This is a genomic window from Leptolyngbya sp. FACHB-541 (genome assembly GCF_014695875.1).
GTDB lineage: Bacteria > Cyanobacteriota > Cyanobacteriia > Elainellales > Elainellaceae > JAAUTN01.
In genome coordinates, this window is record NZ_JACJPC010000042.1 from 57,672 (window position 1) to 152,954 (window position 95,283).

Consider the following 95,283-nt stretch of genomic DNA (forward strand, 5'->3'; position numbering starts at 1 on the left):
ACTCTGACCATCAAAACACTGATTTGCAAGATTCAATTTCTGCTTCTGACTTTGTTGCAACGGATGCACCTAGCGATCGCAAGAGACGCAATCCCCTCAGACAGGCACCCGTCTACTTGGCGCTGATCTTAGCAGGTACAGGAGTTGGCATCATCGGCAATCGTTTGGTGGGGTCTGAGCTGCCCATTCCGGCTCAGCCACCCCTTGAGACTCAAACAAGCGAACTACCCATCAACTCGGCGGCTCCCAGTGCATCGCTAATCCCAGTCAACCAAAACTTCATAGCAGCAGCGGTTGAGCAAGTTGGTCCCGCTGTGGTTAGAATCGATTCTTCACGTACCGTCAGTACTCGTATACCTGAAATTTTCGGACGCAGATTCTTTGGTGAATCGGGCGATCCCAATTCACCTCCAACTCGGGTCGAAGAGGGAACAGGGTCGGGATTTGTGATTGATGCAGACGGACTGATTTTAACGAATGCCCATGTTGTAGATGGTGCTGACCAGGTGACAGTAACGCTTAAAGACGGGCGCGAGTTTAGCGGTGAAGTATTGGGAACTGATCCCGTCACAGACGTTGCAGTCATCAGAATTGAGGCGAACGGGCTACCCACCGTTAAAGTGGGCAATTCGGAGCAAATTCGACCGGGAGAATGGGCGATCGCCATTGGTAACCCCCTTGGACTCGACAACACTGTCACTGCCGGGATCATCAGTGCCACAGGACGCAGCAGCGCAGACGTGCGTGTACCCGACAAACGAGTAGACTTCATTCAAACGGATGCTGCCATCAATCCTGGTAACTCTGGTGGGCCATTGCTGAATGAGCGGGGTGAAGTGATCGGGATGAACACCGCTATCATCGGTGGTGCACAGGGTTTAGGCTTTGCCATTCCCATCAACACGGCTCAAGACATTGCCAACCAGCTCATTGAAACGGGTCGAGCTGAACACGCTTATCTAGGCATTCAGATGGCGACCATTACTCCAGAGTTAAAAGAGCGCCTTAGCCAAGATCCCAACATTGATGTGCAGATTCCAGTAGAGGAAGGGGTTGTAATTATTGCAGTTGAACCCAACTCCCCCGCCGCTAGTTCGGGACTGCAAGCTGGCGATGTAATTCAGCAGGTTGGTGGACAGGCTGTACCCACTTCTGAGGAAGTGCAGCGCATTGTGTCAGACAGCAGCGTGGGTGAAGACCTCTCGATGCAGGTGCTTCGCAATGGAGAAACGGTCAACCTGACCGTTCAGCCCGGAGATTTTCCGACTGAATAGTCGAATTAGAGCCATAGATGAAAGGGCACCCCGCTCAGCGGGGTGCCCTTTCATCTTAAAGAGGTGATCTAACAAAGAGGTGCATAGTTTCCATTAATAAAATTCATGGAAAAGACTGGAATGATTGGGGCAGTTGCGCGAAAATCAAACCAGAATTGGGGATGTTTTATGAAAACAGGTAACCTGGACGGAATTAAGCTTTCCCAGTTGCGGGCGCTGGTTGCAGTCGCAGAAGTCAGCAATTTTAGCGAAGCTGCCCTGCGTCTGGAGGTTTCTCAGTCAGCCATCAGTCATGCGATCGCCGCTCTAGAAGAATCATTGGGTGTCGTCCTATTTTCACGCGGACGACATGGCGCACGGCTCACCCCGATTGGCGCACGGGTCAAAGATCACGCCGAAGATATGCTGAAGCTGCTGGATGTCATCGGCAAGGAAGTCAACCTGACCAAAGGGTTGAAAGGCGGACAGGTGCGCGTCGGTGTGTTTCGCAGCGTCGCAACTCGTCTCCTGCCAGAAGTAATTGTGCGGTTAAAGCACTACTTTCCTGACATCACCACTACCCCGATTGAATATCGCGATGACGATCGGGTCGAGCAAGCCCTGCGCGAAGGACGGGTAGATGTCGGCTTTACCTGTATGCCAATCACTGACGGGTTTGAGGGTTGGGAGCTAATGCGCGATGAATACGTCGTGCTGCTGCCGCCCAAATTGCAGCGTCCCAGCACCCCTCTCACTTGGGAAGAATTGGCAACTTACCCGATGATCATGACTTCTGGGCAGTCCAAGTTAGATTACTGTTCCGTTTTGACTCGTCAACACTTTGCTGAATTGGGGCAGCCGATCAACATCGCCTATGACATTCAGGAAGATTCAACCAGCGTTGGCATGGTTGAGCGCGGTTTGGGGGTAACGGTGCTGCCTCGTCTAGCGACTGAACCGCTGCCTCCAGAAATTCAAGTTTGTTCCTTGCCCGTGCCGCTCTATCGCCATATCCAGGTGGTAATGCTGGCAGATGCCCTGCATTCGCCTGCTGTGTACGCTTTCCTGGATACGCTAAAGGAACTCTATCCGCCTGAACTGCAAGCTACGCCGATTAGCTCTGAACGACGACAGAAAGTGTCGAGGGCGATCGCCTAAAGCTGTATGAAGCTTAACCACTTTCAGGCTGCCGATCGCTTCTATGAAAGAGTAAAAGATTACCTGGAGCAACACACAGCGCAGCATTGTATGCTGCTGAGAGCCTGCTATGCCCTGTTGCACAATCCTCAACCTCGCGATCGCCTCCCTTACCTGGCAACTGTAGAAGCAGAGGATATTCTTGCTGTTGCAATGTGGATTTCGCCCCGCTATTTAATTTTGTCCCAAGTGCGGGATTTTGCAGCATTAGATTTGATTGCTCAAGACCTAAGTACCTATCAGGAACCGCTACCGGGCGTCAGCAGTTTGCCAGATATTGCCACGGACTTTGCCCAGAAGTGGCAAGCCTTGACGCAGAACTCTTATAAGCTGAGCCTGAAACTGTGGGCAAATCAGCTTGTGCAGGTACAGTCCATTTCTCAGGCGAGTGGATACTTGCGGCTTGCTGAGGAAGGCGATCGCTCCCTCCTAATCAACTGGTTGAAAGCGTTCGACATTGAAGCATTAGGTCAAATTGAAAATAATGCCGAAGCTTCAGTTGATCGTGCTTTAGCCCAAAAAACGCTGTATCTTTGGCACGATGGAGTGCCCGTCTCAATGGCTGGCGGCAGAAAGTCTCTTCACACTGGCGGTTGGATTTCACCTGTCTACACACCGCCTGAATATCGCCGCAAGGGCTATGCCAGTTCTTGCGTAGCGGCACTCAGCCAGAGGTTGCTAGACCAGGGCTGTGATTACTGCATATTGTTTACGGATCAGACGAATTCTACATCCAATCACGTTTATCAGGCGATCGGCTATCAACCGGTATGTGATTGGTATGACTACTCGTTTTATCAATAGACCTCCCGCGTGAATGTTAGCGCAGCGCAGCCACATTACCATTCACGTCTCAGAAAGTAATTCATGCAGGATGTCTAATCATCCAGTGGTTGAAATCGCTGGTTTCACGATGGGCGAATTTTTCCTGCCTCAACCGTGAGAATTTGAGAAGATTTAAGCCACTGTGCATCAAAGGAACCGAGATGCGTTGTAGTAATCAGAGTTTGGAACCGATCCTGAATGGTTTCCAGGAGTTTGTTTTGGCGGTTCAGATCTAGCTCTGCCAATACATCGTCTAGCAACAGCAAGGGTGCTTCACCAACAACGGATTCGATTAGTTTTAATTCTGCTAGCTTCAGCGACAGTACCAGGGTTCGCTGCTGTCCCTGGGAACCGTACTGCCGTGCGGGGGTTTGGTTGATGGTGAATTCCACTTCGTCGCGGTGCGGTCCGACTAAGCTTGTGCCCTGATAGTGTTCAGCGATCGCCCGCTGCTGAATTTTTGCCAGAAACGCCTGCTGCACCACAGCGGGATTATCCTGCTCCAATCCAACATTGGGAGCGTAGTTCACTTCGAGCAGTTCCTTGTTGTCGCTGATCGCTTGATGCCAGAATTGCGCGATCGGAGCCAGCCGTTCTATCACTCTGGCACGACGACGAATCACGCGAGAGCCAATTGCCGCAAGTTGAGCATCCCAGATGGCAAGCTGGGTTGCATCGGGTGGCATTGCCTCGCTACCAGCCGATTCAGCCAACAATTCAACTGCTGGGACTGCCTCATCTACAAAGCTAACTGGAACTGGGCGATCGCCATCCTTCCGCTGCTGTTTGAGAAACGCATTGCGCTGGCGTAAAACGTGATTGTACTGCTGCAAGATGTAGGCATAGACGGGTTCTAGTTGGGTTAGCAGAGCATCTAGCCAACTGCGTCGTTGTCCAGGACCACCCCGCACCAGATCCAAATCCAAGCTAGAAAACTGGACGGCATTCATTACGCCCAAAAAGTCGAGCTGTCTTCGCAGCGTTTCACCGTTTAGAGCAACGGTGCGGCGACCGTTAGCGCGGAGGGCGATCGCCAAGTCGGTTAAGCCTGTGTCTTTTTCGAGCGTGGCAGCAATTTGACCAATTGCTTCCCCTTCTTGCACAAGTTCGCGATCGCGTGTTGCCCGGTGCGATCGCAAGGTCGCCAGCAGTTCGACGGCTTCCAAAAGATTGGATTTGCCTTGAGCATTGTCTCCTAGCAGGATGGTTTTAGGTGCAAAAAACTCCACCTGCTGATCTCGGTAGTTGCGAAATTGGCGCAGGTGGAGAGTTTTCAAATACATTTTTACAAGGTTTACGGTGCGTTTAGCCCATGCGTCTGCTCAGAAATAGGCGAATGAACAGCTTTTCTAGCTCAACCCAAACAAACATGAGTGAGCTAAAGCCGATGCAAACTGCAAGTTCAAACGGGCTGAGGTAGTGCGTTCCAAAGAAGTTCCGCAATGGCTCAACATAGACTAGCAGCAGTTGCAGGATCGTCGTTAAGCCAACCGCCATCAAGATAAAGGGATTTGAGAAGGGATTTAGCTCTATGGTGAGACGGCTGTTTGAGCGAATTGCCATCGCGTGTCCCATCTGCGCTAAACAAAGGGTCGTGAAGACCATCGTTTTCCACCGCTCAGGGTCACCAGACTGCTGGCTGTAGTTGTATGACCACACCATCAGGGCGATCGCCAGGATTGCCAAAATAATACCAATTCGCACCATGTAAAGTCCCAAGCCCCGCGCAAAGATATTTTCTTCTGGGTCGTGGGGTGGACGGTTCATCACGTTGGGTTCTGCTGGTTCTACAGCTAGCGCCAGGGCGGGTAAGCCGTCTGTCACCAGGTTCATCCATAGAATTTGCAGTGGAGTGAGCGGTACGCCCCCCATCGGTAACAAAATTGGGGAAGCCGCAATCGTCAACACTTCGCCAATATTTGAGCCGAGGATGTATTTAATGAAGCGACGAATGTTGGTGTAGACGACTCGTCCTTCTTCGGTAGCGGCGACAATCGTGGCAAAGTTGTCATCTAACAGCACCATATCGCTCGCCTCTTTGCTCACGTCTGTGCCCGTGATGCCCATTGCGATACCGATGTCTGCTTGTTTCAAGGCAGGCGCATCGTTCACGCCATCGCCGGTCATTGCTACGACTTTGCCCTGACGCTGGAGGGACTGCACGATTCGCAGTTTATGTTCTGGAGCAACCCGCGCATACACGCTGACGTGATCAATTTCTTGCTCTAAGCCTGCTGCGTCTAGTCTTTCTAACTCACGACCGGTGAGAACGCGATCGCCTGGTTTGGCAATGCCCAAGTCTTCGGCGATTGCCTGTGCGGTCAACTGATGGTCGCCCGTGATCATAATTGGACGAATTCCAGCGGTGCGGCATTTGGCAACCGCATCACGCACTTCAGGTCGGGGTGCGTCCAGCATGTCCACCAAGCCCAGCCAAACCAATTCTTGCTCCGTCGTTTCATCAGAGCCTTCTGCTGGTACTTGATTAAGCAGCTTGTAGGCAAAGCCTAATACCCGCAAACCTCGCGATGCCAAATTATTGTTTGTCTGTAAAACCTGGTTGCGATGCGCCTCCGTTAGGGGCTGCACCTGTCCACCCACGCGAATCTGCTGGCACCGCTCCAGCACCAGTTCAGGCGATCCTTTACAGAATAAAACGAGCGATTCTGCCCCAGGAATAAAGCTAGCCAATTCATCCTTCGCCCCTCTTCCTTCATCCTTCACGATTACGCTCATGCGTTTGCGCTCAGACGAGAAGGGAAACTCAGCTGCACGAGGCAAATGCTCTGTCCAATAGTGACGGTCGAGTCCAGCTTTACTGGCAACGACTAGCAGGGCACCTTCAGTCGGGTCACCTAGAATTGTCCAGACTCCATTCTCTTTCTGCAAAATCGAATCGTTGCAGATTATGCACGCTAGCAACAGCGCCTTTAAGTCCGGTCTGTCTTGGGGAGACGCAACTTCGTTGTCATGGTAAAACTCACCCGTGGGGTCATAGCCTTCTCCAGTGACGCGCAGGGAAGCATCTACCGTATGGAGCGACTGCACCACCATCTTATTTTGGGTGAGGGTGCCCGTTTTGTCAGAGCAGATGTTGGTGACAGAACCGAGCGTTTCTACCGCAGGTAGCCGGCGAATCAGCGCATGACGGCGCACCATCCGTTGTGTTCCTAGTGCCAGGGTGACAGTAATAACGGCAGGCAAGCCCTCTGGCACAACTGCCACCGCCATGCTGAGTGAGACTTCTAGTAAATCTTCTAAAGGTTCCCAGCTTCCGGCTCGGAGCAAGCCGCCAATCACGACCAGCGCAACCAGGGCAAGCGAACCTGAAACCAGGACATTGCCCAGTTGCGTCATTCTTTGCTGCAGCGGGGTTGGCTCGCTTTCGACGGACTGGAGCAGTTCGGCAATGCGGCCTAGCTCCGTTTTCATGCCCGTACCCGTGACTAACACGGTGCCGCGCCCCTGAATAACTTCAGTTCCTTGATAGACCAGGTTGATGCGATCGCCTAACTGTGTATCATCAGGCAACTCAATTTCAGCCCGTTTATTGGCGGCGTGCGCCTCTCCGGTGAGGGCAGCTTCTCGCACTTGCAGATTTGAAGACTCTAATAGACGACCATCCGCTGAAACCTGTACTCCTGCCTCTAGCAGCATCAAGTCACCGGGTACCAACTCTTTAGAGTCAATATCCATGGTTCTGCTGTCTCGGATTACCCGAACTTTAGGCGAAGCAAGCTGTTTCAACGCTGCCAAGGCTTTCTCAGCGCGGCTTTCCTGGATATAACCCAACGCTCCATTGAGAATCACAATCGCAAAAATGGAAATCGCGTCTTTGGGAACAGGTGTGACTCCCTCTGCTAATGCGCTGCGAATGTCTATAATGGCTGAGATAATCGCAACTGCGATCAGCATCAGCAGCATGATGTTCTTGAACTGATCGACCAGAATGGCCCAGTTGCTGCGTCCGCCGCGCTCTTCTAGCTCATTTAGACCGTAACGCTGTAGCCGTTCTTGAACTTGCTGAGCGGTTAGACCTGTCTGGCGATCGCTCTGAAGCAACCGTAGCGCCTTCTCAGTTTCAAGATTATGCCAGACAGTGGGAAGCGAATCTGGCAGAGAGTCCGAAGCCATAGATGAGTTCATCAACTTTTTACCATAAAGCAGTAGACCGTAGTGTCTAAATCCAAGCCGCATTCATCTGTGAGGATGAAGTTTTGGATTTCGACTAAATTTCTAGATTTTACTCAGTCGCATAGCCCGAAACAATGCCACTGTAAAACAAGCGGGTTACAGCTTCGTATGCCCAATGATCAGTAGACACGTCTGCAAAAGCTGGCTCAAACTGCTCAATCGGCGTTTCTAGCACCGTACTCAGGGGCAACGGAGCCTGAGCGCGGCTGATTGTTGCGCTAGTTGGACTAGTCTGCGCTACCGCAGGAGCAGTGGGGCTAGTAAATCGAGGTTGAGCAGATGCTATACCCGATTGCCCTGAATCTTTTATGGACTGAGCTTGGGCGGCAATAGGAATGAAGCTAACGCTGGTGGCGCTCGCCACTGCCATCCAAAACCGTCCTTGAGCCAAAAATAATTCTTTCATCGCTGCCTTACTGGGAGTACCAATTCAAAACCAATCGAGAGCCAGAGAATGAAATCTGCTAGATCATCTGCCAAATCGGTAGATCGTCAAAGAAGCACATCAGCTTGTAGAGGCAAGCCTGTCACATTGGGTCACATTTTCAGCTTCAATGGTAGCGAACAACCATAGTACAAGCTTCAGCATTGCTTGAATGCAGGTAGGCTAAGCCAAGACTTCTTATTATTGTGCCTTATAAATTATTGTGCCTTATAGATATCGGCAAGCTCCAGAGGGTGTGAGTGACTGCCTGTCTTATCCTTAGCCCTCAACCCCCAAATTTATAAAACTCATTAGGATGAACCATAGACACTCTCCTCTTTGATGGTGCTATGAACTTGTTCACCCAAATTTTTCATCTTGTTGGTTCTGGTGCAGTCGCCTACATCACGGCGCGCAATATGCGGGATTTGCAGACTCGCCCGAACTTGCTAGCAGGTTTTCAACTTGCAGAATCAGGCTCAGTCCCTTTTTTAGAAGCGCTTAGCCAGAGAGCCGCTGCGGAGGGAGATGACTGGTTAGCCGAAAAGCTTAGCCGCCACGCTCAAGACGAGCGCAAACACGGACAGATTTTTGCCCACGCCTTAAAGCAACTCAACAAACAAGTGATTGACTTTAAGCAGGTGCCCCAAACCACAGCAGAAGGTAAACCCGATGAGCGGCGGCGCAGTCCTTTCTTTGATGCTTACTTTGAGGGCTATTCTAGGGAAAATATGAGTCCCGAAAAAATTGACTGGCTTGTATTTTTGGGCAGCACTCATATTTTGGAGCTAGATGCCTGTAAAGATTTTGCACGAATGGCAAATGCTCTGCCCGACGATCCTCAGAGTGTCAATTTGAAAAAGAGCATTCTCAGCATTGCCCAAGATGAGAAGGGACATGCCGCCTACTTGCTAGAAGCAATGGAGCGTCGTCTGCCTCACAATAAGGTGATAGCCCTGGTAGATGAATGGCGGACTCGCAAAGTTAATGCGCTGCTAGCAATGGTGGGAAATCTGATTCAGCGAAATGGACAGCAGCCTTCTCTCGTGCAGGATGGAGTACCCGCTGAAATGTCAGAAGGTGTAGCAGAAGAGAAGGAACTGGCGGCTGTTTGAAGAGGGGTTAGGGGCTGGGGGCTAGGGGCTAGTGCTTCCTGGTTCCCGAACTGGAGATTAGGAACCAGGAAGCACCAGGAAATAAACCAGTTCCTAGCCCCTAGCCTCTTCCTTCCAATGGCTGAAAGGATTTTTGGCTAACGCGGCGTTGAAATAGCGCGGATCGTGAGAAACTTCTGGGCCAATCCAGGAGGGCAATTCGACGGGCTGATTTTCGTCAGATAGTTCGACTTCTGCCACGATCAGCCCTTGATTTTCTCCGGCAAATTCGTCGATTTCCCAGGTTAAATCACCTTGTCGAAGGACATGTCGGGTTTTCTCGATCAGGGGGCGATCGCACAACGTGTCTAGCATTAGCGTTGCGTCTTCGGTTGGAATTGCGTACTCAAACTCTGGACGCACCAGTCCAACCGCCGTACCCTTGATCGTCAAAAATCCTTTTTCGCCTGCAACCCGCACCCGCACAGTTCGCCGCACGTCTGAGAAGATGTAACCCTGACGGTAGCTTGTTCCAATGGCAGATTTCCGCCATTCGTCTCCAACTACCAGGAATTTTCGTTCGATTTCGGTTGCCATTATTTTCAGTTGCTAGCTCTGAGCGCTTTCCCCTTTCTTGCCAAGTAACCAGTAGGTCATCATTTCGCCCCGCCCTTTGATCCGGATACTGCCTCTGGGCTTGAGGATGTATTTCTCTCGTAGGGCGTTGTAAGTTACTTCTGTTACTTGAATTTTATCGGCTACGCCTTCGGACTCCATGCGACTAGCGACGTTAACTGTATCCCCCCAAAGGTCGTAGCTAAATTTTTTGGTGCCAATTACGCCCGCTACGACAGGACCGGTGTTGATACCGATGCGGAGGCAAAAGGAGTCACCTGTATCGCGGTGAAATTGGGCGATCGCCTGCTGCATAGCTAGAGCTAGGTCTGCGATCGCTTCAGCGTGGTCGGGTTTAACCTGAGGCAAGCCACCCACCGCGATGTAAGCATCTCCTACAGTTTTGACTTTTTCCAGGCGATACTGTTCGACGAGCTGATCAAAAGTCGAGAAAATTTGATTCAGTAGTCTCACCAGTTGAACAGGTGGTACCTGGGCTGAATAGGGCGTGAAGTTAACGATATCTGCAAACAAAATGGTGACTTCAGCAAAATTATCAGCAATTACCTGTGCCTGTCCTCGCTTTAGTCGCTCAGCAATTTTTTGGGGCAGAATGTTGAGCAACAGCTGCTCTGTAGCTCGACGGGCTTGACGTAATTCTTCTTCGGCTTGTCTGCGCTCAGTAACATCTTTGACGCTGCCTTCGTAGTACAGCAGCGTGTCATTTGCGTCTTTGACCACCCGAGCATCTTCAGAAATCCAGATAACACTGCCATCTTTGCAGTAGACCTGAGACTCAAAATCTGAAACTATGCCGTATTGCTGCATGTAGGCGATGAATTCGGCTCGACGGGTCGGGAGGACGTAAAGCTGACGGCCAATATTGCTGATCTGGGCAACTAGTTCGTCAGGTGATTCGTAGCCGTAGATTTTAGCTAGAGCAGGGTTGGCGCTGAGATAACGCCCGTCGGGAGAGGTTTGAAAGATACCGTCGATGGCGTTTTCAACGATGCTGCGATATTTGTCCTCGGCGTCCTGGCGATCGCCAATTTCTTGCTGTAAGCGAACGTTTTGCTCTTCTAACCGCTTTTGCAAACTGCGGGTGTTAAGTTGCAGCTCAACGCGGGCTAGCACTTCTTCAATTTGAAAGGGTTTTGTAATGTAATCGACTGCGCCGACTTCAAACGCTTTAACCTTATCTAAGGCATCGTCAACGGCGCTGATAAAGATGATTGGAATATCTTGCAGCAGCGTGTCTGCTTTGATTTGTTCGCAAACTTCGTAGCCGTTGATTCCCGGCATCATAATATCCAGCAAAATCAGGTCGGGCATGATGTTGCGAATTCCAGTCAGGGCAATTGAGCCGCTAATCGCCCCCCGAATGTCGTAGCCTTGCTGACTCAACGTAGAAGATAACAAATGCAAGTTTTCGGGTGTATCATCTACGACCAAAATTACTTTTTGGTAATCTGTTTCTTGCCATTCAAAGCCTAGCAACTCAAAGATTTGTTGCTCTAAGTCCAGCAATTCCTGACGGTGCTTTGACTTTTGCAAGTTAAACGTTTGGTGAGATACCGTCAGAGCCTTGAGTTCTAAAACGGCTGCGTTGATTCTTTCCGTTTCCACATAAAGGTCTGCAATTACTGCGTCAAAATCGCTCAAAGCGTTAACGGTAATTGCAGATTCTGGAGCCAGGTTAGACTGGAGCCGATCCAGGTTGCGGCGCAGCAGTCTACGAATGTAGTAAGCGATCGCTGGTGGTAGAGACAGCCTTTCCCCCTCGGACAGATCAACAGCTGATTTAGAATCGGGATTTGACATATAGGCTCCAGCTCTAGTCTTTGTCCGTCCTGGGAAACCATTTTTGTGGCGATCGCTACTCCTGACTTTGAGTAGGTTGAGCTAGCTCAATCAGGGTCGCAAACTGAAAATTATAGACTACCTTCTTCAGTGCGCGGGCAAGTTCCGCATGTTCCGCAGGAATTTGCTTAATCAGCTTTGTGCAAAGGCTAGGGTTGAGTTGAGTCGCGGCGTGCTGTAGCTCCGTGCGCCAGGATAGTGGCATCACCTTCAAATCTGAAGCCTGTAAAGGTCGTTCTGTGGCAGGTGTATCTGTGTTTTGCTGAAGTTCATTAGCTCGTTCAGGGGTTTCAGTATAGGCATAGCGCACGCCCAAACGTTGGGCGATCGCCGTCAACAGTTCATCTGCTCCAACCGGTTTATAGAGGCAATCGTCGCAGCCAGCTTCTAGCATCCGCTGTCGCTGTTCATCGAAGGCACTGGCCGTTAGGGCAATAATTGCAGTGTGGGAATGATAATCGGACGATAGTTGTGCTTCTCGCTCCCGTTTTCGGATTTGTTGAGCTGCCTCATAGCCATCCATTACAGGCATTTGCATGTCCATCAGGATCAGATCAGGCAACCAGCTTTGCCAAAGGGCGATCGCCTCTTTGCCATTCCCCGCCTCTCGCACCTCAAACCCCATCTTAGTCAGTAGCTTCACGATAATCATCCGATTCGTAATCTGATCTTCGACGATCAGCACCCGGCGAGTTGGCTGATGCGGCTCCAGGCGGACAGCCCTCCTGGGTGTAGGAGTATTTCCTTGTCGATTGGCAGAAACAACTGAGTCAACTCGAAGCTCAAACTTAAACGTCGAGCCTTGTCCCACAGTGCTGCTAACCGTGATGTCGCCTCCCATCAGTTGCACAAAGCGGCGGCTAATCGACAGCCCTAGACCGGTTCCCTGTTGAGCTTGTTGTCCGGCTTTTGCCTGCACGAAAGCATCAAACACGGTGTCAAGCTCTTCTGCCGAAATTCCCTGTCCGGTATCTTCAATTTCAAAACAAAGCGTTACCTGCCTTGGTGGACTGGTCATCGGTCTGCTTTCGTAGTCCCTCCCCACAGATTCCTCAATCCTCGTCGCAACGCCAAGTTGAACACTTCCAGTCTGAGTAAACTTAATTGCGTTACTCAGCAGGTTGATGAGAATCTGACGAAGTTTTCCCTCATCTGCCTGGATAAACTGGGGAACCTGAGCGGTGCGGTGGAATCGCAATTCCAGTCCCTTAGACTTCGCCTTGAGCCGAAACATTTCCTCCAGGCTGTTCAACAGTTGATAAAGGTCAAAGCAGGTTTGATTGAGCGTGACCCGACCTTCGTCAATCTTGGACATTTCCAAAACGTCGTTGATCAGTTCCAGCAAATGCTCACCGCTGTGCAGAATAATGTCTAAATATTCTTGAGCTTCTGGCGCACTGGCAGGAGTTCGCCCTAAAAGCTGAGTGAATCCCAAAATTGCATTAAGGGGCGTTCGCAATTCATGGCTCATGTTTGCCAAAAACTCGCCTTTCGCTTTGTTGGCGGCATCTGCCCGATCTTTGGCTTCTCGCAACTCTGCTGCCTGGTGCTGCACCTGAGCAAACAGTTCTGCTTGTTGAAGGGAAACTCCCATTTGTGCTGCAACGTGAGTGACGATGCCTATTTCGGTCTCTTCCCAACAGCGTGGTCCTGAGTTTTGGTTAGCAGAGAGCAGTCCCCACAGTTTGTTGCTCTGCCAGATCGGAACCGTCATGCAGGCTCTAGCTTGCAACCGCTCAAGCAACTCGATGTAGCAAGTACTAAACCCAGCCTGATAGATGTCTTCGACCCAGATTCCCCGATTGCCTCGACTGTAGATACCTCCTTGAGTATTTTGCAGGTGGGTATCTTGGACAAAATCTGTGGGTGGCTCTAGTCGCTTCACCCTGCAGTCTTTGCTGCTAGTGAAATTTTGCGTCAGATCAGGTTCAAGTTCCTGTTTTTGAATTAGAGAAATCCAACCGTTGGCAACCGACTCAGAGACAAAGTTGCCGCTCCAGTCCGGGTTAAAGCGATAAACAACGACGCGATCGCACTTCAATAATTGCCGTAGCTCCTGAGTTGTCGCTTTGAAGATTGTCTCTACGTCCAGACTTTGGCGCATTTGCTCAATCACGCGGGCGACAGCTCGTTCACGTTCTAGACTGGCTTGGAGCGCTTGCTCTGTTTGTTTGCGATCGGTGATGTTAATTGAGGTGCCAATGATGCGATGAATCCGAGAGCCATTCCAGATCGGCACCAGGTTGGTAAACCACCACACCTCCTGTCCATTAAAAGGCAAACATTCCTCATAGCCGATGGCTTTGCCCAGATCCACACAGTCCTGATAGTGTCGCCGTACTGCTGTTGCGGATTCTAGTGGAAACACTTGCTCAGGCGTTTTGCCACACAAATCGGTAGACGGAATGCCCGTAAAGCGTTCATGAGAAGGATTCAACCCGGCATAGCAAAATTCGCCATCTTCTAAAACGTCAATCACAAAAATGGACTCTTCAACCCCCTCATAAATGCTGCGGAGGAACTGTTCTTGTTGTTGCAATGTGGCTTCAGTTTGCTTACGGGTGGTCACATCAACAGCAGTACCAAGAATTTGAGTTGGAACCCCGTTCTCATCTCGGGTAAAGACGACATCGCGCGATCGCAACCAGCGCCACTCGCCATTGGCACACTTGAGCCGATATTCCCGCTCTACAACCTGACCATCTGCAACCTCTGCCCAAGCATTGACGTATTCCGCTAAAACCCCTTGATCTTCAGGGTGAAATTTATCTAAAAAAAATTGTGCACCTGCTTGCAAAACTTCTTCTGGGTGGTAGCCTAACGTTTCATAAATTTGATGATTGACGTAAATGCTTCCCTGCGTTGTCAGGTCAAAAATATATAAAAGCTGTGGTGAATCGTCAGTTACACGTTCAATAAACCGTTTACTTTGAAACAGTTCTTCTTCGGCTTGTTTGCGGTCGGTAATATCCCGCGCAACAATCAAGACAGACTGAATTGAGCCATCTCGTGCAACTTCGGGAACAATGCGAGAAAAATAATAAGCAGTCTTATCTGGCAGCGAGATTTCATACTCCAAGCTTTGTTCTTGCCCAGATTCTAAAACTCGCTGAACTGCATCCTGCCAAAGGGTTGCTAATGGCTCAGGAAACCCTAATTCCTGATTGGTTTTACCAATAAATGCTGAGGCAGGAATTCCTGTTTCTTGCTCCACCTTTGGATTGACATACAAATATCGAACTTGCCGATCAACCCGCATGATTGCGTCTGGTGAATTCTCAACTAGCGCTCTAAATTCTTGCTCTCGTCGGCGCAGTTCAGACTCCATTTGTTGTCGTTCGGAAGCTTCTTGCTCCAAAATCCCAGTTCGTTCCTGAATCCTTTGATCCACCGAAGCATTCAGTTGTTTTAGCTGCTGATTGACTTCCTGTAATGTATGGGTTTGTTCAGACAGTTTTCGGTCTTGCAGATAGCTATGAACTGCGTCCACAACGGCTATCAGATCCTCAGGCTGCCAGGGTTTAGAAATGTAGCGATGCAATTTAGCTTGTCTAAGTGTATTGCCTACTGCCTCTAAGGTTGCTTGCTCAGTTAATGTGATTTTGAGCATGTTGGGCGATCGCTCATGAATACACCCCAACAATTCATTGCCCTTGATCCCAGGCACCACGTAATCAGCTGAAATTAAGGCGATTTCGGCTTGTTCATCTAACAGTTCCTGGAACAGCTCTAGTACATCTTCACTACCTTCAGCCGTTTCAATAATGCATTCATCTCCTAATGCTTTTTTAAGCTCAATTTTAAGGCTGTCTAATACCGCAGGCTCATCATCAACACAAATAACAACGGGTTTATTCATAGTTTCATTAAACCTGATTTGATGGTTTCAATCAGTTCTTCAGCCTGCCAGGGTTTGTGCAGACAGCGATGCAAATTGGCTTGCTCAGTCGCTCTGGCGATCGCTCGTTTCTTGCTCAATGCGATCGGTGTATTCAACAACAACCTGCTTCAAGGATTCAGCAATATTTTGCAGTGTGATTAGTCCAGTGACTTGCGGCTGATTACTTGCTGAATCGGAGCACCAGGGGCAAAAATCGGAGGATGACACTGAATCACCTGAGCCAAAGAGATTTGCGCCAAAATGTTCAGTGAGGACATAGCTTCTCACTCGGTTGCTATGGTTGGAAGCGATCGCAAAGAAACTCCCTACAGTAATTCAGGAGTTTTTACGGTGCCACTGGCAAGTTTGTGTACGAAGATAGATGTCTAGTACACAAACTAACACACGTTCAAACCACAGACATGATTTGGCGCTCAGTCTACTGAACCCATCGGCTAAGGCTTATAACCTATCTGCTAAGCCTACGCAATCAGTTGGTTGAAATCCGTACAAGCTTTTTTGTGTTGTGTCAACTTAAACAGTCGCCGTAGTAGGTTGGGTGAAGCAAAGCGGAACCCAACAAAGACTAGGTAGACCTTAGGTTTTACCCAATCCACAGCGTGTCTAGTCTCATCTGATGGGTTAGCTTCAATGGCTAAAGTCTTCTGACAGCACAGGTTCTGCGATGCTCCACCCATCCTACGGCTTTAGTTACTACTTAGTTTGCAGCGCTAAGTTCCTCAATCGTGCTGATATTCTGCAGCTTTAATTCAGGGCTAGTCCGCTTAATTAATCCGGTCAGCACTTTGCCTGGGCCAATCTCAATGACCCGCTCCATCCCTTCCTGAGGCAAGCGTAGAGAAATTTCTCGCCAGCGAACTGAGCCAGTCATTTGGCGCACCAGCCGATCCTTCAGTACCTCCCCATCTGTAGCAGGCGTTGGCTCAACATTAGACAAGACAGGTACACGGGCGGTTTGAAAGGCGACGATGTCTAGGACTAACTTAAACTCAGCAGCGGCTTCTGCCATCAGCGGAGAGTGAAACGCACCGCTGACATTGAGCTTAACAGCCCGCTTTGCCTTGACCTGAGAAAGAATCTGTTCTACTGCTTCGGGCGTGCCAGAAATCACGACTTGCCCTGAATTATTGTCGTTTGCTAGCACCACATTTTCAGTTTGCTGGATCTGCTGCTCTAGTTGCTCCCGATCAAAGCCAATCAGTGCAGCCATCATCCCATCTGAAGCGCTATCCATCAGCTCTGCTCGTCGCTTGACTAGACGTAATCCCGTCTCGAAGTCAAACACGCCTGCCACGCAAAGCGCAACGTATTCGCCCAAACTGTGACCTGCAACCAGATCGGGCTGTTGACCCTTTTCGAGCAAAAGCTCCGCCAAAATGCTTTCGATGACGTAGAGGCAGGGCTGAGTGTAAAGCGTTTTGGATACTTTGTCGTCTTCGCTCTGGCAAATCTCAGGGATGGACCAGCCGAGAATTTGCTCAGCCTGATCAATTTTTGCTTGAGCGAGAGACAGATCGAGTAAGTCAGATCCCATGCCGATCGCCTGTGACCCTTGCCCAGGAAACACCCACGCGGTTTTAGTCATATTCATTTGCCCCTACTTCATTTGCCCCAACGAAAAATAGCTGCACCCCAGGTCAGTCCGGCTCCAAAACCAGAGGCGGCAATCACGTCGCCGGGTTGAATTCTGCCATCTCGCACAGCTTCATCCAACGCAATTGGAATCGACGCGGCGGAGGTATTGCCATATTCGCCCATGTTGCTGAGGACTTTCTGACTGGGAATGTTGAGCCGTTCGGCAACTGCGTCGAGAATTCGCTGGTTGGCCTGGTGCAACAGCAGCCAATCGACATCCTCAACGGTGAGGCTGGCATGGAATAGAGCCTTTTCCAAAACTTCGGGAACTCGCTTGACGGCAAAGCGGTACACTTCCCGACCGTCCATCGTAATAGGTTGGTAGGTGCCTTTACCGACACTAACTCCCTCAATCAGTTCTTTAGACTCTGCCTGATAGGAAAGGTTGAGGCAATGGTTTTGGCTGCCGTCACTGTGTAGCTCAAATCCTAACAGGCGATCGCCTCCCTCATGAGCCTGCATCACGACTGCACCCGCTCCATCACCAAACAGGACACAGGTACGGCGATCGGTCCAGTCTGTCCAGCGAGAAAGCAGATCGGCTCCAATCAGCAAGACATTGCGATAGGTACCGGTGCGGATAAATTGAGCCGCTGTCACCATGCCAAACACAAAACCAGAGCAGGCGGCAGTGATATCAAAGGCGGCCGCTTTGATCGCACCCAGTTCTGACTGAATTTTGCTGGCGCTGCCAAACAAATCGTCAGAGGTGGAGGTTGCCAGGATGATCAGATCTATATCGGCGGCAGTGATGCCTGACATAGCGATCGCCGCCTGAGCCGCCTGGGTTGCAATATCTGTCACTGAACCTTGGGCATCAGACAGGTGACGCTGCCGAATTCCGGTGCGAGACGAAATCCATTCATCTGAAGTCTCCACAAACTGGCTCATGCCAGCGTTATCGAGAACAACAGGAGGTGCGGCTGAACCACTTCCTGTAATCGCAATGCCGATTCCTGATTGATGCACAGTTACTCTCCGTCCGGGGCGATCGCCTCGGTCTTCTGGTATTGGGATTGAATCTGATCAAGAACGTTGTGATCGACCGCCTCTTTAGCCAGACGAATGGCATTAAAGATTGAAGGAGCCTGGGAACTGCCATGACTGATGATGCAGATTCCAGCAACGCCCAGTAACAGACCGCCACCATGCTCAGCATGATCCATTCGTTGCTTGATCCGCCGCAAATTGGGCTTCAGCAAAGCTGTACCCACCTGACCATGTAGACCCTGAGGTAATTCTTCACGCAAAATGTGCAGCGCTACTTCACCGACCGCTTCGGCAAACTTCAGCAGCACATTGCCCACAAATCCGTCACAGACGACCACGTCAAAGTTACCCGACAGCACATCTCGTCCTTCGGCATTACCAATAAACGGAATCTTGGGATTGTCGTGCAGCATTTGGTGCGTCCGAACGGCCAGATCATTTCCCTTAGAAGACTCTTCGCCGATGTTCAGTAGTCCGACTTTGGGTTCTTCAATGCCTAGCACCGAGTGAGAATAAATCGTGCCCATCATCGCAAACTGTTCTAAGAATTTAGGGCGACAGTCTACATTCGCCCCAACATCCAGGATCAGCACTGGTTTACTGGCGATTAGAGTGGGCAGTACTGCACCGATTGCAGGGCGATCGATGCCTTTCAACCGTCCCAAACGCAACAGTGCCGCTGCCATTGCAGCCCCAGAGTGTCCGGCTGAAACCACTCCGTCGGCCCGCCCCTGCTTTACCAATTCCATCGCGACATTGATAGAAGCTTTAGGCTTGCGTTTCAAGCCACTAAGCGGCTCTTCATGCATTTCAATCGTGCCTTCTGCCGGAACGACCTCTACCTGAGAAGCGTTGTGATGTTTCATAGACATTTCAATTTGCTGCGGATCGCCCACCAGCAAAACTTCTACGTCCAGTTCTTCGCGTGCCCTTAACGCCCCAGCGACGATTTCGGCGGGCGCATGATCTCCGCCCATCGCGTCAATTGCAATCCGTGCCCGAGTTGATCCCATTGACCAAAGTTATAGAAACCTAAAAAATTCTATCAGATGGACTCTCTCCTGGGACGGATAGAACGAACTACTCATTTTCTCCAGGCTCAATAATTCTTTGGAACAAGTAGCCTGTGCCCCGTGCGGTCAAAATTAATTCTGGGTTGCTAGGGTCGTCCTCTAGCTTGGCGCGTAGGCGTGAAATGTGGACATCTACAACCCGTGTATCAACGTGGCGTTCTGGTGTGTAGCCCCACACTTCTTGTAAAATTTCGGAGCGAGAAAAGGGTTCTCCCGATCGCCCCACGAGCAGTTCTAGCAGGCTAAACTCCATGCCTGTCAGCCGAATTCGCTCGTCGCCTTTGTAAACTTGTCGCTTGTTGGTGTCGATCCGGATATTGTTGATGTGGATCACGCCGGAGCTAGGAATTCCAGTGGTGCCAACTTTTTCGACTCGACGCAACACAGAGCGAATTCGAGCTTCTAGCTCTTTGGGGGAAAAGGGTTTGACAACGTAGTCATCAGCGCCCAGCTCTAAGCCCGTGATGCGATCAGCCACATCACCCAAGGCAGTTAGCATGATGATGGGTACGTCTGACTCTTTGCGTAGCTCTTGACAAACTCCGTAGCCATCTAGCTTGGGCATCATTACGTCCAGCACGACTAGATCGGGGTCAGCATTGCGAAATGTGTCGAGAGCTTCTTCACCGTCCGCAGCTGTTACTACGTCGTAACCAATCATCGACAAACGAGTTTCCAAGATGCGACGAATGCTGGCTTCGTCATCCACAACCAGTATTTTTTCTTTATGATTTTCCAACTTACTCAACGCTCCTTAAGTGACCTTTTCGATAATTAATTTTTCATCACTTTATCATTAAGATATTACCTCATTAAGATCCCTCTGAGATCGCTGAAAATCGCGCTAGAGCTACATTTCACGGTTTCTTAAGATTCTTGCTGAAAATTAAACAGGGCTGAATAAATCTAACATTAATAAAAATGGCAAAGTCGCGATCGCAATACGTTTGTAACGAATGTGGAGCAGAGTCTCCTCAATATTTTGGTAAGTGTCCCTTTTGTAGCAGTTGGAACTCAATGGTAGAGCAGGTTGTACCTGCTAGTGCAAGTTCTTCAAGGGTGGGGGCGATCGCCGCTAAAACCAGCACAAAATCTAGGCGATCGGGTGAGTCAACTGCGCCTCAAGCAATTGTGTCACTGACTTTACCGCAGATTTCCGACTATCCTCAATCGCGATTGTCCTCTGGCTATACGGAGTTAGACCGGGTCTTAGGCGGCGGCATTGTCCCGGGTTCCCTAGTGCTGATTGGGGGTGATCCGGGTATCGGTAAATCAACGCTGCTGCTGCAAGTGACCAATCGGCTATCGGCGCAATACCGAATGCTTTATGTCTGTGCAGAAGAGTCGGGGCAGCAGGTAAAACTGCGCTGGCAGCGTTTGTGTGGAGCAGAGAAGGGCAAAGAGGGAGATGTAAATGGAAGCTCTCGTAAGCCCCCAAATATTCGACAAGCTGTGGCAGAGGATGCAGACGGTAGGAATGGAGCAACTGGAGCCGCTGTAATTGCGCCCTCAGAGTCCAATCTTTATCTATTGCCGGAAACGGATTTAGAAACAGTTTTGCTGGAACTAGAATCGTTGCGACCGCAGGTGGCGATTATCGACAGTATTCAGGCGCTTTACTTTGCCACCCTCAATTCGGCTCCCGGTTCAGTCTCTCAGGTGCGGGAATGTACATCGGCGCTGATGCAGCTTGCCAAACGGGAGCATATCACGCTGTTTATTGTGGGGCACGTGACGAAGGAAGGGGCGATCGCTGGTCCTAAAGTGTTGGAACACTTAGTTGATACGGTGCTGTACTTTGAGGGCGATCGCTTTGCCAGTCATCGTTTGCTGCGATCGGTGAAAAACCGCTTTGGCGCAACCCATGAGCTAGGCGTGTTTGAAATGGTCGATCGCGGTTTAGAAGAGGTGACAAATCCCTCAGAGCTATTTTTGGGCAATCGGGATGAAGCCTCTTCAGGAACAGCCACAATCGTCGCTTGTGAAGGTACCCGTCCCTTAGTTGTGGAGTTGCAGGCATTGGTCAGTCCAACCAGCTATGCTTCCCCGCGCCGTTCCACAACGGGAATTGAGTACAACCGTCTGCTGCAAATCCTGGCAGTGCTAGAAAAGCGGGTGGGAATCCCGCTGTCTAAGCTGGATGCTTATGTTGCTTCATCTGGGGGATTGAGTGTAGGAGAACCCGCAGCGGATTTGGGGGTGGCGATCGCTGTTGCTGCCAGTTTCCGCGATCGCATCGTTGATCCGGGTACGGTGCTGATCGGCGAAGTCGGCTTAGGTGGACAGGTGCGTCCCGTCTCGCAAATGGAGCTACGGCTCAAAGAAGCTGCAAAATTAGGGTTTAAGCGGGCGATCGTGCCTCATACCCAAGCCAATTCTGACTCTGGTTTAGAAATCATTCCAGTGGCAAGAGTTGTGGATGCGATCGGAGTCGCGTTGGTGAAAGGGGGGAATGAGGAAGAATGACGTAGGGGCGCGGCATTCAGAAAACTCTTCTCGCGATATACCGATGATTTTCGTCCGAATGCCACGCCCTCCGGATGCCATGCCCAGTTGGATATAACAAACCATTTGTGATTCACCCTTGATTTTCATCCGAACGTCATGTCGGATTTGGCATACTCTTGAACTGAACTCGAACTGGGGTTGAATCCGAACCGGGCGTAGCATTCGGATTCAAGTCTTTGCCTCTAACGCTTTTGTTGCCCGAATGCTGCGTCCCTACACGTTCTATGCGCCCTCTCTGAAATCTGTAATTCGGCGGCGTAGGTCATCGGCTTTGTCTGGTAGATCAGATTGGGCGATCGCCTCCTGTTCTCCTGACTTTAACCACTTGATCTGAACCGTTTCGCTGTCTGCTTCGGCATCACCCAGGATCAGGCAAGCGACTGCACCACTACGATCTGCCCGCTTGAACTGTTTGCCAAAGGCACTGCCGCTGAGATCAAGTTCTGCTGCAAATCCAAGCTGACGGAGGGTTTGGGCAAGTTTCAAGGCTTGGGCTTCAGCGCGATCGCCCCGCGACACCAGGTAAAAATCAATGGCTGCTGTTGCAAGGGATTGCTGTTGCAGCAGCAAAATCAGCCGCTCCAGACCGATCGCCCAACCCACAGCGGGAGTCTCTGGTCCGCCTAATTCTGCAACCAAGCCGTCATAGCGACCGCCACCGCAAACAGTGGACTGGGCCCCTAGGTCATCAGAAATAATCTCGAATGCAGTGTGCGTGTAGTAGTCCAGCCCTCGCACTAGACGGGAATTTAGCTGATAGGAAATGCCTAAATCTTCCAAAAGCTGCCGTACTCGGTCAAAGTGCTTTTGAGAATTAGGGCTGAGATAGTCCAAAATGCTCGGTGCGTCTTGAGCGATCGCCTTTGTTCGCTCATCTTTGCTATCCAGAATTCGTAGCGGGTTGCGAGTCAACCGATCCTGAGAGTCAGCATCTAGTTCCGCTTGGTGAGGCGTGAAATAGGCAACCAAAGCCTCTCGGTAGGTTTGCCGATCAGCGATCGTTCCTACTGAATTCAAGTCCATTCGCAGTGCCTTTAAGCCCAGCGATTGCAGTAGGTCGGTGGCGATCGCAATGACTTCTGCATCAGCACGCGGATCGGGACTGCCGACCAACTCAGCGCCTAACTGGTGAAACTGCCGCTGCCGGCCCGCTTGGGGACGCTCGTAGCGAAACATGGGTCCGGTATACCAGAGCCGCTGCACCCCACCCTGAGCGTGGAGGTGATGCTCAATAAAGGCGCGAATTACGCCAGCAGTATTTTCAGGACGCAGGGTAAGGGAGCGATCGCCCCGATCCTTGAAGGTGTACATCTCCTTGCCTACGACATCGGTTGCTTCACCAATGCCTCGCTCGAACAGGTCAGTCTGCTCAAAAATAGGAGTCCGAATTTCTCGATAAGCCGACCTGCCCAGAATATCTCTTGCAGCCGTCTCTACCCGCTGCCAGTAGCTGACCTCCTCTGGCAAAATATCGCGGGTTCCTCTCAAAGCCTGAATCGCGCCCATGAATTACTTCTCAGATTACTTCTCAGTCGGTTTAACCACTTCCCAGTTGCCGTAGCGATCGCCATAGTACGCCAAAATCTGCTCCACCCGTAGATGCGAAGCCTGGTCAGCCGCTGCCGTATATTGAATCCACAGCCCACCCACCTGACTCTGTAAATAGTCAAACTTTTGAGATGTCTGAGGCAACAGCCCCGCCTCGACCCCCGCAACTTGACGTAAATGGGCTACTACTTCGCGATAGATTGCCAACGGCAACCGATCACATTGGATTTGGTAAGGCTGCTCTACATCTCCAGTTTGGGCACCAGTTTGGGCGATCGGTTGATTCATCATCTCAGCTAAACGCACTCATTAAGAAATAATTTCATCACTAGAAATGGGCAAAGTACAGCAGTTAACTTCATCAATACAAACTTTCCCCCACTGCAAGGCCCACCTGACCAGAGCAACTCGATTGCCGGTTGAAGTTTTGGTCAGGATATTGCTGATATGGTTGTCAACAGTGCGCTTGCTAATTTCTAACTTTTCTGCAATCTCCTGGTTGGTCAAGCCACCAGCCACCAGTTCCAGGATTTGCAATTCTCGATCTGAGAGTGTCCCAGAGGTCTGATCGCCGCCCGCCATAATGCTTCTCACCGTGTATATTTACTCATCACCTCCCTCAATTCTAAGGGCTTCACTGCAAAAACCGCTTTTATCTCAAAATCCTGTTCAACTTTTGAAATGTTGCCCGGTGGAGAATCCTGCCCAAACGGGTTTCAGACGATAAAAGAATTGAATTTACAACATCTCAAAATCAACAGCTCAGAATATCGATGTGTTCAACTCTCTGGATTTGGTTAAAACGGATTCTTTTGGTGGTGTCAGCTTGGGCATGGGGACTGTTGGCTATTGCTCCAGTGAGTTGGGCTGCACAACCAAACACCAACCAGGAGACGACTCCTACTTTGGAGGAAACAACGCCTAACCGCTCCAGCCCAGACGTTAATGATATTTCTTCAGAAAAGGTGAGCCAGTTTGTTCAAGCTTATGTACAGGTAATCAAGTTGGTTGAGCAACGAGAAGGTGAGCTCCAAAGTGCAGAAACCGAATCTGAATCACTACAAGTTCAGCAAGAGATTGAGGCAGAAGCGTTTGAGGCGATCGCTTCCACAGGCTTAACCTGGCAAGAATACCTCCAGCTTCTAGGGTTAGCAAATACCGATCCGGAGTTTGGCGAACGCATCGCTACCCAGCTTCAAGAAGCAGGTAGTTAGATTGATATACTTGATGCGGAAACAAGTGTACTAGTTCTATTTATTCCTGAATCGTCTTTTGTAATGACTTTGTAATGACTTACAGATTGAGGGAATCTGATGGTTTTACACACTTCACATCACCCATCCGCTCAGTCAGCCCCAACTGTTAACTGGAACGTTTTGCCTGCCGGCTACAAACTACCTGATGACCCGGTAGAAAATGTTCAACAACCGCTTCTTGCTGCTGCTCTCACGGATGCATTAGGAGCAAACCAGCGAGTTTTGCCTGAAATGCTGATCGTCTCCAATTTTGGGCTAGTTGCCACTGTTAATAAAAAAATTGTTGTTAAAGCCCCTGATTGGCTCTATGTGTCCCATGTCAATCCAGTAGCTGAGGGGGTAATTCGCCGCAGCTATACCCCAAATCGAGAAGGCGATCGCGTGGCAGTTGTGATGGAGTTTTTATCCGAAGAAGATGGTGGTGAACTGTCGGTTCGCTCTACGCCACCCTACGGCAAGCTTTACTTTTACGAACACATTTTGCAAGTTCCGACCTATGTTACTTACGATCCTTATGAACCCGAACTAGAGGTGCGCTGTCTTCAAGCAGGGCGGTATGTGCTGCAACCTGTCAACTTGGAAGGGCGAATTCATATTCCTGAGTTAGACCTGTGGCTAGGAATTTGGAGAGGAGAACGGTTAGGACATACAATCAACTGGTTGCGCTGGTGGAATGCGTCTGGAAATCTGCTTTTGTGGAGTTCAGAACAGACTGAGCAAGAGCGTCAACGTGCTGAGGCGTTAGCAGCAAAGCTACGAGAGCTAGGGATTGATCCTGAACGACTGAGTTGATACGACATTGCCTATTTTAGTCAAAACGTTTTTTGTCTAGAAGCTCCGTGTGGCATGGTTTTCCACAGGTATGAGTGAGGCGTTAAGGTATCGCTATAGTCATACAGGCTAGAACAAAGAAGGGAGGCAGGGCGAAGACCTGCCTCCCTTCTTTGTTTTAACTTAAGCGACTAGCACTATAAAAACGCCCATACTACAGAACGGCGGGTTCTTGCAGTTCGGCAGTTTTCAAATTGGACTCTGCTTTCGCTGCTAGATACTCCGTCAACTGCGCTTCAATTTCATTTCGCACAATTTGACGATATTCAGCAAAATGTTCATTCAAAGCACAGTTAACTAGATAGGTTTCAAACACACCTGGGTTGTGCCGAATGATTGAGAAAAGCTGCCGCCAAAACTGAAAGCGTGTATCTCGCTTGATCCCTTGCCGCCAACAAATGGTAAAAAGCGCCCGAATGTCAGAAAATTCTGGCACTTTAAACTTCTTCTTATTAGGGTTTGGTTTCATAGCCAGAAAGTGACGATGAACTCGCGCTAAATAGCGGCTAGGCTCATACAAATCCCAAAAGCAACGGACATATTCCCGTGCAATTTCTTCTAGGGGGCGAGTCGGAATAAAGTTGGTTAGTGTTGTCTGGTGAATGTTAGCTTCATCGTCGCCATCGAGCAATCGCCCTTCTTTTTCAAGTCGATGCCACAGAGCCGTATTGGGCAAGGCCTGAAGCATACTAAAGAGCGCTTGTGGAATTGCGGTCGCTTCAACAAATTCAACGATGCGATCGCCTGCTCCTGGCTTCTCATCATCAAACCCGATGATGAAACCCGCCATGACTCGCAGACCTACTTCGTTAATCTTTTGCACAGATTCTATTAACGAGTTGCGCGTGTTTTGAAACTTTTGAGTTAAAGAAAGGCTTTCTGTATCGGGGGTTTCGATGCCTAAAAACACAGCTGTAAAATTAGCTGCAATCATTAAATCCAATAATTCCTGGTCTTGAGCCAAATCTACAGAAGCCTCTGTAGTCAGGCGGAATGGATAACCGTGTTCCTTCATCCAAGGCGCTAGTTCTCGCAGTAGCAGCTTCACATTGCGCTTATTGCCAATGAAGTTGTCATCTACGATAAAAATCGATCGCCGCCAGCCTAAGTCATACAGCGCTTGTAACTCTGCCAAAAGCTGAGCAGGAGCCTTGGTTCGAGGCTTACGACCGTACAGTACGATAATGTCGCAAAACTCACATTGAAACGGGCAACCCCGCGAGAACTGAACTGACATATCGTTGTATGCCCGCAAATCCAGTAAGTCAAATCGGGGAACGGGGGTCGTTGTGACATCAGGTTTCTCCCCATTAGCACGGAATACGCCTGAAGTTTCTCCTCGCTCCAGCGCTTCCACCAGCATCGGCAGGGTGATTTCGCCTTCGTCTAACACCAAGAAATCTGCGCCCGCTTCTTGCGCCGCTTCGGGCACAGAGGTAACGTAAGGACCACCAACAGCAACCCGCTTGCCGCGCCGTTTTGCTTCGCTAATCAGGTGCAGCATGTCAGGCTTCTGCACAATCATGCCTGAAATGATGACTAAATCTGCCCAATACCAGTCAGCTTCGCTCTCTAGTCGGACGTTGCGGTCAGCTAGACGAAACTCCCAGGTTTGAGGCAAGATCGCAGCGACCGTAGTTAGGCTCAATGGAGGGAGAGAAACCTTACGACCAACCAGCTCCAAAGCTTTATCAAAAGACCAGAATGACTTTGGGAAAAGGGGATAAAGCAGTAAAACCCGCATTAAGTCGTGCCTCACACTATGAATATTGACCCAGAATATTTTCCCAGCATATAGCAGGGCTAAATAATTTGTGAAATTGGCGATTGTAAGAACCATCAAAAGAAACAAATTGGGGCGCGGGAACTACGCCCCTACGCCCCAATTTTCGTTCACAATCTGCAACGTCAGTCCTCAAACCAAAGGAAATTGTGTTCCCCGCTACACGACATTTTAACCTAGTAACTCCTGAAGACTATCAGGATCAACATAGTGGCAAGTCGTGTTGTCAAGACAAATCAGTGCCCAACCCGCCTGATCAATTCCAACTAGCTTGTAGGCAGTTTCTTGAACAAAATATCCTTTGTGATTGCGAGTCCCGGGCTGAACTTCAAAGTTATATGTATCTGTGCTCAACATGTCTTTATCCTCTGGTTTCAAAAACGAACTGTCAAAATTTATAAAATATGGGTTTGTCTTCCCCATCAGTTAACTTAACCTTATCTCTAAAATTGTGAATTGGTCGTTAAGTTATCTGAACAATTGAATCTTAACCTTCATTAAGTTATAGAAATCCTGTTCGATCTTGCTTTAGAGAAGGGTTTGAGCGATCGCAAATCAAATCTGCTTGACCGAATGTAAATGTTTAAATATAAACACTCTCAGTTTTAAAATCATCTCTTAAGAAGCCTGATGATTAAAGCCAGATGGCTGTAGAAACTGAATTTCAATCATTACAATTGGTCTACATTCTCTCTTTCCTAACCTTCCTAACCTACAAAATTTGAACGAGCGGTAAAAAACGCTTGCTCCAGCAAAGATTCAGGATATAGTAAATGTGAGGCTTTAATTCGGTGTAAGTTTAGTTTGTATATCATCGGCAGACGGCTATCCGAAATTTGGATCTCAGATATTTTTCTAACCGGAGTAGCTTATGTCAATCTATGTAGGTAATCTGTCCTACGAAGTCACCGAAGCTGATGTCAACACCGTTTTTGCTGAATACGGTACGGTTAAGCGAGTTCAGTTACCAACTGACCGGGAAACGGGTCGTATGAGAGGCTTTGGTTTTGTTGAAATGGGGACAGATGCAGAAGAGGCAGCAGCCATCGAAGCATTGGATGGAGCCGAGTGGATGGGGCGTGATTTGAGAGTTAACAAAGCAAAACCTCGCGAAGATAGAGGCTCTTCGGGTGGCGGCGGTTGGGGCAATAATAACCGTCGTCGCTACTAGAAGAAATAAACCATGAAAACTCCTGAACTTCTGAGCCGGTATGCTGCCGGACAGAGAAACTTTAGCGGCATCAATTTGATTGCAGCAAAACTAAGAAGTGTAAATCTAAGGCGTGTTAACTTTAGTGAAGCAGATTTGACTCAAGTCAACCTGAGCTATTCCTGTCTTAGCGGAGCAGATTTGCGTAACGCTAACTTGTGGAATACAAACCTCACAGGTGCGAACTTGGCAGGTGCAAACCTCACAGGTGCAAATTTGACCGGGACAAATTTCACAGGCGCAAATTTGACCGGAGTTAAACTGGAGCAGTCTAACCTCAAGGACGCATCTCTAGAGGGGGCAACCATGCCCGATGGGGTAGTTCGCGAGCCCGTTAAGTAGCACTGATTCAGACTGCAAGCGCAAAATAGTGCAACGTTATAAACCCAGTTCTTGGAAGGATATCTTCTAAGGGCTGGGTTAATTTATTTTGTGAAGATTCCTGTGAATGTTTCAGATCTAGTGAGCAGCAGCAGTTTCGCAGTCTAATTTGCTTCTACTCGATCGGAAGCATTCCCCCTCATCATTCCATTTCTTGTCTTCCTCATAACTGGCTTCTGGCTGTTGATGATCTTTGATTGCGTTCGCAATAGCCTAGAGGGAACATTCAGAATCCTCAATAAAAACTATGTCTAGCTGTTTATCTGGGTTTGTGGGTTTGTGTGTTGGAGATGCGCTGGGCGTTCCAGTCGAGTTTACAAGTCGGGCTCAACGGGCAATAGCTCCAGTTGCAGGAATGCAGGGCTATGGCACCTGGAACCAACCGCCCGGTACCTGGTCTGATGACAGTTCGCTAACCTTTTGTTTGGCAGAAAGCCTCTGTAGCGGATATTCACTGAAGGACATCGCCGAAAAATTTTGCTGCTGGTACAGTGAAGCGTACTGGACGGCACATGGTGAAACGTTTGATGTGGGAAACACGACTCAAGTGGCGATCGCCAAATTACAGCGCGGCATTTCTCCTTTGGAGTCGGGTGAGAGCAGCGATCGCAGCAATGGCAACGGTTCTCTAATGCGAATTTTGCCGATGGCGTACTGGCACAAGCGGCTAGACTTCCCAGAGTTAATCGATCGCGTCCATCAAGTTTCCAGCATTACCCATGCTCATCCTCGTTCTCAGATCGCGTGTGGCATTTACATCAGTGTTGCCATTGATCTGCTGCAAGGGTCTGACCTCGAAACGGCATATCGGCAGGGGTGGGAACGAGTTCAGCAAATTTATCAGAAATCACCCTACAGTTCAGAACTGCCGTACTTTGAACGGATCACGAATGGGGCGATCGCTAGCTTACCTGTTAATGCGATTCAGTCGAGTGGCTATGTGATTCATACGTTAGAAGCTGCGCTCTGGTGTTTATTCAACACTCATTCTTATGCTGAAGCGGTGTTGAAAGCAGTTAATTTGGGCGACGATACCGATACAACTGCTGCTGTTACAGGAGGTCTAGCTGGAATCTACTATGGGTTAGACAACATTCCTGTGGAGTGGATAAATCAGATTGCTCGAAAAGCAGCAATTGAAGATTTAGCAACCCGATTTGAACAGGTCACTAACGCTTAATGTTTGCTTGATATTTGCTTGACGTTTGGCGCTTACTTGGCAGCAGGAGCAGGCTGTGTACCGAACGCTGCTTTGGGGTAGGGAATGCGCTGGTGGTTGAACTGTTGCCAGACGCGCACAAAAATTTCGGCAATTTTAGTCATGTCTGCTCGGGTTAACCCACAATCCACCATCTGGTTATCTTGCCAGCGGGCCCGTAGAATGCGGTTAACCATTGCTAAAGCTTCGTCGCGGCTAGCATCTTTGAGCGATCGCAGTGCCGCCTCGCATGAATCTGCCAGCATCACAATCCCCGTTTCGCGAGACTGAGGAATGGGTCCGTCATAGCGGAAATCGGCTTCGTTAATCACCAGGTCGGGGTTTTCTTTCGCTCGCTGTTGCGCTTGATAGTAGAAATAAGTGATTAGCATACTGCCCTGATGTTCCGGGATAAAGGCTTGAATTGCCTTGGGCAAGCGATATTTTCGCGCCATTACGACCCCTTCACTGACGTGCTTTTTGATAATGGTTGCGCTCTTCCAGGGGTCATCGATCAGGTCGTGCTTATTCGGCCCGCCCATCTGATTCTCAATAAAGCCCAGCGCATCATGCATTTTGCCAATATCGTGGTAGAGCGTTCCCGCTCTCACCAGTTCTACGTTACAGCCCAATGCACGGGCCGCAGCTTCAGCCAGGGTTGCGACAAATAGGGTGTGCTGAAATGTGCCCGGAGCATCAGAAGCTAACTTTTTCAACAACGGGCGATTGGGATTAGACAATTCGGCAAGACGAATCGGCGTAACCAGGTCAAAAAGTTGTTCTAAATAAGGACTGATACCCAGTGCGACAATGCTCCAAGCAAGCCCCATCAACCCTTGCAGCACCGATTGGGTTAAAACTGCATACCAAACGGGGTTAGCAGGCGTCGTCAAAATCAGGCTCAGCAGCAGGTAAATAATCCCTTGGGCTAAACCTACTCCGCCACCCAATAGCGCCAGCTCTTCACGCGATCGCAGTCGCCCTGCCATGCCCGCACCCAAAATACTACCGATCGCACAGGCAGTCAGCGTGACCCAGGAAATCTCCATGCCAATTGGCAGGGCGATGCTTAATAAACCCACTACCGTAATGCCCAAAGCAGAACCGTAGAAACTGCCGATCAGCAGTCCTAACGCAGGCAAATTGGTTGCCGGAACGCCCAGCGCGATGAGCAGGGGAGTCGTCAGCGTCAGCAAAACCACCAGGAAGTGATCGCGTCGTCGCAAGCCTGGATGAAACCGCCGCTCAACCAGCAGAAAAATAGTTATCCCACCCGCCACCAAACCGCCAAAGCCAATCACACCCAACCAGTTGACTCCTCGGCGGCTCAAGCCAAAATGGTCAAGTAAGACAAAATCGGACTGGCTGATCGGCTCACCTGCCTGAGTAATCACCTCACCCCGCCTAATCTCCACAACTTCAGGCTCAACTGCCTCGGCTGCCCGCTCGGCAAGTAGACGGGTTTGCTCCGGATCTTGAACCAGGTTAGGGCGCACGGCATTCATCAAAACTTTGCTTGCCAGCGGTTTTGATGCAGCTGGAATTGTCAAATCAAGCTGTGCCCGAACTGCATTTTCTAGTAGCGAATCAGGTAGCCCTGGCGGAATTCCTTGAAGTAGGATGCGTTCCAGAGCTTGGCGAACTCCGGATTTGGTGCTGCTCCACTCAGCATCTGTCAGGTTAAAGAAACTGGGGTCATAAAACTTGCTTTGCTCGTCTTTGAGAGAAGACTCCAGTGTTTCTGCCGTGGTGGTATAGCGTTGGCGAGCACGGACGATGACTTCTCTCAAAGCTGAGAAATCTTCCGTTGAAGCATTTTGTTGATAAGCCTGTAGCTCAATGATCGCAAGCTGCTGAGAAGAACTTGCCTGCACACCTGGCGGTTGAGATGGCGAATCTGGACGAGTGCGAGGAGCTGTTGCTTGGGCTCCTGAATTCACCGATGCCAGGATCGTCCTCCATTCCCATTCCTGCGCCTGTCGCAGATGGCGTTGAGTCCCGGTAGACAATACTGAAGTTTCAATATAGGGCAGGGGTCCTGCTTGCTGACGCAATTCATCGCCTCTAGCAAACAAGCGCTGTAATGTCTGATAAATTTCCTGGTTAACTGCCTGGTTAACCATTAGAACAGGAACTGCTCCGGTGCGGGCATCTTGCCGCTTGGTTTCAGTTGTTTCACTATCTACAACGCTGGCTGACTCAGGCGCTCGAATGGTTTGAGGGGCAATTGTGTTTACGTCAAGCTTGGGTTCGTTATAAAATCGATGCCCAATTGCACTGGTGAGAGAAACAACCACCAAAATCAAAGCGACAGGTGAAGGGGAGCCACCCCGCTTAGACGACTTTCGCCGCAGAGGATTAGGGCGGAGAGCAATCGCTGCAATCTGTTTAGACTTGAGTTTTGAAACCTTGGACAGAAATCGGCGAGTTTGATCAGCCTCGGTATAGCGCTTTGCTTTCCCAAACAGCCGCCTTACGAGCCGGTTAAAGCGTCTTTGAGAAATATCTAAGAGATGCATCTACCACCACCGAATCGATTTGCTAGATCAAGCTGTGCTAACTCAAGCTGTGTTAGCAAAAACAATGGAACTTTTGGAGATACCAACGCCACACTAAAGGCGGGAGTTTTGGTAGATGGACATGAACAGTGGCGACTTCACGTTGTCTGATTTACAGCAAAAAAGCTAACCCTGAGTAATAGTATATCCAAGCCAGATTTTAGGCATGTAAATTTGTAAAGCCAGGCGAAAGATACAGTAAAGAGTGCCGAGTATTTGTAGTTGAAAGTATGAATTCATTGCTGTAGCTAAACAGGTTGGGGCGCAAGAGGCTACAGATGGAAGGGCACACCCCGCTGAGCGGGGTGCCCTTTCATCTACTTACAATTAACGCTAAACGTTATGGGTCTGCTGAGTGGGGTTTAGTGGGGACGAATGACCTTTGGGGCCGCGATCGCAAAAGTCTGTCCGGGGTAATTGAGTAGGTGAACCAGGTCATAGGCTCCAGACCAGGCGGCTAAAAGTTGGTCAGACAGCTGTTGCAGTTCCGCTTCGGTAGCGACGCCCCACAGGTGGTTTAGGGGTGAGTGTTCAGAACTGCCGCGGCTCAGAGCACTCCGCCAGCTTAAGGGAATGCTGCTAATCCCGTTGTAAGCTCCAGATAGGGCTGCTGTAAGGCAGGTGGTTTGCGGGTTTCGGTGAAGTTGGGCAGCACGAATAACGGAAAGGCAAAAGTCTTCTGGTGTGTTGAGAAAACAGTGAAAGGCGATCGCAATGGTCAGCGCATCTGATCCAGTTTGCGATTTGCTAAGCTGGTCGCGAATCTGAGCTGTCGCCCTATCAAGGCTAGTCTGGTTTAAGGTTTGCGCGAATCGAAGCTGCTCAACAAAATTAGCAGAATTAGATGGAGCGGATGGTCCTGGCGTTGTGGGACGATCGCGGTTTAACTCCAGTTCCTCAATGATTTCAGCAATGAGTTGGGTTGGGTCAAGCTGTTCTCTCAGCGTTAGGGAAAGGGCATAACTGATGGCAAGAACTCCATCGCTTAACTCTGGTCGATGTCGCCAAACTTTGTCTGCCTGTTGAAGCTCCTGTTCCAGCTGATGAGGGTCAGCATGAAAAAACAGAGCAATCGGAAGGGCAGCGATCGCCAACCCCGCGTCAATCTGTGGAAAGTCTGGAAGGGGGCTGCCCTCATCTTGTTCAGATGAATTTCGTTCAGAATTCGGTTCTCTGTTCGACTGTTCAAACGGAATTTCTAAGACATCCAATACCTCATTAATCCAGCTTGTTTCGCCACCGCCGCCTCGAATCAGTCCTTTTATCAGCTGGACAGCTACGCGACCCCAAGCTGGTGCGATCGCAATCCTGTTTGCAAGCGTTGAGTCGCTAAACCCCCAACGGCTTAGACTCGTCCACTGAGAGGGCTGTTTGACTTGCGGCTGTTGGCTTTGCATAACCTGACACTGAGTGCCTAAAATTTCTCCCAGAGCGGCTCCCAGTAAAACAGCTTGAAATCGGCTGGAAAGTGAATAGCGCATTGACTGTATCTGTGATTTCTGGCGATCGCCTCATTCATCATGACAAGAATTTGGGATAAACTCAGAAGGATTTTGATCCGCAGTCGTGGTCTCTCAATGCAAACAGGACTCCAGCCCAGCCGCACTCACTTGATGCAAAATTCGGGGACCGCCACCCCATTCCCTCGATGCCTGCAAATTGGGCAGGTAGCACTGATTGGCTGCTTTATGCTGCTTGGCTTAAGCGCTTCACCCGGCAGTAGCCAGGAAGCTCAAGCGCCTGCACCGAATGCTGAGATTTTGCCACTGGAAAGTAGCCGCATCACGTTGCGAGTGGGTAGCCAGGGTACACAGGTTGCAGAGTTGCAGGCAATGCTCAAGCTTTTGGGCTACTATAGCGGTGTCGTGGACGGTGTGTATCAGGAGAGTACTGCGATCGCCGTTACCGCCTTTCAACAAGCAGCAGGGTTGACCGCAGATGGGGTTGTTGGACCTGGAACATGGGAACGATTGCTACCTGCGTCTCCTTCAGTAAGCGGAGTGTCCTCTGCGACTGGGGCGATCGCTCCCTCTGCAAGTAGTCCAGCTACACCTGATACCGCTGAAACAACTGCTGCGACCCTTGCTTTCCCAACGCCTTCTTCCGTTGAGCCGACTGCGACTCCATCGGCTGCTGCGGCTAATGCAAGTGAGACAGCCAATACAGCGCCCAACCCTACACCTGCTGCTAGTGCAGGCAATACGGCAGGCGGAACATCTGCCCAAGCAGCCAACTCCAGCACTCAAGCAACGGCTCAGTCCAGCGTAGATCTGCCTATCCTCAGAGTGGGAATGCGCGGACCAGCCGTCACTCAACTACAAGAACGGCTACGAGCCACAGGATTTTTTAATGGCACCGTAGATGGCGTTTTTGGCACAGAAACTCAGAACGCAGTCAGAGCTGCTCAGCGTAATTCTGGGCTTGAGTCAGACGGAGTAGTTGGACCCGCAACTTGGGACGCTTTGCTGCGTTAAAGGGAATCCAATTTAACCTATTTGTAGCAGTCCTATTGTGACCTCCAACTTCTTCAAGAAATTGGAGGTCTTGATGTTCATAACCTATTACAGTTTGCTTCGTATTACGGAAGCCATTCCTTCAAATGGGATAATTTTTTGCTGCTTTTTGAGGTGAATTCAGTCCAAAGATAGATTACAATATCCATTTCCTCAGAAGGAGTTCTTTCTAGATGGTTCTTGTTAGGTTGTATTTGTTCGCTCCTTTCATAGATGTCTGCATCACTCATTTAAAAGTGCATCTCCTGATATAGTTCTCATGGCTCTAAAGCTTTGTCAGAAGAGGCTTTGACCTTGATTTAACAATAGTAAACTGAAGGCTATCGAGAACGATCAGATTAATATAAATGTCTTTTTGATTGAATTCTGTTGGTGTAATATGACTCACTCAAATAATAACGATCGAACTCGCATTCAGAGCGATCGCCCTACCTCTATCCAAAACGATCATCATCAGGTTTATCCTACTTCTGGTAATCAAGTCTCTGACCGTCGCCGCATCTTGAACGACCGCGAGGTAGAGCTAGGAAATCAGGATTTAGTAAATCCCAATCCTTCTATCGGCAACGGTAATCGAACTGCTTCTCCCGCCTCTTATCAAAACGGATATACGCAGGGGCGTGTTGTCGAGCGTCAGGCATACGAAGAGAACTTGCGAGTTAGAGACGACAATAGTGCTTCACGAGGTTTATTGCTTGGTATTCTGCTGACTTCTCTTCTGGGCTTAACCGTAGGTGCTCTATATTTTGTCAATCAGCAGAGCCAAACTCCGGTTGTACCTGTGCCCGTACCTGTAGAACCTCAAGAGGAGGAAACCGAGACAAACAACACAGAAGTTCGTGAGCGAATTATTGAGCGGACTCGCGAGATAGTACCTGTACCGCAGCCTCAAGCTCCTGCACCTCAGCAACCTGCTGCTGAACCTGCACCCGCTGTTCCTCCAGCCAGCACGACGCAGCCAGAAGCTGTGCAGCCAGAAACAGCACAGCCTGAAGCAGCACAGCCTGAAGCAGCACAACCAGAGACAGCTCAGCCAGAGACAACTCAGCCGAATGTAGCTGAGCCAGCCCCTCCAGTCGCTAATCCTGTGCAATAGAGCAGATAATATCTACTTCTAAATTGGATTGGACTTGAACCTGCTTCCTACCTCCTTCCAGCAAGGATACATTTGAAAGTTCTTCCTGGAGGAAAGAGTAGAGTCATATTCGTTGAGATAGAAAATGGGGCAAGGCTAGACCTTGCCCCATTTTCTGTTTTGGCTTGAGTGATTAGTTTGGTAAGAGAATTCTCATTGCTAAGGAATTAACTCGGCAGGATCAAACCCTCGTAGCTCTAAATGTTTGTTCCAGTTCCAAGCGTGAAAAAACTCTTTTGCCTGCTGATAGCCTAAGCAGTAGAGAATGTCTTTCTTTTCATCACTAATATCAAATTCCCGCCGTCCACGTAAATTTGACCATCTATCGAAGCAGGAGGAGGCATTCGACTTAAGATGTCTGCCTTCTCTTCAGATGTCAGCCGCAGTCCCGGTTCTGCCAGAATGTGGTCGGTTTTCCAATGTGGTCGGATTTCCACGCCATCGACAATGCCTTCCTGAAAGATTAGATCAGTGATATTGACGGGATACAAAGGCTAACTCTGCATTAACGGAAACCACGAATCATCAGGTTGAAATGGGCTAGAACACTGTCACTAGAACATCGCCACTAAAACGCTATCAGTACCCTCTAGGGTAATGCTGCCATTTAGCTTGCTTGCTTAGGATAAAAACGTGAATTTGACAGGTAAAAAAAGTTGCAATTCCTATTCATAGAGGCAGCTTTTTATGACCTGTTCAATACACTTGCAACAACAAAACGTAGAACAGGAGAAGTAAAGCTATGGCAACTTTGGATGTCACTATTAAGACAGGTGGGGATGATCTACGCAGCGGCAGCCACGCAAACTTTTACGTCAAACTGCAAAATTCGCCGGTCAAAGAGTTTACGAGACTGGTTGGAGGATTGGGGGGAGGTTCGGAGACCATTACTCAAGTGGAGATTCCTGAATTGACAGACCCTAATCAGGTGGAGTTTTTCCAATTGCAGCATGTTTCTCAGGAGAAAGGCACAGAAACAGCAGACAACTGGGATTTGGAATCAATCCAGGTGATTCTACGGGCAGGACGGTTTCCTGCCGTTGTTGGCGAACATGGGGCGCATCGATTTGCGGGAGATAGCCGCTTGATTACTTTTGGCGGTACGGATACTTAATAGTGAGGCAGTTGTTTTTATTGTCTAGACTTTATTGTCCAGACTGGCTAAGAGCTTCCGAAAGGTAGTCGGCGGTAGCCTCGACGAGGGCGATCGCATTTTCGTACACCATTCGCGTTGGCCCTAGCATTCCCACACTGCCAACCTGGGTATTTCCCCGTTGATAGGTTGCAGAAACCAGGGTGCATGTGCGAATCGGCTCCAGCGGATTTTCAGAGCCGATTCTAACGGTGACTCGCTTGCCAGGGTTTTCAGGTTCAGTAGACTCGCAGATTAGCGACCAAAGCTGGTCTTGCTCTTCTTCTAGAAGTTGAATGATCGTTTGAACCTGCTGTAACTCTGAAAACTCTGGCTGACGGCGCAACACTTCAGCAACGCCGCTAATCAAAATTTGGGTAGAAACAGGCACCTGACTGCGGCTTGCTAATTCTTGGAGAGATACGCGCAACAGGTCTGCGTAGCGCTCAAATTCTCGTCCAAGGTCGCTCCAGTCGAGTGTGGAGATCTCACTGAGCGATCGCCCCCGGAGATGGCTATTGAGGAAATTGGAGAGAATTTGCAGTTCCCGGTCGAGCAGTTCGGCGTCGGGCTGCGTATCGCTGCTCGGTTTGGGCAAGTTGACCAATGTGGATTGAGTTTCGTAGGAATCTAGCACCACAATCAGCATCACCCGTCCGGGGTCAATTTGCACCAGTTGCAGGTGACGCAGTTGCACCGTGCTGGCTTGGGGCATGGTGATTAGCGCAATGTAGCCACTCAAAGTTGAGAGAATTTGAGCTGCACCGCGCATCAGTGCCTCAAAGCTGCAATTGTCCCAGTTCAACTGGTCTGAGAGCATTTGGTCAGCTCGACGAGCCAGCGCTTCTGAGGGCGTAATTAGCTGATCGACATAGATGCGATAGCCAGAGTCAGAGGGAACTCGCCCTGCTGAGGTGTGAGGCTGATAGAGCAAGCCTGCCTTTTCCAGGTAGCCCATCGCATTGCGAATCGTAGCGGGGCTCACCCTGGGATTAAATCCTTCCACCAGCGCTTCGGAGCCGACGGGCTTAGCAGTAGCGATGTAGTGACGCACCGTTGCCCAGAGAACTTGCTGCTGGCGATCGCTAAGCTTGAGTTGTATTGACATTTGAGCCAGAGCTAAAGTGCTGTTTACTGATCGTAATTTAGCTGACCTGTCGTTGCCTAGTTAGTAGGGGCTAATACCGAGCCGAGCAGCGCAGGGAGAACAGGGTTAAATCGGGTTAAACCGTAAGGTTAATAACGAGGAACAGCTGGATCAACAGCGGTTGAGTAGGCATCAATGCCACCCGTCAGGTTTTTGACATGGGTAAAGCCTTGATTGAGCAACCAGTGACACATCTGGGCAGAGCGCACCCCGTGGTGACACATGACGACGGTTTCTGCGTGAGGGTCAAATTGCGTCTGAACCTGCCCTGACCACTGAGCAAACTGGCTCAGCGGCAGGCTGTGAAACGAGTCTAAACTGGCGATCGCCAGTTCTTCAGGCTCTCTGACGTCAATCAGTTGCAGGCGATCGCCAGCAGCCAAGCGCTCAGCTAATTCCTCAACGCTGATGTGGGCGAGCGGTAGATTCGAAGCTTGAGCAGTCATCGGGTTAACTTAAAACAGTTCTAAGTTGTATATAGTTATGCATACAAACTTAGCACGTTGTCTTCCCTTCATCCCCCGTTCTTCGTGCCATACAAACTGCCATCGGGCATGCGAGTCCCAGTCAAGATTGCCCCTGTCATTTTGACCATGATGCGATCGCTAAATCCAATTCGAGCACCACTCAAGTCAGCGCCACTCAAGTCAGCGCCACTCAAATCAGCCCCAATCAAATTCGCCTCTCTCAGATCGGCGTTACTCAGATCAGCCTGAAGTAGATTCGCTCGAAACAGGTTTGCTTTCTGGAGATTCGCACCGTTTAAGTTGACATTGTGTAGAAATGCGTCGGTCAGGTTAGCCCCGCTCAGGTCGGAGTTGCTCAAATTTCTACCAGATAGGTCTTTTTCTCGCAGGTCTGACCCACTCAGGTTTGACCCACTCAGGTCAGGAGCCTGTGGTTTGGGCTGACGTGGAGCGGGCTGATAGGTGTGGTGAGCCGAAGACGAATGAGCTTGCGCCGAGCTAGGAGGCTGAGCTTGGGAGTGAGTTGGGGATGACTGAGACTGACGATAGGTTGACTGATTAGTTCGGGATGGACTGTGACGAGACTGCTGCGACTCAGAAACGGGCTGCTGGTCGCGAGGCTGCTGGTAAGCATCTTGTCTATAAGTAGAAGCAGTCTGGTTGTTAGAAGCAGTCTGGTTATTGGATTGGGAACTGGTTGGGGGCGGCTGATAGTAAGGTCGGGGCGGTGGCTGGTAGTAATAGCGAGGATGGATAGGTTCGCGTCGAGCTTGCGTCTGGGTGGTTTGAGATGAATTGGACGAGCTGGACGATTTGGATTGGCTGGATTGGGTACTGTGGTGCGATCGCAACCGATCGCGCGCCTGGTTAATTTCCTTCAGCTTTTCCTGTGCCTTTTGCAGCAAACGTGGGTTGTCTTGCGGAATGCGATCGGGATGCCAGATAAAAACCAAATCCTTGTAAGCCTGGTTCACTTCTTCCAGTGAGGCTCCAGGCTCCAGGTCTAGCACTCGATAGCAACGCTCCAAGTCGTTCTTTCTTAACAAGATATCACCACCTTTCGCAAGCCATTGGACTTACATTAATCCGAAGTAGCCAAACATGAGTTAAATAGAATACTTCCTTTAGAAGTCGGACAGGATTATGCCCCTTGCAAGCAATTTTGGCTCTGATTGCCAGTTGAGCAACAGCCCTGTCTTACTGTTGCAAGCAATGTCTTGATTTTAGTATGGCTGGCTTATCGATCGCCTTTTCCACTCTTCCCTATTACAGCAACTTTCGTCAAAACGAGCCTCATTCTATGGAAATTGAGCATAGCTGCGTAAGCCTACTTCCATAGTCGTGCATTATCCTAAACCTCTGGTTCTAAATTCGTAGGTTGGGTGAAGCAAAGCGGAACCCAACAGTCCCTTGACTGCGACTGGTCTGACTGCGACTAGTCCTCACGCCCCCACCTCACCTGCATCTAAAACTAAACTGACTCTCTCTACAAAATCATGTGCCTCCAGGCTCCATCAAAGCTGACCTTGGTGAATAGGAGGTCAGCCTAGCTAGCCATGAAGCCAGCCTAGCTAGCTACGAAGCCAGCCTACTTAACTACGAAGCCAGCTTAGCCAGCCACTAAGCCAGCTTCACTTACTGGGAAGCCAGCCTAGTCAGCCACTAAGCTAGCTTAGTCGGCTACGAAGCCAGCCCAGTTAGCCATAAAGCCAGCTTCACTTACCGTGAAGTTAGCCTAGCCAACCGTGAAGTTAGCCTAGCCAACCGTGAAGTTCGCTTAGACGACCACGAAGCTGGCTCACCTGACGTGTTGAATCAAGTTCACAGCAGTTAGAGATCAAGCGTCTAACGAATCTAATTCGTAGCCGCAGGAATCAACCTGCCTTGCAGACTACTGAAGACCCAGAACTTATACGGAATCCGTTTCGTAAAGAAGCACTATTGGGTGTACGGGCGAAGCATTCGGTCATAATCCTTGCCACTGAAGCATGATTCTTTTGCCGAACGCTTCGCCCCTACCGCTACCGCTACTTTACAGATGGTATTTGGTCTTACAGCCATTTTCGGATGGGTAAGCCCTAGCGTAGGGGCAGTTCGCGAACTGCCCCTACGCTAGGGCTTGTGGTCTATCCAAGTGGTGCTGTAACGAACCGAAGCAGGTTGGTTCTGTTTCAACAGCGGCAGTTCCAACCGCCAAAGCTTGGTGCGATTCAAAAGTCGGCTTGCAAAATAGCTTCTCCGCGCCGATACAGTTCTCGCGCATACTCCGTCCAGGTGCCCTGACCCCAATAGCGAAAGCAACTAGTCTGCAACAGCAGATTGTGCAGCAGCGCGTTACGGTAGCGGGGTTGCCGGGTGAGCGACGGATCGTCTGCCAGCAGCGGATCAATCGTCTGGTGAAATAGGGCACTGAGTTGATTCATTGGCGTGAGGACGTTTTCGTAGCCTTTCACCCAGCTCAGGTCGTTTGTCCAGGAGCTACCGTCCATATGAAAGTTGGGGTTATCTTGCTTGAGGCGGGCGATCGCCCCACTCACTGCCTCTGGACTAACCGCGTCTCCAATCTGCTGCCAGATCTGGTGCTGACCCACTGCCTGACAGGCAGGATAGTCTGCTGGTTGAACCCCTGCCGCCTCAATTAGCTCCAGATATTCAGTCCCGTTTAACCCCACTACGCCCGTTTTGCCGCCGCCTGACTGCCTCATGCCATACCAAGCATTCTTAAACCCAGAGGGAAACTCGTTCATCATTACGCCGCCATTCTCGCCATCGCCAATCTGCGACACCAGTGGTGGAATCGTCACCCCGCCCAACTGCTGCCGAGACAGCGTTTTTGCCTCATAGTATGGCTGCATCTGCGCCACCAGCTTGGTGTCCGAACCCTGAGTCTTAATCAGAGCCGTGATACTGACTGTCTCGCCATGAGCATTGCGGGCAACCAGACGGTGAGGCAAGTGTTTGTTAGACAGCGGTTGCCCCTCCAGCGTTTCTACGGCGTGTTCCTGCACCAGCAGCCAGCAGTAGCCACATTCCTTTAACGCTTTGACAAACTCATACAGGGTGTCGGGATGGTTGGGTAGGTGCATCTCTGGCGGTGAGAAGCCCTTCACACGAGCCAGCGCATCCCAACCAAAAATTGCGGCAAAGTGATGCTGCCACGCCTGGATGTGCAGCTTCAGGTCAGGAATCGGGGTAGAAGGCGCAACGGCATGGCTCCACATGGTTCCCAGCCATTCCACGTAGGGCTGGTAGGTCGGGTCACAGGCGACACGCTTCAGGTTCTCTAAAATGTCGCCCCTGCCCATTTGCCGCAGTCCCCACAGCAAATTGCCGGAGTAGTCGAGCATGACGCGAGGGTTGCAGCCCTGAGACACCAGTTCGGGAATAAAGTCGGCGATGCGGGAATAGCACCAGGAAAACGGACCAGCGTTGTGGTTGTCGCCTTCGTGGGTGTGTTCAAACATATATTGCAGATGCCCGATCAGCTCACCATTTGCACCAGCGGGAACGGTGGGCTGATGCATGTGCAGGGCGATCGCAAACGCCGCTGAGACATCCTCTAGCCGAATATTGGTACGGGGCAGGAAAACAGGCTGATTTTGCTGGGCCACCTCCTGCACCTGTGACTCCCAGCCGCAGATGTTGGGCAAGCCCTCAATCAGCTCTGGAAAATCGGCTGAGACGGATGGAGCAGTCTGGATAGAAGCCATAAGGATAAACCTGTTGAGTTATTGCTGATTTAGATAGAGAAAAGCTTCCACCTCGGCAGCCGTGGGTTGAGCGGCGATCGCCCCCGCCCGCACTGTGGTCAATGCCCCTACCGCACTAGCATAGGTGACAGTTCGCTTTGCCTCATCAGGGTCACTGAGCGACTGAACTCCGTTTTGACAAACCTGATGCAAGAAACCCGCTACAAAGCTGTCTCCGGCTCCGGTGGTGTCTTCTGCCTCGATTGAGAAAGCGGGCAATTTCCCCTCGTTTTCACTCAGGCAATAGGCGCTGCCTTGGCTACCTGCCGTCACTAACACGCCTTCCACATCATCTAGTCTGTGAGCGATGATGCCTGGATCTTGCGTATCAAACAGCCATTCGGCTTCCTCGTCAGAGAGTTTGAGGAAGTCAACCCGCTTGATCAGGTCTTGAATGGTTGATCGGGCGGCTTCTGGGTCTTGCCAAAACATTGGTCGCCAGTTTACATCGACTATGATCTTGACGTAATGCTGCTCTGCCAACTCTAACGCCTGCTCGATCGCCTGCCGCGTTTCAGGATAGGCAAGCTCTAGTGTCCCTAACACCAAAAAATCGGCAGCATCAAATAAGGAAACGGGCAAGGAATTTGCCTGGAGGCGAGTATCTGCAAACTCAGCCGTGTCGCGATCGCCAAACCCAGCAAAGATGCGATCGTTGGTGTCAGTCCGAACTACATAGATCTCACGAGTTGGGGCGGTCGGGTGGCGCTGAATGCCAGTTCCGTCTACGCCAATCTCTTTGAGCAAATCGACCAGCGTTTGCCCTGGCTCATCTTCACCTACACAGCCAATAAATCCAGCACTGGTGCCTAGTTTTACCAGTGAGCAAGCAACATTTGCAGGTGCGCCGCCGGGGTAGGGAGTCCAGGAGGTAACTTGTTCGAGCGGTCGTCCAGGTTGATCAGACAATAAGTCAAATAGAATTTCGCCGAGACAGAGGACACGGGGGTTAGTCACAGCTATCAATCTCTCTTAAACCTCATCCCAGCCTATCAGACCGATTCTCGTCGCGCTTTAGGTGAATCACATTTACGGAAAGTTTTTCGGTTTTGGGTTTTGGTTTTGTCAGAGGAATTTAGCTAATTGCCTGCTATACAAAAGTACTAAGCAATGTTAAGGTAATCTCCGAAGCAGAGACGTACTTCCTTTCAAAGTGTGTTTTTAACTCAGATTCAGACTTTGAATTTGCGGCTCTCATCAGCTTCTAAGCTGGGTTTCAAACTTTAGTTTCTAAGTGGTGAAAGCTAGGTACTTAGCCGCTTGAGGGCGATCGTAGAATTCAACAAAACGAATCATGTTTTCTCCAAACAAGCAATGCATCGCCCTGATCTCGGTTCATGGCGACCCCGCAATTGATATTGGCCGGGAAGAGGCTGGAGGGCAGAACGTTTACGTTCGTCAGGTTGGCGAAGCTCTATCGCGATTGGGGTGGCAGGTTGATATGTTTACCCGTCGGGTTAGCCCCGATCAGCCTGCAATTGTTGAACACACTCCCAACTGCCGCACGATTCGCCTGACTGCTGGAGCGGCTGAGTTTGTTCCTAGAGACGAACTGTTTGAATATCTGCCAGCCTTTGTGCAGGAGTTTCTCAACTTTCAGCAGCAGGCGAAGACCTACTATCCCCTTGTTCACACCAACTACTGGCTGTCATCCTGGGTTGGAATGGAGCTGAAGAAGTTTCAGAAAATTCAGCAGGTGCATACTTACCACTCAGTTGGAGCGGTAAAGTATCAGGCAGTTGACCAGATTCCGCCGATCGCCTCTACTCGCTTAGCTACCGAAAAAGCGTGCCTGGAAACGGTGGAGCGTGTCGTGTCAACTAGCCCTCAGGAACAGGAGCATTTGCGATCGCTCGTCTCTACGAAAGGCAACATTGAGATCATTCCCTGCGGCACGGATATTTGCAAATTTGGCTCCGTTTCTCGCGCTGAAGCACGGCAGCAATTAGGCATCGATCCCGATACAAGGGTCATTTTCTACGTAGGACGGTTTGATCGCCGCAAGGGAATTGAGACACTTGTGCGGGCAGTGGGACGTTCTCAACTGCGCGGCAAGGAAAAACTAAAGCTCATTATCGGCGGTGGCAGTCGTCCTGGACATAGCGATGGCATTGAGCGCGATCGCATTGAAGGAATCGTCGCCGAGTTGGGCATGACTGAATTCACCCATTTTCCTGGTCGAGTCGGTGAGGTTGAACTACCGATCTACTACGCTGCATCGGATGTTTGCGTCACACCAAGCCACTACGAACCGTTTGGGCTAGTGGCGATCGAGGCAATGGCTTCCGGTATTCCGGTAGTAGCTAGCGATGTGGGCGGGTTTCAGTTCACAGTGATCCCAGAAGAAACGGGGCTGTTGGTTCCGGTGAAAGATGACGCAGCGTTTGCAGCAGCAATCGATCGCGTTCTGACCGAACCTGGACTGAGCGATCGCCTGAGTCGAGCTGCCCGTACTCGCGTCGAGCAATACTTCAGTTGGGATGGGGTTGCCTCCCAACTGAGTGGTTTATACAGTCGCTTACTGATCAATCAAATGGCTGGCGAGAAAACCAGCCCATCTGTTAACTCGGTTGCCAGTCAGTTATCTAAAGAGTTAGATCGGGCTACAGTTTCCGGTTCAAAGTGAGTTTCAAAACTTTCCCGCTCCTCGATTTGAGGCAAAGCAGGCTGATTTACCGTTAGTCGAGGGAGGCGATGCTTAAAGCTGCACAAGATTTCCCAGGAAATCGTATTCAGTAGGGTTGCCCAGTCGTCTGCTGAAATCTGTTCCTTGCCATCTTGCCCTAATAGGGTGACGATTTCCCCTTCCTGTAAATCGGGCAGGTTCGTTACGTCCAGCATGAGTTGATCCATCGTAATCGCTCCTACCTGCCGAACCCGCTGTCCTCGAATCAGTACGTTCATTCGGTTAGACAGGTTGCGAGGAATGCCATCGGCATACCCAATCCCAATGACTGCGAGTGGCATCTGGCGATCGGTAATGAACTGATGTCCATAACTAACGCCTGTTCCAGGTTGAAGCGCTTTTACTTGAGTCACCCGCGCCTTCACTTGCAGTACAGGTTTCAGGTCAACTTTAGGCTGAAGGTGAGGGGCTGGGTGAAGTCCGTAGGTCGCCAGTCCAACTCGCACTAAATCGTAGTGTAAGTTCGTGTCAGCTAGAGTCGCAGCAGAGTTTGCCAGATGCAGCCGGGGTAAGGAAATGCCGGTGGCATGGATTTGGGCGATCGCCTGCTGATACCGGGCTTGCTGCTGCCGCATCACTGTTTCATCAGGATCATCTGCCGTTGCCAGGTGGGAGTAAACGCTGGCAATCTGCAACTGGGGCAACCGCTGCACCAACTGTGCAAACTCAGCCGCTTGCTGCCAGGGTGCGCCCAGCCGAGACATCCCTGTATCTAGCTTCAAGTGAACTGGAAGTGGAGAGCGTTGAGCAGATTGGTTCTGAGAACGACTTAAGGTTTCAGCACAAACCAAAGCTTGTTTGGGCGTACCGAGGGTGGGCTGAAGCTGCCAGCGAGCGATCGCCCGTACCTGTTCTGGCGTATTTGTTGCCCCTAATAGCAAAATTGGAGCCGTGATCCCAGCCTCTCGCAGTTCAATTCCTTCTGGAATCGTCGCCACTCCCAGCCAGGTTGCGCCATGTTGTAAAGCGGTTTGGGCGATCGTTATGGCTCCATGTCCATAGGCATCAGCCTTCACTACCGTCATTAGCTCGGTTCCAGGTGATAGCAGCCGCTTTAACTGCTGCACATTATGAGCCAGCGCAGCCAAGTCAATTTCTACCCAGGCTCGCTCTCGCTTCATCGAAGCAACACTCGAAGATTGCTCCCAACTCAACATCTCAATTTCCTCCTCTGTCACTCACACCAATCACCACTCACACAAAATGTAAGAGGTCTAAAGAATTTCTTCTACAACCCGGACAGGGTTGCTATATTTACCTACGAATGTCAAAGATTGTAAACACCTGGAAATTTCGTATCTACTTCGGTCGGGATGATCCCAGCAATCCCCCAGAATTTGGCTGTCCGTGTTACCATCTGTGAAACCCTCTTCTCACTGAGCCATAATGGGCAAGGTATTGGTGCTGAATGCCTCCTATGAGCCGCTCAACATCACGAGCTGGCGACGGGCGGTTGTGCTGTTGATTAAGGGAAAAGCAGAGCAAGTCGAGCATAATGGCAAGATAGTTTATGCTGAGTTGCCTCTGCCAACGGTGATCCGGCTTCGTCACTATGTGCGGGTACCCTACAAGGAAATTCCTTTAACCCGCCGAAATCTCCTCCACCGAGACAGTCATTCCTGTCAATATTGTGGGTACACCGGAGATGACCTGACGCTAGATCATGTGATCCCGCGGTCGCGAGGCGGGGGAGACTCCTGGGAAAACATTGTCACTGCGTGCGTACGTTGCAATGTAAAGAAGGGCAGTCGCACCCCCAAAGAAGCAAACATGCCGCTGCGGCACCCTCCACACAAGCCCTACAGCGGACTTTACTTTGAAGTCACCAAGCACATCAAGAGTGGCGTACACCAGGAATGGCAGAAGTACGTCATCGGCATCTAACGGGAATTTACTTAGGCTAGTCTACAGCATAGGTACACAGCGCTACTTTAGCCGCATCAGGGTTGACTAAGTTGCTCTTGCACCCCTTTAACTGCCGGAACACTTAATCAAATTGGAGATTAAGTTGTGGTTAAGTTGCAAGGCGGCAGAAAAGGATAGTTTCAAACCTGTGATAGATGCGGTTTCAGTCATAGGATACGGGATTTATTCACAAAAGCCGCCATTGATATGCTCCTAAAGATGAGGTGTCAGATTTCTTTTTTTTTGCGAAGATCGTAAATGCAACTAAAAATATTAACTGGGCTGTTGCTAAGCTGAAACATTACCTTGCTGAAAGCGCCAGCCCGCTTTTTTTACACCTGTACTTATGCAATCCAACTCGCTCATCTCTAGTGATGGATTATCCACAGTGACAGAACCTAACTTGAAAGGTTCTAAGTCAGTGAGCCGGGTAGTTGATTATGAAGACGTAGAATATTCGGGAGTAGAGATCAGTCAGGCACCTCTAAACTCTCCAGGACGACGGTTCTCTGAACAGAAAGTAGAAGCATTACGACAAGTCCTGGAAAAGCGTCGGGGCGATCGCCACTTGGTAATTCTGCAAGACTTTCCAGATCCTGATGCGCTTTCCTGTGCTTGGGCATACAAGCTAATTGCACAGCAATTTGGCATTCGCTGCGATATCGTCTACGCAGGTACTTTGAGCCATCAGGAAAACATTGCCTTGGTCAAGCTCACGGCCTTACCTGTACAGCGTTGGTCAGTGCAAGCTGCTCGCGAGAAAGACTTTTCGGTTTACCAGGGATCTGTTTTTATCGACAATCAGGGCACCACGACTCAATTGATGCCTCTGGTGCAGCAAGCGCATATTCCTGTGACCGTTGTGATTGATCACCACAGTTCCCAGGGAGATTTGGAGGCGGAGTTTTCGGACATTCGTTCTCAAACTCGCGCCACTGCAACAATCCTGACCCAATATCTGCAAGCTGGTCTACTTAAGTTAGACAACAACAACGGGGAACACATCAAGTGTGCAACTGCCCTGATGCACGGTTTGCGGTCTGATACAAATCGGTTGATGCAGGCTCAGGAAGAAGATTTTCTGGCAGCAGGTTATCTCAGTCGATTTTATGACAGCCAGTTGCTCAACTCTGTGCTGCAGGCTTCTCGCTCCAAGCGAGTGATGGATGTAATTGAGCGGTCGCTCAGAAACCGCATTTTGCAAAACAGCTTTTCAATTGCTGGGGTTGGCTATTTGCGCTACGACGACCGAGACGCGATTCCGCAGGCAGCAGACTTCTTGGTGACAGAAGAAAACGTGCATACGGCTGTCGTCTATGGCATTGTCCATGATGAAGATGAAGATCTGGAAGTTGTAATTGGCTCTCTCCGCACCAGCAAGATTACCCTTGACCCTGACGAATTCATTAAAGAAGCGTTTGGACAAGACACGCAGGGTCGCTTTTTTGGCGGTGGACGAGCGATGGCGGGTGGCTTTGAGATTCCGATGGGCTTTCTTTCGGGCTTCAACGAAAATTCTGAATACACCCGAATCAAGTGGGAAGTGTTTGATGCTCAGGTCAAGCAAAAACTGCTGAGGCTAGTTGACCCAGAAGAGGGCGTAATTCGCACAGCTTAATGTTTAGGTGGTTTGATGAGCGTGACTGAATCAACTGAGCCGACTGAACTTTACCTGATTCGCCACGGCATTGCGGCAGAGCGAGGCACCTATCAGGAAGATAGCGATCGCCCCCTGACTGAAGTGGGGCGACACAAAACCACAAAGGTCGCAGAACGGCTGTACGAATTAGGGGTGCGCTTCGACCTGATTTTGACCAGTCCGCTGGTACGGACAAAGCAAACCGCCAAAATTCTGCAGTCTGTGGGATTGAGCGATCGCCTGGAAGAATCAGACGATCTCGCCCCAGAAGGAGACTTCGCTCACTGGCTAACCTGGCTCAACCAATGGCAAGCAGGGGGGGCGCGATTGGCGCTGGTGGGACATCAGCCTGATTTAGGAGATTGGGCAGAAACTTTGATTTGGGGTGAGTCTAAACAGCAAGTTGTTCTCAAAAAAGCAGGAGTGATTGGCTTGCTTCTACCCGAAGCAAAAACTCCAGTGGGACAAAGTCAGCTCTTTTGGCTCACACCTCCCAAATTTTTGCTTTGATTGAGCAACTGGCACTACGGCCAATAGCCTATCAAGACATCCTCTGCACAAAATCTAGCAGGTGGTGCGCCATTTCTAGCTTGCTGCACGGAGTGATCGTCTGCTTATTGCCTGATTTGTCCAAAAAGATTGCCTGATTTTGGTTGCTACCAAAGCCGCTATCGGGTTGGTCAACTGGATTGGCAGCGATCGCATCTAACTTCTTGCGCTGCAATTTTTCTAAGGCAGGGGGGAGAATGTCGCCCGTCTGGGCCGCGAAGCCAATCAAGCGTTGATGAGGACGTTTGCGATCGCCTAAATCTGCTGCAATGTCAGGTACGGACGATAGCGGCAAAGTAGTGGGGAGCGATCGCTTCGGCAACTTTATAGAGCTATAGTCAGTTGGCTTCACATCTGCCACTGCTGCCGCTAAAATCGTCCAGTCCGCATCCGTAAAGTAATTCAGCATCGTCTGGTGCATCTCTGCGGCGCTGGTAACAGGAATCATCTGCACCCCTGATAGATCAGCTAGCACCTCAGCTTCCATCGGCGCGTGAACTAACGTCACCGCTCCACCTCGATGCAGCGCAGCTTGTGCCAGAGCAACTCCCATCTTTCCAGTTGAGGGATTGCCAATAAACCGTACAGGATCAAAATGTTCACGGGTGCCGCCCGCATTAATCAAAATTTGCTTTCCAGTCAAATCTCGTTTGCCGCCAGTGTGTAGGAGCGATCGCAACTGCGCCAAAATTTCACTGGGTTCTGCCATGCGACCGTTGCCGATGCGATCGCACGCTAAAATTCCTGCTGCCGGACCAACCGTGTGATAACGCCTATCTGTCTGCACTTGCTGCCAATTTCGCTGAACAGACTGCTGCTGCCACATCTCCGTATTCATAGCTGGAGCCAGCAGCACCGGACAGGCAGAAGCCAGGACAGTATTGGTCAACAGATTGTCTGCCAGACCATAGGTGAGCTTTGCCAGGGTGTTTGCAGTGAGGGGGGCGATCGCAAATATCTCTGCCCACTCGCCCAGTTCAATGTGTAGGGGACGGTGGTGAGTAGGATGCCAAAAGCTTTGGTCAGTATAGGCTGGGTGGCGGCTAAGGGTGGCGATCGTCAACGGTGTAATAAATTCCTGTGCCGAATTAGTCAAAATTGCTCTAACTTCAGCCCCAGCTTTTGCCAGCGTCGAGATTATTTCACAAATTTTGTATGCAGCAATGCCGCCGCCTACCCCGATTAGAATTCGCCTGCCCTTGATTCCCTGGATGGAATTGTCATTTGTCATGTGTCACTGGTCATCGATTAGTTGTAACAGCAGCCTTGAATGGTAGAGGTAAACGGTCTCAACTCAACCTACAATTCAAAGATCTGTCAGTCAATTAGAAGCCAAACTGAATGTGCTTCAAGATTAAAACAGGGCTAACCGCGACACTCAAAGAACTGCTTCATGCGGCGCGATTCAATTTTCTACAAGCTGTTTCAGCAATCCCCCACACTTTCGTTTGAGCTTTTGTCTCAGCCTCCCACCAATGCTGAAGCTTATCGATTTGACTCCGTGGCAGTCAAAGAACCGAAATTTGAAATTGATGGCGTATTTCTGCTACCGGAGGATCAGGACATAGGAGCCGTTTACTTTTGCGAAGTTCAGTTTCAGAAGGATGAACAGCTTTACGAACGCATCTTTGCTGAATCTGCGCTGTATTTCTACCGCAACCGTGCCCGATTTAACGACTGGCAAGCGGTAGTCATTTATCCCTCACGTAATGTTGAACAAAGCGACTTGCATCCCCATCGAGGGCTGTTAAACAGCGATCAGGTGCATCGGGTGTATTTGAATGAGCTAGGCAATATTCGTCAGTTGCCGCTCTGGGTAGCAGTAATGGTATTAACAACGGTAGAGGAAGCTCAAGCTCCAGAGGAAGCCCGACATCTACTGAGTCGAACCCGTGCTAAGTTATCTCAATTAAGCAGCCATGCAATAATTGAGATAGTCACAACCATCATGTCCTACCGGTTTGAGCACCTAAGTCGAGTAGAGATAGAAGCAATGCTGGACATCACGCTGAAGGAAACTAGGGTTTATCGGGAAATTAAGGAAGAAGGGCGACAAGAAGGACGGCAGGAAGAAGCTGCCAACTTAGTTAATCGACTGCTGAAGAAGCGGTTTGGAGAATTTCCTGATGAATTACGCTCAAGTGTCAGCAACTTGCCGCTACTAACCCTAGAAATGTTGAGTAAAGCATTATTAGACTTTACGAGTGTAGTTGAGTTACAGGCTTGGTTGGAGGAGCGATCGCACTAGCTGCAAGCATGTGCTGATTGATTTCTGGGTAAACAGCTTGTACTACTACAATGAAGAGACGAGTTTGTCTAAGACCTCGACTGTTTAGTCCTTTCTATACCTGATTTAGCTCATGCCTCCTCGTTGGCCCCGTGAACCCGATCGCAACGATCCTGCCTACCGTAAGCTCGATGATCGGATGAACTTTGCAATCCACGTTGCAATCTTTGCCGCCACAAATTCTGGACTTTGGTTTGTCCGTACGCTCCAATCTCAAAACTGGCCTTGGACGGTTTGGGTGACGGGTGGGTGGCTGTTGCTGTTAGTGGTCCATGCGGTGTACATTTTTGCGATCGCCGACTATTCCAACTCAACTGCCTCAGACAAACTACCCAAATCCTCCTAGAGCAAGGCGATCGCCCTTCTAGAGTGCGTTAGGTTAAAGCTATGACTGAGTAGAGTATTGTCTCTGCCCAGGCAGACGAGTTAGGTAAACTGCAATGGCTTACTCCGGCACAACAGAAGCGATCGAATCGCTAGCAGCAGAAATTGGTGAAAATATCTACATTGATGTTGCAAAATGGCACCTCTATCTCAGAGATGCCCATTTACACACACTTCTGGCAGAGCGGTTTTATCCGATGCTGACAGATAGCAAAATTGATGAAAGCAAGGTGACAGAAACGCTGAGAAATATCCCCGTAAAGTTAGGCGGCGGTAAGCGTGAACTTCCCTTATCTGATCTGCTGCCTTCCTCGGTTCAAAGCAACTTAGTCGAGATTCTGGAAGAATATCAGCGCAAGCTCTAGAAAACTTTAGTAGGTGAGCTTAGAAAGATGTAGGGGCTTGGCATCGCCAAGCCCCTACATATTTATTCTTCTTCGACGTATTCTTCCTCGTCCTCGTCCTCACTCATCGGTGCTACAGAGGTCGCTGAGACTGCAACGCCCATCTCTAGCTTTTCACGCACCTTTTGCTCAATTTCTTTGGCAAATTCAGGCTTTTCCTTAGTGTACTTGATGGCGTTGTCGCGACCCTGGCTGATGTTTTCGCCGTTATAGCTATACCAGGCTCCCCGACGTGCAATGACCCCAGTTTCTTCTGCCAAGTCGACTAGGCAACCGTAAGTAGAAATGCCTTCACCGAAAATGATATCAAACTCAGCAATGCGGAAGGGTGGAGCAACCTTGTTTTTGGCAACTTTGACTTTGGCACGAATACCAAATTCTTCTGTCCCTTTCTTCAGAGTTTGAATTCGGCGGATGTCTAGCCTGACCGAGGCGTAGAATTTGAGCGCATTCCCCCCCGTTGTGGTTTCGGGGTTGCCGTAAGAAATGCCGATTTTCTGGCGCAACTGGTTCAAAAAGATGACGCTACAGCCAGTCTTGCCGATGTTGCCCGTGATCTTGCGGAGCGCTTGGCTCATCAGCCTGGCCTGCAAGCCTACGTGAGCGTCACCCATTTCCCCTTCAATCTCAGCTCTGGGTACGAGCGCCGCAACAGAGTCTACTACGACCACATCGACAGCAGTAGAACGCACGAGCTGATCGACGATTTCTAGGGCAGCTTCACCTGTGTCGGGCTGAGATACCAGCAAGTTCTCAATGTCTACCCCTAGCGCTTTGGAATAGGTGGGGTCGAGGGCGTGTTCTGCATCGACAAAAGCGGCGATGCCTCCTGCTTTTTGAACTTCGGCGATCGCATGAAGCGCCAAAGTCGTCTTACCCGAGCTTTCTGGGCCATAGATTTCGATTACTCGTCCCTTCGGTAGCCCTCCACCCAACGCCAAATCGAGCGTCAAGGCACCACTAGGAATTGTTTCTACTTTCATACGGGTAGCGTCACCCAACCGCACAATCGTGCCCTTGCCAAAGGTGCGGTCAATCTGGTTAAGTACCAGATTTAGAGCTTTAGTTTTTTCAGAATCTTCACTGCTGGTTTTAGCCATTAGCGCCTCAAAACGGAATGTGTGGAGAGTACAGGGGGTCAACAGAATCTATAAGGAAGCAAGTCTATATTCAAGGCTTCCCTTCCACCAGGCAAGATGCAAAAGGCGGATGTAAATTGAAATTGGATATGAAGTTGGAGGTGTTGGGGTGTGAGGTGGAGCAGCAATGTAACGGCTTAGAGTTGCACTATGCAATCCAGCTTACTGTCTGATCTGCTCAAATCTGGTTACGCTGTAAACAGTTGGCTCTTGTCCATTGTAAGACATTTGAGCTTTAATTGCATACAAATGTACTAGCTAATATTCCAGAGTGAAATGCCGTGGAAAGGGCTGCATTGCTGCTAAATTGGTGCCCAACTCAAACTAATATCCAAATATTTCTAAGTTTGTAAGGAGGAGAGAAATTTCCACTAGTTACCTTTTTATTTCTAATACCTGATTTCGGGTAAAAAGTTCAGCAAAAATTTAGTATTGGGGCTGTCTTAAATTTTTCAGAACCACACGTGTTATGAGGAGTGTTCCCTCAAGATTCAGGTTTTACACATTGCAGAGTACAGTGCAGATTTCAACCTCTTATCAAGAATGACAACTAATCTTCCCAATCTGCTTGTTCCTGATACAGCACTGTCAGTGGCAGGGCTGACTGCTTACATTCAGGAATTGCTGGAACAGGATAACCAGTTGCGTCAGGTTTGGGTGACAGGGGAGGTATCGAGTGCCAGTCGCTATCGCAGCGGGTTGTTTTTTACGCTGCAAGACCCGGATGCAAAGGCAGCAATTAGCTGTGTGATATGGAATAGCCAATTAACCAAATTAGCAACTGTGCCTGTTCAGGGGGAGCAGTTCATCATTTTGGGTCGCATTCATGTGCATCCCCAACGGGGTAACTATCAACTCATTGTTTGGCAAGCGCTTCCAGCGGGTGAGGGGTTGCGGGCATTGCGCTATCGGCAACTGCGGCTGCGGTTGGAAGCGGAAGGGCTATTTGACGCTGAGCGGAAACGTCCTTTGCCGGCTCATCCGCAAACGATCGCCGTGGTCACTTCACCGCAAGCGGCTGCTTGGGGCGACATTAAACGGACTTTGAAGCGTCGCTATCCAGGACTGTGTGTGTTATTTTCTCCAGCATTGGTTCAGGGGGATCAAGCTCCAGCTTCGATTGTGAATGCGATCCAACGAGTTGAGCAGGACGGGCGAGCAGAGGTGCTGATTCTATCGCGGGGTGGCGGAGCAATTGAGGACATGGCTTGCTTTAATGATGAGCGGGTGGTGCGAGCGATCGCCACCTGTCCGATTCCTGTTGTTGCCGGGATCGGGCATCAGCGGGATGAGTCGCTGGCTGACCTGGTTGCAGATGTCTGCGCTCACACGCCGACTGCCGCCGCAGAGCAGGCTGTGCCGGAGCTAGCAGATTTGCTGAGTGAGCATCAAGAGCGGGTCAATGCACTCGCTCAGGCAATTGAGCATCGGCTCACCGCTAGCTATGACCATTTGCATCGGCTGCGAGAACGGTTGCGACGGCTCCAGCCCGATCGCCAGATCCAGCGAGAAACCCAGTCTATTGCCTGGATGCGTCAGCGCCTACTGCATGGAACTGCCCAGCAGCTTCAGCAGGCAAACCAGCATTGCCAGCTTTTACGCCAAAAGCTAATTACCCTAGATCCTAAGGCAGTTCTGCGGCGCGGTTATGCTGTTGTGCGAGAGACAAATGGGAGCGTCGTGCGATCCTCCGCTGAACTCACTTCTGGACAAGACCTGACGGTACAGCTTGCTCAGGGACAGATCAAAGTTAAAGTTTCAGAAATTTCTAGTTCAACCCATGACCCACAGCATCAGGACTCTCTATGAGCGATTTAACTTCCCCTGGAACTGCCTATTCCAAATCCAACTTGAATTCTAAAGCGATCGCCTCCGATTCCCAGACTCCTCAAAACTGGAGTTACGAGCAAACAGTTGCCCAAATTGAGGCAATCATCACTCGGATTGAGTTAGGTGACCTGGAGTTGGCCGACGTATTTGAGCAGTTTGCCACCGCCGTTGAGCATCTGCGCGAGTGCGAAATTTTTCTCTCTCGCCAGCAGCGGCAGATGGATGTGTTGGTTGAAACGCTGATGGATGAGCCAGAAGGGTTCTAGGCAATACTGCCTCGCTTCCTGGCTTCTTTATAGGAAGTGCCGATGCCGCGCAACCCGGCACGGATCATTTGCTGTTCGAGTAGAGCAAAGAAGCGGGCGCGATCGCCTCCCCTAACCACAGCTTGATTATGTGCTTCAGCTAGCGCTACAGGATAACCGTACCCTTTTTGTACTTGAGTCAGTGTCAGGCTTAGGGCAATGTTGAGCAATTCTGCATCTTCTGCAACCCAGGCAGGAACTTCTATCCGAGCAACTTCTGAGCCGACGTGGGCGTAGCAGAAGTAGATAGCGTGATCTCCGTAGAGATCCAGGATTTTAGCAGAGCTGCGCCAGAGAGGACTGCGCTGACCGGGGCTGAGTAACAGTAACCACAGAGCAGTGTCGCGCAACGGCGCAAACACTTGGCAGGGAGCCTGTTCTGTTTGTCCGGGGCAGCGGGTGGCGCAGTCGGGTGTGTCGTAGGGGCAGGTGTGCAGCCGCAAAAAGTTGAGTGCTTCACCGCTGCGAGAGGCGCTGAGATAGCCAACTAATGGAATTCTCGCTGCTTTGAGCTGATTCCAGGCGTGGAGAATTGGAGGAAGAATGCGATCGCGGGCATCCGCAGGCAGCGGCTCTAGAAACCAGTGAATCAGCGAACCGTCTACCATTGCCAGAGTCGGTGGGGGTTCATTTGACAGCATTGACAGTTGCAGGTGTGGTGAAGCAACTTTGCTGACTAATTCCCGACTTTGAATTTCTGTTCCCGTAGCCAATTCTGCCAGCACTGTGGCTTCTGAGACAGTTCGCCGATAGCCCATCCATTCTTCAGTACGAATTCCCCACTGGCGGGAAATGTACAGGTCTTCAGGACGGTAAAACACTTCCGGCAGACTGTCTAGCAGCGGATGGCGATTTTGAGCGTAGTGCAGCACAACCCGACCAACGTTGATCAGATAGCAGTAGGCAATTTCATGATGGCTGGGGGCAATCTGCGACCCATCAGTCGCTAGAACTGTGTGGATATTAGGTGCAGCGGTCAGATCAATTCGAGTGTCGAGGGGTTCAATCGGTTCCGCAGCCGCAAACCCAAGGCGATCGCCCCAGGTTTCTTGTAGTGTCACTAGTTCTGCCTGGTGACTTCGCGCCTGCTCTAGCAACTGCTGCGCCAACTCTAACCGCTGTCGTGTTGCAGCCGCCTCATGGGAGAGATGCTGGCTAATATCCTGCATCTGTCGCGCCAGTTTGATCAGGTCAAGCATGAAGGGATCGGTTGAAGAGCAGTAAGTATCATTTGGGGATCATTTGGGGATCACTGGAAATGCTGGAGAATGGCGATCGCCCTGCCTGGGTAGAATCGTAGCCCAACTTGAATTAAATTAGTACAAATGTCTCTAATTAATTTGCTTTAATTAATTTGATGGTTTCACCCAAATTCGATGTACAGATTTGCAGCAGCTTTTGAATCTGAACCGATTGTGTTTGGCGCAGCGAAACCCGGAGCTGCTGAACAGCAAGTTTTGCAATGGGTTCAGTTTATGCAGCAGCAAGGGATTCAACGAGTTTGCTGTTTACTTCCACAAAAGCAACTAACTCCGTATCCAGACTTGTTAAACATCTACCGACAAGCATTTGGGGAAGGTAAAGTACTGTGGGCACCTGTGAAGGATTTTCATTGGGTTGAACCAGAAATGCTCACCCGGAAAATTCTGCCGTTTTTAGCTGAAGCTGACCAGCAGCGTGAAAAGGTGAGCGTTCACTGCTCTGGTGGTGTGGGACGCACGGGGCACATTCTCGCTGCTTGGCTGGTGTTTGGACGAGGATTATCAAATAAGGATGCGATCGCCGCTGTCAAAAGAACCGGGCGCAATCCCTATGAAGCGGCGATCGCTCGAACGCTGATGGGCAGAAATCCCTGGAAAGGAATCTCTCAGTTGAACGCTCTTTTGGATTCTTGCCGTTAACCCAACACTTAAAAAAGCGGAAGAAGGGTTGAACCTTACTCCCGCTTGAAGTTTGAATCGCAATGCTCTGTGATCTCTAGTCGAGGAAGCCCATGAGTCCTTCGGGCTGGTCGATCTCGTTAGAGGCGACCGGGCGATTGCCGGGGAGGTGGCTACCTCTCATCAGATCGGCGCTGCTGGCGACAATGGGGCGATGTCCAGGCAGCGTATCGACATCCAGTACTTCAAAGTCATTGGCGAAAACGGGGCGATGACCCGGAAGGCTGTCAACGTCCACAACCCGCAGGTGGCTAGCAGAAATTGGGCGGTTGCCTAGCAGATAGCCTGAAATCTCCAGCTTGCTAGCAGCGATCGGGCGATAGCCTGACATGCTAAGGGCATTTTCAACTTCGATGTCACTAGGACCAATGGGGCGGTTAGCCAACTCACCCGATGGACGAAACTGGATCTGACTTGAAGATTTGTTTGATTCAGACTGTCCAGATTTAGTGCCATGGTCAGCCCCCTGTGAATCATTGTTAGATTCAACCGCCGTGGTTTGAGATTCGTTTTCGCTGCTCATCGCTCCCTCCTTTAGTTCCCCACCGTGTCCATTTTTTGTATCGGTTTCAGTAATACTCATCAATCAAATCCTTGGGTGCCTTATTTCAACGGGCGATCGCCCGTTGCATAGCTGCTCGATTAGACTTTTTGGAACGTATTTCTACCGATTTAAACCTTTTAACGCTTTTATTGGCGGCAAAGCTGCACTGCGATCGCAAAGATCCCACTGACTTGGCCTGAAGTTATTCTATGAAAGTTTTCGTAATAATTTAATAATTCAATCTAATTTGTTGATTTGAAGTTATTTACTGACAAATAACTTAATCCAATCACACAAGACTTACCATTCCCTGAGAGCGTTTGCTACTCCACCCTGTAGCGCTTCTGGCAGATTTGTGTCTTTCGCCATCATCTTTAGCTGCTCATGAGCAGCGTCCGGGGCAAGTTGCTTGAGGGCGGCGATCGCGTGTAGCTGTACTCCTGGATCTGACTCTGACAGCAGCCTGATCAATGGGTCTAGAGCCTTAATTTCGCCTAAATGTCCTAAGCTAAGGGCGATCGCTTGTTTTCCTGGTGACTGCGGCGAGGACTCAGAATCAAGCAAAGTGATCAAAATTTCCGCTGCTTGAGGCTTTAGCGCTGGATCTTCCACTTTTCCGAGAGCGGCAATCATTTCACGATAGACCTCTGCCGAAACGCAAGGCAGAATGGACTGAATTTTTTTGAGAACGGTTGCGGTCATGCCCCAGCTTAGCGATCGCACAATTTCGATCTGCAAAGCTGAAGGGGTATGAGGGGAGTGCAGCACGTCAGCGAGAGCTTGGGCTGCGGCAGGATTACTCAATCGTCCTAGGGCGATCGCCGCTTGCTGACAGACCTGCAAATTCAAATCCGCTAAATGAGGAATCAGCAGATTGACCAGGTCGATCTCGGCTTGCAGGTTGGCTCTCAAACCCACAGCAATTACTGCCTCTCGCCGAACTGCCGCTGCCGGATCTTGAAGCGCATTGACCAACACCGGAAAGACACGCGAGTCGTGAAAGCTGCTCAACGCCTCAATTGCTGCTGCACGAATTTCGGGCTGCGCGTCATTTGTAATGCTGAGCAAAGGGGCGATCGTTTGGGAATGGCGAATGCGGGAGAGCGATCGCACTGCCAAAAGCCGAAACTGCTCCATCGACAGCAGTTCTGTTAGCGGAGCAATCGCCTGATTGCCCAAATTTGCTAGAGCTTCTGCAGCAACCGCACTGAGTTCTCCTTCAGCGGTTTTTAGCAAACTGATTAAAACCTGAACTACGACAGGATGGTCAAACTCGCCTAGGGTTCGCACAGTAAACCAGAGCAATTCCCAGTCAGTGTCCTCGTGCTCAAGAATCACAATCAGGGGAGCGATCGCCTTTGTGCCAAAGCGAGGCAAGAGTTTCGCAACATCCCATCGCGTCTGAAAATCCCCTTCTATAAATAGGTCTAACGCCAGATCAAGCCATAGCTCTGGATTGATGCCGTCTTCTGGAGTTGCCCAGCCATACTGGTTTGCCAGAGCAGACAAAGGCGGAGAACAGTTGCTCCAAGAGTGACTAAACTGCGTGTCGTTTTCAGCTGTATCTAGCAAACTTAGTATTCCTTAAAATCTACAAGACCATCCTGTCAATCGAGCATCAGGCTAATGTAGTCACTACATATTGAAATAGGTTTTGTAACTGAGTATACGGTTCTACCGTGCCAATCTAAATACCCTGTCACTCAAAGAATTAGAAGTCTAGTATTCACACTCGATTTTTTGCTTTTAGTTAACTTTCGCACATTGTGGTTTGAATTGCTTCCCGCATTAAAGTAGGAACCCTTTTGAGAAAATTTGGTTGCTTTTAATACTAATTTGTTCTTCAAGGGTTCTAGTTGTCACTTACGTAACACCCCTATTTAAGAATATCTTGGCTTGCTGTGGTGTGTGACCTTACTAAAGGTTGATTCAGACCTTGAACACTTTTCCTACAATGCAGCCAAATTGATATTGAAAGAAGCAAACGCACATCTGACTGATCTCTGCATTTTGTGTAGCTTTGGTAAAGCAAACTACAGAATTAAGCAAAAAAACAGCGAAAATTTTGCTCTCTATCCCTTGGAATCAGATCAATGTTAGTTAAACAGGTCGGGAAAAGCTTGATTTGAGAGGGTTTTCAGCCGTTGATGTAAGACATGCATGAGCATTATGCAAAAACTTCATCTTAGAAAATATTTTGTAACTAAAGATACGAAAACTCTGCTTGAATCCGAATAAATTATTGAGAAATCGGGCATAGACGGGCGCAATAAAGTTTGAGTTTAGGAGCTTAAAGTGTTAGCTAAGCTGCATTTGAATTGTACATTCTTTAATAAAGTTGAATGAGCTTGGCGATCGCTACTTTTACCTTCTGTGTGCTGTTAAAAATTTTCTTTTTCAAATCTAGTCGTCAACTTGACTTTTCAGATTCTCCTGAAGGCTTATTGAGAATTCTCACGGTGAATTCATTTTAGGTTTGTTCTTATACAGGTCATTTCAAAGTACTCAACTTCTCACAACTAGGTTTCTTCAGATTTAACTAGAACCATTTGATAGTTCCTCATTACTCATGCAGGACTACATTTCAGGCACAAGCATCAAGAGGACAGTTCCGTGACTCAAGCAGCAACAAACCCTACTGCAACACTGAATAAATTTGAAAAATTTAAAGCTGAGAAAGATGGCTTGGCGGTTAAGCAGGAAATTGATCGCTTTGCCCAAATTGGTTGGGAGGCAATGGATGAAACGGACCGGGATCATCGGCTGAAATGGCTGGGAGTTTTCTTTCGCCCGGTCACTCCAGGTAAGTTTATGCTGCGGATGCGAATTCCTAGTGGAATTCTCACCAGTGGGCAAATGCGAACGCTAGCGGAAGTCGTGCAGCGCTATGGCGAGGACGGCAACGCCGACATCACGACTCGCCAAAACCTTCAGCTTCGTGGCATTCGGCTTGAGGACATTCCCGATATTTTTCAACGATTTGAGCAGGTAGGCTTAACCAGTGTTCAGTCGGGCATGGACAACGTTCGCAATATCACGGGTTCCCCCGTTGCCGGAATTGATGCCGACGAACTGATTGACACCCGCGACCTGGTGCAGCAGGTGCAGGACATGATCACGAACAGTGGCGAGGGAAATCCAGCATTTACCAACTTGCCGCGCAAGTTTAACATTGCGATCGCCGGATGCCGCGACAACTCCGTCCACGCTGAAATTAATGACATTGCCTTTGTTCCAGCCTTTAAGGACGGCGCGTTAGGTTTCAACGTTTTGGTCGGTGGCTTCTTTTCTGCGAAGCGTTGCGAAGCGGCGATCCCGATGGATGTTTGGGTTGATCCCAGCCAAGTGGTGGCGCTGTGCGAGGCGATTTTGATCGTCTACCGCGATCACGGGCTGCGGGCAAATCGGCAAAAAGCACGACTAATGTGGCTGATTGACGAGTGGGGTGTTGAAAAATTCCGCACGGCAGTCGAGCAGCAATTAGGTACCTCCCTACAAACGGCGGCAGAAAAAGACGAGATTGCTTGGGACAAGCGGGATCACATCGGGGTTTATGCTCAAAAGCAATCTGGCTTGAACTATATCGGTCTACACGTGCCCGTCGGTCGGCTATTTGCCCAGGACATGGTTGAACTGGCACGAATCGCTGAGGTCTACGGCAGCGGCGAATTGCGGCTGACCGTTGAGCAAAACGTGATCATTCCTAACGTGTCGGACTCACGGTTGGAATTGCTGCTGAAGGAGCCACTGCTGGAACGGTTTTCGGTCAGTCCGGCAATGTTGGAGCGATCGCTCGTTTCCTGCACAGGCAGCCAGTTCTGCAACTTTGCCCTGATTGAAACCAAAAATCGTGCTCTGGGGCTAATTCGGGAACTGGAAGCAGAGGTCTCTTGCTCACAGCCCGTGCGAGTTCACTGGACGGGTTGCCCCAATTCCTGCGGACAGCCGCAGGTTGCCGATATCGGTCTGATGGGCACTAAAGCTCGCAAGGATGGCAAAACGGTGGAAGCCGTTGACATCTACATGGGCGGCAAGGTGGGCAAAGATGCTCACTTGGGCACCTGTGTGATGAAATCTGTGCCCTGTGATGACCTCAAACCCGTGCTGCGGAATTTACTGGTTGAACACTTCGGCGCACAACTGAAGGAGGAAGCCGTGACTTCAACTTAGATTTGGTTGCGTGATTTTTCCTGGCACGGGCACCTTCCCATCGCGAGCCTCCTCAAAGCTGCACTCCTCTTGGAATAGAGGACTGTCTGTGCAGCCCAATTGCTCCACAAACCCTAAATCTTTTAACCCTCAACGACTACTTACCGAAAGGACTTGGTGAACGTAAATGGCAAGATTTTCTAGACGGCAATTCATCATCACTGCAGGCGCAACCGCAGCAGGTAGTCTCTGGCTGCATGGCTGTAGCAGCAACAGCGAAACAGCCAGTTCCGATCCCGTTCCTGCTGCTGAAATTGCCCCAGAAGATGCTCCAGAGGTTACAGCCGCAAGGCTAGGCTTCATTGCCTTGACCGACTCCGCGCCGCTAATCATTGCTCAGGAAAAAGGTTTCTTTGCCAAGTACGGCATGACCGAGGTAGAGGTCATCAAGCAAGCCTCCTGGGGAACCACCCGCGACAACCTGGTTCTGGGTTCTGGAGGAGACGGCATTGATGGCGCTCACATTCTCACCCCCATGCCTTACCTGATCTCTGAAGGCACGGTTACGGATGGTAGAAAGGTTCCCATGTACATCCTGGCGCGGCTGAATGTGGATGGTCAGGCTATTTCGGTTGCGAATAAGTACAAAGAGCTAAATGTTCAGCTAGACAGTTCTTTACTCAGACCCAGCATCGATGAGGCAAAGGCGGCTGGCAATCCACTGAAATTTGCCGTTACTTTCCCTGGTGGTACCCATGACCTGTGGATGCGTTACTGGTTAGCCGCAGGCGGAATCGACCCAGACAATGACGCTTCAACGATTGTGGTTCCCCCGCCGCAGATGGTCGCCAACATGAAAACTGGAACGATGGATGCTTTCTGCGTGGGTGAACCCTGGAACGCGCAGTTGATCAACCAAAACATTGGTTACTCCGCTCTCACAACAGGACAGCTTTGGAATAATCACCCTGAAAAAGCATTCGCAATGCGGGCAGATTGGGTAGACCAAAACCCGAAAGCAACGCAGGCACTGCTGAAAGGAGTGCTGGAGGCGCAGATCTGGTGTGATCAGGCAGAAAACAAAGAGGAAATGGTAGACATTATTTCCAAGCGAGCCTGGTTTAATGTCCCTGCCAAGGACATCATAGAGCGGACTAAGGGCAACTACGACTTCGGCGATGGTCGCGTTGAAAGTGAGAGCGATCACATGATGAAGTACTGGAATGAGGATGCGTCCTATCCCTTTAAGAGTCATGATCTCTGGTTCTTGACCGAAGATGTGCGCTGGGGCTATTTGCCATCTGACACCGACCTTCAGGCACTCGTCGATGCCGTCAACCGGGAAGACTTATGGCGGGAAGCGGCAAAGGCGATTGGTCAGGAGGCAGCAATTCCAGCTAGCACCTCTCGCGGCGTTGAAACCTTCTTTGACGGCAAGCAGTTTGACCCCGAAAATCCAACGGCTTACCTGGACAGCCTGGAAATCAAGAAAATTTAATTCCTCACTTGGTAGAGACGCGATTAGCAGAGACGCAATGAATCACGTCTCTACAAGCCAGGAAGGTTAAGGAATGGAAATTCAATAAACTGCACTGCTTCGAGGATGAGCATTTTGCTTATCCAGATAGGGGAGAAACCTACCCCATAGATAATTGAGTTCATAATCCCAAGTTATTACCCCGCCACCAGGAGATCATTGAGATGACCGCAAGACTGGACGCAAGACCGAAACGTTTTAGCAGCGAAAACTTAGTTTCGATGCTGGGGAAACAGGCTAAAGTGCTGTATCCACCGGTGATCGCCCTGCTCATTTTCCTGGTCATCTGGCAAGCTCTCACCTCCCTGCCATCAGCAACCTTGCCTAGTCCAATCCAGACCGTTGAGGAAACCTGGGAACTAATCATCAATCCCTTCTTTGATAACGGTGGCAATGACAAAGGACTGTTTTGGCAAGTCTTAACCAGTTTGCAACGAGTCGCCCTGGGTTACACTCTAGCTGCCATCGCTGGAATTGGGTTGGGCATTTTGATTGGCACCAGCACCTTCATGTTTCGGGCTCTCGACCCTATCTTTCAGGTTCTGCGAACCGTGCCGCCGCTAGCCTGGTTGCCGATTTCCCTGGCTGCTTTTCAACAAGCAAATCCGTCTGCCATCTTCGTGATTTTCATTACGGCAATTTGGCCAATCATCATCAACACGGCTGAAGGGGTGCGCCAAATTCCCCAAGACTACAACAACGTGGCTAAAGTGCTGCGCCTGTCTCGCACCGAGTACTTCTTCAAAATTCTCATGCCTGCTACTGTGCCCTACATCTTCACAGGACTGAAGATCGGCATTGGGCTCTCCTGGTTGGCGATCGTTGCAGCCGAGATGCTGATTGGTGGCGTTGGCATTGGCTTTTTCATCTGGGATGCCTGGAATAGCTCTCGCATCAGCGACATTATCATTGCCATCATCTATGTCGGCTTAGTCGGCTTACTGCTCGACTGGCTGGTCAGCCAGATCGCTAAGTTTGTCGTTCCCGAAGAACAAAAGCAAGGCTAACTCCAATTTCCAATTCCCCATCCCTAATCCCCAACCCCCTCCACAACCATGTCAGTCTTCGTCGAAGTTGATCACGTCGATCGCATTTTCTCAATGCCCAACGGCAACAGCTATGTTGCGCTCAGAAACATTGAACTTAAGATTCGCAAGGGTGAATTCGTTACTCTGATTGGGCACTCTGGCTGCGGCAAATCTACGCTGCTCAACATTGTGGCAGGGCTAGATCAGCCGACTCACGGCGGCGTAATTTTGGAAGGGCGGCAGGTTAAGGAACCTGGACCTGATCGCATGGTGGTCTTCCAAAACTATTCGCTGCTGCCCTGGCTGTCGGTGCGGGAGAATATCTCTCTAGCAGTCAACCGAGTGATGAACAAATTGCCTCAAGGTGAGCGGCGCAGCATTGTTGAACATCACATCGATATGGTGGGGTTGCGCCATGCTGCTGATAAGCGACCAGGGCAACTGTCTGGTGGCATGAAACAGAGGGTGGCGATCGCCCGTGCCCTGGCTATTCGTCCGAAACTGCTGCTGTTAGATGAACCTTTTGGCGCACTTGATGCGTTAACTAGAGGTGGCTTACAGGAACAGCTGATGAAAATCTGCGAAGAAAGCCACGTCACCTGCATCATGGTGACGCACGATGTAGACGAAGCGTTGCTGCTATCTGACCGCATCGTGATGCTGACCAATGGCCCTGAAGCTCACATCGGACAAATTGTTGACGTGCCATTCCCGCGTCCCCGTAGCCGTATGGATGTGGTCAACCATCCCAACTATTACAGTCTGCGGAGTGAGATTGTTTACTTCCTCAACCAGCAGAAACGGGCAAAGAAACTGAAGGTGCAACATGCCACGGCGATCGCTCGCAACGGTTTAGAGAAAGTCAACCTGGAGCTTGGCTTCATTCCACTGACCGACTGCGCGCCCATGATTGTTGCCAAAGAGAAAGGCTTCTTTCAAAAGCATGGCTTAGAGGAAGTCACCCTCAGCCGTGAGCCAAGCTGGAAGGCGATCGCAGAAGGCGTAGCGACAAAGCGGCTTGATGCAGCGGCAATGGTTGCTGGAATGCCCCTGGGTATGACTCTCGGCATGAACGGCAAACCCCCTACCCCGGTGATCACAGCCCTGACCCTATCGCGCAACGGCAACGCAATTACGTTGAGCAAAAGATTATTCGAACAGGGCGTGCGAACGCTGGCAGATTTTAAGGCGGCGATCGCCCGAACGCCTGACAAAGTTCCTACCCTTGGCGTTGTGCATCCCTCTTCCATGCACAACCTGATGTTGCGCTACTGGTTGGCGGCAGGCGGCATTGACCCCGACCGTGATGTCAGTCTGACCGTAATTCCGCCAGCCCAAATGGTGTCTAACCTGAAGGCAGGCAACATCGACGGCTACTGCGCTGGAGAACCTTGGAATTCTCGTGCGGTCCATGAAGGGTTAGGCTTTGTCATTGCTACCGATCTGGATATCTGGCAAGGTCACTGCGAAAAAGTTTTGGGTGTACGTGAAGACTGGGCAAACCAGTACCCACAAACCCACCTGGCACTGGTCAAAGCATTATTAGAAGCTTGCGAATATTGCGACGATCGCCGCAATCGCCAGGAAATTTTAGATCTACTTTGCCAGCCCGAATACGTTGGTTCAGAAGCCGTCTACACCCGTCCTGGCTTCATCGATTCCTATAATCGCGGCGATGGCACTGCTCCCCAGATGGACTTGCACTATAACCAGTTTTACGTCAACAAAACCAACTGCCCCGACCACGTTGAAGGGCTGTGGATCCTGACTCAAATGGCACGTTGGGGCATTACCTCCTTCCCCCGCAACTGGATTGAAATTCTGGAGCGAGTTCGCCGAATTGACGTATTTGGTCAAGCTGCTAGAGAACTGGGACTGCAAGATATGGGGCGCGATCGCCATCCCATTTACCTATTCGACGGCACTGTCTTCAACCCCGATGATCCCATTCAATACCTCAAAGACCTGCCAATCAAACGTGAGACTCGCATTGAGGAAATTAGCCTGGATGAACTGGTGGGGGCTAGGAGCTAAAGGCTGGGTTAGAGCCGTAGATTGAGTTAAGCCCGCGAAACCAACAACCACAAAGGTTTGCGTTTGTTAGGTTCCATACTTCAACCCAGTCTGCGACTTGATAAATTCATATTTCGACCTCGGAACCTAATGCTTTAATCTTCAGACCCCAAATTTCAAGCTCAGAACTCAAAGCTCCGACCTCAGAATCCAAAACTCCGACCTTACAGCTCAAAAGTTTGACTCCCAGACTTCAAGCTTCAAGCTCAAAACTCAAAGCTCCGACGTTAGAACTCGAAGCTTCAAGCTGAGAACCTGAAGTCCCAAGCTCAGAACTCGAAACTTCGACCTCAGAACTCGAAACTCCACCCTCAAACTCCAAAACTTCAAATCTTCAATTTCGTCTTTCGTCCTCTATTCTTCGTCCTCCATCCCCCAACCCCATGCAAACCCTTAAACCTACCGACTTCAACGTCAACCCGCCTTTGAACCGCGATCCCTACCTGGTGATCGACAACGTTTCTAAAGCCTATCCCTCACCGGATGGAGCATACGTAGTGCTGGATGGCATTAACCTGACCGTCTATGAGGGTGAATTTATTTGCCTGATTGGACATTCCGGCTGCGGCAAATCCACTTTGTTGGATATGGTATCTGGTTTCCGCAAACCCACCGAAGGCGAAGTCCGCCTCCAGACCAAGCGCATCACCGAACCCGGACCCGATCGCATGGTGGTGTTTCAAAATTACTCACTGCTGCCCTGGATGACTGCCTTCGAGAACATTTACTTAGGCGTGAAATCTGTCTTTCCAGATAAACCAGAGGCAGAAAAGCGGGCGATCGTGCGCGATCATCTGGCACTGGTCGGACTCTCCGACGCAGCCGACAAAAAGCCAAAAGAACTCTCTGGCGGCATGAAGCAGCGCGTTTGTATTGCTCGTGCCCTTGCGTTGCGTCCACAAGTGCTAATTCTAGATGAACCCTTTGGGGCGCTCGACCCCATCACCCGCGAAGAGTTACAGGAAGAGTTGCTGAAGATTTGGACAGATCATCGTGTCACCGTGCTGATGATTACCCACGACATTGACGAAGCGCTGTTTTTGGGCGACCGCCTGGTGATGATGACCAATGGCCCCGCTGCCCAAATTGGTGAAATTCTCGACATTCCCTTCCCCCGCCCTCGCAACCGTACCCGCTTGATGGAAGACCCCCACTACTACGACCTGCGAAACCACGCACTCGACTTCCTCTACCGTCGATTTGCTCATGATGACGCTTAGGAAAGAATGAGGGATGAGGGATAAAGCAAGGCTTCTGGCTTTTTGGTTCTTACACCCTAGCCCCCAGCCCCTAGCTCCTAGCCTCTCTTGCAAAAGCTACCTTTTAACACCGTGACAGACAGCATCAAAACACTGTGTCCTTACTGTGGCGTAGGGTGTGGGCTCGAAGTCTCACCCCCAGCTCAGCCAGGAAAGCCAGTTAATCGAGATAGTCAGGGAACTCCCATCTGGAAAGTGAAGGGCGATCGCACTCATCCTTCCAGTCAGGGAATGGTCTGTGTGAAAGGCGCAACGATTGCTGAGTCCATCCACAAAGATCGTTTGCTCTACCCGATGCTGCGCGACTCGCTAGACGAACCCTTTCGGCGAGTCAGTTGGGATGAGGCACTCAACACCTTAGTCGAACGCATCCAGACAGTACGCCACACGCATGGAGCAGATGCGCTGTGCATGTATGGCTCTGGTCAATTTGTCACAGAGGATTACTACACCGCTCAAAAGTTATTTAAGGGTTGCTTAGGTACCAACAACTTTGATGCCAACTCACGGCTGTGCATGTCTTCCGCTGTGAGTGGCTACATTCAAAGTCTCGGCTCTGACGGGCCGCCCTGTTGCTATGAAGATTTAGAACTCACCGACTGTGCCTTTCTGATTGGCACCAATGCCGCCGAGTGCCACCCGATCGCCTTTAACCGCCTGCGCAAACATCACAAGCAAAACAACCACGTCAAAATGATTGTGGTTGATCCGCGCTGCACCCCAACGGCGGAAGCGGCCGATTTACATCTGGCAATTCGACCTGGCACTGACATTGACCTGCTGAACGGCATTGCCCATTTACTGCTGCGATGGGGTGATTACGATTCTCTGTTTATTGAGGACTGCACCAAAGATTTCTCAGCTTTTGCTCAAGTGATCCAGCACTACCCACCAGAGGTCGTCGCTCAGCGCTGCGGCATTGAGGTGAAAGCATTGGAAACAGCCGCCCGCTATTGGGGAGATGCTAAGCGGGTTTTGTCGATGTGGTCAATGGGCATGAATCAGTCTAGCGAAGGCACTGCCAAAGTGCGCACACTGATCAACCTGCACCTGATGACCGGACAAATTGGCACGCCTGGTGCGGGGCCGTTCTCCTTAACCGGACAACCCAACGCGATGGGTGGACGCGAAGTGGGTGGACTTTCGCATCTGTTACCGGGTTATCGTTCCGTCAAAAATCCGCAGCATCGAGCCGAGGTTGAGCAGTTCTGGGGATTGTCCCCCGGACAAATTGCTGACCAACCCGGACGCACCGTCTGGGATATGATCACGGGCTTGGAAAGCGGTGAGGTTCATTTCCTGTGGATTGCTGCAACTAACCCGGTGGTCAGTTTGCCCGATTTAGAGCGGGTAAAAGCAGCTTTGCGGCGATCGCCCTTCACCGTCTACCAGGAGGCTTACTCCCCGACTGAGACAACTGCCTACGCCCACTTGCTGCTGCCTGCCACTCAGTGGAGCGAAAAATCGGGCACCATGACCAACTCTGAACGTCGGGTCACTCTCTGCCCTGCTTTTCAACGCCCTCGGGGTGAAGCCAGAGAAGACTGGGCTGTTTTTGCCGAAGTGGGTCGCCGTCTCGGATTCACGGCTCAATTCCCTTTCACCAGTTCTGCCGAAGTTCATGCAGAATTTGTCCAACTGACGCGCGATCGCCCCTGCGACATGACTGGCATTAGCCACGAACGATTGAGACAAGAAGGACCGCTCCAGTGGCCCTGCCCAGACGTAGAGCGGAATACTGCCAACTCCCCAACCCCTAGCTCCCAGCCCTCAGCCTCTAGCCCCTCCAAACGCCTTTACACCGACCTGCGCTTTCCAACTGCCGACGGTCGCGCTCGGTTTGGGGCATACCACTCTAAAGGATTGGCAGAGCCGCCGGATGCTCAATATCCTTATGTGCTAACAACGGGCCGACTCTATGGGCACTGGCATACGCTGACCCGCACCGGACGCACTGACAAAACTCAGCAAATGCATCCCAACCCGTTTTTAGAAATTCATCCGCGTGATGCCAAAGCGTTGGGCGTGAAAGAAGGGGATTGGTTAGAGGTGCGATCGCGCCGAGGTACAGCTCGCTTTCCTGCCAAAGTCACGCAAGCGATCGCCCCTAATACCGTCTTCGTGCCCATGCACTGGGGTGAACTGTGGGCAGAGCAGGCTGAAGCAAATGCCTTGACTCATCCTGAGTCGTGTCCTGACTCCTTGCAGCCCGAACTGAAAGCCTGTGCTGTTCAACTGGTACCGATAACCGCAGATTTTGGAGCGCTACGAGCGGTTCCAACGGCGATCGCTCAATAGTCTGCGTTAAGTCACTCCTGCGGCAGTGACTACTCTTTTTCGCCAAATGCCGCCCAAAGGCTTGTTTCACCTGCGATTGCTGAAGTTTGCGCTGCTGTATCAGCCGATAAGGAGCTATAAACAATCGGCATAACCCCAACCACAAAAGATCCTAAAGCAATTAACAGCACTAAGAGAATGGAATTATGGTGCTGCTCAGGTTTACTCCAGTGAATTCGATCCTGTGTATTCATTTGAAACTCTCCAGATGACTGAAGTGGCTAAATACTTCCATCTACTAGATTACCTAAGATTCTGTAGCTTTAGATACAGAAATATCTTGATTTCTGGACATTCCACCTTTCTGTTCTAGAGTTTTAGCCGTTAACTTTCGCTTTTATTTAAGGAGGGGAAATCTACTGTGGCTGGATTATGGTCTTTTAGCGGACGACACCGCATCTTACACTTAACCTGGTTTGCCTTTTTTCTAACGTTTGTAGTTTGGTTTAACTTTGCTCCTTTGGCTACTGCAGTGCAGGCGGATTTAGGGCTAACTGAAGCACAGCTTAGAACACTGGCTATTTGTAACGTGGCGCTCACCGTTCCAGCCCGAATCATCATTGGAATGCTGTTAGACCGCTATGGTCCACGGCTAACTTATTCCTGTTTGCTAATCTATACAGCGATTCCCTGCTTTGCCTTTGCGCTAGCTCAAGACTTTGGGCAATTGGTGATCAGTCGTTTAGCTCTAAGCATTGTTGGCTGCGGATTTGTGATTGGCATTCGCATGGTCGCCGAGTGGTTTTCAGCTAAAGAGATTGGTTTAGCAGAAGGCATCTACGGCGGCTGGGGAAATTTTGGTTCGGCTGGAGCTGCCTTCACCGTTCCGACGATCGCGATGGCTGGGTCTTTTTTGGCTGCGGGGCAAGCCAACTGGCGATTGGCAATTGCCCTCACAGGCATTGTTTCTGCTATCTATGGCGTGATTTACTACCTCAACGTTTCCGACACGCCACCCGGCAAAGTATATGAACGTCCAGCCAGCAGTGCCGGGATGGAAGTCACTTCCCAAAAGTCTTTCTGGGCGTTGCTCGCGATGAACATTCCCTTGGTTGGAATCCTGGGAGTAATTGCCTGGCGTTTAACCAAAGTTGGTTTTCTCAGCCAAACTGGACTTTACGTCACTTGGCTGCTTTTGATGGCGCTGTATTTGTTTCAGGCTTACAACATCTGGCGGGCAAATAAGCCGCTGATGACTGGGCAAAAGCGTTACCCAGCCGAAGAACGCTACAAGTTTTCTCAGGTGTCTGTGTTGGAGATTGGCTATCTTGCCTGTTTTGGCTCAGAGCTAGCAATTGTATCAATGCTGCCTGCATTCTTTGAGCGGACGTTTAGCCTGAGTGCGGCTTTAGCGGGTGGAATCGCGGCTAGCTACTCCTTTATGAATCTGATTGCTCGTCCGGGTGGCGGTTTGATTTCTGACAAGATTGGCAGTCGCAAATGGACAATGACCGTTGTGACGGCACTTATGGGTTTAGGTTACTTGCTCATGAGTGGCGCAAACGGAGATTGGAGTTTGATGTTTGCGATCGGGGTAGCAATGGCGGCCGGATTCTTTGTCATGGCTTCTGAGGGGGCAACGTTTGCGATTGTTCCGCTGATCAAGCGTCGAGTAACGGGGCAAGTCGCGGGTAATGTAGGCGCTTACGGCAATGTAGGGGCGGTTGCTTTTCTGACAGTCTACAGCTTGCTACCAGCAGGGGAAGTAGGCGATCGCATCTTCTTTCAAATGTTAGGAGTTGTAGCTTTGATTTCAGCTAGCCTCTGTGCCTTTTGCCTCCGAGAACCTGTCGGTTCCCATGAGGATGAGCCGGAGGGGCTTGCACACAGCGGGGTAGCGGCACAAGTTTACGGTCAGGGGCAAATTGATCCTTAACCCCTTCCCGTTCACCGAAATTTCTAAAGTTGTCTGGATAGTTTACGTCTGCAGCTACCATCCGCTATGCTTGGGCGTGGATTGCCGAGCCATTGGGGAGCAGACGAGATGAGGCGGTTGCGAAGGCTGTTCAAGCAGGCTAAGGACGCAGGCAGTAATGAAAACTTCTTAACTTCTTTGCATCGACTAGAGGGGCTTGTTGCCAAAGTTTTATCTGTGGCAATGGTCGTTGTAATTTTAGTTTCGCTCTTTGATCTAGCTCTATTTCTATCCCAGGAGCTATTTTCTGAACCTTACGGATTTTTTACAACCTCTCTCATTGAAATCTTTGGGCTGTTCCTCAATATTCTGATCGCTCTAGAAATCCTAGAGAATATCACTGCCTATTTAAGAAAGCACGTCGTCCAAGTAGAGCTTGTAGTTGCTACATCGCTGGTCGCCGTCGCCCGCAAAATTATCATTCTTGACCTGGATAAAACCACAGGGCTGCAATTGATTGGTTTGGCAGTCTCCGTGTTTGCCCTTTCCATCAGCTATTGGATTATCCGCCACACAACCCGTCCGTCAGCTTAGTAAGCCAAAAGCCAACAGGCGCGCGGTTGCCCACACGCCTGTCCCGAATTAATGTCTAGCAACTGTTAGCTAGCGAGGTATTCACGAATGTCGGCTCTGCGTTTGCGGAGCTTGGTTAGCGCTTCCCGCTCAATTTGGCGTACCCGCTCACGGCTAATATTAAGGCGATCGCCGATCTTAGCCAGAGTCAACGCTTGTCCGTCTTCCAAGCCAAATCGCAGCGATAACACCTCTCGCTGCTGCGGGGTCAAATCAGCCATCAGTTGCTCTAACTCAGTCTTGAGCGAAGACTGCATGGCAAAGTCTTCGGGGGAAGGGCCAGTATCTTCCAGTAGCTCGCCCAGTTCCGTGTCTTGGTTATCGCCAACTCGCAGGTCTAGAGACAAAGGCTGTCTTGCCCGCTCCAGATATTCGCGCACTTGCTTGGAAGTCAGATCTAGCTCTTGGGCAAGTTCTGCCGCAGTTGCAGCCCGTCCCAACTGCTGAGCCAGTTGACGCTGGGCTTTCTTAATCTTGTTTAGCTTTTCAGTGATGTGGATGGGAAGGCGAATTGTGCGACCTTTCTCTGCGATCGCCCGTGTAATTGCCTGACGAATCCACCAATAGGCATAGGTTGAAAAGCGATAGCCTTTCGTCGGGTCAAACTTTTCGACGCCGCGCTGCATGCCAATCGTGCCTTCCTGGATCAAATCCAACAAGTCTACGTTGCGCTTGATGTATTTCTTGGCAACCGAGACAACCAAACGCAGGTTTGCCTCGACCATCTTGCGCTTAGCAATTTCTCCGTCGGCGATTGTTTGCTGCAACTCATCTACCGACACCCCAGCGTGCTCTGCCCACTCCATATCACTGGGTTCACAGCCAAGGCGATCGACAAGTACCTCCCTGGTTTCCTGAAGGGCTGTAGAGCGCTGTACCTGCTTACCATAGAGAATTTCCTGCTCATGGGTCAGGAGAGGTACACGACCAATCTCTCGCAAGTAAGCACGAACTAAATCTGTGGAAGTTTGAGCAGTTTTCATATCACTGAATGTCAGATGGCAGGGATAAAAAGGGAATCTAATTAACGTAGCAAGTACGCAAAATTCGAAAGCGGCTCAAATAAATCGAGTTAAGACCGGATTAAATTTAAACCCGACCTAGAATAGCCGAACTGGAGTACAGCTTACAGCTCGATTCCAAACCTAAAGACTATGTTTAATCAACACTTAGGGTTCTAAGGAAGTTTGAGATACCTCGGGTAGGAAAGATTAGGCTTTCCATACCTGAACATTGTCTGGTAGATCCTTGAGTACTCCCTTTAACTATTCCTAGACCTATTTTGGGGCTAGCAATGTTCCGGTCGCCTCACGTTCCTCTCACTCCTTAAGTGTGTGAATATATTAAAAACTGTAACATTTATGAAAGGATTTCGTATACCTCTCTAGTACTAGAGTTTGTCCCTCGTGCACCGAACTCATAGCTCTAGCGTACCCAGTAAACCCGCTTCTGAATGCATCCTGGGGAACAAATTTCAGCAAATTTTAGGTTTGCGTAACACCTCCCTGACAGCAGGAATTTTTAATTTTCTTAACGTTTAATGAGTAAATACTCTTATGAAAGCCGAATCTCAGCACAGCAGCTTAGTCTGAAGCTAAGGCAGGACAGCAACCCCTAGAAAATAGTGTTAAAAGAAACGACTTTTGAACTAAGTTGAGTACACAATACCCTGCATGAAGATGTAGACACGGAGAGTCTGTCGAGCATGAAGCCAATTCGTACATTCAATGTCTCCCCCTCCCTGCCTAAGCGGCTAGAACCGCTCCGCAAGTTAGCTTACAACCTACATTGGGACTGGAACTTCGACACAACAGATCTATTTCGTCGCCTAGACCGCGACCTGTGGGAGTCGAGTCGCTATAACCCAGTGCTAATGTTAGGCACGATTAGCCAGGAGCGCCTGAGAGAAGTGGCTGAAGACGAGGGCTTTTTGGCTCAGATGGATCGTGCTGCACAACAGCTAGAAGGTTATCTTACAGAGCGCACCTGGTATCGCAAACACCGCGATCGCAAACTTACCAGCGAAAAACCCAAAGAAATCCCTGCTTCCCCCTCCACTCCTCCCTCTAAAGATTGCTATGCGTACTTCTCAGCCGAATTTGGATTAACTTCCTGCTTGCCGATTTACTCTGGTGGTTTGGGGGTGTTGGCGGGAGACCATTTAAAGTCTGCTAGTGATTTAGGACTGCCGCTGGTCGGGGTTGGCTTACTCTACCAGGAGGGCTACTTTGCTCAGTACTTAAACGCTGATGGTTGGCAGCAAGAGCGCTATCCTATCAACGACTTTTACAACATGCCACTGCATCTGGAGCGCAATCCAGATGGCTCAGAACTGAGGATCAGCGTAGATTACCCAGGACGTGAGGTGTTTGCTAGGGTATGGCGCGTCCAGATCGGTACCGTGCCGCTATATTTGCTCGACACCAACATTGAGCCAAACAATCAGTACGACCAGGACATCACCGATCAGCTTTATGGGGGCGACATTGATGTACGAATTCACCAGGAAATCATGCTGGGAATCGGCGGCGTGCGAATGTTGAAGGCGCTGGGGCTACATCCTACGGCTTATCACATGAATGAAGGACATTCTGCGTTTCTAGCATTAGAGCGGATTCGCATGATGATCCAGGAGAGTGGGTTGACCTTTGCAGAGGCAAAACAAGTTGCCCAGTCGAGCCAGGTGTTTACCACTCATACGCCCGTTCCGGCTGGAATTGATTTGTTCCCCCCCGAAAAGATTACCTATTATTTAGGACGCTATGCCAACACATTTGGCTTGTCTAAAGAGGAGTTTTTGTCGCTGGGACGGGAAAACTCCGGAGATTTGGCAGCCCCGTTCAGTATGGCGATTCTGGCGCTTAAGATGGCTTCTTTCGTGAATGGGGTAAGCCGTTTGCACGGAGCCGTTTCTCGTTCTATGTTCCAGAATTTGTGGCCAAATTTGCCCGTGATAGAGGTGCCGATTACGTCCATCACGAATGGAGTTCATGCGCGTAGCTGTGTGGCGAAGCCTACCCAGGAACTCTATGACCGTTATCTTGGTCCAAGCTGGTCACAAGCAACTACGGACAGTCCGCTGTGGGAGCGAGTTAACTCAATTCCTGATGAGGAGTTGTGGCGCAACCATGAACGGCAGCGATCGGAACTGGTGGTGTTTGTGCGGGATCGGCTGCAAAGAAGTTTGCGCGATCGCGGTGCGTCGGTCACTGAAATTGCTGAAGCGCAGGAGGTTTTAGATCCTTCAGTGCTGACGATTGGCTTTGCTCGTCGCTTTGCGACCTATAAACGAGCTACTCTGTTTTTGCGTGACCTGGAGCGAATTAAGCAGATTTTGCATGATTCCTCTCAGGCTGGCGGCAAGCGTCGGGTTCAGTTCGTTATAGCGGGTAAGGCTCATCCAAAGGATATTCCTGGAAAGGAACTGATTCGTCAGATCATTCACTTTACGCGAGATGAAGCGCTGAGCCGATCCGTTGTATTCATTCCAAACTATGACATCCATGTATCTCGGTTGATGGTAGCGGGTTGTGATATCTGGCTGAATACACCGCGCCGTCCCCGTGAAGCGTCTGGAACCAGCGGTATGAAGGCAGCAATGAACGGACTGCCTAACCTGAGCGTGCTGGACGGCTGGTGGGATGAAGCAGACTATGTTCGCACGGGTTGGCCAATTGGTCATGGTGAAGACTACGACGACCTGGAATACCAGGATGAGGTTGAGGCAAATGCACTGTATGACCTGATTGAGCAGGAAGTTGTGCCGCTGTTTTACACCCGCGATGATGAGGATCTGCCGAGAGGGTGGGTGTCTAAGATGAAGGACGCGATTCGGCTGAATTGCCCTTTGTTTAACACAGCTCGCATGGTGGGTGAATACGCGCTACGGGGGTATTTCCCAGCAAGCGATCGCTACTTCAACATGATTCAAGATCAATACAGTCCAGCGAAGTCACTGGCACACTGGCAAACCCACCTATTTGACCACTGGTATGACATCAGAATTGAAGACATCAAAATCTCAGAGCCTGCTGAAATCAGGGTGAATCAGGAGATTGCGGTGAAGACCAAGATCAATCTAGGAGCTTTGACTGATGAGGATGTCCGGGTAGAGCTGTACCAGGGTTCGGTGAGCGCAACAGGAGAAATTACTAATGGTGTCCCGGTGACAATGGTTTACCAGGGTCAGGACAGCCAGGGTAATAGCCTCTATACCGTCAACATCAGCTATACCAACAGTGGCTTACAAGGTTTGTCACTGCGAGTGCTGCCTAGCCATGATTATCTCAGCAGCCCTTATGAACCTGGTTTGGTGTTGTGGGCTGAGCCTGAGAAGGTGTCGATCAATTTGCAGTCTAACGGAAATGGTCATGTGCTGGAGCCAGAAGCCGTTATGACTGAAGCAGTGACCCACTAGACCGAATTTATAACTGCTTACTTAAGGTAGGGGCGAATCGCGATTCGCCCCTACTTTGTTAAATGGGTCGGGTACGGTTAAACGGGTCAGGTACGACGATGTAGCCTGTGGTGCGATCGCCTAGCACCAAATTCCGCTCTATTCCCCAATACCACCAGTGGGCTGCAACGTAGGCGCAGATTAAGCTATCTAATTTATCTTCGAGTTCCTTTAAATCCCTACCAGTTTGAGGAACTTCGGGCAATGAGTTGTTCCCTTGAAGTGTAGATAAATTCAGCGCAGGTTCCAGGGTCGGTAGAATGTCGAAGATATATTGATGCAGCTTGAGTAATTCTACCCGTCGCTCTGCCAGTCTCCCTTTTTTGTATTTTAGAATGCGTTCTAGCTTAAAGAGATGCACCATTGCCGGATGGGGAAATACTTCAATCTGATAGCGTCCAGGCTGTTGAGCGGTTAATGTCGGAGCGTGGGCAAAGCCGCGTGCCTCTAGGCTCAAGCCTAGTTCTAGGGTCCGTGTGGCAAAGGGACTGCCTAGGTTGGCGGGGTAGCAGCCTGCGTGATAGCGACCAAAATATTTGTGGGCAAGGCGATCAGGTAGTCTCATGCCGCTATCGTTGGGAATTAGGGTAGGAGCATCAACGGCAATGAGTGCAGGCTCTTGAGCTGAAACTTGAGCATCAACCCAGGACAACACTGCTTCAACTTCATCTAAACGAGTTAGGTCTAGCAGATGTAGGGTTTTGTTCTGCAAAGCCAGACAGCATAAGCCGCTGGGTTGCGATCGCCAACCAAAGTCAATTCCCAAAAAATTCATCCTGGACGCTACTCTTCAGATAGATACTTCATCGGTCGATAAAGTGGTAGGCTCCTGCAAACATCATCCCATGTAAATGAGGGAGAAACTGTTGTGGCGTTCCCCATCAGACTGATTATCGCACTGTTGTTTGCTCTGTTTGGTTTCATTGGCTATTGCAGTAGCGCTGTAGAAAATCCGATTACAGGAGAGAGTCAGCGAGTCTCACTTTCACCACAGCAAGAGATTACATTGGGACAGCAGGCAATCCAGGAAATTGGGGCTCAGCATGGGGGGCTGTTTCCGGATGAAGCTCTGCAACAATACATTGATCAGGTCGGGGAGCGAGTCGTGCAGCAGTCTGCGGCAGCTCAAGCGCCCTATCCGTTTGAGTTTTATTTGCTGAGCGATCCACAAACTGTAAACGCCTTTGCGCTGCCCGGTGGCCCGGTTTTTATTACAGCGGCGTTGCTCAGTCAGCTTTCCTCAGAAGCTCAATTGGCTGGAGTGTTGGGGCATGAGGTAGGGCATGTGGTAGGGCGACACGCGGCAGAGCAGTTAGCAAAGCAACAGTTAGGACAGTCTTTGGCAACAGCGGTGGGGGTTGCGGCTAGCGATGGTCAGGATGGCGGTCGGCAGGCAGCGGTAATCGCTCAAGCTGTAAATCAGGTAGTCAATTTACAGTATGGGCGGGAAGATGAGTTGGAAAGCGATCGCCTTGGTTTTCGCTTTATGACCGAAGCTGGATATGATCCCAGAGGTATTGTGGAGCTAATGGAAGTGCTGGGTCGAGCAGGCGGTGGCGGTGGATCGCCAGAGTTTTTTAGCACCCACCCGAATCCTAGTAACCGAATTGAACGATTAGAGGCACTGGTTGCAGAAACTTATCCAAATGGCATTCCGGCTGAACTCACGTCTGGACAAGAGGAGTTTTCTAGCAATGTGAGAACTCGCCTGTCTAGCGGTGGATAGGACGACACAAAATAACAACAAATTTAGAATGAACTCCTCTCTTATACCTGAGTAAACGAGTTTCTGTCCCTAGACTCAGGTAATACGGGAAATAACCTTTAACACTGACAGGAAGATGTAAGTAAACATAGGTGAAATATGACAACTTCTAGCGATCGCAGTGACCAGATTCGGAAATTGCGCGACATGGTTAAAGACATTGACTATGGTATGTTAACCACGATTGATACAGATGGCAGTCTGCACAGCCGTCCAATGGCGGTTAATAAGCAGATTGAGTTTGACGGTGATCTGTGGTTTTTTACTTATGCAGATTCTCATAAAGTGCTTGAGGTGCAGCAACACCAGCAGGTGAATGTGAGTTTCTCGGCACCTGATAGACAACAATATGTTTCGATGTCAGGCGTAGCTGAACTAGTGCGCGATCGCAAACGACTAGAGCTAATGTGGCAGCCTGACCTGAAAGCCTGGTTTCCCAAAGGACTAGAGGAACCGGGAATTGCTTTAATAAAGGTAAATGTAAACAAAGCAGAATATTGGGATGCTCCTGCTGGATGGGTTGCAAAAACCATTGGTTTAGCAAAATCGATCGCTACAGGTGAAAGGTCAAATCCGGCTGATAATGTCAAGCTTGATTTGAAGTAAGCAGGTAGTTGTTCTGGCGTAAGAGTAAGAGGGTGAGGGTGAGAGGGTAGAGGAGTAGCTGTTTTGCTTTGGTTGTGACGGCGTGGCGATCGCCTCTCGCTTAAGCAATTCGACTAACCTATCCATTATTTCGTTCAGCCTGAGTCACAATAGGGGAATGCCTCTTACCTGGTGTGACAGACTGTTATGAACTCAGTTACCCCCATCCTTTCATCGGATTCGACTCAACCCCAAACTCTCGATCACTTCGCTATCACCTTTGCACCCCTTTCCCTGGAAGAAGTGTATGTGCGGGCAGACGATTCGGCAAATGGGGCGATCGTTGTGATGAGCGGCATGGTGCGGAATCAGACTGATGGGCAACCTGTCATAGCCCTGGAATATCAAGCTTATGAGCCAATGGCAATTCAGGTATTTAAGCAAATCGCCACAGAGATTCGCCAAACCTGGACAGATGTCACGCGAGTTGTGATTCACCATCGCACGGGTAAGTTGAGCGTTGGTGAAATTAGTGTGTTAGTTGCAGTCGGTTGTCCACACCGTTCAGAAGCGTTTGCTGCATGCAAATATGCGATCGATACCTTAAAACATAATGCTCCCATTTGGAAGAAAGAACATTGGGCGGATGGCTCTACTAGTTGGGTTAGTATTGGAGCTTGTGAACAGTCGCCAGAAAGTTGCTGAGTTTTGCAACACGATCGCGATCGCTATACTCAGAACAAGTTTCTCTACTACCCTCCAGTATGAGTCTGCTAATCTTTGATGAATTAGTTCAAGCTTCTGGGCTTTCCGAAATCGAATTGCTACAAGAGCTAGTGCTGCTGCTATTTCAGCGAGAGAAACTGACCCTTGGCAAGGCGAGTTGTCTTCTCGGCATGACTCAACTCGAATTTCAGACACTCCTTGCTAGCCGAGACCTTTATATCCACTACGATGTCGAAGATCTCCACGAGGATGTCAAAAACCTGCAAGATCTAGGCTTTCTGTGATTGTTGTCAGTGACATGTCCCTAACCCTAACCGTCGCTAAAAATTTGCAACGTTCTGAAGAAGCCGCAGATTTTCAGTACAAAAGGCTACAACAGAAGCGGAGAAAACTGGGTGAGAGAATATGGCGCGAGACGAAGCGTATCGGGAAGCAGAGCAGAGCATTGAAGCTGCACGACAGGAAGGAGCTACAGAACTCGATCTCAGTGGAATGGGATTGACAGAGTTGCCAGAGGCGATCGCATCCCTCACCCTGTTGCGATCGCTTGACCTCTCCAACAACCAATCGATGGAACTGCCAGAGGCGATCGCATCGCTCACCCAGTTACAATCGCTGAACCTCTTCCACAACCAATTGACAGAACTACCAGAGGCGATCGCATCGCTCACCCAGTTGCAATCGCTTGACCTCTCCAACAACCAATTAATGGAACTGCCAGAGGCGATCGCGGCCCTCACCCAATTGCAAGAGCTTAACCTCTCCAGAAACCAACTGACGGAACTGCCAGAGGCGATCAGTTCCCTCACTCAGTTGCAGGAGCTTAACCTCTCCGGGAACCAACTGACGGAACTGCCAGAGGCGATCAGTTCCCTCACTCAGTTACAAAAGCTTTACCTTCAGCGTAATCAATTAGTGCAATTGCCAGAAATTTTAGATAATTTCTCCCAATTGCAAGAGCTTTTAATCTTCGGCAATAAGCTGAGTTGCCTGCCAGATTCAATAGTTAAACTCAACAACTTACAAGTGCTTAGAATGGGTGAAAATCCGTTTGGGAGAAGCCTTGATAATCTGCAATGGAAATTGATGATTAGACTCCAGGAAGTTCAAATTGATGACATCGGATTAGAAATAATGCCAAGTTGGTTAAATGATCTACCTGCACTCAGAATGTTGTTTGTAGATGCTAATCAACTAACTGAACTATTAATTCCACCGGATAAGTTCTCAAATCTTGAAACGTTAAGTTTAGGTGGCTCATTTTTGCAGGGTGGTAATCCATTAGAAGAACTTCCAGAAGAAATTGGTAGCTTGAATAAGCTTAAAAACTTATCTGTTGGATATTGTCAGTTAACCGATTTACCAGCTTCAGTAGCACAGCTTAAGCATTTAGAGGAACTTGATCTCCGGATTAACCCTCTCAACCCTGATATTGCTGCTGCTTATGAACAAGGCATTGAAGCAGTCATGCAATACCTGCGTGCAAGGGTAGAGGGAGAAGTGACGCTGAATGAAGCGAAGCTAATTTTGGTGGGTGAAGGTGAGGTAGGAAAGAGTTGTTTGTTGGGGGCGTTGCGGGGGGATGAATGGGTAGATGGTCGCCCCACGACTCATGGAATTGAGATTAAGCCCATGATTGTTACCTCTCCTGATAATAGAACAGAGATCACGCTGAATGGTTGGGATTTTGGGGGACAGCGGGTTTATCGTCCCACGCATCAACTATTTTTCAGTTCCTCTGCAGTTTATCTGGTGGTGTGGAAGCCACGGGAGGGGCCACAGCAGGGGTTTGTCAAAGAGTGGATTACGCTGATCAAGCATCGGGAGCCAGATGCCAAAGTGCTGGTGGTAGCGACTCATGGCGGTCCCGGACAGCGGCAGCCTGATATCGATCGGCAGGAACTGATTGACCTATTTGGCAACAATACCATTATTGATTTTTTTCACGTTGATAGTCTGCTTGGCACTGGTATTACCGAGTTGAGAGAAGCGATCGCTAAGATTGCCGCCACCCTACCGGGCATGGGTCGCTCTGTTCCTACCAAGTGGCAACGTATTCGGGAATTATTAGAGAACTCTGGCAAAACTCATTTACCCTACAAAGATGCGATCGCCCTTTGTGAAGAACAAGGACTGGAAGGTTTTGCAGCCGAACTGTTTGTTCGTGTATCTCACACCTTGGGATATTTGATTCACTACCATTACGATCCCATCCTGCGAGATATTGTCATCCTCAAGCCCGATTGGTTAGCCAAAGCCATCAGCTTTGTGATGGATGATAAAAATATTCGTCGTCGTAACGGTCTGGTGGAGTTTAATTATCTCAGCCAGATTTGGAGTGATCCTCCGTTTGAAGGTGAAACAGGTTATCCCAAAGCACTCCATCCGGTATTTCTGCGGCTGATGGAACATTTCGATCTGTCTTACAAAGTCGTCCTCGATCCAGCTTCGAGAGAGGAAAGCACTACCAGTTTGATCGCTCAACTAGTTCCTGACAATCGCCCAGAGCAATTGCCCAATTGGGGCGAACAGCCAGAAGAAGGAGACAGACAACAGATGCAAATCTGCCGTATCGCGGACGATCGCGGTCAAGGCGCTAACGCGGAAGGGCTATTTTATCAGCTTATTGTTCGTCTACATAAATACTCGCTAGGTCGCACTAACTATGAAAACAGCGTTCACTGGCAACGAGGATTAATGCTCGACAACGACTACAACGGCCGCGCCCTACTGGAATATATCGGCAACGATATCAAAATCACCGTTCGAGCAGCCTATCCAGAGCGGTTTCTCTCCTATCTCACGGAAGAGATTAGATGGTTAGTTGAAAATCCCAAAAACCCTTTTGGTTGGAAAGGCTTACGCTGCAACGTGATGGTGCCCTGTCTTGAACCCTGCGGGATGAAAGACCCTGGATATGGACTGTTCGAGGTACAAAAACTGATTGAAAGCAAGAAAAAGAACAGACCCGATTACCCCTGTCCCATCTCTGGCTGTGACGAATGGCATAACATTGATTGCCTGCTTAGTAATGCGCCCGCAGCTCAACCTGATGTCCAAGAGATGTTGAGTGAAAAACTAACGGATGTACAGGCAACGTTACAGGTCATTCGCAAGGAGCTACGGTCAAAAGACCGACTGGATCATCGGAGATATCAGGACTTGAGCCAGAAGCAACTTGCTACTTTAAGCAAGGTTGATCAGCAGTTTGCCTACCTGATGAAAATGTTGACTGATGAAGCCAAAGATGGTCCACGGCTATTTAGCTTTAAGCCTGTTGATCCAGGATTTTTTGATCGCCCTAAATGGATCAGCGAAAAGTTTCAACTCACCCTCTGGTGCGAACATTCGCGCAAACCCCTTCCATCTTTGAATCCTGCTGGTAGCAAGCAGGGAGTTTATGAATTAGAACTCAACCGTGAATGGTTTACAAAAGCTGCTCCCTACTTCAAACTGCTGACTGGAACCTTGAGCCTGGTTTTACCTGTTGCTGCTTCAACGACTCAATTCATGCTTGATGATGCCACTTACAAAGGCATTCAAGAGGAATTAGATCTGGGTCAAAAAAGCCTTGAGTTTGGGATCAAAAGCAGTGATATGGCGATCGATTGGCAGTCCAAACGGGATTCTCCTGATCTTGAACGGGGTGAAGCTATTCGTGCACAAGGCTCCATGCTGCGAGAATTGCATACAATGTTGAAGGAAAAAGATCCAGGATTTGGTGGGTTGGTGCGAGTGCAGAACAAGCGGCGTGAGTTCCTCTGGGTTCATTCAAATTTTGTAGACGAGTACTAATATATTCCGCAAATCATGATCAGTGGCATCTTCGAGAATTGCATTGGTTCTGAGCAAGCGCAGCCTACGCTTCAATATTGGGCTGAGTTAGGATATCGGGAAATCCAGAGGGGACAGTTATCGGCGGAAGCTGCTTATGCGCTCTATGGACACGCCTCCAACCTGACATCGATTCGCCTGCAGAATGGCAACTCAGCAGATCATGGCTTGGTTCGCCTCATGGTTTGGGAGCAACCTCGTAATGCAGGTCTACAAAAATCTCATCCGTTCGTGATTGGTAGCCGCTGGTTTGCTTCTTTAGTGCAAGATATCTATGCCGTTGCTGATGCCTTTAACGACGACAAGGTTAACGGCGGAGATTGGATTGTCACTGAACCGATTCGAGGGATCGAATTTATCGGTCAACCAGGCACCAACTTCTACCAGCGGTTTACGGGTGTGCGCGAGTTCTTTGTGATTGGCTCAGAAACGCGACAAGCTTTCTTTCAACGCTACAACTATACTCGTCCGGGTTATGGCGTGATTGACCCGACTTCTCCCCTGGGTGTCAGTGAGGGAACTCACTCCAGTATCGTTACAGCTGATCATGACACCGTTGCATTCTACACAGATGTTTTTGGATTAGTTCCTGCTAACAATACCCGAAAGCGATCGGGCTATCAAAATTCTGCAACTCGACAAATTTTAATGTTAGAAGAAGGAAATGAATTTCTTCTATCTTCATTCTCGTCACCCAAAACGGACGTAGGCGTATTGCAGGTTTATACGCCACTGTACTCAACTCCTAATAAGCTTGAGTTTGCTCAACCTGGAGCCTTGGGGGCATCTCTTTTTACCTATCAGGTTGAAAATATCCAAACGTTTCGCGATTGCGTTAGCCGCAGCAATGCCCGCTCAGTAACACCAATTTTATCGAATGAGTTTAATGAACGCTCGTTTGGTTTGGTGGCACCTGACGAAATGACCTGGGTCATTATTGAACACGAAGCATGATAACCTAGCCTCTACCATGATGGGGTGATAGTTGAGAGCGTGCGCTGATATGACGACAGAATCAGCCAATACATTAGCGGTTGCTCGGCAAGCCTTTGCCCACTTTGAGCATGGACTTGCGACCGGAGACTGGCAAGCGTTCTTCGATATGCTCACTGACGATTTTTCGTTCTGGTTTCCGCTGGGTCAGTTTCAGGGCTTAAACGTCGGAAAAGAACGCGCGATCGCATTTTTCCACTATGTTTCCGAAGTCTATAGTGAAGGGTTAACCTTGACGCTCGATCGGGCAACTAGCAACGAAACAACGGCTGTTTTTGAGTTTCGTGATGAAGGACTCATGCGGGGAAAACCTTACAAAAATCGAGTCGCTGTTTCGTTTGATGTCCGTGACGACAAAATTTGTGGATACCGAGAGTACTTAGGCAGCGATGGTCAATCGAATTGATTTAACTGAGTTTAGCGGTCATCTCAAGTTAAACCTCCTCTGATTGTGGCAAAGGAAAGATCTCTCCCGCTAAATAAGCATCAAAGTACTTTTGAAAATATAGCCAGGAGGTGCTGTCTTCTGTATCTAAGTAAGATGGGGGCGCATTTTTATAGAGAGGGACGCGAGTATTAATTTCGTCCTGTAGCAGTTGTGGTAATTCATCGAAACCATTGACTTTGCCACCATAAGCACTGTAGACGAGTTGACCTGGGCGATCGCCCATTTTCATCCAGGGAACCCACGGACCTATCCGATCCCAGTAAAGCTGTAGTTTAGAAACCGAGAGAATTTCAGGGTTCAATAGGTCTTCAGTTGGAACAGTTAACTTAAATAACTCGGCTGCCTGATAGGTTAGGTTGGGGCTGTAATCAGCAAATTTTGGCTCTGTAGCGAGAGGATTGGGGTAAGCCATAAATATATCAAACACGAAGGTTGTACTATCTCCGTGTGTGCGTGCCGGAAATTTGCCCTTAAAGTGACCCTGCACTGGATTGTTGGCGACATGCATTACAGGAAGTAACTCTCCCGTCCAGGGATTTTCCCACTGTCGCAAAATTTCACCCGTTTCTGGGTGAAGGTAGTACGTCAATTCCCGAGAGGTAAAATCCCAACTTCCCTCTTCTGTAGGAATGCATCTGCTGACACTCACGCCTACCATCTTAAAGAGGCGATTTCTCTTTTCACCGGGAACCAACGCGTAGATTGCTCCTGACCAAATTAAGAAGGTTGATTGGTTTGAATCGAGGGATGAGCGCGTCTTGACCCAATACTGAGCGTCGAAGTCTTGAATTTCAGTCGCCATCTACAGATTCCTCGATATTCCACTAAATTCTCTCACCATGATCATAACCGGAGGCTTTTTGTGAGCAGCAACGCGAGGCTATACTTCTTACAAAATTTCATTCATTCGTTCTTTGAAAATATATTCATCACTTCAATTCGGCGATCGCCTCAAATTATCGATTTAAGGAGTGGACGGAAAGCATAGGATAATAAAGCTCCGATTCCTAGTGAGTTCATTAGTTTGCTTGATATAAAGCATTTATATAGCATGGAGTTTTACACCTTTCTGGAAAAAAGAACGTCAGCAAACGGTTTTACAGTTGGGTCAGTATTGGTGCCTGTGAGCAACCTGGAGAAAATCGCGAATGCAAGCTCAGCCCCCTCGTTCCCGCTCTTCTAATCGACCCCGATTCTTTAATGAACGGAGAGGTGTTCCTGGAGTTGTTCACTTTCACCCCGATGCACCTCCGCCCAAAATTACCCTGATTGACTACAGTCGATCGGAAGTCAGGAAAGTTGACATCAACAAACCTGAAGAGTGTATTCCCTATTTAGACAGTGAATCAGTTTCCTGGGTTGATGTGAGTGGGCTAGGGGATGAACAGACTTGGCAACAAATCAAGCAAGTGTTCAACCTGCATCCGTTGGCACTGGAAGACATTATCCATGTTCCTCAACGTCCTCATATGCAGGAATACGAGGAACAACTGGTTTTGATCGCGCGGATGGTCTCACTGCGGGAAGACGGCCGCAGCGTTATGACTGAACAAATTAGCCTGGTGTTGGGTAAACATTATCTGCTCACGGTTCAAGAGGAACCTTACTATGATTGCCTGGGATTCGTTCGAGAACAGATTCAATTGGGGCGATCGCTCATTCGTAAGGCAGGGGCGGATTATCTGTTGTACACCTTAATAGATGCCATCATTGATGGCTTCTATCCCATTCTAGAAATGTATGGAGAATTAATTGAGGACTTAGAAGCCGAAGTTGTGTCTGTTCCAACACCCCAAACCCTGGAGGAAATTTATCAAATCAAGCGAGAACTCCTGGAGCTTCGGCGTGCCATCTGGCCGCAACGGGATGCGATCAATGCCCTCATCCGCGACAGTAGTGACTTAATTAGCCAGGATGTACGAACGTTTCTGAGGGACTGCTATGACCATACCGTTCAAGTTTTAGATATCGTTGAAACTTACCGAGAACTTGCTGCAAGCTTGACGGATGTGTACTTATCCTCCGTCAGTAATCGCATGAACGAGGTGATGAAGCTTCTGACTATCATCTCCAGTATCTTTATTCCTTTAACGTTCATTGCCGGGATCTATGGGATGAACTTTAATACTGAAACTTCTCCCTTTAATATGCCTGAACTCAATTGGTACTGGGGGTATGTTGCGACGTTGTCCGTAATGGCAACCATTGCAGTTGGTATGATTATTTTCTTTTGGCGCAAGGGTTGGTTTGAGAACTTTACCGGGATTAGGAGTGATCGGCGATCCTCGCCAAAACGGAAGAGAAAATGGCTGAAATGAATCCTTTGCGGCGATCGCCAGCCTACTATCCACTCAGCTCATCAAATTGTTGAAATTGGGCACGCAGAGACTGTACTGCATCAATTTCATCCTCTTTATCGCCAACTTGCATCCTTACCTCTTTCTAAGGGCTATCTGGAATTTCCATTGTGCCTTCACTCACCAGGATAGAGGAGCCACCAACTCGGATGGCTTGGATTTCGCTGTTTTTCAGGTCAGCTTCGACTTGAAGCAGGCTGGGGCGACTCATTTCAACGCCTTGTTCAATCGACCAGCGCAATGTGCCATCGGTGAGGTTGTTGCGGTTACACAGATAACCTGCGATCGCCGTAGCGGCTGCGCCTGTCGCCGGGTCTTCGTCAATGTTCATTGTGGGGGCAAACATTCGTGCCCACAGATGAGACGGATCTTGAGGGTCGTAGGCAAACACATAAAGGTCGGGTGCCCAGGCAGAAGCAAGGCACTGCTGCCACTCCTGGCGGTTTAGTTGAATGCGGCTGAGAGCGGCGCGATCGCTCAACGGCACAAACAAAAACGGTACACCACAAGAAATTGCTTGGGGTTTATCTTCTCCATTAAGCAAATCGGCAGGCTCAAGGGAAAGGACAGCCGCCAGCTTTTCTACAGAAGGAAGATCTGATCTGAATTCGGGCAGTTTGGCGGCAGTCAAGGCAGCAAAGGTTGGCTTACCAGACTCTACTCGAATATCTACTGAGACGGGACCGACTCCTTCTTCAAACACTACTGTTGTATCTTCAGGAGCAGTGATTTCTCCCAGAGTAGCGAGAACATAGGCGGTGCCAACGGTGGGATGTCCGGCAAAGGGTAACTCTCTTGCAGGGGTAAAAATGCGAAGCTGGCGATCGCTCCCTGGTTGTTGGGGAGGAAATACAAAAACGGTTTCTGAGAGGTTAAGTTCTTTAGCAACCCGCTGCATTTGCTCAGTGGATAATCCTCGAGCGTCTGGAAACACGGCTAGCGGGTTGCCGCCAAAGATCTGATCGGTGAAGACATCAGCGGTGTAAAAACGGTAGCGCATGGTGTTAGGAGCGATCGCTGGAGTACTGCCCTGAGTAAAGCATCACAGCGCTGTTGATGCAATCCCTTACTTCCTATCTAGTACAGGATTGATAAAGGTTAGTCAGCCAAGTTTGTACATGGGGTGGCATTGAGGTGAAATAGATGGAAAATGCGTCTTGGCTTGCTTGAGTTTTTGCAACTTTAGCGTAAATATCGTTGAGGTTCTGTGCTGGATTTGAGGCTAACAGAGTGAGTTTCAGGTTGGCAAATTCATTAATTGAAGAAATGCCATTGGGTGTTGTGACCTGAATTTGTGCTCCGGTTGCTGAAAGCTGCATCAGCTTTCCTTGAAAGTGAGTTTTGCTAACCTCTTTGCCTTCCAACAGCGAGAACTGGAGAGGAACGGGTTTAGGCAGCGGCAAAAAGATCTCTTCTTCTTTAGGTAAATACAAGTTGTGAAAGCCGCTAATTCCATACACTTCGTAAATGGTAATCGGTTGCTTTACGCCCTTCGGCTGGACTTGCTGTTGACCGCTGATTCGCACGTTTGGCCCAGCTTCTTTAAAAGTTTGCTCTGAGATCAGGATCTGTCCGCCTCGCGTGTAAGATTCAATCCGATAGGTGAGATTGACCTGGCTGCCAACGATGCCATATTTGGTGCGCTTTTCAGAGCCAATGTTGCCGACAACGACTTCTCCGGTGTTGATGCCGATGCCCATTTCGAGTCGGGGTAAGCCGAGTACTTTCATGTGTTCGTTGACGGCTCCCATGGCAAGCTGCATAGCACAGGCACAGGCGATCGCCCGAATTGCATCGTCTTCTCTCGCCTTGGGCGCACCAAACAGGACCAGAATGCCATCTCCCATAAACTCATCAATCGTGCCGTGATACTGGTTGATCACGTCTGCCATGTATTCCAGGTAGAGATTGAGGATATTAATCACTTCCTCTGGCGATAACCTTTCGGATAAGGACGTGAAGCCGCGCAGGTCAGAGGTGAGAATGGTAATCTTACGGCGATCGCCTCCCAGTTTTAACCCTCCTGGGCTTTCCAACAGATTCACTACCACTTCATCGCTCAAATAGCGCCCAAACACCTGACGAATCAGCTGATTGCGCTTTTCCAGGTCGTCATTAGCTTGTGCTAGGTCAGCCGTCCGTTCTTTTACCCGTCCTTCCAGCCCTTTGGCGGTGTCGCGCAGTTTTCCAACCACCAGGGTTAGCCCAGACAGTCCTAAGACGGAAATGCCGCCCAGCATAAAAAAGGTTTCCCGCAGATCGGTATTTACTTTTTGGACGAACGTATCCAATGGCTGCTTAATTTCCCAAACGCCCGCTACGTCTCCTAACTCCCAATCGGTTTTAGGGCTTTGAGGATGAGTGTTGTGGCAGGCGACGCAGGTTGCTTTCATGATGCTGGCTTCGCCATAGCGCATCGTCGTATGTCCGTCACGCTCCTCAAATCGCACAAACTTTTCTCTAGGGCTTTGCCGCAGAAAATCGAGGGAAGCTTGCTCAAATTCATCTCTAATCCCCCCTTCCGACTGTCGCCAGGGGAATGGATAATCGCTGAAGAAGCGCACAGATAGATCGGGGTTGCGATCGCTAATCATGTCGCTCAACTCGATCGCAAACGTAGAAGGTAGGGGAATTGCCTGCTCTTCAGTCACATAGGCGTGAGTCACCGTCAGCCCACTCTCTTTGGCTGGGTCAGCGGCTGCATCGCTATACAGCGTGATCGCCTGGTTAAACGCTTGAATGTAGAGGGTGGCGTTTAACACAGCCTGCGATCGGATCAGGTTTGACGAGAGTTGAAACATATTTGATAGGGCAACTCCTACCCCGATGCAAAACATCACCGTTAGCACCAGGACAATCTGCTTTAGCAGCAGATGCATAAACCCATTCCAAAGTCGAGTCATCATTGAACGAGATCACCTTCCAAGCTTGGGTCTGATTGCGATCGCCCCTCGAAGTAAAACTTAGTACATGCCATTTCTAGTCTGATAATCTACTAAAACACGCTTTTGGAAGCAAGAGCGCAGATAGACCATTTTCTTCACCTGATACGAGTTAGCGATGGATGTCGAACAAGCCCTTGCCTTTACGGATGCGCTCGTCTTTACCAAGGCGGGCATTCATCTAAGCGATTTGCAACAGGCAATGCTGCGTGAATCCTGGTCGTGGCAACGTCAAAGTTATGACCAGATTGCAGAAACCTATGGGTATTCACCCACCTACTTGAAGCACGATGTCGGTCCTAAACTTTGGAGGTTGCTATCTGAAGTCATCGGTGAAAAAGTTAACAAAACCAGCTTTCGAGCAGCGATCGAACGTAAATCTCACACTGATGGGATCTCTACACAAACTCAAGCCGCTAAACCGGATCAATTACATATTTCTCAACCTACGGCTGAAGCGGTACCTGCAAGTCGAGTGAGTGACGCTGCGGTCGAACCGAGCGCTGTACTGACCCAGGTTGCTTCTGCCCCTCGGCAGGATTGGGGTGATGCCGCAGATGTGAGTTTCTTCTATGGACGGGCAGCAGAGCTAACTCGTCTAGAACAGTGGATTTTGGGTAGTCAATCCCAACAGCCCTGCCGACTGGTAGCAGTGTTGGGTATGGGTGGCATGGGCAAAACCTCGCTGGTGATTCGGCTGTCCCAGCGGCTCCAATCTGAGTTTGAGTGGGTAATTTGGCGATCGCTACGGAATGCCTTACCCCCTACTGAACTGCTGTCTGACCTGTTGCAATTGCTCACTAACCAGCAGCAGGTTGAACAGCCGATCGAAAGACAAACTGCCCAATTTATACATCAGTTGCGATCGCGTCGATGTCTGATTATTCTCGACAACATTGAAACGGTTCTGCATTACGCTCAAGAACCAGAAACCAGCGTTGCCAGCAGTCAGGGTTATGGAGTTTATCGGGAACTGTTTCGGCAAATTGGCGAAACGCGACATCAAAGCTGTTTAGTGTTGACCAGTCGTGAAAAGCCGCCAGAAGTTGCTTTGCTGGAAGGGGAAACTTTGCCGGTGCGATCGCTCACGCTTACCGGACTCCAGCGTACAGAAGCCCAGGAATTAATGAGCTTAAAGGGATGCTTCCAAGGAACGGACACCGATTGGAGTCGTTTAATTGCAGGCTACTCTGGCAATCCGCTAGCACTCAAAATTATCTCCACCACGATTCAAACTCTATTTGATGGCAACTTAACGGAGTTTCTACAACAAGACACATTTGTATTTGGCGGAATTCGCACGCTAATCGACCAGCAGTTTGAACGGTTGTCAGTGCTTGAAAAATCGGTGATGTATTGGCTGGCAATTTATCGTGAACCAGCTACTTTTGCCGAGTTGAGAATGGATATCTTTCCATCCATTGCACCGCAACGGTTAATCGAAGTTCTGGAACTGCTAGAGCAGCGATCGCTGATTGAAAAGCAAGCCGCTCTATTCTCGCTTCAGCCTGTGGTGATGGAATATGTGAGCGATCGCCTGATCACCCAAATCTGCACGGAAATTCAGCAAGGCGTGCAGGGAATTGCTGCAAAAGACGCGCTGCTCAAACATCACGCGCTGCTCAAAGCTCAATCTAAAGACTACATTCGAGAAACTCAAATTCGACTGATTCTCACTCCAATCCTCGAACAGTTGGATTCGCTTCTTGATGCGCTGGAAGATGACTTGATTCAACAGTTAACCTGCTTGCGCGGCAAATCCACTTCAGAAAGTGGGTATGCAGGGGGCAATCTACTCAATCTTTTGGGTCAGCGAAAAACTCACTTAAGCAGTTATGACTTTTCACACTTAACGCTTTGGCAAGCCGATTTGCGCCAGATGCAGCTGCACCAGATTAATTTTGCCTATGCTGATTTATCTCGCTCCATGTTCGCAGAAATCCTCGGTATCGTGTTTGCTGTCGCCCTCAGTCCGATAGGTGACGTTCTTGCAACCGGAGACGCTGAAGGCGGCCTACGTCTCTGGCAGGTCAATCAGGGAAGCCTATTACTGGCATTAGAGGGTCACCAGGGCTGGGTTTGGTCAGTCAGCTTCAGTGCCGATGGGCAAACTCTCGCCAGTTGCAGTAGTGACAAAACGATTCGGCTTTGGAATACCCAAACAGGTGAATGTCTAAGCACGCTTCGAGGGCATAGCGGTTCGATCTGGTCGGTGTCGTTCAGCCCTGATGGTCAACTCCTCGCCAGCGGTGGAGACGAACCCAGTGTAATGCTGTGGGATGCCTCTAAGGGAACTTGTATTAAGCAACTAGCCGGACATACGGGACGCATTCTCTCGGTTGCGTTTTGTCATGCTGCTATTGAGAAAAGCTCAGCGCTTCTGCTGGCAAGTGGCAGTGAAGACAGCAGTATTCGCCTATGGAATGTCCAGTCAGGGAAATGCCACCAGGTTTATCAGGGACACACCGACCGAGTGTGGTCAGTTGCCTTTAGTCCTAATGGTGAATTGCTCGCCAGCGGCAGCGCCGATCGCACCCTCAAACTTTGGCAGATGAAGACGGGGAAATGCCTCAAAACATTTTCAGAACATGGCGATCGCGTTCGTTCTGTCAGCTTCAGTGCTGATGGGCAAACCCTAATCAGCAGCAGCGACGATCGCACCGTGCGAATCTGGTCAGTTGACACCGGACAATGTCTGCATACTCTGTGGGGACATACCAACTCCATCTTCTCCGTTGCCTGCCATTCGGAGAGTCAAATGGTGGTGACCGGCAGTGCCGACCAAACCGTGAGAATTTGGCATAGCCAAACCGGACAGTGCCTTAAAATCCTGCGTGGTTACACCAATTCCATTTTTTCCGTTGCTTACAGTGCGAATGGTGAAAAGTTAATTAGTAGCAGCACCGACCAGACCATCAAACTGTGGGACACGAACACCGGACGATGCCTCAGGACCTTTGAGGGACATACGGGCTGGGTGACCTCAGCAGCCTTTCATCCCCAAGCTCACCTGATCGCCAGTAGTAGCGCCGACGAAACGATTAAGCTCTGGGAACTCAGCAGCGGACAGTGTCTTAGAACCTTGCAGGGGCATTCCCATTGGGTGCAGTCGGTCAGCTTTAGCCCCGATGGAGAAGTGTTAGCCAGCGGGGGCGATGATTGTACTTTGCGTCTCTGGTCAGTTCAATCTGGGGAATGCCTTCACACCTTAGCAGCCCATTCCGATTGGGTTTGGTCAGTCGCCTTTAGCCCCACAGAGAAACTATTAGCCAGCAGCAGTGAAGACCAAACGATTTGCCTCTGGTCTGTTCCAGATCTCCAGTGTGTTCATCGGCTACAAGACCATAGTGGACGAGTGAAGGCGATCGCTTTCAGCCCCGATGGGCAACTCCTGGCTAGCGGCAGCAGCGATGAAACGGTGCGGTTATGGTCAGTCCGTACAGGTGAATGTCTCTACACTCTACGCGGACATGACAATGACGTTTGGTCAGTTGCTTTTAGTCCTGATGGTCAAACCCTTGCCAGCCGTAGCCTCGACCAAACCGTGAAACTATGGGAGGTCAGCACGGGTGTTTGCCGTAAAACTTTGTCTGTGCCTTCTCGTTCTGTTAGGTCAGCCATCGCCTTTTGCCCAGTTTCATCCCCTACTCCGAAGAACCTTGCCACTCAAAACAAATTGGCGATCGGCAGTCACAGCGGCACCATTCAAATCTGGAATATCCTAACTGGAGAATGCCTGAATACGTTAACTCCCAATCGCCCCTATGACGGCACTAACATCAAAGGAGTGACGGGTATCACAGATGCTCAAAAATTGGCTCTGTATACGTTAGGGGCGATCGAGCAATAGCGTTCTGTAACCTTGAAAAGCTGCTTCTTGCCCTAATTTCCAACGCTGCAGAAGCGACTTAAGAAACAGCATAACTTTCCCTAACTTTTAGGCATCGTCAGCGCCGAGGTTAGCGAATACATTGATGTACATGAGGAACGAAACGGGAACCACACACCGAACCCAACCCGCTCCCTCTATAAAAGCTTGAAGTCACTCCACAACCTGCTGCATGTCGTCTTTCCCAGATAGCATCAGCCAGTGCAACTCCCACTGGAAAGCTTGCAACCCGCAAGGCTCCAGCCTGGGCAGATTGCTCTGCAGTGTTGCGCTTCAAACTGCATCAACTCACAAACATCCAATTCATCCACAAGAGGAGACCCCGATC

At 49.8% G+C, this 95,283-nt stretch carries 78 protein-coding genes (1 of these 78 cut by a window edge); 42 read left to right on the forward strand and 36 right to left on the reverse strand.

Going from position 1 to position 95,283, the window contains the following annotated elements; genetic code table 11:
- From H6G00_RS07135 to H6G00_RS07145, 3 genes are all read left to right on the forward strand, one after another.
- A protein-coding gene (locus H6G00_RS07135) for an HhoA/HhoB/HtrA family serine endopeptidase (RefSeq protein WP_190796212.1) crosses the window boundary here: on the forward strand, positions 1 to 1,274 show its 3' portion. The gene continues 22 nt to the left of window position 1, outside the view; 1,274 of the gene's 1,296 nt are visible here — the last part of the coding sequence; the start codon falls outside the window, past its left edge; its stop codon occupies positions 1,272 to 1,274.
- Positions 1,275 to 1,442: 168 nt separating this feature from the next.
- On the forward strand, positions 1,443 to 2,411 hold the full coding sequence (locus tag H6G00_RS07140; protein WP_190796213.1) for a LysR family transcriptional regulator: 969 nt from the start codon (positions 1,443 to 1,445) through the stop codon (positions 2,409 to 2,411).
- Between the two features lie 6 nt (positions 2,412 to 2,417).
- The gene (locus tag H6G00_RS07145) at positions 2,418 to 3,254 is read left to right on the forward strand and encodes a GNAT family N-acetyltransferase (protein WP_190796214.1); all 837 of its coding nucleotides are present in this window, start codon (positions 2,418 to 2,420) and stop codon (positions 3,252 to 3,254) included.
- A gap of 104 nt (positions 3,255 to 3,358) precedes the next feature.
- Here the strand turns inward: H6G00_RS07145 and recF are convergent, their stop codons facing one another.
- From recF to H6G00_RS07160, 3 genes are all read right to left on the reverse strand, one after another.
- A complete protein-coding gene (gene recF, locus H6G00_RS07150; RefSeq protein WP_190796215.1) occupies positions 3,359 to 4,558 on the reverse strand; it encodes a DNA replication/repair protein RecF in 1,200 nt (399 codons plus the stop codon).
- Positions 4,559 to 4,580: 22 nt separating this feature from the next.
- Entirely contained in the window at positions 4,581 to 7,409 is a 2,829-nt protein-coding gene (locus tag H6G00_RS07155) for a cation-translocating P-type ATPase (protein WP_190796216.1), read from the reverse strand.
- Between the two features lie 109 nt (positions 7,410 to 7,518).
- Positions 7,519 to 7,875, reverse strand: a complete 357-nt coding sequence (locus tag H6G00_RS07160) for an S-layer homology domain-containing protein (RefSeq protein WP_190796217.1) — start codon at positions 7,873 to 7,875, stop codon at positions 7,519 to 7,521.
- 368 nt (positions 7,876 to 8,243) lie between these two features.
- On the opposite strand from H6G00_RS07160, the gene H6G00_RS07165 reads away from it, so the two are divergent.
- Entirely contained in the window at positions 8,244 to 9,008 is a 765-nt protein-coding gene (locus H6G00_RS07165; RefSeq protein WP_190796218.1) for a ferritin-like domain-containing protein, read from the forward strand.
- Between the two features lie 93 nt (positions 9,009 to 9,101).
- On the opposite strand, the gene H6G00_RS07170 is transcribed toward H6G00_RS07165, so the two are convergent.
- The 8 genes from H6G00_RS07170 to rpaB form a co-directional block, all read right to left on the reverse strand.
- Positions 9,102 to 9,584 carry a CYTH domain-containing protein gene (locus tag H6G00_RS07170; protein ID WP_190796219.1) on the reverse strand — a complete coding sequence of 161 codons (483 nt, stop codon included), beginning with the start codon at positions 9,582 to 9,584 and terminating at the stop codon, positions 9,102 to 9,104.
- A gap of 12 nt (positions 9,585 to 9,596) precedes the next feature.
- The gene (locus H6G00_RS07175) at positions 9,597 to 11,423 is read right to left on the reverse strand and encodes an adenylate/guanylate cyclase domain-containing protein (RefSeq protein ID WP_190796220.1); all 1,827 of its coding nucleotides are present in this window, start codon (positions 11,421 to 11,423) and stop codon (positions 9,597 to 9,599) included.
- Positions 11,424 to 11,478: 55 nt separating this feature from the next.
- Positions 11,479 to 15,321, reverse strand: a complete 3,843-nt coding sequence (locus tag H6G00_RS07180; RefSeq protein ID WP_190796221.1) for a PAS domain S-box protein — start codon at positions 15,319 to 15,321, stop codon at positions 11,479 to 11,481.
- Entirely contained in the window at positions 15,318 to 15,458 is a 141-nt protein-coding gene (locus tag H6G00_RS07185; RefSeq protein ID WP_190644788.1) for a hypothetical protein, read from the reverse strand. Before H6G00_RS07185 ends, H6G00_RS07180 begins: the two co-directional genes overlap by 4 nt.
- A gap of 602 nt (positions 15,459 to 16,060) precedes the next feature.
- Positions 16,061 to 16,948: an ACP S-malonyltransferase gene (fabD, locus tag H6G00_RS07190; protein ID WP_190644789.1), complete on the reverse strand. Its 888-nt coding sequence runs from the start codon at positions 16,946 to 16,948 to the stop codon at positions 16,061 to 16,063.
- Positions 16,949 to 16,965: 17 nt separating this feature from the next.
- Entirely contained in the window at positions 16,966 to 17,967 is a 1,002-nt protein-coding gene (locus H6G00_RS07195; protein ID WP_190644790.1) for a beta-ketoacyl-ACP synthase 3, read from the reverse strand.
- A gap of 2 nt (positions 17,968 to 17,969) precedes the next feature.
- Positions 17,970 to 19,001 (reverse strand): phosphate acyltransferase PlsX, encoded by a 1,032-nt coding sequence (gene plsX, locus H6G00_RS07200; protein WP_190796222.1) that lies wholly within the window; start codon positions 18,999 to 19,001, stop codon positions 17,970 to 17,972.
- 67 nt (positions 19,002 to 19,068) lie between these two features.
- The gene (rpaB, locus tag H6G00_RS07205; RefSeq protein ID WP_190644792.1) at positions 19,069 to 19,800 is read right to left on the reverse strand and encodes a response regulator transcription factor RpaB; all 732 of its coding nucleotides are present in this window, start codon (positions 19,798 to 19,800) and stop codon (positions 19,069 to 19,071) included.
- 182 nt (positions 19,801 to 19,982) lie between these two features.
- Between rpaB and radA the strand changes: the two genes are divergently transcribed.
- Positions 19,983 to 21,527, forward strand: a complete 1,545-nt coding sequence (gene radA / locus H6G00_RS07210; RefSeq protein ID WP_190644793.1) for a DNA repair protein RadA — start codon at positions 19,983 to 19,985, stop codon at positions 21,525 to 21,527.
- 264 nt (positions 21,528 to 21,791) lie between these two features.
- Here radA and hisS read toward each other — a convergent pair whose 3' ends face one another.
- The 3 genes from hisS to H6G00_RS07225 are packed head-to-tail and all read right to left on the reverse strand — an operon-like array spanning position 21,792 to position 23,699.
- Positions 21,792 to 23,075, reverse strand: coding sequence for a histidine--tRNA ligase (hisS, locus tag H6G00_RS07215; protein WP_190796223.1), 1,284 nt, complete (start codon positions 23,073 to 23,075; stop codon positions 21,792 to 21,794).
- Between the two features lie 15 nt (positions 23,076 to 23,090).
- Positions 23,091 to 23,408: a hypothetical protein gene (locus H6G00_RS07220; RefSeq protein ID WP_242042168.1), complete on the reverse strand. Its 318-nt coding sequence runs from the start codon at positions 23,406 to 23,408 to the stop codon at positions 23,091 to 23,093.
- 18 nt (positions 23,409 to 23,426) lie between these two features.
- On the reverse strand, positions 23,427 to 23,699 hold the full coding sequence (locus H6G00_RS07225; protein ID WP_190644795.1) for a helix-turn-helix transcriptional regulator: 273 nt from the start codon (positions 23,697 to 23,699) through the stop codon (positions 23,427 to 23,429).
- Between the two features lie 233 nt (positions 23,700 to 23,932).
- Between H6G00_RS07225 and H6G00_RS07230 the strand changes: the two genes are divergently transcribed.
- Together H6G00_RS07230 and H6G00_RS07235 are read left to right on the forward strand one after the other, a co-directional pair.
- Positions 23,933 to 24,331 carry a DUF4168 domain-containing protein gene (locus H6G00_RS07230; RefSeq protein WP_347278154.1) on the forward strand — a complete coding sequence of 133 codons (399 nt, stop codon included), beginning with the start codon at positions 23,933 to 23,935 and terminating at the stop codon, positions 24,329 to 24,331.
- Between the two features lie 99 nt (positions 24,332 to 24,430).
- A complete protein-coding gene (locus H6G00_RS07235; RefSeq protein WP_190796225.1) occupies positions 24,431 to 25,165 on the forward strand; it encodes a Uma2 family endonuclease in 735 nt (244 codons plus the stop codon).
- A 193-nt stretch (positions 25,166 to 25,358) separates the two neighbouring features.
- Here the strand turns inward: H6G00_RS07235 and H6G00_RS07240 are convergent, their stop codons facing one another.
- A complete protein-coding gene (locus tag H6G00_RS07240; RefSeq protein WP_190644798.1) occupies positions 25,359 to 26,948 on the reverse strand; it encodes a B12-binding domain-containing radical SAM protein in 1,590 nt (529 codons plus the stop codon).
- A 210-nt stretch (positions 26,949 to 27,158) separates the two neighbouring features.
- Entirely contained in the window at positions 27,159 to 27,344 is a 186-nt protein-coding gene (locus H6G00_RS07245; RefSeq protein ID WP_190644799.1) for a hypothetical protein, read from the reverse strand.
- Positions 27,345 to 27,858: 514 nt separating this feature from the next.
- Here H6G00_RS07245 and H6G00_RS07250 point away from each other — a divergent pair.
- The 3 genes from H6G00_RS07250 to H6G00_RS07260 all read left to right on the forward strand — a co-directional run bounded on the left by H6G00_RS07250 (position 27,859) and on the right by H6G00_RS07260 (position 29,758).
- Entirely contained in the window at positions 27,859 to 28,158 is a 300-nt protein-coding gene (locus H6G00_RS07250; protein ID WP_190644800.1) for an RNA-binding protein, read from the forward strand.
- Between the two features lie 12 nt (positions 28,159 to 28,170).
- On the forward strand, positions 28,171 to 28,539 hold the full coding sequence (locus H6G00_RS07255) for a pentapeptide repeat-containing protein (RefSeq protein WP_190679198.1): 369 nt from the start codon (positions 28,171 to 28,173) through the stop codon (positions 28,537 to 28,539).
- Positions 28,540 to 28,825: 286 nt separating this feature from the next.
- On the forward strand, positions 28,826 to 29,758 hold the full coding sequence (locus H6G00_RS07260) for an ADP-ribosylglycohydrolase family protein (RefSeq protein WP_190796226.1): 933 nt from the start codon (positions 28,826 to 28,828) through the stop codon (positions 29,756 to 29,758).
- Positions 29,759 to 29,790: 32 nt separating this feature from the next.
- Here H6G00_RS07260 and H6G00_RS07265 read toward each other — a convergent pair whose 3' ends face one another.
- Both H6G00_RS07265 and H6G00_RS07270 read right to left on the reverse strand, forming a co-directional pair.
- Positions 29,791 to 32,295 (reverse strand): HDIG domain-containing metalloprotein, encoded by a 2,505-nt coding sequence (locus H6G00_RS07265; protein ID WP_190796227.1) that lies wholly within the window; start codon positions 32,293 to 32,295, stop codon positions 29,791 to 29,793.
- Positions 32,296 to 32,696: 401 nt separating this feature from the next.
- Complete coding sequence (locus tag H6G00_RS07270) at positions 32,697 to 33,815, reverse strand: ADP-ribosylglycohydrolase family protein (RefSeq protein ID WP_190796228.1); 1,119 nt, start codon at positions 33,813 to 33,815, stop codon at positions 32,697 to 32,699.
- Positions 33,816 to 33,911: 96 nt separating this feature from the next.
- On the opposite strand from H6G00_RS07270, the gene H6G00_RS07275 reads away from it, so the two are divergent.
- Together H6G00_RS07275 and H6G00_RS07280 are read left to right on the forward strand one after the other, a co-directional pair.
- Positions 33,912 to 34,808, forward strand: coding sequence for a peptidoglycan-binding domain-containing protein (locus tag H6G00_RS07275; protein ID WP_190796229.1), 897 nt, complete (start codon positions 33,912 to 33,914; stop codon positions 34,806 to 34,808).
- A gap of 418 nt (positions 34,809 to 35,226) precedes the next feature.
- A complete protein-coding gene (locus tag H6G00_RS07280) occupies positions 35,227 to 35,943 on the forward strand; it encodes a hypothetical protein (RefSeq protein ID WP_190796230.1) in 717 nt (238 codons plus the stop codon).
- A 290-nt stretch (positions 35,944 to 36,233) separates the two neighbouring features.
- Here H6G00_RS07280 and H6G00_RS07285 read toward each other — a convergent pair whose 3' ends face one another.
- A complete protein-coding gene (locus H6G00_RS07285; RefSeq protein WP_190796231.1) occupies positions 36,234 to 36,473 on the reverse strand; it encodes a hypothetical protein in 240 nt (79 codons plus the stop codon).
- 251 nt (positions 36,474 to 36,724) lie between these two features.
- Between H6G00_RS07285 and H6G00_RS07290 the strand changes: the two genes are divergently transcribed.
- A complete protein-coding gene (locus H6G00_RS07290) occupies positions 36,725 to 37,096 on the forward strand; it encodes a hypothetical protein (protein WP_190796232.1) in 372 nt (123 codons plus the stop codon).
- 31 nt (positions 37,097 to 37,127) lie between these two features.
- Here the strand turns inward: H6G00_RS07290 and hrcA are convergent, their stop codons facing one another.
- The 5 genes from hrcA to H6G00_RS07315 form a co-directional block, all read right to left on the reverse strand.
- Positions 37,128 to 38,216, reverse strand: coding sequence for a heat-inducible transcriptional repressor HrcA (gene hrcA / locus H6G00_RS07295; protein ID WP_190796276.1), 1,089 nt, complete (start codon positions 38,214 to 38,216; stop codon positions 37,128 to 37,130).
- Between the two features lie 134 nt (positions 38,217 to 38,350).
- Positions 38,351 to 38,707 (reverse strand): rhodanese-like domain-containing protein, encoded by a 357-nt coding sequence (locus tag H6G00_RS07300; protein ID WP_190796233.1) that lies wholly within the window; start codon positions 38,705 to 38,707, stop codon positions 38,351 to 38,353.
- A 68-nt stretch (positions 38,708 to 38,775) separates the two neighbouring features.
- Positions 38,776 to 39,774: a pentapeptide repeat-containing protein gene (locus H6G00_RS07305; RefSeq protein ID WP_190796234.1), complete on the reverse strand. Its 999-nt coding sequence runs from the start codon at positions 39,772 to 39,774 to the stop codon at positions 38,776 to 38,778.
- A gap of 1,164 nt (positions 39,775 to 40,938) precedes the next feature.
- Complete coding sequence (locus H6G00_RS07310) at positions 40,939 to 42,438, reverse strand: glycosyl hydrolase family 57 (RefSeq protein ID WP_190796235.1); 1,500 nt, start codon at positions 42,436 to 42,438, stop codon at positions 40,939 to 40,941.
- An 18-nt stretch (positions 42,439 to 42,456) separates the two neighbouring features.
- Positions 42,457 to 43,434 carry a PfkB family carbohydrate kinase gene (locus H6G00_RS07315; RefSeq protein ID WP_190796236.1) on the reverse strand — a complete coding sequence of 326 codons (978 nt, stop codon included), beginning with the start codon at positions 43,432 to 43,434 and terminating at the stop codon, positions 42,457 to 42,459.
- A gap of 337 nt (positions 43,435 to 43,771) precedes the next feature.
- On the opposite strand from H6G00_RS07315, the gene H6G00_RS07320 reads away from it, so the two are divergent.
- Positions 43,772 to 45,103, forward strand: coding sequence for a glycosyltransferase family 1 protein (locus H6G00_RS07320; RefSeq protein ID WP_190796237.1), 1,332 nt, complete (start codon positions 43,772 to 43,774; stop codon positions 45,101 to 45,103).
- Here the strand turns inward: H6G00_RS07320 and alr are convergent.
- Complete coding sequence (gene alr / locus H6G00_RS07325) at positions 45,055 to 46,320, reverse strand: alanine racemase (RefSeq protein ID WP_190796238.1); 1,266 nt, start codon at positions 46,318 to 46,320, stop codon at positions 45,055 to 45,057. The two genes, H6G00_RS07320 and alr, sit on opposite strands and share 49 nt — an antisense overlap.
- Positions 46,321 to 46,549: 229 nt before the next feature.
- Between alr and H6G00_RS07330 the strand changes: the two genes are divergently transcribed.
- The 3 genes from H6G00_RS07330 to sixA all read left to right on the forward strand — a co-directional run bounded on the left by H6G00_RS07330 (position 46,550) and on the right by sixA (position 49,217).
- Positions 46,550 to 47,047 carry an HNH endonuclease gene (locus H6G00_RS07330; RefSeq protein ID WP_190644816.1) on the forward strand — a complete coding sequence of 166 codons (498 nt, stop codon included), beginning with the start codon at positions 46,550 to 46,552 and terminating at the stop codon, positions 47,045 to 47,047.
- Between the two features lie 367 nt (positions 47,048 to 47,414).
- Positions 47,415 to 48,686, forward strand: a complete 1,272-nt coding sequence (locus H6G00_RS07335; protein ID WP_190796239.1) for a bifunctional oligoribonuclease/PAP phosphatase NrnA — start codon at positions 47,415 to 47,417, stop codon at positions 48,684 to 48,686.
- Between the two features lie 21 nt (positions 48,687 to 48,707).
- Entirely contained in the window at positions 48,708 to 49,217 is a 510-nt protein-coding gene (sixA, locus tag H6G00_RS07340; RefSeq protein ID WP_347278155.1) for a phosphohistidine phosphatase SixA, read from the forward strand.
- A gap of 31 nt (positions 49,218 to 49,248) precedes the next feature.
- Here the strand turns inward: sixA and coaBC are convergent, their stop codons facing one another.
- Complete coding sequence (coaBC, locus tag H6G00_RS07345; RefSeq protein WP_190796241.1) at positions 49,249 to 50,487, reverse strand: bifunctional phosphopantothenoylcysteine decarboxylase/phosphopantothenate--cysteine ligase CoaBC; 1,239 nt, start codon at positions 50,485 to 50,487, stop codon at positions 49,249 to 49,251.
- Between the two features lie 162 nt (positions 50,488 to 50,649).
- On the opposite strand from coaBC, the gene H6G00_RS07350 reads away from it, so the two are divergent.
- The 3 genes from H6G00_RS07350 to H6G00_RS07360 all read left to right on the forward strand — a co-directional run bounded on the left by H6G00_RS07350 (position 50,650) and on the right by H6G00_RS07360 (position 52,292).
- Positions 50,650 to 51,504, forward strand: a complete 855-nt coding sequence (locus tag H6G00_RS07350; RefSeq protein ID WP_190796242.1) for an Rpn family recombination-promoting nuclease/putative transposase — start codon at positions 50,650 to 50,652, stop codon at positions 51,502 to 51,504.
- A gap of 112 nt (positions 51,505 to 51,616) precedes the next feature.
- Positions 51,617 to 51,889, forward strand: coding sequence for a 2TM domain-containing protein (locus H6G00_RS07355; RefSeq protein WP_190796243.1), 273 nt, complete (start codon positions 51,617 to 51,619; stop codon positions 51,887 to 51,889).
- A 94-nt stretch (positions 51,890 to 51,983) separates the two neighbouring features.
- Complete coding sequence (locus H6G00_RS07360; protein ID WP_190796244.1) at positions 51,984 to 52,292, forward strand: DUF3181 family protein; 309 nt, start codon at positions 51,984 to 51,986, stop codon at positions 52,290 to 52,292.
- A gap of 62 nt (positions 52,293 to 52,354) precedes the next feature.
- On the opposite strand, the gene recA is transcribed toward H6G00_RS07360, so the two are convergent.
- Entirely contained in the window at positions 52,355 to 53,431 is a 1,077-nt protein-coding gene (gene recA, locus H6G00_RS07365; protein WP_190796245.1) for a recombinase RecA, read from the reverse strand.
- A gap of 582 nt (positions 53,432 to 54,013) precedes the next feature.
- On the opposite strand from recA, the gene xseA reads away from it, so the two are divergent.
- A complete protein-coding gene (xseA, locus tag H6G00_RS07370; RefSeq protein ID WP_190796246.1) occupies positions 54,014 to 55,279 on the forward strand; it encodes an exodeoxyribonuclease VII large subunit in 1,266 nt (421 codons plus the stop codon).
- Complete coding sequence (gene xseB / locus H6G00_RS07375) at positions 55,276 to 55,566, forward strand: exodeoxyribonuclease VII small subunit (RefSeq protein ID WP_190796247.1); 291 nt, start codon at positions 55,276 to 55,278, stop codon at positions 55,564 to 55,566. Before xseA ends, xseB begins: the two co-directional genes overlap by 4 nt.
- Here xseB and H6G00_RS07380 read toward each other — a convergent pair.
- Positions 55,563 to 56,804 carry a DNA double-strand break repair nuclease NurA gene (locus H6G00_RS07380; protein WP_190796248.1) on the reverse strand — a complete coding sequence of 414 codons (1,242 nt, stop codon included), beginning with the start codon at positions 56,802 to 56,804 and terminating at the stop codon, positions 55,563 to 55,565. The genes xseB and H6G00_RS07380 overlap by 4 nt on opposite strands.
- Positions 56,805 to 56,981: 177 nt before the next feature.
- Here H6G00_RS07380 and H6G00_RS07385 point away from each other — a divergent pair, with 177 nt between their 5' ends.
- Positions 56,982 to 57,506, forward strand: coding sequence for a dual specificity protein phosphatase family protein (locus tag H6G00_RS07385; protein WP_190796249.1), 525 nt, complete (start codon positions 56,982 to 56,984; stop codon positions 57,504 to 57,506).
- A 76-nt stretch (positions 57,507 to 57,582) separates the two neighbouring features.
- Here the strand turns inward: H6G00_RS07385 and H6G00_RS07390 are convergent, their stop codons facing one another.
- The gene (locus tag H6G00_RS07390) at positions 57,583 to 58,128 is read right to left on the reverse strand and encodes a hypothetical protein (RefSeq protein ID WP_190796250.1); all 546 of its coding nucleotides are present in this window, start codon (positions 58,126 to 58,128) and stop codon (positions 57,583 to 57,585) included.
- Positions 58,129 to 58,139: 11 nt separating this feature from the next.
- On the opposite strand from H6G00_RS07390, the gene H6G00_RS07395 reads away from it, so the two are divergent.
- Positions 58,140 to 58,289 (forward strand): hypothetical protein, encoded by a 150-nt coding sequence (locus H6G00_RS07395; protein WP_190796251.1) that lies wholly within the window; start codon positions 58,140 to 58,142, stop codon positions 58,287 to 58,289.
- 100 nt (positions 58,290 to 58,389) lie between these two features.
- On the opposite strand, the gene H6G00_RS07400 is transcribed toward H6G00_RS07395, so the two are convergent.
- Positions 58,390 to 59,661, reverse strand: a complete 1,272-nt coding sequence (locus tag H6G00_RS07400; protein ID WP_190796252.1) for a HEAT repeat domain-containing protein — start codon at positions 59,659 to 59,661, stop codon at positions 58,390 to 58,392.
- 1,041 nt (positions 59,662 to 60,702) lie between these two features.
- Between H6G00_RS07400 and H6G00_RS07405 the strand changes: the two genes are divergently transcribed.
- From H6G00_RS07405 to H6G00_RS07430, 6 genes are all read left to right on the forward strand, one after another.
- Complete coding sequence (locus H6G00_RS07405; RefSeq protein ID WP_190796253.1) at positions 60,703 to 62,259, forward strand: ferredoxin--nitrite reductase; 1,557 nt, start codon at positions 60,703 to 60,705, stop codon at positions 62,257 to 62,259.
- A gap of 166 nt (positions 62,260 to 62,425) precedes the next feature.
- Complete coding sequence (locus tag H6G00_RS07410; RefSeq protein ID WP_190796254.1) at positions 62,426 to 63,736, forward strand: CmpA/NrtA family ABC transporter substrate-binding protein; 1,311 nt, start codon at positions 62,426 to 62,428, stop codon at positions 63,734 to 63,736.
- Positions 63,737 to 63,996: 260 nt separating this feature from the next.
- A complete protein-coding gene (gene ntrB, locus H6G00_RS07415) occupies positions 63,997 to 64,782 on the forward strand; it encodes a nitrate ABC transporter permease (RefSeq protein ID WP_242042174.1) in 786 nt (261 codons plus the stop codon).
- 48 nt (positions 64,783 to 64,830) lie between these two features.
- The gene (locus tag H6G00_RS07420; RefSeq protein WP_190796256.1) at positions 64,831 to 66,837 is read left to right on the forward strand and encodes a nitrate ABC transporter ATP-binding protein; all 2,007 of its coding nucleotides are present in this window, start codon (positions 64,831 to 64,833) and stop codon (positions 66,835 to 66,837) included.
- Between the two features lie 422 nt (positions 66,838 to 67,259).
- Positions 67,260 to 68,096 (forward strand): nitrate ABC transporter ATP-binding protein, encoded by an 837-nt coding sequence (locus tag H6G00_RS07425; RefSeq protein WP_190644834.1) that lies wholly within the window; start codon positions 67,260 to 67,262, stop codon positions 68,094 to 68,096.
- 111 nt (positions 68,097 to 68,207) lie between these two features.
- Complete coding sequence (locus H6G00_RS07430; RefSeq protein ID WP_190796257.1) at positions 68,208 to 70,433, forward strand: molybdopterin-dependent oxidoreductase; 2,226 nt, start codon at positions 68,208 to 68,210, stop codon at positions 70,431 to 70,433.
- A gap of 29 nt (positions 70,434 to 70,462) precedes the next feature.
- Here H6G00_RS07430 and H6G00_RS07435 read toward each other — a convergent pair whose 3' ends face one another.
- Complete coding sequence (locus H6G00_RS07435) at positions 70,463 to 70,666, reverse strand: hypothetical protein (RefSeq protein ID WP_190796258.1); 204 nt, start codon at positions 70,664 to 70,666, stop codon at positions 70,463 to 70,465.
- Positions 70,667 to 70,833: 167 nt separating this feature from the next.
- On the opposite strand from H6G00_RS07435, the gene H6G00_RS07440 reads away from it, so the two are divergent.
- A complete protein-coding gene (locus H6G00_RS07440) occupies positions 70,834 to 72,348 on the forward strand; it encodes a NarK family nitrate/nitrite MFS transporter (RefSeq protein ID WP_190796259.1) in 1,515 nt (504 codons plus the stop codon).
- 66 nt (positions 72,349 to 72,414) lie between these two features.
- On the forward strand, positions 72,415 to 72,921 hold the full coding sequence (locus H6G00_RS07445; protein WP_347278156.1) for a phosphate-starvation-inducible PsiE family protein: 507 nt from the start codon (positions 72,415 to 72,417) through the stop codon (positions 72,919 to 72,921).
- Positions 72,922 to 72,986: 65 nt separating this feature from the next.
- Here the strand turns inward: H6G00_RS07445 and H6G00_RS07450 are convergent, their stop codons facing one another.
- Complete coding sequence (locus H6G00_RS07450; protein ID WP_190796260.1) at positions 72,987 to 73,943, reverse strand: RNA polymerase sigma factor, RpoD/SigA family; 957 nt, start codon at positions 73,941 to 73,943, stop codon at positions 72,987 to 72,989.
- A gap of 722 nt (positions 73,944 to 74,665) precedes the next feature.
- Between H6G00_RS07450 and glgP the strand changes: the two genes are divergently transcribed.
- Entirely contained in the window at positions 74,666 to 77,377 is a 2,712-nt protein-coding gene (glgP, locus tag H6G00_RS07455; protein ID WP_190796261.1) for an alpha-glucan family phosphorylase, read from the forward strand.
- 58 nt (positions 77,378 to 77,435) lie between these two features.
- Here glgP and H6G00_RS07460 read toward each other — a convergent pair whose 3' ends face one another.
- Positions 77,436 to 78,191: a DUF429 domain-containing protein gene (locus H6G00_RS07460; protein ID WP_190796262.1), complete on the reverse strand. Its 756-nt coding sequence runs from the start codon at positions 78,189 to 78,191 to the stop codon at positions 77,436 to 77,438.
- A 93-nt stretch (positions 78,192 to 78,284) separates the two neighbouring features.
- Between H6G00_RS07460 and H6G00_RS07465 the strand changes: the two genes are divergently transcribed.
- The 7 genes from H6G00_RS07465 to H6G00_RS07495 all read left to right on the forward strand — a co-directional run bounded on the left by H6G00_RS07465 (position 78,285) and on the right by H6G00_RS07495 (position 85,725).
- Positions 78,285 to 79,142 (forward strand): M48 family metallopeptidase, encoded by an 858-nt coding sequence (locus H6G00_RS07465; RefSeq protein WP_347278157.1) that lies wholly within the window; start codon positions 78,285 to 78,287, stop codon positions 79,140 to 79,142.
- 138 nt (positions 79,143 to 79,280) lie between these two features.
- Positions 79,281 to 79,787 (forward strand): pyridoxamine 5'-phosphate oxidase family protein, encoded by a 507-nt coding sequence (locus H6G00_RS07470; protein ID WP_190796263.1) that lies wholly within the window; start codon positions 79,281 to 79,283, stop codon positions 79,785 to 79,787.
- 186 nt (positions 79,788 to 79,973) lie between these two features.
- Positions 79,974 to 80,471, forward strand: a complete 498-nt coding sequence (locus tag H6G00_RS07475) for a molybdenum cofactor biosynthesis protein MoaE (RefSeq protein WP_190796264.1) — start codon at positions 79,974 to 79,976, stop codon at positions 80,469 to 80,471.
- A 59-nt stretch (positions 80,472 to 80,530) separates the two neighbouring features.
- A complete protein-coding gene (locus H6G00_RS07480; protein ID WP_190796265.1) occupies positions 80,531 to 80,776 on the forward strand; it encodes a UPF0175 family protein in 246 nt (81 codons plus the stop codon).
- Positions 80,777 to 80,897: 121 nt separating this feature from the next.
- Positions 80,898 to 84,287, forward strand: a complete 3,390-nt coding sequence (locus H6G00_RS07485) for a COR domain-containing protein (RefSeq protein ID WP_190796266.1) — start codon at positions 80,898 to 80,900, stop codon at positions 84,285 to 84,287.
- 15 nt (positions 84,288 to 84,302) lie between these two features.
- Complete coding sequence (locus H6G00_RS07490; RefSeq protein ID WP_190796267.1) at positions 84,303 to 85,280, forward strand: hypothetical protein; 978 nt, start codon at positions 84,303 to 84,305, stop codon at positions 85,278 to 85,280.
- Positions 85,281 to 85,329: 49 nt separating this feature from the next.
- Complete coding sequence (locus H6G00_RS07495; protein WP_190796268.1) at positions 85,330 to 85,725, forward strand: nuclear transport factor 2 family protein; 396 nt, start codon at positions 85,330 to 85,332, stop codon at positions 85,723 to 85,725.
- Between the two features lie 28 nt (positions 85,726 to 85,753).
- On the opposite strand, the gene H6G00_RS07500 is transcribed toward H6G00_RS07495, so the two are convergent.
- A complete protein-coding gene (locus H6G00_RS07500) occupies positions 85,754 to 86,569 on the reverse strand; it encodes a DUF1838 domain-containing protein (protein ID WP_190796269.1) in 816 nt (271 codons plus the stop codon).
- Positions 86,570 to 86,915: 346 nt separating this feature from the next.
- On the opposite strand from H6G00_RS07500, the gene corA reads away from it, so the two are divergent.
- Positions 86,916 to 88,085, forward strand: coding sequence for a magnesium/cobalt transporter CorA (gene corA, locus H6G00_RS07505; RefSeq protein ID WP_190796270.1), 1,170 nt, complete (start codon positions 86,916 to 86,918; stop codon positions 88,083 to 88,085).
- A 124-nt stretch (positions 88,086 to 88,209) separates the two neighbouring features.
- Here corA and H6G00_RS07510 read toward each other — a convergent pair whose 3' ends face one another.
- Both H6G00_RS07510 and H6G00_RS07515 read right to left on the reverse strand, forming a co-directional pair.
- Positions 88,210 to 89,124, reverse strand: coding sequence for a PhzF family phenazine biosynthesis protein (locus H6G00_RS07510; protein WP_190796271.1), 915 nt, complete (start codon positions 89,122 to 89,124; stop codon positions 88,210 to 88,212).
- Positions 89,125 to 89,197: 73 nt separating this feature from the next.
- On the reverse strand, positions 89,198 to 91,030 hold the full coding sequence (locus H6G00_RS07515; protein WP_190796272.1) for an adenylate/guanylate cyclase domain-containing protein: 1,833 nt from the start codon (positions 91,028 to 91,030) through the stop codon (positions 89,198 to 89,200).
- A gap of 154 nt (positions 91,031 to 91,184) precedes the next feature.
- Here H6G00_RS07515 and H6G00_RS07520 point away from each other — a divergent pair, with 154 nt between their 5' ends.
- Positions 91,185 to 94,916, forward strand: a complete 3,732-nt coding sequence (locus H6G00_RS07520) for a WD40 repeat domain-containing protein (protein WP_190796273.1) — start codon at positions 91,185 to 91,187, stop codon at positions 94,914 to 94,916.
- Positions 94,917 to 95,283 lie beyond the last annotated feature (367 nt).

Coding starts and splice junctions, on each gene's coding strand:
- H6G00_RS07140 (WP_190796213.1), top strand. CDS start 1,443: ATGAAAACAGGTAACCTGGACGGAATTAAGCTTTCCCAGTTGCGGGCG.
- H6G00_RS07145 (WP_190796214.1), top strand. CDS start 2,418: ATGAAGCTTAACCACTTTCAGGCTGCCGATCGCTTCTATGAAAGAGTA.
- recF (WP_190796215.1), bottom strand. CDS start 4,558: ATGTATTTGAAAACTCTCCACCTGCGCCAATTTCGCAACTACCGAGAT.
- H6G00_RS07155 (WP_190796216.1), bottom strand. CDS start 7,409: ATGGCTTCGGACTCTCTGCCAGATTCGCTTCCCACTGTCTGGCATAAT.
- H6G00_RS07160 (WP_190796217.1), bottom strand. CDS start 7,875: ATGAAAGAATTATTTTTGGCTCAAGGACGGTTTTGGATGGCAGTGGCG.
- H6G00_RS07165 (WP_190796218.1), top strand. CDS start 8,244: ATGAACTTGTTCACCCAAATTTTTCATCTTGTTGGTTCTGGTGCAGTC.
- H6G00_RS07170 (WP_190796219.1), bottom strand. CDS start 9,584: ATGGCAACCGAAATCGAACGAAAATTCCTGGTAGTTGGAGACGAATGG.
- H6G00_RS07175 (WP_190796220.1), bottom strand. CDS start 11,423: ATGTCAAATCCCGATTCTAAATCAGCTGTTGATCTGTCCGAGGGGGAA.
- H6G00_RS07180 (WP_190796221.1), bottom strand. CDS start 15,321: ATGAATAAACCCGTTGTTATTTGTGTTGATGATGAGCCTGCGGTATTA.
- fabD (WP_190644789.1), bottom strand. CDS start 16,948: ATGACTAAAACCGCGTGGGTGTTTCCTGGGCAAGGGTCACAGGCGATC.
- plsX (WP_190796222.1), bottom strand. CDS start 19,001: ATGGGATCAACTCGGGCACGGATTGCAATTGACGCGATGGGCGGAGAT.
- radA (WP_190644793.1), top strand. CDS start 19,983: ATGGCAAAGTCGCGATCGCAATACGTTTGTAACGAATGTGGAGCAGAG.
- hisS (WP_190796223.1), bottom strand. CDS start 23,075: ATGGGCGCGATTCAGGCTTTGAGAGGAACCCGCGATATTTTGCCAGAG.
- H6G00_RS07220 (WP_242042168.1), bottom strand. CDS start 23,408: ATGATGAATCAACCGATCGCCCAAACTGGTGCCCAAACTGGAGATGTA.
- H6G00_RS07225 (WP_190644795.1), bottom strand. CDS start 23,699: ATGGCGGGCGGCGATCAGACCTCTGGGACACTCTCAGATCGAGAATTG.
- H6G00_RS07235 (WP_190796225.1), top strand. CDS start 24,431: ATGGTTTTACACACTTCACATCACCCATCCGCTCAGTCAGCCCCAACT.
- H6G00_RS07240 (WP_190644798.1), bottom strand. CDS start 26,948: ATGCGGGTTTTACTGCTTTATCCCCTTTTCCCAAAGTCATTCTGGTCT.
- H6G00_RS07245 (WP_190644799.1), bottom strand. CDS start 27,344: ATGTTGAGCACAGATACATATAACTTTGAAGTTCAGCCCGGGACTCGC.
- H6G00_RS07250 (WP_190644800.1), top strand. CDS start 27,859: ATGTCAATCTATGTAGGTAATCTGTCCTACGAAGTCACCGAAGCTGAT.
- H6G00_RS07255 (WP_190679198.1), top strand. CDS start 28,171: ATGAAAACTCCTGAACTTCTGAGCCGGTATGCTGCCGGACAGAGAAAC.
- H6G00_RS07260 (WP_190796226.1), top strand. CDS start 28,826: ATGTCTAGCTGTTTATCTGGGTTTGTGGGTTTGTGTGTTGGAGATGCG.
- H6G00_RS07265 (WP_190796227.1), bottom strand. CDS start 32,295: ATGCATCTCTTAGATATTTCTCAAAGACGCTTTAACCGGCTCGTAAGG.
- H6G00_RS07270 (WP_190796228.1), bottom strand. CDS start 33,815: ATGCGCTATTCACTTTCCAGCCGATTTCAAGCTGTTTTACTGGGAGCC.
- H6G00_RS07275 (WP_190796229.1), top strand. CDS start 33,912: ATGCAAACAGGACTCCAGCCCAGCCGCACTCACTTGATGCAAAATTCG.
- H6G00_RS07280 (WP_190796230.1), top strand. CDS start 35,227: ATGACTCACTCAAATAATAACGATCGAACTCGCATTCAGAGCGATCGC.
- H6G00_RS07290 (WP_190796232.1), top strand. CDS start 36,725: ATGGCAACTTTGGATGTCACTATTAAGACAGGTGGGGATGATCTACGC.
- H6G00_RS07300 (WP_190796233.1), bottom strand. CDS start 38,707: ATGACTGCTCAAGCTTCGAATCTACCGCTCGCCCACATCAGCGTTGAG.
- H6G00_RS07310 (WP_190796235.1), bottom strand. CDS start 42,438: ATGGCTTCTATCCAGACTGCTCCATCCGTCTCAGCCGATTTTCCAGAG.
- H6G00_RS07320 (WP_190796237.1), top strand. CDS start 43,772: ATGTTTTCTCCAAACAAGCAATGCATCGCCCTGATCTCGGTTCATGGC.
- alr (WP_190796238.1), bottom strand. CDS start 46,320: ATGTTGAGTTGGGAGCAATCTTCGAGTGTTGCTTCGATGAAGCGAGAG.
- H6G00_RS07330 (WP_190644816.1), top strand. CDS start 46,550: ATGGGCAAGGTATTGGTGCTGAATGCCTCCTATGAGCCGCTCAACATC.
- H6G00_RS07335 (WP_190796239.1), top strand. CDS start 47,415: ATGCAATCCAACTCGCTCATCTCTAGTGATGGATTATCCACAGTGACA.
- coaBC (WP_190796241.1), bottom strand. CDS start 50,487: ATGACAAATGACAATTCCATCCAGGGAATCAAGGGCAGGCGAATTCTA.
- H6G00_RS07350 (WP_190796242.1), top strand. CDS start 50,650: ATGCGGCGCGATTCAATTTTCTACAAGCTGTTTCAGCAATCCCCCACA.
- H6G00_RS07355 (WP_190796243.1), top strand. CDS start 51,617: ATGCCTCCTCGTTGGCCCCGTGAACCCGATCGCAACGATCCTGCCTAC.
- H6G00_RS07360 (WP_190796244.1), top strand. CDS start 51,984: ATGGCTTACTCCGGCACAACAGAAGCGATCGAATCGCTAGCAGCAGAA.
- recA (WP_190796245.1), bottom strand. CDS start 53,431: ATGGCTAAAACCAGCAGTGAAGATTCTGAAAAAACTAAAGCTCTAAAT.
- xseA (WP_190796246.1), top strand. CDS start 54,014: ATGACAACTAATCTTCCCAATCTGCTTGTTCCTGATACAGCACTGTCA.
- xseB (WP_190796247.1), top strand. CDS start 55,276: ATGAGCGATTTAACTTCCCCTGGAACTGCCTATTCCAAATCCAACTTG.
- H6G00_RS07380 (WP_190796248.1), bottom strand. CDS start 56,804: ATGCTTGACCTGATCAAACTGGCGCGACAGATGCAGGATATTAGCCAG.
- H6G00_RS07385 (WP_190796249.1), top strand. CDS start 56,982: ATGTACAGATTTGCAGCAGCTTTTGAATCTGAACCGATTGTGTTTGGC.
- H6G00_RS07390 (WP_190796250.1), bottom strand. CDS start 58,128: ATGAGTATTACTGAAACCGATACAAAAAATGGACACGGTGGGGAACTA.
- H6G00_RS07410 (WP_190796254.1), top strand. CDS start 62,426: ATGGCAAGATTTTCTAGACGGCAATTCATCATCACTGCAGGCGCAACC.
- ntrB (WP_242042174.1), top strand. CDS start 63,997: ATGCTGGGGAAACAGGCTAAAGTGCTGTATCCACCGGTGATCGCCCTG.
- H6G00_RS07420 (WP_190796256.1), top strand. CDS start 64,831: ATGTCAGTCTTCGTCGAAGTTGATCACGTCGATCGCATTTTCTCAATG.
- H6G00_RS07425 (WP_190644834.1), top strand. CDS start 67,260: ATGCAAACCCTTAAACCTACCGACTTCAACGTCAACCCGCCTTTGAAC.
- H6G00_RS07435 (WP_190796258.1), bottom strand. CDS start 70,666: ATGAATACACAGGATCGAATTCACTGGAGTAAACCTGAGCAGCACCAT.
- H6G00_RS07445 (WP_347278156.1), top strand. CDS start 72,415: ATGCTTGGGCGTGGATTGCCGAGCCATTGGGGAGCAGACGAGATGAGG.
- H6G00_RS07450 (WP_190796260.1), bottom strand. CDS start 73,943: ATGAAAACTGCTCAAACTTCCACAGATTTAGTTCGTGCTTACTTGCGA.
- glgP (WP_190796261.1), top strand. CDS start 74,666: ATGAAGCCAATTCGTACATTCAATGTCTCCCCCTCCCTGCCTAAGCGG.
- H6G00_RS07460 (WP_190796262.1), bottom strand. CDS start 78,191: ATGAATTTTTTGGGAATTGACTTTGGTTGGCGATCGCAACCCAGCGGC.
- H6G00_RS07470 (WP_190796263.1), top strand. CDS start 79,281: ATGACAACTTCTAGCGATCGCAGTGACCAGATTCGGAAATTGCGCGAC.
- H6G00_RS07475 (WP_190796264.1), top strand. CDS start 79,974: ATGAACTCAGTTACCCCCATCCTTTCATCGGATTCGACTCAACCCCAA.
- H6G00_RS07480 (WP_190796265.1), top strand. CDS start 80,531: ATGAGTCTGCTAATCTTTGATGAATTAGTTCAAGCTTCTGGGCTTTCC.
- H6G00_RS07485 (WP_190796266.1), top strand. CDS start 80,898: ATGGCGCGAGACGAAGCGTATCGGGAAGCAGAGCAGAGCATTGAAGCT.
- H6G00_RS07490 (WP_190796267.1), top strand. CDS start 84,303: ATGATCAGTGGCATCTTCGAGAATTGCATTGGTTCTGAGCAAGCGCAG.
- H6G00_RS07495 (WP_190796268.1), top strand. CDS start 85,330: ATGACGACAGAATCAGCCAATACATTAGCGGTTGCTCGGCAAGCCTTT.
- H6G00_RS07500 (WP_190796269.1), bottom strand. CDS start 86,569: ATGGCGACTGAAATTCAAGACTTCGACGCTCAGTATTGGGTCAAGACG.
- corA (WP_190796270.1), top strand. CDS start 86,916: ATGCAAGCTCAGCCCCCTCGTTCCCGCTCTTCTAATCGACCCCGATTC.
- H6G00_RS07510 (WP_190796271.1), bottom strand. CDS start 89,124: ATGCGCTACCGTTTTTACACCGCTGATGTCTTCACCGATCAGATCTTT.
- H6G00_RS07515 (WP_190796272.1), bottom strand. CDS start 91,030: ATGATGACTCGACTTTGGAATGGGTTTATGCATCTGCTGCTAAAGCAG.
- H6G00_RS07520 (WP_190796273.1), top strand. CDS start 91,185: ATGGATGTCGAACAAGCCCTTGCCTTTACGGATGCGCTCGTCTTTACC.